The sequence below is a fragment of the Ruegeria sp. HKCCD8929 genome (assembly GCF_013031405.1).
Lineage (GTDB): Bacteria > Pseudomonadota > Alphaproteobacteria > Rhodobacterales > Rhodobacteraceae > Ruegeria.
The window spans coordinates 165,875-276,450 of sequence record NZ_WPZY01000005.1; the positions used below are offsets into that span (position 1 = coordinate 165,875).

Genomic DNA, 110,576 nt, shown 5'->3' on the forward strand with positions numbered 1-110,576 from the left:
GCGAATAGAGCACCAGCAGGGAAAAGCCACCGACGAAGCCGAACTCTTCGGCCAGTGTGGTGAAGATGAAATCGGTGTGTTTCTCGGGCAGGAAGTTCAGCCGTGACTGGGTGCCCTGCATGAAGCCACGCCCGTTCCAGCCGCCCGAGCCCAAAGCGATCTTGGACTGGGTGATGTGATAGCCCGCGCCCAGCGGGTCGGTGGAGGGGTCGAGGAAGGTGTCGATGCGCCGGTACTGGTAGTCCTTCAGCAACTGCCAATCGGTGCCCCGGCTTTTGAACACAGCGGTAAGCAGACCCATCCCGGCGGCGATCACGGCGGCGAAATAGGCCCAGTGAACACCGGCCAGAAACATCACACCACCACCCGCCATCATGATCAGCAGCGAGGTTCCAAGATCGGGCTGTTTCAGAACCAGCGCCGTGGGCAGCAGGATCAGGATGACCGGTAGCAGAACCCAAAGCGGGCGTGAGGTGCGGTTTTCAGGCAGCCAGTCGTAATAGGCCGCCAGCATCATCACCACGGAAATCTTCATCACTTCAGACGGTTGTAACCGCATGAAGCCAAGGTTGATCCAGCGTTGCGCGCCCTTGCCCTCTTCCCCGAACTGGGCGACGACGATCAGCAGGGCGATGCCCAGCAGATAGGCCAGGGTCGACATGTTGCGCCAGAACCAGATCGGTACCATCGCCACCACGAACATGGCGACCAGCCCCATGCCAAAGCGCTCGATCTGCGGCTCGGCCCAAGGAGTGAACGAGCCCCCGGCCACCGAATAGAGCATCAGGAACCCGACGCCCGCCACGCTGATCAGCAACAGCGTCAGCGGCCAGTTCATGTGGAACAGCTTGCGGTATCCCGATGGCGTCGATTTGACCGTGTACTCAAGATAGCTCATGCCCGGTCCTTCTCTCCGGGGCGCGCCTTGGGCCGCTGATCGCGTTCCAGCCGTTGCTGCTGCGCCTTGATGCGCTCGCGGTCGCCAGCGGGATAGGCCTCAAGCGGTGGGGTGCCGCCATAGAGCGCCTGCAACATGACGTCCCGGGCGACCGGCGCGGCAGCCTTGGAGCCGCCGCCACCATGCTCGACCACCACCGAGACCGCGTATTTCGGATTGTCGTAGGGGGCAAAGCACACGAACAGCGCGTGGTCGCGGCGCTCCCACGGCAGGTCCTCGTTGCGGATCACGCCCGCCGCGCGTTCGGCAGCGGTGATGTTGCGGACCTGGCTGGTGCCGGTCTTGCCCGCCATACGGTAACCTTCGGCGATGATCCGGCTGCGATAGGCAGTGCCGCGCCGGTCGTTCGAGACCGCATACATCGCCTTGCGCAACTGCCGCAGGTTGTTCTTGTTGATCGGCAGCTCTTCCCCGGCGCCCGAGGGTTGCTCGATCCCGTTGACCGATTTCACCAGCCGCGGCGAGACCTCGCGCCCGGTGGCGATCCGCGCCGCCATCACCGCCAGTTGCAACGGCGAGGCCAGCATGAAGCCCTGACCGATCGAGGCATTGGCGGTGTCGCCCACCAGCCACTCCTCGTCATGTACCCGCAATTTCCAGTCCCGGTTCGGTGCCAGCCCTTCGGCCACGGCGGACATCGGCAGGTCGTGTTTGACCCCCAGCCCGAACATCCGCGCCATGTCCGAGATCTTGTCGATCCCCACCTTGAGCGCCTGATCGTAATAGTAGACGTCGCAGCTGCGCTTGAGCGAGTTCAGCAGGTCCACATACCCGTGCCCGCCGCGCTTCCAGCAGTGGAAGCGGCGACTGCCCACCTTGAGGAAGCCGGGGCAATAGACGGTTTCTCCGGGTCCGACCGTGCCCGCCTCAAGCGCGGCCATGGCGGTGATCATCTTGAAGGTCGAGCCAGGTGGATAGGTGCCCTGCACCGTCTTGTTGGCCAGCGGGCGATAATTGTCCTCGGTCAGCGCGCGGTAGTCGGCGACCGAGATACCGCGCACGAAGAGGTTCGGGTCAAAGCTGGGCGACGAGCAGATCGCCCGCAGATCGCCGGTCTCGCAATCGAGGACAACGGCGGCGGCACTTTCTCCGCCAAGGCGGGCCTGTACATATTGTTGCAGGTCTGCGTCCATCGAAAGTTGCAGATCGGCCCCAGCCTGACCTTCCTGCCGGTCCAACTCGCGCATGATGCGGCCAGTGGCGTTAACCTCGACCCGCTTGGCCCCGGCCTTTCCGCGCAACTCGCCCTCTTGCTTGGCCTCAAGCCCCACCTTGCCGATCTGGAACCGTGGGATGTGCAGTACAGGTTCGGGGTCGGTCATCTGGCTCAGGTCATAGTCGCTGACCGGGCCGACATAGCCCACCACATGGGCAAAATCCTCATACTGGGGATAGACCCGGGTCGAGCCCACCTCGGGCGTGATGCCGGGCAGGGCGGGAGCGTTGACGGCGACCTTCGAGATGTCTTCCCACGTCACCTGATCGGCCAGCGTCACCGGCAGGAACGGTGCCGAGCGGCGCATCTCGGTTCGGGCGCGCTCCAGTTCTTCCTCGCTGAGCGGGATGAGCTGCGACAGGTTGGCGATGACCTTCTCCACATCGCCAGCGTCCTCGCGCACGATGACGATACGGTACGAGGGGATGTTGCGCCCGATGATCTGGCCATTGCGATCGTAGATCTCGCCACGAGTGGGTGGGATCAGGCGAATGTTGATCCGGTTTTCCTCGGCCAGCAGGCGAAACTGATCGGCCTGATCCACCTGCATGTAACGCATCCGCATCGCCAGCGTGCCGACAAACCCCGCCTGCAACCCGCCCAGCACCAGCGCCCGGCGGCTGAAGCGGCGGTGAATACGCCCGAGTTCCTTGGGATGGCGTTTCATGCCCGTCCTCCCAATGCGTCCGCGTCCGAGGGTGCCAGTTTACGCACGCCGCAGATCGTCTGGCTGAGCCACGCCACCAGCGGGTAGACCGCGATGGTCAGCACCAGCTGGATAACGGCCAGCCAGAGCGGCGCCTGTTCGACGGCGGTGATACCAAGGATCAGCCGGTTCAGCACGGCAATCGCGACCAGAACGAAACTCACGGTAGCCCATTCGCTCAGAAACCCAACCTCGCGTCCCCCGGCTGAGGTGGGTTTCAGGTAGGCGCGCGCGCCCACGACCAGCGCCGCCAACAGGCCCGGCGGGCGCTGCAGCAGCAGATCGGCGACCAGCATAACCACTGCCACGCTGAGCGTCGGCACATAGTCCGGGCGCCGCACAACCCAGGCAAAGGTCAGCGCGATCAGCAGATCCGGCGGGGCCCAGCGGCTGGGCAGGGTGTTCAGCGGCAGCAGGTGGAAGAACAGGATCAGCAACGCCAGCCACAGATAGAGCGCCCGCATCATCCATACGCGCGAAAGCGACAGGCTATCCATCCGCCGCCTCCTCTTGCCTCTGATTGATCGTCACCGGGCCGTCGGGGGTGACCAAACTGCCCGGATCGGTGATCGGCGCGGTGCCGTGATGGCGCAGCACGCGCAGGAACTCCAGCCGCTCGTAATCCGCCGACAGCCTGACCCGCAGCCGCCCGCCCGGGTCCTGTGCCACCTGTCCGATCAGCAGCCCGGCGGGAAACACGCCGCCATCGCCCGAGGTGATCACCCGGTCACCGGGTCGAACCAGTTCACGGTTTTCCAGAAAATCGATGGCTGGGGCGGCGGTGTTGTCACCAGCCACCAGCGCGGTCTGGCCCGAGGGCTGGATCGTCGCCGGGATGGCGCTGCTGGCATCGGTCAGCAGGATCACCCGCGAGGTGTTCTGACCCACGCCCGAGATCCGGCCAACGACCCCGATCCCGTCCATCGTTGCCCAGCCATCCACGATCCCGTCCCGCGCGCCCACGTTCAGCAGCACCGACTGCCGAAAGGGTGAACCACTGTCGGCCATCACCACACCGGTCACATAGGTCAGGCGCGGGTCGAGGCGCACGTTGTTGAGGTCCAGCAGGCGGGCGTTCTCCTGCTCAAGCTGCAGCGCGGCCTCTTTCCAGGCGCGCATCTGGCGCAGCTCGCTGCGCAGCTCGCGGTTTTGCTCGCTCAGGCGCTGATAGCTCTGGAAATCGCGGATCAGGTTGACGGTCGCGGTGACCGGAACCATCGCCCAGTCCATCGAGGGCACCACCTTGTCCACCACCTGCGCGCGGAACCGTTCCACCCTGGGGCTGTCGATCCGCCAGACCAGAAAGATCCCCAGCAGGCACAACAGGACGACCCCCAGAAGCAGACGGCGCAGGGGGGCGGTATAATCCTCGCGCTGTGATCGGTCGTTTGCCACAGGGCTCCTTCCGGTGCGGTATGCGCCGTTCCTTTGACCCGTGCGCTAAAGGGTGCGCGCCTTAGCTGTCGTAGTCAATCGCGTGGCGCAGCTGCTTTTCATATTCCAGCGCCTTGCCAGTGCCCAGTGCGACGCAGTTCAGGCTTTCGTCGGCAATCGACACGGCCAGCCCGGTCTGCTCACGCAGCGCCAGATCCAGATCGCCCAGCAGCGCGCCGCCGCCGGTCAGCATAACGCCCCGGTCCACGATATCGGCGGCCAGATCGGGCGGAGTTGTCTCCAGCGCGGTCATCACCGCCTCGCAGATCTGCTGCACCGGCTCGGCCAGCGCCTCGGCCACCTGCGCCTGGCTGATCTCGATCTCTTTGGGTACGCCATTGAGCAGGTCACGGCCCCGGATATGCATTGACTGGCCGCGCCCGTCATCGGGCATGCGCGCGGTGCCGATGGTGGTCTTGATACGCTCGGCGGTGGATTCGCCCACCAGCAGGTTCTGCTGGCGGCGCAGATATGAGATGATCGCCTCGTCCATCCGGTCACCACCAACGCGGACCGAGCGGGCATAGACGATGTCGCCCAGCGACAGGACGGCCACCTCGGTGGTGCCGCCGCCGATATCGACGACCATGTTACCGGTCGGATCGGTGATCGGCATGCCGGCACCTATGGCGGCTGCGATGGGTTCCGCGATCAGCCCGGCGCGGCGGGCGCCCGCGGACAGAACCGACTGACGGATCGCGCGCTTTTCCACCGGGGTCGCGCCATGCGGCACGCAGACGATGATCTTGGGCTTGGAGAAGGTCGAGCGTTTGTGCACCTTGCGGATGAAATGCTTGATCATTTCTTCGGCGGTGTCGAAATCGGCAATCACGCCTTCGCGCATCGGGCGGATCGCTTCGATGGAACCCGGGGTCCGGCCCAGCATCAGCTTGGCATCCTCGCCCACGGCCAGCACCTTCTTGACGCCGTCCTTGACGTGGTAGGCTACCACCGACGGCTCAGAGAGGATCACGCCACGACCCTTGACGTAGACCAGCGTATTCGCCGTCCCGAGGTCAATCGCCATGTCCGACGTGAACAGGCCGCCCAGATTGCCAAAGATCCCCATGCCTTGTGATCCTGCTTCTCAAGTGTTTTTTCTATTACCCACGACTCGACGGGCCTGGGACGGATGACTTATAGGGCGCGAAGCCGTGCGGTTAAAGGCCCGATTCCACGCATGTCAGCGCTAATCCGCCCCATGACGTCAGGACAGTAAAAGGCAACATGCTCTCATATCAACATATTTACCACGCGGGAAATCTGGCGGACGTGCAAAAGCATGCGCTGCTGGCGTGGGTGCTTGCCTATCTGACGCGCAAGGACAAGCCGCTGAGCTATGTCGAGACCCATGCGGGACGGGGCCTATACCATCTCGACGCCAGCGAGGTGATCAAGACCGGCGAGGCAGCGGCAGGCATCGGGCGGGCCGAGCGTGAAACATGGTTTGGCTCGGATCACCCGCTGAGCCTCGCCATCGAGCGCACCCGTGCGCAGTATGGCCAGACGGCCTATCCCGGCTCGCCTCTGATTGCGGCCAACCTGCTGCGCGAGACGGACACGCTGCACTTTGCCGAGTTGCACCCGCAGGAATATGCGGGCCTGACCGACGCGCTGAAGTCCTACAAGGCCAAGGCGTATCGTAAGGACGGGTTCGAACTGGCGCAGTCACTGCTGCCGCCGAGCCCCCGGCGCGGCATGCTGCTGATCGACCCGAGCTATGAGGTAAAAGCCGACTACGACCGCCTGCCGGGGATCGTCGCGCGGCTGCACAGGAAATGGAACGTGGGCGTGATCGCGCTGTGGTATCCGATCCTGACCGACGGGCGTCACAAAGGGATGGTCAAGGCGCTGAAACAGCAGCAGCTGTCCAAGGCGCTCTGCCACGAGGTGCAGTTTCCGGCCGCGCGGGAGGGGCATCGGATGGTGGGCTCGGGCATGTTCATCGTCAACCCGCCTTTTGGCGTCGAGGAGGAAGCCGCCCGGTTGGACGCGTTGTTTGCACGGTTGTAACCGGGCGCGGAAGCGGTTTGGAAACCGCCCAAGGCGTTTGCAAAACGCCTTGGGCGCCCCGGTGAGACCGGAGCGCCGGGGACCTCTCAGGTCAGGTCCTTGTAGCTGATCTCGCGCGCGTCGGCGCCCGGGCCGGCCTTTTCCCGGCGCACGATCAGGCGGTTCAGCGCGTTGATATAGGCCTTGGCTGAGGCGACCACGGTGTCGGTGTTGGCTGACTGGCCGGTTGCGATCATGCCGTCCTCTTCCAGCCGTACCGAGACGGTGGCCTGCGCGTCGGTGCCCTCGGTCACCGCGTGCACCTGATAGAGCTGCAGATGTGCGTCGGTGGGATAGAGCGCGCGGATCGCGCGGAAGGTTGCATCGACCGGCCCGTCTCCGTTCTCGGTGGCGCTGACGTCCTTGCCGTCGATCTCCATCTCAACCGTCGATTCCGCCGGGCCGCCGGTGCCGCAGACGACCTTCATCGACACCAGTTGCAGATGGTCCTCATCATCGCCGCCCGAATGCATCAGCGCGATGATGTCGTCGTCGAACACTTCCTTTTTGCGGTCCGCCAACTCCTTGAAGCGGACAAAGATGTCCTTGAGCTGGTTGTCGCCCACCTCATAGCCGAGATTGTTCAGCTTGTCGCGCAGTGCTGCGCGACCCGAATGCTTACCCAAGGGCAGGGAGGTGCCGGAGAGGCCGATATCCTCGGGCCGCATGATCTCGAAATTTTCGCGGTTCTTCAGCATCCCGTCCTGGTGGATACCGCTTTCATGGGCAAAGGCGTTCTTGCCGACGATGGCCTTGTTGAACTGGACCGGAAAACCCGACACCGTCGCGACCCGTCGCGAGATATGCATGATCCGGGTGGTGTCGACACCAGTGTGCCACGGCATGATGTCGTTGCGGGTCTTGAGCGCCATCACCACCTCTTCCAGCGCGGTGTTGCCGGCGCGTTCGCCCAGACCGTTGATCGTGCATTCGATCTGGCGCGCACCGCCTGCAACAGCGGCCAGCGCGTTGGCGGTCGCCATGCCGAGGTCGTTGTGGCAGTGGGTCGCGAAAACCACCTCATCGGCGCCGGGCACGGTTTCGATCAGCCGTTTGATCAGATCGGCGCTTTCCACCGGAGCGGTGTAGCCCACGGTGTCGGGAATGTTGATCGTGGTCGCCCCCGCCTTGATGGCAATCTCGATCACGCGGCACAGGTAGTCCCACTCGGTCCGCGTCGCGTCCATCGGCGACCACTGCACGTTTTCGCACAGGTTGCGGGCGTGGCTCACCGTTTCATGGATCTTATCGGCCATCTCGTCCATGGTCAGGTTCGGAATGGCGCGGTGCAGCGGCGAAGTGCCGATGAAGGTGTGAATGCGGTTCTTCCCCGCGTGCTTCACCGCCTCCCAGCAGCGGTCGATATCGGCGAGATTGGCGCGCGCCAGACCGCAGATGCGGCTGTTTTTCGAGCGCTGGGCGATCTCGGTTACCGCCTTGAAATCACCCTCGGAGGCGATGGGGAACCCGGCCTCGATGATGTCGACGCCCATCTCGTCGAGCAACTCGGCGATCTCGAGCTTTTCGTCATGGGTCATGGTGGCGCCGGGGCTCTGTTCGCCATCGCGGAGCGTGGTATCGAAGATCAAGACGCGGTCTTGGTCGGTCGCATTGGTCATGTCGGTGTCTTTCTTGTCTGTCCTAAAGCCATATGGCGCGCAGGCGTCCTCCTCTGAGCGGGCGCGCCGGATGGCACGCTCAGAGGCGGATTAGGATCAGTAGGCCACGCAGCGACGCGCCACGGAGGGCGTCGGCAAAGAGGATATCTGCGTGGTTGATCATGGGGATGAGTTTATACAGCCGCGTTCGGGAATGGAAAGAGCGAAATTGCCCGGGATCTAGAACCGGGATTGCGCGCGGGAATTGCTGTGAAAGAAGAACGGCCTATCATCTGAACGCGGGGCTTGGTCACTGGCTGGATGGGCATGAATAAGGCTTTGGTAATAGGGGCTTCCGGCGGGATCGGACGGGCCATTGTGGCCGCGCTGCGAGCGCGCGGGGACGCCGTCCGGGAACTGTCGCGCTCGGTCGATGGAATGGACCTGACGGACCCGGCAGCGGTTGAGCGTGCAATGGAAACAATCGAAGGGCCATTTGATCTGATCGTTGTGGCTACGGGCGCATTGGAGATCAACAGGGCCGAACCGGAAAAGACCATCCGCGCCGTCGATGCGCGGGCAATGATGGATCAATTTGCGCTGAATGCCGTGGGACCCGCGCTGGTGTTGCGGCGCGTCCATCGGTTGCTGCCGCGCGACCGGCGGTCCGTGATTGCGGTTCTTTCGGCGCGTGTCGGCTCCATCGGTGACAACCGCCTCGGCGGCTGGGTCAGTTACCGGGCGTCAAAGGCTGCGGTGAACCAGATCGTGCGCACCGCATCAATCGAACTGGCGCGCACGCACAGCCAGGCGGTTTGCGTCAGCCTGCACCCCGGGACCGTGGCGACCGAATTCACCCGCAAATATCTGGGACGGCATCCCGCGGTGACGCCTGAAACCGCCGCGCAAAACCTGCTTGCGGTTATCGACGGGCTAAGCCCCAAGGATAGCGGCGGGTTCTTCGATTGGGCCGGAAAGTCCGTGCCTTGGTAAACCGGTGTTTAATGCCGACTGACGAACCTCCGCGCTATGGCGTTGTGATAGACAACCCGGGCTTGACCGTTCCGCTTCAACCGTCCGACGGCACGGGTTCCGGGGGCTCATCCACCGCGGCAGGCGCTGTGTCACCCTTGGTCAGCGCGCCCTTGTCCCAGACGCCTTTTTCCTCTTGCCCGGTGGCGTAGCGCATGGTGCCTTCACCCTGCCGTTTGCCATCTAGGAAATTGCCCTCATAGACATCGCCATTGGCATAGGTCGCAGTACCGTAGCCGCTGATCTTGCCTTCGTTCCATTCACCTGAGTATTTGAACCCGTCGGCCATCACGATCTCGCCCTGACCCTGCCGTTGGCCGCCCACGAATTGCCCCGTATAGACCGAGCCATCGGGATAGGTCGCCTTGCCCTGTCCCTGCCGCACGCCATCCTGCCACTCCCCATCATAGCGATAGCCGTTGGCATAGGTCATCACGCCCTTGCCGTGGTTGCGAGCATTCTTGAACTGGCCCTTGTAGACGATGCCGTTGGGATAGGTTGAGGTGCCTTCGCCCTCGATCACGCCGGCCACCCAGTCGCCCTCATAGGTCGAGCCGTCGGGATAGGTGATCTTGCCCTTGCCGTCGGCCAGATCGCTGCGCAGGTCGCCCACATAGATCGACCCGTCGGGATAGGTGACCTCGCCCAGCCCGTCGATCTGGCCCGACACCCAGTCGCCGGTATAGAGGTAACCGTCGGTGCCGATGAAGGTGCCCTTGCCGTGGCGACGATCGTCCGAGAACGCGCCTTCGTACACATCGCCATTCGCATAGGTCACCTTGCCCATGCCCTCGCGCCGTCCGGCCACCAGTTCACCCTCGTAGACGTCGCCGTTGGCCTGGGTCAGCCGTCCGACCCCGTTGATCTGGCCATCGGCCCAGGTGCCCACATAGGCCAGCCCGTCCGGCAGGGTCAACGAGCCCTCGCCGTGGCGCTGCCCGGCCAGGATCTCGCCTTCGTAGATTGCGCCGTCGGGATAGGTGATCTTGCCCTTGCCCTCTTTCTGACCATCCACCCAGTCGCCGTCGTAGACGTAGCCGCCGGGGCTCTGCATCACGCCCTTGCCGTGGTGCTGGGCGTTGCTGAAGCCGCCCTCGTACCGCACGCCATTGGCATAGACGGCGATGCCGGTGCCGTTGATGACCCCGCCGGACCATTCGCCCTCGTAAGTGCCGCCATCGGCAAAGGTGATCTTGCCGACGCCCTCGGGCTTGCCTTTGACAAACTCGCCCTCATAGACCGAGCCGTTGGGGAAACGGGCCACGCCGCGCCCACGGATCTCTCCTTCGACCCATTCGCCGGTGTACTCGTAGCCATTGGGCAGCCGATAGGTGCCGGTGCCATGCTGCAACCCGCCGCGAAAGGTACCCTCGTATATGCCGCCAATCTCATCCTCGGTGGTCAGGATCTGCCCTTCTTGCGCAAAGGCGGGTCCTGCAGTCGTCACCAAGGCTGCAACCGTGATCGTTCTATGGATCGTTTTCATGGCTGCCCCTGTCTGCTCTGTTTCAATCACTACTCTGCTCGGCAGCACAAAATTAGGCCACCGCCGGGGGCGGAGCAACGTCTTTTGCCGCATTTATCTTTTCCTCGGGGCGTGATCTGGTAAATGGCTTGAGGACTGACGAGGGCAAGAGGGCAAAATGGCCGACCGTTTCCGCATCACGCTGGCGCAGCTGAATCCGATTGTCGGCGATCTGGCCGGCAATGCAGGCAAGGCGCGCAAGGCGTGGGAAGAAGGCCGCGACGCAGGCGCCGATCTGGTGGCGCTGCCCGAGATGTTCATCACCGGCTACAACACCCAGGATCTGGTGATGAAACCCGTCTTTCATTCGGCGGCCATCGCCGCAGTTCAGGCGTTGGCGGAAGATTGCGCAGAGGGTCCCGCGCTGGCCATCGGCGGGCCATGGGTCGAAGACGACAGGCTTTACAACGCCTATCTGATTCTCAAGGGCGGCAAGATCGCCAGCAAGGTGCTGAAACATCATCTGCCGAATGAGACCGTGTTCGACGAGGTCCGCATCTTTGACGCGGGCCCTCTGGGCGGGCCTTACTCGGTGGGCAACACCCGTGTCGGCAGCCCGATCTGCGAGGACAGCTGGCACGAGGATGTGTCGGAGACGCTGGAAGAGACCGGGGCCGAGTTCCTGCTCATCCCCAATGGCTCGCCGTATTTCCGCAACAAGTACGATGTGCGGCTGAACCACATGGTGTCGCGCGTGGTCGAGACCGGCCTGCCGCTGATCTATCTGAACATGGTGGGCGGGCAGGACGATCAGGTGTTCGACGGCGCCACATTCGGGTTGAACCCGGGTGGAGAACTTGCGTTTCGGATGCCGGTCTTTGATGAGGCAATCACTCACCTGGATCTCGCCCGCGGCGATGCCGGCTGGCGCATCGTGCCCGCCGAGATCGTGCCGCAGCCCGATGAGTGGGAGCAGGATTATCGCGCCATGGTCGAGTCGCTGCGCGACTACCTGGCCAAGACCGGGTTCAAAAAGGTGCTGCTGGGCCTGTCGGGGGGCGTCGACTCAGCGTTGGTCGCGACGATTGCGGTGGATGCGCTCGGTGCGGACAACGTGCGCTGTGTGATGTTGCCATCGGAATACACCAGCCAGTCCTCGCTGGACGATGCCGAGGCTGTCGCCGAGGCGCTTGGCGTTCGCTACGACTATGTGCCGATCAGCGAAAGCCGCGCGGCGGTGACAAACACGCTGGCGCAGTTGTTCGAGGGGCTGGCCGAGGACATCACCGAGGAAAACATCCAGTCCCGCCTGCGCGGGTTGCTGCTGATGGCGCTGTCGAACAAGTTCGGTGAGATGTTGCTGACCACCGGCAACAAATCCGAGATCGCGGTAGGCTACGCCACCATTTATGGCGACATGAACGGTGGGTACAATCCGATCAAGGACCTGTACAAAACCCGCGTTTTCGAAACCTGCCGCTGGCGCAACGCCAATCACCGCGACTGGATGATGGGCCCGGCGGGCGAGGTGATCCGTCCCTCGATCATCGACAAACCCCCCAGCGCCGAACTGCGCGAGGACCAGAAAGACAGCGATAGCCTGCCGGACTACCCCGAGTTGGATGCCATTCTGGACATTCTGGTGGATCAGGACGGCTCGATTGCCGATTGCGTGGCCGCCGGATTCGATGAGAAAACCGCCAAGCGGGTCGAGCATCTTCTCTTTATCAGCGAGTACAAACGCTTCCAGTCCGCGCCCGGCACCCGCCTGACACCACGTGCCTTCTGGCTGGACCGGCGCTATCCCATCGTCAACTGCTGGCGCGACCCCGGCTGAGGCATGTTGGTTGTCGGCAGGGGATGGCGCAGGTGCCACAATCTGCCGCCAACCGCGCAGCCGCCGTCAAATTCGCTTTCCACTTCCGGCAAAGAGCGACATCAACGCTAGGGAGAGGCAATTGATGGCGAAACAAATATGCCGGGTCCGAAACCGAACCCTGTCGAGTCCGATCTGACCCTGCCCAAGCAGGTGGATGTCGTTATCATCGGCGGGGGTATCATCGGTACATCTACCGCGCTGGAACTGGCTGACCGGGGCGTATCCGTCCTGCTGTGCGAGAAGGGTGAGATCGGTGGCGAGCAAAGCTCGCGCAACTGGGGCTGGGTCCGGCTGGGCATGCGCGATCCCCGGGAAATTCCGCTGATGATGGAGGCGATCCGACAGTGGGAGGGGCTGGAGGACCGCATCGGGCGCCAGACCGGCTACACGCAGTCCGGCATCCTGTTTGGCGCCTCCGGAAAGCGGTCACATGACAATCTGGAACGTTGGGCGCAGCATGTGGACGGGTTGCAGACCGGCACGCGCATGGTATCCGGCGCCGAAATGGACGCGCTACTGCGGGGACACGCCATGTCTCTGCCGGGCGCGCTCTACACCCCCAAGGACGGCCGGGCCGAGCCGCAATGGGCCGCGCCCGCCATTGCCGAGGGCGCGCGCGACCGTGGTGCCTTCATCATGACCAATTGCGCCGTACGCAGCGTGGATGTCGAGGCGGGTAGGGTGGCTGGAGTGGTGACCGAACGCGGGCGTGTGACCTGTGATCAGGTGGTTTTGGCCGGCGGCGCCTGGTCGCGGCTCTTTGCGGGCAATGCGGGCATCTTTCTGCCGCAGCTCAAGGTTCTGAACACGGTCATGCGCACCTCGCCGGTCGAGGACGGGCCCGAGGCCGCCCTCTGGTCGGAGCGGTTCGCGATCCGGAAACGCGCCGATGGCGGTTACACTGTCGCCTCGGGAACCGGGAATGTCGTCGATATCGTGCCCGACAGTTTCCGCCTGGCCCGCCGGTTCCTGCCTGCCTTCGCGCAGGAATGGCGCTCGCTCCGGTTCCGGCTATCTGGCCGCTGGGCCGAGGAAATGCGGCAGGACCGCCAGTGGGTGCCGACCGATGTGACCCCGTTCGAACATTGCCGGACACTCGACCCCGAGCCCTCGGCCCGGGTGCTGCGTCAGGCCTGGGCGGATGCGCGCAAGGCCTTTCCGGCGCTGGACAAGGCCGAGATCGTGCAGAGTTGGGCGGGCATGATCGACGTGACCCCCGATGCCATCCCGGTGATCTCGCCGGTCGAGGACCTGCCGGGCCTGCACATCGCCACCGGCTTCTCGGGTCACGGTTTCGGCATCGGTCCCGGCGCCGGGCGCCTGATGGCCGATCTGGTGACGGGAACGACGCCCTGCGCCGATCCCACAGACTTCCGCCTGTCGCGTTTCACCGACGGGACGCGGGTGCGCCCCGATGCGGGCTTTTAGCCGGTCTCACCCCATCAACTGATAGCTCACCGGCACATAGCGGAATCCGTCGCCGCGGGTTTCGACATATCCGGCGGCCGGGAAGGGCATGTGGTAACCGATCATCGGGATCTTGTCGGCGGCCAGCATCCCCAGCACCTTGCGGCGCGAGGCGGCGGCATCCTCGGGCGAGGCGTCGAAACTGAACGCCCAGTCGGGGCGCGCAAAGCTCCACACATAGTGGTTCGCCAAATCCGCCGTCAGCAGCAACTGCCGCCCGCCGCTTTCCAGCATGAAGCACATGTGCCCCGGCGTGTGACCGAAGCTGGCCACCGAAGTCACACCCGGCGCCACGCTGGCGCCGTCGTCGATGAACTTCATCTTCTCGGCCAGCGGTGTGACCAGATTGGCGACCATGTCGCCGACGCGGTTGCCGGCCTCCATCTTGGACCAGAAATTGTATTCGGCCGAAGCGGTCACGTAGCGGGCATTCGGGAATGTCGGCGCCCCGTCAGTCATCATCCCGCCGATATGGTCGGGATGCATGTGAGTGATCACCACCACGTCTATCGCGTCGGGGCTAACCCCCGCCGCATCCAGCGCCTTGCCGATGCCGCCCTGGCCCAGACCGGTGTCGAACAGCACCAGCTCGCCGCCGGTGTCGATCACCGTCGGGGTGAAGTAGAACTGGAGTGTATCGGCAGGAATGAAGTTTTCGGCCGAAACCTGCGCGAATTCCTCGTCCGAGGCGGAGGCCCCGAACATCTCTTTCGGCCCTTCGCGCATGGCGCTGCCGTCCAGCAAGGTGGTCACGGACATGTCGCCCAGCTTGAAAGTATGGGCAATCGGTGCCTCGGCCTTGCCGCCATGGCCAGCGGCCAGGATCGGAGTTGCGGCGGCGGCCAGAGGCAGGGCGGCGGCCCCGCCCAATGCGGCGCGGCGGGTCAGGGTGAGGGTCATGGCTTCTCTCCTTGTTGGACGGCTTTTGAGATGAACTAGGGCGCAGACCGGCACCGACCATGCGCACCAGCGAGCAGCCGCCTGTGCAGCTAGGCGCAGAGCGGGTAGACTGACGGCCATGAGCAACAACAAGACCGTCCCCACCGGCGCCGATGTGGGTGCCTTCATCGACAGCGTCGAACCGGCCAACAAGGCCGCCGATGCCCGGAAACTCGATGCGCTGTTCCGCGAGGTAACTGGATTTCAGCCGCTGATGTGGGGTCCTTCGATCATCGGTTACGGCCAATACCGCTACCGCTACAAATCGGGGCGCGAGGGGGATTTCCTGGCCACCGGCTTCTCACCCCGCAAGTCCGCCCATTCGATCTACATCATGCCCGGTTACGCGGATTTCGGTGATATCCTGGCCCGGCTCGGCAAACACAAGATCGGCAAATCTTGCCTCTATGTGAACAAGCTGGCCGATATCGACATGGACGCGCTCGCCGACCTAGTCCGCGCGGGTCTGAGGGACCTCAAAACCTACTGGCGAGTTCAGCCGACCTGACCCCCTTCATCTTTTTCCAAATACTCCCGCCGGAGGCACGCGCCGTCCCGGCGCGTATCCCCGCCATCCGCTGGACAAAGCGCGCCCCATGTGACAGAGCACGCGGCAACAGGAGATACCCATGACCACCACCCGTTTTGCCCCGTCGCCCACCGGCTACATTCACGTGGGCAACCTGCGCACCGCGCTGATGAATTACCTTATTGCCCGCAAGGCCGGCGGCAGTTTCATCTTGCGCATCGACGACACCGACCCCGAGCGCTCGAAAGAGGAATATGTCGACGCCATCAAGCAGGATCTGGAGTGGCTGGGCCTGCATTGGGACCGTGTGGAACGGCAATCCGAGCGGCTGGACCGCTATGCCGAGGCCGCCGACAAGTTGCGCGAAATGGGGCGGTTTTATGAGGCGTTCGAGACGCCGACCGAGCTGGACCTCAAGCGCAAGAAACAGCTGAACATGGGCAAGCCGCCGGTCTATGACCGCGCTGCGCTGAACCTGTCCGAAGCCGAAAAGGACGCCCTGCGCGCCGAACGTGGCGATGGCGTCTGGCGGTTCAAGCTAAACCACGAGCGGATCGAGTGGACGGACGGTATTCTGGGCGACATTTCGATCGATGCGGCTTCGGTATCCGACCCGGTGCTGATCCGGGGAGACGGACAGGTTCTCTACACGATTGCCTCCGTGGTGGACGACACCGAGATGGGCGTGACCGATGTGGTGCGGGGTTCGGACCACGTGACCAACACCGCAACCCAGATCCAGATCATCGAGGCACTGGGCGGTACCTGCCCGCGCTTTGCGCATCATTCGCTGCTAACAGGCCCACAGGGCGAGGCGCTGTCCAAGCGGTTGGGCACGTTGGCCCTGCGCGATCTGCGTGAGCAGGGTGTGCAGCCAATGGCGCTGCTGAGCCTGATGGCGCGGCTGGGCTCGTCCGATCCGGTCGAACTGAGGGCCGAGATGGCCGAGCTGATCGACGGTTTCGATGTCTCCCGGTTTGGCGCGGCCCCGACCAAGTTTGACGTGCAGGACCTGTTCCCGCTAACCGCTAGGCATCTGCAATCCCTGCCTTTGGACGCCGTGAGCGGTGCGGTGGCCGAGGCAGGCGTTCCGGCGGAACTGGCTGAACCGTTCTGGCTGATGGCGCGCGAGAACATCACCACGCTGAACGACCTTGCCGGCTGGTGGGACCTCTGCCGCGACGGCGCCGAGCCGCTGATCGACGAAGAAGACCGTGACTTCATCGCACAGGCGATGGAACTGCTGCCCGAGGGCCAGTTCGATGGCGACACCTGGGGTACATGGACCAAGGCTGTGAAAGAGGCCACGGGTCGCAAGGGCAAGGGCCTGTTCATGCCGCTGCGCAAGGCGCTGACAGGCATGGAGCGGGGGCCGGAGATGGCGGCGCTGATGCCCCTCCTGCAGGTGATCCGGGCGCGGGGGTGAGGGATACGTGCCCATTGGGCACGTGCCTTCGGCGAGAGTATTTTTTGAAAAGATGAAGAGGGCGGGCTGCGCAAGGGCCTGCCCTTTTTGCGTCAGGCGGGTTCGACGATACTTGCCGCGATGGCGGCGAGGCGATCATCCACCAGCGCGGTTTCTTCCAGCTTGAGTTGCTGATGCCTTGGATAGCGGGGTTCGGCCCGGTCGTTGAGGATGGGCGCGTCCCATCCTTCGGTGGTGGCAAAGAAGCGGTCCACCCCGTCTGATCCGAAGGCGCGCAGATAGCCCTGCACCACCACGTCGATATAGCTGAGCAGGATCGGGTGCTGTCCATTCGGCGCACCGTTGCGATGATCCGGGACGGCGTAGACCGCGATTTCCACCTCATGGGTCAGCGGGTGGGTCACCGCGTCGGTGGCAGGTACCCGGTCATAGGCCCATTCCCGTTCATCCAGCGCCGCCCAGTCGTTTTTCGGCACATGGGCGATCATGCCCTCGATCTCGCAGGCCTCATCCCGGATCGCGGTCAAAAACGCGACGGGGCGCAGGTCGGTGTGCCGCCAGGCACGCCGCCATCCTTTCAGAGTGGCCGGGCGCGGGTCGGGAAAATCGTGGGTGGCGAGGTTCACCAGGCTGCCGTAGCCAAAGAAATAGGGGTCTGCCATCCGTGCCGCCATCCTCGTTGCAATTGATGTATGTCAAACCGTTTTTTTCACCGCCATGCAATAAGGCCCCATCGTGAAAGTGGAGAGAACGCTCATGCGCATCACCAAAAGGACGAATATCGCTGTCCGTCTTCTGATGTATTGCGCCGCGCATCAGGACCGGTTGGTCACGAAATCCGAGATCGCCGAAGTGTGCAACATTTCGGAAAACCATCTGGCGCAGGTGATCAATCAGTTGAGCCAGCTCAACTACCTCAACACCCAGCGCGGCCGGAACGGGGGGATGTGTCTGGCAAAATCCGCCGAGCAGATCCGCATCGGCGAGGTGTTTCGCCATGTCGAAGGTGGATTGCCGCTGGCCGAGTGTTTCGCGGATGCCGACAACACTTGTCCGCTGACCAAGGCCTGCCGCCTGCGGGTGGCATTGCAGGATGCAGCTCAGGCCTTCTATGCATCGCTGGATGAGATCACGCTGGATGCACTGGTGTGCGACAATGCCAGCCTGCTCAGGATATTGCAGCCGGTGGCCTGCACCCGCTAGGTCATTCGCGGGCGCGCAGAATGTGGGCCGGGCGCGCCGCAAGCGGACGCCAGGCGAAGAGTAACCCGGCGGCGAGCGTCGTGACGATGCCCGCCGTGACGATGCCTAGCGCCGAGGGCCAGATCACCGCAAAGCCGGTTTCCAGCACGTAAGTCGCCACGGCCCAGCCGCCGAGGATGCCTGCGGCCAGCGCCACGATCCCCGCCGCCGCACCCAGAAGTGCGGCGCGCAGGGCAAAGCTGAGCAGAATGCGGCGGCGCGCGGCGCCAAGCGTTTTCAGGATCGCCGCCTCGTAACTGCGCGCGGCCTCTCCCGCAGCAGCCGCGCCGATCAGAACCAGAAACCCGGTCAGCAGCGACGCCCCCGCGCCGTAGGAGACGGCGGCGGCCAGCCCGGCCAGCACTCCGGACACCCGGTCGATGGCGTCACGCACGCGAATCGCGGTGATGTTGGGGAACTGGCTGGCCAGATCGCGCAGGATGACGGCCTCGGCCTGTTCCTCGGCATAAACGGTTGCGATGAAACTGTGCGGCGCCCCGGCCAGTGCGGAGGGGTTCATCGACAGGATGAAGCCTATTCCGGCGGTCGAGAAATCGACCTCGCGGAAGGAGGCGATCTCGGCGGTGATGTCGCGGCCCAGGATGTTGACGGTCAAGGTGTCGCCCAGCTTCAGGCCCATTTCCTCGGCCTCTTCGGCGGCAAAGCTGACCAGCGGCGGGCCGGAATAGTCCTCGGGCCACCATTCGCCTTCGGTCAGGCGAGTGTTGTCGGGCATGGCGGCGGAATAGGTCACGCCCCGGTCACCCTGGATGACCCAGTGATCTCCCGCGATCTCGCGTGCGGGTTTGCCGTTGATCTGGGTGATGATGCCACGCAGCATCGGCGCGCTGTCCACGCGGCTGACAGCGGGGTCGGCATCGAGCCGGGCTGAGAACCCGTCCATCTGGTCTTTCTGGATATCAACGAAGAAATAGGACGGTGCCACATCCGGCAGGTTGCCGGAGATCGCATTGCGCAGGTTACCGTCGATCTGTCCGACGGCCGCCAGCACCGACAGGCCGAGGCCCAACGACAGCACGACCGATGCCGCGCCCTCGCGCGGGCCGGAAATCGCGGCCAGCGCCCAGCGGAACGCAGGTCTGCCGCGTGCTCGGGGCGTGCCCGCACGGGCCAGCGCGCGGATGGCCAAGGCGGAGATGGTGAGCAGGACCAGCGCGCCGGCCAACCCTCCGGTGGTCCACAGGGTCAGCCGTGCCGAGCCGCTGAAATAGGCGGCCAGACCGACCAGCAGGAACAGGCCGATCCCCACCGCGAGCAGGTAGCGCGGACGGGGCAGCAGCCTGGCCGAGGTCAGCGCGTCGCGGAACAGAGTGGCCGCGCGCACCTCTTCGGTGCGGGCCAGCGGCCAAAGGGTGAAGAGAAACGCGGTGAGCAGGCCATAGACCGCCGCCTCGGCCAGCGGGCCGGGGTAGAGCGAGAACTCCGCAGGCACCGGCAGGCGCGCCTCGATCAGGGGCGCGAGCAGGACAGGGGCGAAGCCGCCCAGGGCAAGGCCGATCAGGATGCCGAGGCCGGACAGGATGCCGATTTGCAGGAAATAGGTCTGAAAGATCGTGGCCCGGTCCGCACCCAATGTGCGCAGCGTGGCGATGGTGCCGGTCTTGCCCGCCAGATAGGCCCGCACCGCTGCCGAGACACCGACGCCGCCCACCGCGAGGCCCGAAAGACCCACGAGGATCAGAAAGGCGCCGAGGCGCTCCACGAATTCCGCGATCCCCGGCGCACCGTTGCGGGCATCGGTCCAGCGCAGGCCGGAATCGCGAAACTTCTGCCGGGCATCGCGCGCGGTTGTGGCCAGATCGGTGCCCTCGGGCAGATCCAGCCGGTATTTGGTCGAGAAGAGCGTGCCGGGGGCCAGCAGGCCGGACTCGGACAGATCATCAGTTAGAACCAGCGTGCGGGGGCCGAGGCCGAAGCCATCCGCAGCGCCATCGGGTTCGTGCGTCAGGGCGGCCATCAGCACGAAATCCTGCGTGCCCAACCGGAATTGCTCGCCCGGGGCGAGGCCCAGCCGGTCGATCAGAACCCGCTCCATCACCGCGCCGGGCAGCCCGGCACGCCCGGCCAGCGCCCGGTCCAGCGGCATCTCGGGGCTAAGCGCCACCGCACCGATCAGCGGATAGGCGCTGTCCACCGCCTTGACCTGCGTCAGGCCGCGCTCGGTCTGGCCATCGCGATCGACCACGGCCATGGAGCGGAAATCTACGATCTCGGAGACCGCCTGCGCAGTATCCTCCATCCACGACTGTTCGGCCTCCGAGGCGAAGCGGTAGGTGAATTCCATCTCCGCATCCCCGCCCAGCAGGGCCGCGCCCTCCTGCGCCAGACCGGCCTCGATGGCCGAGCGTACCGAGCCCACGGCGGCGATGGCAGCCACGCCCAGCGCAAGACAGGCAAGGAAGATACGGAAGCCGCCCAAGCCCCCGCGCAGCTCGCGCCGGGCAAAGCGGGCGGCCAGACGCAAGCTCATTCGGCGGCCTCGCGGCTGGTGTTCTCGGCGATGCGGCCATCGCGCAGCCGGATCACCCGGTCGCATCGGCGGGACAGCTCGTGGCTGTGGGTTACCAGCACCAGCGTCGCGCCGTGCCGGTCGCGCAGACCGAACAGCAGGTCGATGATCGCCGCGCCATTGGCCTCGTCCAGATTGCCGGTGGGTTCATCCGCCAGCAGGATCTGCGGGCGCGGAGCCGAGGCGCGGGCCAGCGCCACCCGCTGCTGCTCACCGCCTGACAATTGCGCCGGATAGTGTCCGGCGCGGTGCGAGAGCCCCACGGCCTCCAGCTCGGCCTCGGCCCGGGCAAAGGCGTCGCGGTGGCCGGCCAGTTCCAGTGGCGTGGCGACATTTTCCAGCGCCGTCATGGTGGGGATCAGATGAAAACTCTGAAACACCACTCCCATATTGTCGCGCCGGAACCGCGCCAGTGTGTCCTCATCCAGCCGGGTCAGGTCCTGGCCCAGCGCGGTGATGGTGCCGCCGGTAGCCTGCTCCAGCCCGCCCATCAGCATCAGCAGCGAGGATTTGCCCGATCCCGACGGCCCGATCAGGCCCAGCGTCTCTCCCCGGTTTACCGTCAGCGAGATGCCGTGCAGGATGTCGACACGCCCGGCATTGCCATCCAGCGACAAAGCGGCATCTTGGAGGGTAAGCACGGGGTCTGACATGGCCGGGTCCTTGGGAAGGGTTGTTCGAATGGATATGGAGCCGATCGCGATATGCGCAAGGTGTTGATCGCGGGCGTTTTCGCCTTGTGCGGCTTTGCGGCAACGGCCGAGCCGGTGGTGATCGCCGCGCTGGGGGATTCGCTGACCCAAGGGTATGGCCTGATCGAGCAGGAAGGCTTCGTGCCCCAGATGCGCGGCTGGCTGACGGAAAACGGCGCCGAGGTGCGGCTGATCAATGCCGGCGTTTCCGGCGACACCACGGCAGGCGGCGCGGCGCGCGTCGGCTGGACCCTGACGCCGGATGTGCAGGGCATGATCGTGGCGCTGGGCGGCAACGACCTGCTGCGCGGGATCGACCCGGCAGTGTCGCGCGCCAATCTGGACCAGATCCTGACCGCTGCCGACACGACTGGGGTCGAGGTTCTGTTGGTGGGTATGGAGGCACCGGGGAATTACGGCCCCGACTACAAGGAGGCGTTTGACGCCATGTACCCCGAACTGGCCGAGGCGCATGGGGCGCTTTATGCTGAGAGTTTCTTTGCCGGTCTCGACGTGGACGGCGATCCGCAGGCGGCGCGGGCGCTGATGCAATCCGACGGGATACATCCCAATGCCGAGGGCGTGGCGCGGATCGTGGCTGCGCTGGGGCCACATGTTCTGGAACTGGTGGACCGCGCCGCCGAGTGAGAGGGATAAGATCATGCCGGGCCGTTTCTTTCTGACCACGCCGATGACGCAGGTGGCGGAGGCGCTTGGCACACCGGTGGGTGATCTGGCCGAAGAACCGCCACGCCAAAACATCCAACCAGGGCAGGAAATCGTGACCCTGACCGCCGATGGCCTGACGCGCATGCGCTGGGGCATGATTCCGGTGGGCCGGGTCAATGCGCGCGGGCGCCCGGTGATGGAGACGATCATCAACGCACGTTCGGAAACCGTGTTCGACAAATCCGCCTTCGAAGGGGTCGGGCGGGCGGTGATCCCGGTCGACGGCTGGTACGAATGGACCGGTGAGAAACGCCGCAAGACCGCGTGGCGGATTGCGCCGACCAATGGCGGGCTGCTGCTCTTTGCCGCGATCACCGACTGCTGGCAGGCGCCGGGTGGGACAAGCGTGCACCAGATCGCTGCCGTCACTTGCGAACCCAACGCCGAGGTGCGCCCCATCCATCACCGGATGGGCGTCATTCTGGAACCGGAGGACGTGCAGACCTGGCTCTCAGGAGACGAAGAAGAGGCAAAGGCGCTGACCCAACCCTGGCCCGAGGGACGGCTGGCCATCGAAGAGGCTTCGGATGTGGACTGGTCGGCGGCCTGACCACCGTCAGTGCGTGAATTCCAGCTCCTCAAGCTCCTGATACGTATAGCTCTGCGCGATGACACCATCGTCCCCAGCGTGAAAACCGGGGTCCTGCGGCAGGCAGCCCAGCCCGCACAGCTGATAGGTTTCCATCGCCTCGCTGTCGATATACCACAGCCGTCCGCCGGGGGTGGCGACATAGCCGTTCACCCCCTCGTTCTGGTCCGCCTCCATGTCGAGAACCGTGGGAAACTCCGCCGGGACGGTGGCGTCATAGGCGCCATGGGTGTGCATCGAGGCAATCGGCGTGAAGCCGTCCGGCAGATCCGGCGGTGTGCATCCGTTGCGATCACCCCGCACCATCTCGGTAAAGGCCAGATGGCCGCTCGGGTCCGTCCCCAGATAGCCGCAATACTCCAGCCCCGCCGCAAACGAGAGATGCTGGATCGGGGCAAAGCGCTCTTTCACCGATGCGACTTGGAAATCCGGCGGGGTGTGCACGGGCTCGGCCAGCGCGAGGCCCGGCAGCAGCACGGTCAGAACTGTCAGGACACGGATCACATCGCCGCTCCGTCTCTGCGGTCCGGTCAGAGAACCGTGACGACAGTGCCCAGCGGCACCCTTTCGTACAGGTCGACCACATGTTCGTTCAGCATCCGGATGCAGCCGTTTGAGACCGCCCTGCCGATGGTCTGGGGCTGCGTGGTGCCGTGGATGCGGAAATAGGTATCGATCCCGTTCTGGAACAGATAGAGCGCACGCGCGCCCAGCGGATTGTCCCCGCCGCCCGGTTGCACATAGTCGTTATCGACGAACTTGGAATAAGCTACAGGGTCGCGCTCGATCATCTCGTCGGTCGGACGCCAGGTGGGCCATTCCTTCTTGACGTCGATGGTGGCGGTGCCGGTGAACTCGAGCCCCGCCTTACCGACTCCGCAGCCGTAGCGGACCGCCTTGCGCGGTTCAGTGATGTAATAGAGGTAGAAGGATCGCGGCAGGATCAGCAACTGGCCGGGCAAAAATTGCTTCTTGATCCTGACGAATTGCGGCGTCGGATCGTACTCGACGGCTTTCTTCGCAGCGGCCATTTCGGCCAGGACCGTGGCAGCGGCGGTTGCAGCAAGAAATGTGCGGCGCGTAAACATAGACAGACCTCATTCACATACGAAAACCAATAGATTGACAGTTTCCGCAGGTGAGGCGCACGGGTCAATCCGCCTTGGGCGAATAACTCAAAAGTGATGCAATCAGTGCGACTGCAAGGGCGCAGGTTGCAATCCAGCCGAAATACCAGGCCTGTCCTGCAAGCGCGTCTTCGGCGAAAGAGGCGGCAAAGCGGGTTTTGCCGAAATGCGCGATGCCGAAAGCGACGACTGTGAGGAGGCCGAACCCGATCAGCCGCAGCACCGTGGGAACGGCCAGAGCCCATGCTGCCGCAGCCAAAAGAACGCCGATGGGCAGGCCGATCCAGATCACCTTGCCGGCTCACCAGGGATGGGCACCGAGGGATTGCGTCAGTCCGAAAGCCTGGGCGAGGCCGGCCAGCGCAAGCAGGGCAAATGCGGGCAGGGCGAGGCGGAGAATATGTGTCATGGCCCCGATTTAGGCGATGGTCGGCGGTGCGGAAGAGGTTTGACGGCTTCGTGATCCAGTGCGTTTTAGCAGCTGTTCACGCTGGATTGTTGGATACAAAAAATGACCCGCTGGGCGGTGTTGCATCCGCGCCTTGCCGGTGGGGCAAGCTGTTGAAACGATAGGAGAAACGAGGCCAGCCGGGCGCAATTTGTCTACAGCGGGCCGCGGGCTGGACCAAAAGGAGGGCGGGAAATTTGCCCGCCCTCTCAATGGCTTAGGCCAGAGCGATGTCGTCCGCGCTCTCGCGGCCGTCGCGACCCGAGCGCAGCTCGTAGGTCACTTTCTGATTGTCGGCCAGACCGGTGAGGCCTGCGCGCTCGACGGAAGAGATGTGCACGAACACGTCCTTGCCGCCATCATCGGGCGCGATGAAGCCGTAACCTTTGGTGGTGTTGAACCATTTTACAGTGCCTGAAGGCATTGCGTCGTCTCCTGAATATGTGCTGCCCACGGTATTGCGGCAGCCCGGCGTCGTTGTCTGTATCGATAGACTGAACGCCGGAATCGGAGACAGTAGGTCGAATTAGAAAAACGTAAGCCCCCGGGATATGGCATTCGTCCGGGCATCTGACAAGCTGTTTGTGCCGGTTTGTACTTTGTTTTCAGGGGGCATCGTCCGGTTTGTACATAATTCCGCCGATGTTTTGACGCGGCTTTGGTTATGGAACTAGGCTCGGGTCATTGATCGAGATTATTGGAGGCTGTGATGATTGTCCGCTGCATTGGCCTGCTTGCCCTGACCCTTCTGACCGCCTGTGGGAGCCGGATCTACGACCAGTCGAAGCCGGGCGAATTCACCGGGTCGCTGCTGGTCATGTGGGTCGAGGGCGGCGGCGGCAAACCCGGGGAAGGCAAGTTCGTCTACGTGCCGGATCTGGATCGGCAGGGGCGGGCGCTGACGTTCAGGCGGGGCGCGCAGACGGACGGGCGGGAGGTACATATCGAAACGATCGAGCCACGGCTGATGTATACCGACGGCGGCAGCGTCCCGCGGCTGGTGCAGCCGGTGAAGGGGCTGAACCCGTGGGGATATGCGCCGGCTTACATGGTGCATGACTGGCTGTTTGCCGCGAACAGATGTGTGAACGCGAAGGACGCCGATACGGATGAGGCGAAGGTGGACGGCGTCACCTTTCGTGAGAGCTTCGAGATCATGGCCGAGATGCTGAAGACGCTGGAGACGCAAAATCCGGTTGCGGGCAGCGACGTGCAGCCGAGTGCGATCACCTGGGCGGTGTCCAGCGGGATCTCCAAGAGGCTATGGGAGGATGACACCTGCCCCGATCCCCGGATTGATCCGAAGCATCGAAAGCAGATCGACGCGCGGCTGGGGATCGGTGTGGCCGGGCAGCAGAAATCGGTCAGGATCGCAGGCGAAGATGTGCCGCCTGCACGGGTGGTGCAGGTGATCGAGTTTTAACGGATCCTTAGCCGTGATCATGGTCATGATACCGCATGACCAATTACCGTCGTGTCCGCATTCCCGGAGCCAAATACTTTTTCACCGTATCGTTGGCCGACAGATCATCGGACCTTTTAACGCGCGAGGTTGCACGTCTGCGTGAAGCCTATTCGGTGACGCAACAGGAACGGCCCTTTTGGTGCGATGCTTTTGTCGTGTTGCCGGATCACCTTCACGCGATTTGGACGTTGCCGCCCGGTGACACGGATTTTTCGACACGTTGGGGTGCGATCAAATCGAGGTTTACGCGCGGGGTGAAGGCATCTGGAGCGTTGGGGTGGAACCCCATCCTACGATCCGGGTCGAAGGTGGTGAAGGGGGACGCGGGGATTTGGCAGCGACGGTTTTGGGAGCATTGCATTCGCGATGAAAGCGATTACCGCAATCACATGGCGTATTGTTGGGGCAATCCGGTCAAGCATGGGTTGGTGGATCGCCCAAGCGAGTGGCCGTATTCCTCGATCCATCGCGACATTCGTGCGGGCCGGGTTGATCCGGAATGGGGTGGTGTGCCCCGGGAAGGGTTGTTTGGGGAGCTGTTGGATGGGGTTTCACCCCATCATTAGGGATGGCGGGGTTGGGGATAAGTTGGAAGTTCGACAGGTAAAAAATGGGGTGGAACCCCATCCTACGCTTGCTCAATTCTCTGCGACATCGACGGCCGGCAGTTGTTCCAGTGTGTTACAGTCATAAATAGTGTTTGTATAAAACCTCAAATGAAACTCTTCTTCCTTGGCGGAAGAGTTGTCGTGGTTCTCAAAAATAGGTTTAACAAAAACTTTTCCGGCGGTTCGCATTCCAATTAGGTTATCATGCATTTTTTCAATGTCTGAGCAAGATAGTCTATTCCTGTTAATGGAATACGAAAGCTCAATCGGTATTTCCGGCGCTAGAAGAATGCCTTCGGATCCCATGTTGTAGTAATCAGGTCTTAACATCCTGTTTTTATACAGTTCTTCAGCATCCGCGTTTGCGCTTCCTTCTCTCAAAACATTTGGAAGTTCTTCAGTGAATCTGATTTCATATCCAAGCAACTTTCCCGGTTCATCACCCTTTACTGTGACTTGAAAAGAAATTGAAACCGCCAGCGAATAAACTTCATAAGGGTTATCGCTCTCATTCTCACCTTTGTAGTAGTGGACAGTGCCGTTCAAATAGTTAGTTCCATCGCCTACCAAGTTCCCGACATCTGAACCTGAAATGCCTAAGCGTTCTGTCAACTTCCTAATTTTTGTCTCTGCATCTTGAAGCGTTGTATTGGCTCTTTCCTCAATGCGATTGGCTTTTTCATCTAACGTGAACGCGCTGTAGACTTGAAGTCCGACAAATGCCGCGACGACGATTCCTGAACTCCAGCTAATGGCTGTCGTAAATCGCGAATCTCTCTGAGAAGCGCGATCTATTCCACGCTCAATTCCACGGATTCTTTCTTCAAGGACGTCATTGCCTATGGCGGTTTTTTCCGATTCCAATTGGTACCCCCTCTGAAGAGTATTCTCTAAGGTTTTACATCGAGACTCGTCACCGCGCAAACTTCTTATGCTTCAACCGCTTGGGCTCCAGCGCGTCCGGCCCCAACCGCCGCTTTTTGTCCTCTTCGTAGTCCTCGAAGTTGCCCTCGAACCATTCCACATGGGCGTCGCCCTCGAAGGCCAGGATGTGCGTGCAGATGCGGTCAAGGAAGAAGCGGTCGTGCGAGATGACCACGGCGCAGCCGGCGAAGTCGACCAGGGCGTCTTCCAGCGCACGGAGGGTTTCGACATCGAGGTCGTTGGTGGGTTCGTCGAGCAGCAGGACGTTGCCGCCCTCTTTCAGCAGGCGGGCCATGTGGACGCGGTTGCGTTCGCCGCCGGAGAGCAGCGAGACTTTCTTTTGCTGGTCGCCGCCCTTGAAGTTGAAGGACGAGCAATAGGCGCGGGAATTGACCTGCGCGTCGCCCAACTGGATGATCTCGGCACCGCCGGTGATCGCCTCCCACACGGTGTCGTTGTCGTGCAGGTCGTCGCGGGACTGGTCGACATAGGAGAGCTGCACGGTGTCGCCGTATTCGATGGTGCCGGCGTCGGGCTGTTCCTGGCCGGTGAGCATCTTGAAGAGCGTCGATTTACCCGCACCGTTGGGGCCGATGACGCCGACGATGCCGCCGGGGGGCAGGGCGAAGTCGAGCTTTTCGATCAGTTGCTTGTCGCCCATGTGTTTGGCGAGGCCCCGGACCTCGATCACTTTGCCGCCGAGGCGGGGGCCGTTGGGGATGACGATCTGGGCGCGGGAGATTTTCTCGCGCTCGGACTGGGCGGCCAGTTCGTTATAGGCGTTGATCCGGGCCTTTTGCTTGGCCTGGCGGGCCTTTTGGCCTTGCCGCATCCATTCCAGTTCGCGCTGCAGGGTCTTCTGCTTGGACTTGTCCTCGCGTGCTTCCTGTTCGAGGCGTTTGGCCTTTTGTTCCAGCCAGGCTGAGTAGTTGCCCTCGTAGGGGATGCCGCGGCCGCGGTCCAACTCGAGGATCCAGCCGGTGATGTCATCGAGGAAATAGCGGTCGTGGGTGACGATCAGGATGGTGCCCTTGTAGTCGATCAGGTGTTGTTGCAGCCAGGCGATGGTCTCGGCGTCGAGGTGGTTGGTCGGTTCGTCCAGCAGCAGCATGTCGGGCGCTTCGAGCAGCAGTTTGCAGAGCGCCACGCGCCGTTTCTCACCGCCCGAGAGGGTTTCGACATTGGCGTCGTCGGGGGGGCAGCGCAGGGCCTCCATGCTGACGTCGATCTGGCTGTCGAGGTCCCAGAGGTTTTCGGCGTCGATCTGGTCTTGCAACTGGGCCATCTCGTCGGCGGTCTCATCCGAGTAATTCATGGCGAGGTCGTTGTAGCGGTCGAGGATGTCCTTCTTGGCTTTGACCCCCAGCATGACGTTTTCGCGCACGGTGAGGCCCGAGTCGAGCTGCGGTTCTTGCGGGAGATAGCCGACCTTGGCGCCCTCGGCGGCCCAGGCCTCACCGGTGAAGTCGGTGTCGAGGCCGGCCATGATCTTCATCAGCGTCGATTTACCGGCGCCGTTGACGCCGACGACACCGATTTTCACGCCGGGCAGAAAGCTCAGGTGGATGTTTTCAAAGCACTTTTTGCCACCGGGATAGGTCTTGGAGACACCCTGCATGTGGTAGACATATTGATAGGCGGCCATGTTGCGTCCTCTGGGTCGGGGAATTCGGGTTGGGCGGTGTGATAGCGAAGCTTGCAGTCGGGGGCAATCGTCTAGGCCGGCGAGGCATATGTGCAGGTTTGATTTGATTTTTTTCCCCATTTGCGCTGCGCTCGCGGTTCAAGGGAGGTCACGTGCCGATGCTGAGTCGTTTCTCGTTTGCCGGGGTTGCCGCCGCCGTGGCCGTTGCCGGGATGTCTGTTCCCGGGTGCACGACCCGGCCGGATCGGCTGGCCGAGGTGCCCAATATCTATGCCGGCGGGCGCAATTATCTGGCCGAGCGGGTGCCGCGGGTCTACCGGACGGTCACGCCGCAGGTGCTCTATGTCACCGACCGCTCGCAGGATCTGCGCGAGGACGGCGAGGTCGTGTATCTGGCCGAGCGGTCGGATTCGATGTCCTACGGCACGGCGACGATTGCGTTTCGGGGGGTGGAGAGCTGGGATGCTTTGCTGGCCCAGACCAATGCCGGAATCGGGACCCGGCCGGGGCGGCTGGATGTGGCTTCGTTCTCCGACCGGATCCGGTTTTCCAAGACGCCGCTGGTGTCGGAACGGCGGGACGGGCGGTTGCAGACCGAGGCCAATGCGCAGCGCGAATATGACCTTTATGCCGATCAGTTCCGGGCCGCCATCACCGAGCAGGTGCGTCAGAGCGGGACCGGCAACATCCTGATCTATGTGCATGGGTTCAACAACGGGTTTGAGGACGCGCTGACCACGCTGACTAATGTCTGGCACTATTCCGGGCGGCAATCGATTCCGCTGGCGTTTTCCTGGCCAGCGGGAAACTCGGGGGTGTTCAAGTATTTCAAGGACCGGGAATCGGGTGAGTTCTCGGTGTTCCACTTCAAGGAGCTGCTGGATTTTCTGGCCTCGGTTCCCGAGGTCGACCAGATCGACATCGTGGCGCATTCAAGGGGCACGGACGTGGTGACATCGGCGCTGCGCGAGCTGGTCATCCGCGAGCGGGGGCGGGGCAACAAGCCCAAGGTGACGATGAAGACCGGCACGCTGATCCTGGCGGCACCGGATCTGGATGTGGGCACCGTGCGGCAGCGCCTGATCAGCGAACGCTTTGCGGAAGCGTTCGAGCAGGTCAATGTCTATATCAACCCCAAGGATCAGGCGCTGGCCTATTCGTCCCTGCTGACGCAGGAGGCGCGGTTCGGGCGGCTGAACACGTCCGATTTCGCGCCGGGCGAACTGGCCGCGCTGAGCAAGGTGGGGCTGGTGCATTTCATCCGCGTTGAAGGTGTGGGCGGTCTTGGGCATTCCTATTTCCGGGACAATCCCGGCGTGATGTCCGATATCGCGCTTGCGCTGCGCACGCGCGCGTTTCCGGGCGGAACGCTGAGGCCGCTGGAACAGGATCAGGACAATATCTGGCGCCTGCACGGGGACTATCCGCTGGAGCGGCTGCCCGATCTGGCCTTGGAATATCCCGGGGAAGACCGGTAGTGGCAGAGCTAAAGGAGCTGATTGCAGGTTGGGCGCGGACGGGCCGGGTGGAGTGGATCGGGCTGCGGCCCGAGCGCAGGGCGCAGATGCGGGCGAGGATGACTTTCACATTAAGTCGGACGCTCAGGTGCATGCTTTCAAGCCGCTTCTCTCCACGGGATAAGCCTTGGAGACACCCTGTACGCGGTAGACAAATTAAGGAGCGGTAGCCGATGTACGCCAGTGGAAGCGAAGTTTGATGGCAGGGATCTCTTAAAAGAACTCGAGGAGCAATTGGCAGATGTCATTTGAGAAGATGGGTATTGATCGCGGGCAAGTTCAGGAGGCGATAGATTGGACAAAATCGTTGACGGTTATTCCCTCTGGACGGGCACCTTCTCAGAACACCTATGTTCTGTGTCCTATTGACCGCACGCTTTGGGATTTGAAGATCGTGGTGGATAGGGCCATGTCAAGTATTCCAGTCGGGGTAAAACCGCGTGAGTGGGTGACGCAAACCTATGAGCCGGATTTGGGCCGCCTGGGTTTTGATATTATTAAGTTCAAGAAGAACAGATCCAGGATACTGGGAGTAAGAGGCTGCGATCCCATGGAGATTGACGATCCTCATGAGGTCGTCAGGGCAGGGGGCCGCATCGAAGAAAACGGACTTGTCTTTTGCGATGATGCTGCGCCTAACCGAAGGCAGGTGTGCACCGACCGATTTGTCCGGAACTCTGAATTTGTCAAGGAGGTTAGAACCCGGGCAAAGGGACGGTGCGAGTGCTGTCACACGCGAACGTTTCGAAATGCACTGGGTGAGTGGTTTCTGGAAGTTCACCACAAGGTCTGGCTTTCCGAAGGTGGGATTGATGAGCCTTGGAACATGGTTGCTCTATGCCCGAACTGTCATCGTCGCGAGCATTTCGGTGTTGATCGTAAATATGGGCTCTCCTGATGTGCGGAGAGAAATAGTGGCTACACATGAACTTGGCTGATCTTATTTCAGGCTGGGCGCAGGCGGGCCGGGTGGAGTGGATCGGGCTGCGGCCCGAGCGCAGGGCGCAGATGCGGGCGGCGGACAGCGTGCGGGTTGCGGCGGACGGGCTGGACGGCGACCGGGCGCGGGCGGGCAAGCGGGCGGTGACGCTGGTGCAGGCCGAGCATCTGGCGGCGATCGGGAGTTATCTGGGGCAGGGGCCGGTGGCGCCCGAGGTGCTGCGGCGGAATATCGTGGTTGGGGGCATCAATCTGGCCGCTTTGAAGGGGCGCGAGCTGCGGGTGGGCGAGGCGGTTTTGCGGCTCACCGTCATTTGCGCGCCGTGCAGCCGGATGGAGGAGGCGCTGGGCGCGGGCGGGTATTCCGCGGTGCGCGGGCATGGCGGCTGGTGCGCAGAAGTGGTGCAGCCGGGCCTTATCCGGGTGGGCGATCCGGTTACTCCGGTGGACTGAGCCGCGCTATTTTTTCCACTTTGCCTTGACGGTGTCGTTGATCGGCCAGACCACTTTGCGGTTGTCGAAATGGTGGCACTTGATGCCTTCGCTGTTGCGCTCGGGTATGTATTTGAGGCAGGTCGCAATCGCGGCGATGATCTTGCGGTCGGTACGGGTGGTGACATCCGCCGCGTCGCCGCTCAGATGCCGTGAGACGCGTTTCCAGTCGGCATGTTTGAGCATGTGCTGGACAAATTCATCCCGCTGCTTGTTCTGCACGAAGGCGTCCAGTTCCTCGCGCAGTTTCTTGTTCTTGCGCAGGTAGAGATAGATGTTGCCGCGATCCAGGTGGCTGTTCCAGCCTGCGAACATGGCACGGGCCTGTCCCTTTTTGTCGCGCAGGCCGGAAACCACGTGGATGGGCACGCCGTAGAAGGAGGAGACCTCGCGCAGCACGTTGAGAACCTGCTTGTTCACGCCTTGGATCTTGCCGGTCAGCTTGCCGGGCGTGCTGGTCTCTTGCTGTTTGAGTTCGGTGACTTTTTCGCAGACCGCTTTTTTCTGCGTTTGCTTGGTGACGATGCTGGCGATCTTGGGGGCGGCCTTTTCGGGCGGCTCGCCCTTTTTCTCGCTGGACTTGAAGTATTTCTCATAGAGATCGGTCGCGTAATCCTCGACCTCCTTGAGCAGGGCCGCCCAGCTGTTTTTGTCGAGCGACTGGGTCTTGGCCTCTTTCATCGCGGCGTCCTTGACCGCCTTGAGAACCTTGGTCTTGGTGTCCTCCTTGATCTTCTGGCCCTTCTTCTCTTCAGCCTTTTTCTCGGCGGCGACTTTTGAAGGGCCAGCGCTGAGTTTCTTGATCGTGGTGCGGCCGGGCTCCACCAGATAGTCGGGCCGGAAGCCGCAGATCTTGAGCTGAAACTGGCCGATTGCCTTGTTGAGCTGCGGTGTGGGGGCGCCGTCGACCTTGAGTTTGCTGAAACCGGCCTTGCCGGCGAAGGGGTTGAGAAGCTGTTGGACGGTGGTCACATCCGCCGCTGAATTTTTGCCTTTCTTGCCCACTGACGCTGAAATTCTTTTAACCATCGGACTATCCTGAAACAAATAAACTTCCGCCCGCGGATCAATTGCGGGACCCTGTGGATTGTACCGGAAACAGTCTGTTTCCGCAATTCGCGGGCAGGATTGACAGATGCCGCGATGAGGGCGAAGCAGGCGAGACATGCTGCGAGTTATTCAGTGATCCGGAACAAACCTCTGGCGCGGCCCGGGCAGGCCGTGGGGCTGCTGGGCGGGTCGTTCGATCCGCCGCATGGGGGCCATGTGCATATCACCCGCGAGGCGCTGAAGGCGTTCGGGCTGGATCGGGTATGGTGGCTGGTCTCACCCGGCAATCCGCTGAAAGAGCGCGGCCCGGCGCCGTTGGCGCAGCGGATGGCGGCGGCACGGGCGGTGATGCGGCATCCACGGGTCGAGGTCACCGATATCGAGGCGCGGCTCGGCACGCGGGCCACGGCGGACACGCTGGCGGCGTTGCGGCGGATGTATCCCGGTGTGCGGTTCGTCTGGCTGATGGGCGCGGACAATCTGGCGCAGCTGCATCGCTGGCGGAACTGGCGGCAGATCATGGAGAGCGTGCCGGTGGGCGTGCTGGCGCGGCCCGGCGACCGGATCTCGGCCCGGATGTCGCCGGCGGCGCGGGCCTATGCGCCCCACCGGATCGACGGGCAGGCGCGGCATCTGCTGGGCCGCAGCGCCGCACCCGCCTGGTGTTTCGTCAATGTGCCGATGGTGGATGTGAGTTCCACCCAGATCCGGGCGCGGGGCGGCTGGGCGTGATCCTCGTGGCGAAGGCGGGGGCGAAAAATCTTGCCGCCCCTGCTTGTCTGCCCGCCAAGTCTGGGATTTTATCAGGCTATGGTTGATCGCATTTCAAGACGGTTATTTCTTGCCGGAGCCGGGGCGGCATTGACGCCGGGCATGAGTTGGGCCGATGCGGCGATCAGTTCGCTGAGACCGCGGATGCGGGTGGCGGATCTGACCGGGCCCGAGCGGATCATCCGGGCCGCCGGGCTGAAGGGCGAGGTGGTGTTCGCCGTGGCCGATGCCAAGACCGGAACGCAGCTTGAGGCGGTGGGCGCGGGCGACGGGCTGCCGCCGGCCAGCGTGGCCAAGGCGCTGACCGCGCTTTATGCGCTGGATGTGCTGGGCCCGGAATACCGGTTCGAGACGCGGCTGATCGCGGATGGTCCGGTCGAGAACGGCATACTCAGGGGCGATCTGATCCTGGCCGGGGGCTGCGATCCGGTGCTGGATACCGAGGCGCTGGCGCGGCTGGCGGGTAATCTGAAAAAGGCCGGTATCCGCGAGGTGCGCGGGGCGTTCAAGGTCTATGAGGGCGCGCTGCCTTATGTGCGCAGCATCGACCCGACGCAGCCCGATCATCTGGGCTACAGCCCGGCGGTGACCGGGATCGCGCTGAATTTCAACCGGGTGCATTTCGAGTGGAAACGGGGTGCCTCGGGCTATGCGGTGACGATGGATGCGCGCACCGCCAACTACAAGCCGCAGGTGGCGATGGCGAAGATGCAGGTCGTGGACCGGGGCCTGCCGGTCTACACCTATGAGACCGCCGCACGGCTGGACAAGTGGACCGTGGCGCGCGGCGCGCTGGGCAAGGGGGGCGCGCGCTGGCTGCCGGTGCGCAAGCCGTCGCTCTATATCGGCGATGTGTTCCGGACGCTGGCGCGGGTGAACGGCATCGTTCTGGGCCGGGTACAGGTGGTACGGGGCGCGCCGCAGGGCAATGCGCTAGTGACCCATCGCAGTGAGCCGTTGCGGGACATCCTGCGGGGGATGCTGAAATACTCCACCAACCTGACCGCCGAGATGGTGGGGATGGCGGCGACGCGGGCGCGCGGGGTGCGGCCCGACGGGCTGGCGGCCTCGGCCGCCGAGATGAACCGCTGGGCGGCCGGGAAATACGGCATGGCGGGCACCGCGATGGTGGATCATTCGGGGCTGGGAGATGCCTCGCGCATGACGCCGGGCGATCTGGTGCAGGCGCTGGTTCAGGCGCGGCAGGACGGGGCGCTGCGGCCCTTGCTCAAGCCCTTCAGGCTGCGCAACGAAAAGGGCCAGCCGATCAAGGATCACCCCATCCGGGTGGACGCCAAGACCGGCACGCTGAACTTCGTGTCGGGGCTGGGCGGGTTCATGACGGCGGCGGGCGGGGCCGAGCTCGCCTTTGCCATCTTTACCGCCGACACCGCGCGTCGGGCGACGCTGAGCCGCGCCGAGCGGGAACGGCCCGAGGGCGCGCGGTCATGGAACCGCCGGTCGCGCAAATTGCAGCAGGCGCTGATCGAGCGCTGGGGGTCGGTCTACGGAAGCTGACTTTTCCGGGGCTCAGACCACGTGGCGGGCGCGGGCGCCGCGTTCGATGGCGGCGGCGTGCAGGCGGTCGACGTTGAGCTCGTACCGGATCTCTTCCAGCAGGCGCAACTCGGTCTCGGCCAGCGAGCCGTCGGCGGCGGCCACGTCACAGGCCAGCGCATAGGCGGTCTCGAACAGGCGTTCCGGCAGGTTGTCGCGGATCAGGCCGAAAAGCGCATCCAGCCCGTCTTCTTGTTCGAACAGATCGAACACCACCTGCGAGATGCGGTTGATCCGGTCGATGTCGTAGCTGGCGAAGACCGGCAGCATGTTGACGGCGGACTGGATCTTGACCAGTTCGGCGGTGCGTATGTTCTCGTCCGAGGCGGACACCGCCACCATGATCGCCACCAGGCAATCCTGCGGGGTCATCGGGTGGGGGGCTTGCGCGGTCATGTGTCTGTCCTGAATGCGGGTTCTCTGCCGGCGCAAGATATTGGGGGCGGGGGCGAGGTTCAACACCTTGTTGGTTGCGGTGTTGAACGAAGGTTTGCGGCTGAACTTTGGCTTTGAGTTTCGGCGATTGGATCAAGCTCAGCTCGGCCCTTTTGCGCGGGATGTCCGGCCGTGTTCAGCCGTGGCCTCCGGTGGAATGGGCCCGCAACGACTCGCTCTGGCTCGGACCTCAGGATTATGCAGCTGCAGCATAAGACCACGAATTCCTTGTGAAAAATCGCCAGTTGAGGCACAATTTCAGGAAGTTTTCGTTTTACGTCACGCTTGCCAGCCCGGTTTTGTTGCACCGGATTGCAACCCCCGTCGGAGGGTCGACGTCGATGGAACTGGTTTTTTTTCTGTTGTTCGGAACCGTGGCCGTCGTGACGGCCCTGGGGGTGGTACTGGCGCGAAATCCGGTGCACAGCGCCGTCGCCCTGATGGCCTGTTTCGTCAACATCTCGGCCATTTTCGTGCTGCTGCAGGCGCCGCTTTTGGCGGTGATCCAGATATTCGTCTATGTGGGGGCGATCCTGGTCCTGTTCCTGTTCGTGACCATGATGCTGGATATCCGCGATGCCGAGTTGCAGCGGTTCCTGCCCGGGCGCAACCTGGCCGCCTTTGCGCTGCTGGTGCTGCTGGGGATCGAGATGCTGGTGCTGGTGCTGATGAGCAACCGGTTTCCGCAGGCCGCCGCCGGTTCCCGCACCGGAGGTGAGATCCGCGAGCTGGGCGTCACGCTGTTCTCGGATTACCTTTTGCCGTTCGAGGTGGCCTCGGTCATCCTGCTGGTCGCGCTGGTCGGCGCCATCGTTCTGGCGCGGAAGGAGAGCGGATGATGGTGCCGCTCTCATGGTATATTGTTCTGGGCGTGGTTCTGTTCGTCATCGGCGCCGCCGGTGTTCTGATCCGGCGCAACATCCTTGTGGTGCTGATGTCGCTGGAGCTGCTGCTCAATTCCGTCAACATCAATTTCATCGCGTTCGGGCATTTCTACGACGATTTCCGCGGGCGTATTTTTGCAATTTTCGTGATCGCGATCACCGCGGCGGAAGTTGCTGTCGCACTGGGCATTCTGGTCGCGCTGGTGCGCAACAAGGCCACCCTCAAAGTCGATGAGGTGGCGATCATGAAAGGGTAGCGGTCTTGGAGATGGTGATGTCCATTCGGCCGCTGCTGGCCGTTGCTGTCGCGGGGCTGGCCGCCGCGCTGGTCCTTATTCTCCATGACCGCAAACCGCTTCGCGATCTGGTGTCGCCGGTGGCCGCCGTGGTGATGTTCGTGCTGGTGGTGTCGATGGCGCCCCGGGTGCTGGCCGGGGGCAGTTACGGGCTGGTCCTGTTCGAGATCCTGCCGGGCGTTGATTTTGCGTTCCGGGTGGATGCGCTGGGGCTGGTTTTTGCCACCATCTCGTCGGGGCTGTGGATCGTCGCCTCGGTTTATTCGCTGGGCTATATGCGCAGCCTGAACGAACACGCGCAGACCCGGTTCTTTGCCTGTTTCGCGACCAGTCTGGCGGCAGCGGCGGGCGGCGCCTTTGCCGCCAATATCTTTACGCTGGTGATTTTCTACGAGGTGCTGAGCCTGGTGACCTATCCGCTGGTCTATCACCACGAGGATGACGAGGCGTGGGACGGCAGCCGCAAATACCTCGTCTATCTTATGGGAGCGTCGAAAAGCGTGCTGCTGGCCGCGATTGCGCTGACCTATCATCTGGCCGGGTCGCTCGATTTCGTGCCGGGCGGGCTGCTGGCCGATGTTGGTGCCTCATCCCTGGTGCTGACGGTTGTCTATTTCTGCTATCTCTTCGGGTTCGCCAAGGCGGCGCTGATGCCGCTGCATGCGTGGCTGCCTGCGGCCATGGTGGCGCCGACGCCGGTGAGCGCGCTGCTGCATGCGGTCGCGGTGGTGAAAATGGGTGTTTTCTGCGTGTTGCGCGTGGTCTTCCATGTTTTCGGCACCGGGCTGATGGACGGGCTGGGGCTGGCACTGGTCACCGCCTATCTGGCCTCGTTCACCATTCTCATGGCGTCGGTCTATGCGCTGACCCGCGACGATCTGAAGGCGCGGCTGGCCTATTCCACGGTCAGCCAGCTGTCGTATATCGTGCTGGGTGCGGTGCTGTTTTCGCCGGTCGCAATGGTCGGCGGGATATACCACATCGCGGCACATGCGATTTCCAAGATCACGCTGTTCTTTTGTGCGGGCTCGATCTTTTGCGCGTCGGGCAAGCGCAAGATCAGCGAGATGGGGGGGATCGGGCGCAGGCTGCCCTGGACGATGGGGGCGTTTTTCATCGGCTCGCTGAGCATGATCGGCGTGCCGCCGACCTCGGGTTTCGTTTCGAAATGGTATCTCGCGCTGGGGTCGGTCGAGGCCGAGCAGTTCGCGTTTCTGATCGTGCTGCTGGTCAGCTCGGTCTTGAACGCCGCATATTTCCTGCCGGTGAGCTATGTCGCCTTTTTCGGTGAGCCGAACGAAGGCCAGGGCGGTGTCCGCGAGATCCCGATGGTGACGATCCCGCTTGTGGTGACCGCGGTCCTGTCGCTGCTAATGGGGATTTTTCCCGGATATTTCATAGCTCTGGCAGAAGGGGTGGTCCGATGATTGCACGCGTTGTCAACTTCTTCGGCGATCCTAAGTATGCTAAGCCGCGGCGGTTGCTGTTCTATGCCGTGCTGGTTCTGATCGTGGTGGCCGATTTCCTGGCCCCGCGTGTGCATACCGAATACCTGTGGGAGCGGCTGCCGGGCTGGTCGGCGCTTTATGGGTTTGGCGCCTGCGTCCTGATCATCTTCGTTTCCAAATTCCTCGGCCATCAGGGCAAGCTGATGCGGCGGGAGGACTATTATGACTGAGTTCCTCCACCCCACCGTCCTGTTCCTGATCGGAGCCGTCCTGATCCCGGTGCTGAACGGGCTTTTGCGCAAGATCTGGCTGCTGCTGGTGCCGGTGCTGGCGATCATATCCGTGGCGACGGCGACGCCTGGGGACTACGGGAGCCTGCGGTTTCTCGGGCAGGAGATCCTGATTGCCCGCGTCGACAAGCTGAGCCTGGTCTTTGCCACCGTGTTCACCATCATGTCGCTGATCGGCATGATCTATGCCCTGCACCTGAAGCGTGGCGATCAGCATGTGGCGGCGTTTGCTTATGTGGGCAGCGCGTTGGGTGTCGTGTTCGCGGGCGATTACCTGACGCTTTTCCTGTTCTGGGAGGGCATGGCCTTTGCCTCGGCCTATCTGATCTTTGCCAAGCGCGATCAGGCGGCGGCGCGGGCCGGGTTCCGATACCTCATGGTGCATCTGACCGGAGGCGTGGCGCTGTTGGCGGGGATCGTCATCTACGGGGCGGCCAATGGCTCGGTCCTGTTCGGCCCGGTCGAGGGCGCGATGGGCGTTGCCACCTATCTGATCCTGGCGGCCTTCATGCTGAACGCCGCTGTGCCGCCGCTCAACGCCTGGCTGACCGACGCCTATCCTGAGGCGACGGTGACCGGTGCGGTGTTCATGAGCGCGTTCACCACCAAGACCGCCGTCTACGTTCTGGCCCGCGCCTTTCCGGGCACCGAGCTGCTGGTCTGGCTGGGCACCGCCATGGCGATCTACGGGGTGATCTATGCGGTGCTGGAAAACGACTGCCGCCGCCTGCTGGCCTATCACATCGTCAGTCAGGTGGGATACATGGTGGCCGGTGTCGGCATCGGGACCGAGATGGCGGTCAACGGGGCGGCCAGCCATGCCTTTGCGCATATCCTTTACAAGGCGCTGCTGTTCATGGGCGCGGGCGCGGTGATCTATGTCACCGGGCGGCGCAAGCTGACCGAGCTGGGCGGGCTCTACCGGACCATGCCGCTGACCGTGGCCCTTTACATGATCGGGGCATTTGCGATCTCGGCCTTCCCGTTCTTTTCGGGCTTCGTCAGCAAATCCATGGTGGTTGCCGCCGCCGGGTATGATCACCGCGCCTGGGTGATGCTGCTGCTGACGCTCGCCTCGTCCGGCACCTTCCTGCATACCGGGCTGAAGCTGCCCTATTACATGTTCTTTGCCAAGGATTCCGGGCTGCGCCCGCCCGAGCCGCCGCGCAACATGCTGATCGCCATGTCCATCGCGGCGGCCCTGTGCATCGGCATCGGCGTCTACCCGGCACCGCTCTACGCGCTGCTGCCCCATGAGGTCGATTTCGTTCCCTATACCGCGCAGCATGTGACCGAGAGCCTTGGCATTCTGATGTTCACCGCACTTGGTTTTGTCCTGTTCCTGAAATCGCTGGACCCCGAGAAGACGATCAGCCTCGACACCGACTGGGTCTATCGCAAGGGCGCCCGTGCCTTCATGTGGGTCGCCGATGTGCCGGTGGCGCGCTTTGAGCAGGCCGTCAGCCGGTTTTCCGAAACCGTGGGGCTGCGCTTTCTGCACCGCTCGGCAAACGCCAGCCTGCGGGCGGATCTTGGCGGGGTGGACGCCGTGGTGAACGGGGTGGCCAGCACCATCCTGCAGGGCGGGCGCCGCCTGCGGCGGGTCCAGACCGGTATCGTGTCGCAATATGCGGTGGCAATGGTTGCGGGCGTGGTTGCCGCAATCGCTGTCTATGCCGTTGTCTGGCAATAGGGGAACCGCATGGATTTCCCTTGGCTCAGCATAATCATCTTCCTGCCGGCGGCGGGGGCGTTGGTTTTGCTGTTCCTGCGGGACGATCTGGCGATCAGACGGGTTGCGCTTGGGGTCACCTTCGCGGATTTTCTGCTGTGCTTTCCGCTGCTTCTGGGGTTCGACGCCTCCACCCATGAGATGCAGTTCACGGAAACGCACACGTGGATTCCCGGTCTCGGGATCCGGTATGCGCTGGGCGTTGACGGCATCTCGGTGCTGTTCGTCTTTCTGGCGGCGCTCTTGGGCTGGATCTGCGTTCTGGCCTCGTGGCGGGCCATCGAGACCATGGTGAAAGAGTTCATGGTCAGCCTGCTGGCCATGCAGACCCTGATGCTGGGCGTGTTCTCGGCGCTGGACCTGTTCCTGTTCTACGTGTTCTGGGAGGCGATGCTGGTTCCGATGTACGCGATCATCGGGATCTGGGGCGGATCGCGCCGGGTCTATGCCGCGTTCAAGTTCTTCCTCTATACGCTGGCGGGCAGTGTGCTGTTCCTTGTGGGGATCATCGTCCTGTATTTTCAGGGCGGAAAGACGTTCGACATCCTCGCGCTGATGCAGGCGGATTTGCCCTTTGCCCTGCAATCCTGGCTGTTTTTCGCATTTCTGGTGGCTTTTGCGGTCAAGGTGCCGATGGTGCCGGTGCATACATGGCTGCCCGATGCCCATGTCGAGGCCCCGACGGCGGGCAGTATCATCCTGGCGGGTGTGCTGCTGAAGATGGGCGCCTATGGCTTCCTGCGTTTTTCGCTGCCGATCCTGCCCGAGGCGTCGGTCTATTATTCCACCTTCATGCTGCTGCTCTCGGCCGTTGCCATCGTCTATGGCGGGTTTCTGGCGCTGGCGCAGGACGATCTGAAGAAACTGGTGGCCTATTCCAGCATCTCGCATATGGGGTTTGTCACGTTGGGTATCTTTGCGCTGAACGGGCAGGGGCTGGGTGGGGGCATCCTGCAGATGTTCAATCACGGCGTCACCACCGGGGCGCTGTTCCTGTTCGTGGGCCTGATCTATGAGCGCACGCATACGCGCAGCATCGCGGACTATGGCGGGCTGATGAAGGCCGCCCCGATTTACACCGTGTTCCTGGGGCTCTTCACGCTGTCGTCCATGGCGCTGCCCGGGCTGAACTCCTTTGTCGGTGAGCTTTTGATCCTGTCTGGGGCCTTTGCGGCGCGGCCCGTGATTGCCGCCATCTCGATCCTTGGTGCGCTGCTGGCGGCCGCCTACCTGCTCAGCATGTTCCGGCGGGTGGCGCTGGGTGCGGCTGAGGTGGGAGAACGGTTCAGGATCTGGGACCTGACCCGGCGCGAGGTCGCGGCGGCGCTGCCGCTGGCGATACTGGTGATCTGGATCGGGCTTTATCCCAAGCCGTTCCTGACCATCATCGGCGCGTCCGCCGAGCATCTGCTGGAGCAGGTCCACGGGGTGGAGGGTACGGAATGAACCAGGCCCAGCTCCTCCAGTCCGTCGTTGCCAGCCTGCCCGAGATCGTGGTGATCATCGGCGCCTGCATCCTGTTGATCGTGGGCCTGTTCGTGCCGCCCGGGCGCCGCCATCTGCTGGGCTGGGCCGCCATCGCGGTGATCCTGTTGGCCGCCGCGCTGACCTTTGCCATCGGCGGCGAGAATGATGGTGCCTATTCGAGTATGTTCGTGACGGATCAGTTTTCAAGGTTCTTCAAGGGTATCTTTTACATCGCCACCGCGTTGACCCTGCTGATGTCGCGCCGGTTCATCGAGATCGAGCGGATCAATATCGGCGAATACCACGCCCTGCTGCTGTTTGCGCTGTCGGGGATGATGATCATGGCCTCGGCCACCGATCTGCTGTCGATCTATGTCGGGCTCGAACTGATGGCGCTGTGCACCTATGTGCTGACCGGGTTCATGCGGCGCGAGCGGCGCTCGAACGAGGCAGCGCTGAAATACGTGGTGCTGGGGGCGGTGGCCACCGGGGTGTTCCTGTATGGCGTCTCGCTGATCTACGGGCTGACCGGAACCACCGAGCTGAGCGCGATTGCCGCCGCCGCAACCGGGCAGGCGCGCGATCCGGGCATCCTGCTTGCGGTTGCGTTCATCGTGGCGGGGCTTGTGTTCAAGATCGGCGCGGTTCCGTTCCATATGTGGGTGCCCGACATTTACGAGGGCGCGCCCACGCCCATCACCGCCTTCATGTCGGTGGGGCCGAAAGCCGCCGGGTTCGCGGTGATCCTGCGGGTTTTCCTGAACCCGCTGGTGGCGGTCTCCGAGGTTGGGCTGGTCGTTGCCGTGATCGCCGTGGTCACGATTGCGCTGGGCAGCTTTGTGGCGTTGGTGCAGGACAACATCAAGCGGTTGCTGGCCTATTCCAGCATCGCGCATTCGGGGTTTGCGCTGCTGGGCATCGTCGCGGGCGGGCCAGACGGGATTGCCAGCGTGATGCTGTATCTGCTGATCTATACCTTCATGAATATCGGCATCTTCGCCGCCATCGTCGTGATGCGCAGCGAGCGGGTGCAGGGCGAGGCCATCGAGGATTTCTCGGGCCTGGCCCGGTCCCACCGTGCGCTTGGGCTGCTGATGCTGCTTTTCCTGTTCGCGCTGGCGGGCATCCCGCCCACGGCCGGGTTTTTTGCCAAGTTCTACATTCTGGTCGCGCTGATCGATCAGGGCATGGTGGCGATCCCGGTGATCGCCGTGCTGCTGAGCGTGGTTGCCGCTTATTTCTATATCCGCATCGTCATGGTGATCTACATGCGCGAGCCGGTGGCCGGGACCGCCCCGGCCTTTACCCCGGACCTCACGCTGGTTCTGGCGATCGCGGCGGCGGGAACGATCCTTATCGGGCTGTTTCCGCAGTGGTTTCTGGACCTGGCGCAAAGCTCGATCCTGCAAAGATAGATCTGGGATGCGGCGGGTTCGGCAAGTTTGTGGTATGATTGGCGAAACCGCCGCGCCAATGCGCCGGCGCCCCCACATCGGATGGGTGGTCTGACATGGAACTCGCCATTGCTATCGGACTGATTGTCATCAAGGTCGGCATCCTGATTGCCGCCCTGCTGCTGCTGCCGATGCCGCTGGTCTGGCTTGAACGCAAGATCGCCGGGCATATCCAGCAGCGGATGGGGCCGATGCGGGTCGGCTGGCATGGCCTGCTGCAGCCGGTGGCGGACGGTATCAAGCTGCTCACCAAGGAAGATCACATTCCACGCGACGCCGATCAGTTCCTGTTCAAACTGGCGCCGATCCTGGCGATGGTGCCGCCCTTCGTGGTCTTTGTCGCCATTCCCTTCGGCGAGAGTGTCTCGGTTCTGGGCCACGAGATCACGCTTTACGTCTCGGACATGAACGTGGCGCTGCTGTTCATCCTCGCGGTGATCGGGATCGAGGTGTATGGCGTGATCTTCGGCGGTTGGGCGTCGAACAGCAAATATGGTGTGCTGGGCGGTCTCAGGACCTGTGCCCAGATGATCAGCTATGAAATCCCCATGGGCTTTGCCGTCATCGGCGTGGTGATGCTGGCGCAATCCATGAGCCTGCTCGACATCGTGCGGGCGCAGTCCGATGTCTGGAACGTGGTCTATCAGCCGGTGGGGTTCTTCGTGTTCTTCGTCGCCGGGCTGGCCGAGGCGCAGCGGGTGCCCTTTGATCTGGCCGAGGCCGAGGGCGATCTGGGCGCCGGGTTTCACACCGAATACAGCGGCATCCGCTTTGCCTTTTTCATGGTCAGCGAATATGCGGTGATGGTGCTGGTCTCGGTGCTGACGGTGATCCTGTTCTTCGGCGGCTGGAACGGCGTGCTGATCCCGCTGCCGCCGATCCTGTGGTTCCTGATCAAGGTGGCGTTCTTCATCTACGTGTTCATGTGGTTCCGCTTCACCTTTCCGCGCTACCGCTACGATCAGCTCATGGCCATCGGGTGGAAAGTCTTGCTTCCGCTGTCGCTGGCGAACATAATCATTACAGGGGTTGTTTTCGTATGAGGCAGCCATGACCAAAGTTGCAGACAAGCGGAATACCTGGATCGGGTGGGCCTTCTTCTCCGACATCGGGGACGCGTTGATGCTGACCTTCAGCTACATGATCTCGCGCCCGGTGACCGAGCAATATCCCGACACCGAGAAATGGTTGCCCTATTCGCGCTATCGCGGCCATCATTTCCTGAAGCGGAACGACGAGGGCGAGATCAACTGCGTCGCCTGCGAGCTATGCGCCAAGATCTGCCCCTGCGACTGCATCACCGTGGTGCCCTATGAGGATGAAAACGGCGCCCGACACCCCAAGGTGTTCGATATCGACACCGCGCGCTGCCTGTTCTGCGGGCTGTGCGAGGATGCCTGCCCGGCGGATGCGATCGCGCTTGGGCAGCAGTACGAATTTTCCAGCTTCAACTCGTCCGATCTGGTGGTCGGGCGGGATGATTTGCTGACGAAACCGGGCAAGGCGGAAACCGGCGGCGGCGTGGTCCGGGCACGTCTCGACACAGCCGACGGCGTGCGCGTGGAGACCGCGCAGGACGAAGGCTATAACTGGTGGCGGAACATCCGCCGCAAGTAAGCCCTGAGCGCGCCGGCAAGGAACATGGAAACGTGCGGAAAGCCATTGGCAGGGTCACTGCCAGGGAGGGTGTGATGTATGTTTCTGATGTATTGCAGTTAAAGGGGCACGACGTTGTCTCGGTTGCGGCGGACACGCCTGCGGTCGATGTGCTCAGGCTGTTTCAGGACAGGCAGATCGGGCTTGTTGTCGTCGGGCAGACGCCGACGCATGTTGAGGGGACGGCCTCGGAGCGGAACTTCTGCAACGCGGTGGCGACGCATGGCCCCGAGGCGCTGAACCAGCCCGTGGCCGCGATCATGGAGCGCCGCCTGATCACCTGCGCGGCGGACGATACGCTGCCCCGGGTGATGGCGATCATGACGCAGGAGCGCAAGCGCCACGTGCTGGTGATGGACGGCGAGACGCTGGCGGGGGTGATCAGTATCGGTGATGTGGTCAAGCACCGGCTGGACGAGGCGCTGCGGACCGAAAAGGAACTGCACCATTACATCGCCGGGACCGGGTATCATTAAAGCTTCGCAGTTCAGCGGTCTGCGGCCTGCAGATCGACGGGGCAGGGGTATTCTCCTCGGGTCATCAGGCTGTTGAGCCGCAGGTTCCGGTAGGTTTCGGGCACGAAAACCAGACCTTCGGGGAAATCCGGGGTGACTTTCAGGCGAGCCGTCAATTTTCCCTTGGCCGAGGCGACCTGAACGGTCTGGCCATCCGCAAGGTTTCGGGCCTGCGCATCCGCGGTACTCATCTCGACAAAAGCAGCGGGGGCGACGGTTTCCAGCGTTTCGGAATGCTCGGAGAGGTATCCGCCGTGGAACAGCCCGTTGCCGGTGATCAGGTGCAACCCGTTCGTTGCCTTGGCCCCGGATGATGCCGGCGGATCAAGCGGGCCGGTTGAGTGTGTCTCAGTTGATGCGGTGAAGGTGCCATCGGGGTCGATCCCCGCCGCGCTGAGACCGGAATAGGCCGGGATGGTGTCGGCAATCTCGTCGAATATTTCGGCAGGAGAGGCAGCAAGGGGCTTGTCGAACAGCGCTGCGAGCCACTGGAAGATGTCCAGATTCGGTCTGGCGTCGAACATCGGTACGCGGAATTCGCGCACCGACTGAACCCGGCCCTCGTTGTTGGTGAAACTCCCGGTTTCCTCGCCATGCGCCGCTGCGGGCAGCACGATGTGGGCCGAACCCGCAATGTCGCTGAGCATCGCGTCCTGCACGATCAGCAGGTCCACCGCTTCGAGCGCAGCCTGCACGCGAGGGCGGTCGGGACAGGACAGGAGCGGATCGCCTCCGGCCACATAGAGCGCGCCGATCTGCCGGTTTGCACACCGGTCGAGCAGGTCGGACAGCGTCTGGGCGGACGTTGTGGCGATGTCCCAGGACCCGAGCTGATTGGGGCGGTCGAACAGCCCCTGAAGCGCGACCTTTTTGCCCTGCGACTGCAGGTGGTGAAGGATGTTGTAGATCAGGGACAGCGATGTTTCGGCGTTCGGCGATCTGAACAGGTCGGTGCCGATCAGAAGGGTGATGCTTTGGGCCGATGAGAGAGCTGAATGCACATGACCGAGAGCGGCCTCGGCGTGTTGGCAGGCCGGATCGTTCCAGACGCCCTGCAGCCCTGATGCGTCCTTGTCGAACTCACCGGCGGCAAGACCGGCGAGCAGTGCGGACAGGACGGTATCTTCGTGCCCGGGCGGTATCCGCAGCGCCGCCTGCGCGTCGGCGTCGAGGCGTGACGGGCGGGCCGACAGCAGGCAGAGCCGGGTCTCTCCCTCGCGGACGGCGCCGCGCAGCAGGTATTCGCTGACCGGGTTTTCCTCGGTCACGTTGGTGCCGATGACCAGTGTGCAGTCGGCCCGGATCACCTCTTGCAGCGGTGCGCGGGTGTAGAAATCGCGGATCAGCGGGCCCAGTGTCTCGGGGATATCGAAGCGCGTGGACGTCGCGACCAGATCGCTGTCAAAGACCGCGCGCATCAGGCGGTGGAACTGGAACTGCACCTCGTTGGTCAGGCGGGGCGAGACGATCCCTGCGGCCTGGCCCGTCAGGGACGCGACCCGCTCCCGCAGATACTCGCCGGCCTCGTCCCAGGAGACCGGGACCAACCGGTCCTCCAGCCGGATCATCGGGCGCTTGATCCGGTCCGGGCTGGCAAAGCCGTCCATGCCGAAGCGACCGCGCACGCAGAGGGTTTCCAGGTTCAGCCCGGTGTCCCATTTGGAGCGCACGCGCATGAATTCACCGTCCCGCGTACCGACGGTCAGGTGGCAGCCAGTGCCGCAATGGGGGCAGATGGTATCGGTTTCGGCCAGATCCCAGGGCCGCGACTTGTAGCGGTAGGGAAAGCTCATCAGCGCGCCGACCGGGCAAACCTCGATACAGTTGCCGCATTGATCGCAGCTGGCGAGACTGCCCTCGAACCCGGTGACCGCCGTGTCCATGCCCTTGTCGACGGTGCCCAGCGCCACGGCGCCCACCACCTCTTCGCAGATGCGGACGCAGCGCTGGCACTGGATGCAGCGGTTCACGTTCATGATCACCACCGGGCTGAGCTGAATGTCCTTGGAGTGGAACACGCGTTTGGGATCGCGGAACAGGCTCTCGCGCGGGCCGTACGCCATCACCATGTCCTGCAACTCGCATTCGCCGCCCTTGTCGCAGATCGGGCAGTCCAGCGGGTGGTTGGCCAGAAGCATGTCCAGCATCGAGGACCGCGTTTCGGCCACCCGCTCGGTGTCCGTGCGCACCACCATGCCGTCCATGACCGCGGTGGCGCAGGCCGGTTGCAGCTTGCCTTGCCCCTCGATCTCGACCAGGCACATGCGGCACGAGGCCAGAACCGGCAGGCGTTTCTGGTAGCAGAAGGTGGGGATGTCGATCTGCAACCCCTCTGCCGCGGTCAGGATCGTCGTGCCCGGCGCAACCCGCAGGTCATGGCCGTCGATGGTGACGGCGAGGGTGGTGATGTCGCTGGTGTCGCTCAATGGTACGGGCACCTCCCTTCGTCGATATGGGCCGTGAATTCATCCTTGAAGTGCATCAGCGCCGCGCGGATGCCCATCGCCGCGCCATCGCCCAGCGCGCAGAAGGTGTTTCCGAAGATGCCGCCGCAGAGCCGTTCGAGCTGTTCCAGATCGGTCGGCGCGCCTTCGCCCGCCTCGATCCGGCGCATGATCTTGACGGCCCAGTCCAGCCCCTCGCGGCAGGGCGTGCATTTCCCGCAGCTTTCGTGGTGGAAGAACTCGACGATCCGGGTGGCCACCTTGACGATGCAGGTGTTGTCGTCGATGGCGATCACCCCCGCCGAGCCGAGCATCGAGCCCACCCCGGCGAGCGAGTCGAAATCCATCCCCACATCCAGACCCTCTGCCGGGATCATCGGCGCGGACACGCCGCCGGGGATGACGGCCTTGATCTGGCGGCCCTCGGGCGCACCGCCGCCATGTTCCTCGATCAGTTCGCGCAGCGGGATGCCCATGGGCAGCTCATACAGCCCCGGCTTGCGCAGGCTTCCGGACAGGCAATAGAGCTTGGGGCCGGGGCTGCGTTCCGGCCCGATGCCGTTGAACCAGGACGAGCCGCGCTCGACGATATGGGGCACGCAGGCGAGCGTTTCGACATTGTTGATGACCGTGGGGCTGTCATAGAGGCCCGCGACGGCGGGAAATGGCGGTTTCAGGCGCGGTTGCGCGCGCCGGCCTTGCAGGGATTCGAGCATCGCGGTCTCTTCGCCGCAGATATAGGCCCCGGCGCCCTCGTGAATGTGAACCTCGAAATTGAAGTCCGAGCCCAGGATGCCGCGCCCCAGGCAGCCCTCGGCATGGGCCTCGCGGATCGCGGTTTCCAGAATGCGGATCGCCTTTACATACTCGCCGCGGATGTAGAGATAGCCGGTTTCGGCGCCAATCGCGTAGGCGCAGATCGCCATGCCCTCAAGCAATTGATGCGGGTCCTCTTCCATGATGATCCGGTCCTTGAAAGTGCCCGGCTCACCCTCATCCGCGTTGCAGCAGAGGTATTTCGGTTTCTCCTGCCCCTTGGGCACGAAGCTCCATTTGAGGCCGGTCGGAAACCCCGCGCCGCCGCGCCCGCGCAAGCCCGAGCCCTTGACCAGCTCGATGATTTCGTCGGGTGTGTAGTCGTTCAGCGCCTTTTGCAGCGCCTCGTAACCGCCCACCGAACGGTAGTGGCTCAGACTGTGGCTGTCGGGCTGGCCGACGCTTTTGAGCAGGACCGGCTCAAACATCGGCTTTCTCCCGCCGCGCCCGCAACGTGGCCAGCAGAGCGTCGATGCGGTCGGCATCCAGATTGCCGTGATAGTCGTCGCCGACCTGCATCACCGGCGCCATCTCGCAGGCGCCGAGGCATTCAACGGTCGAGAGCGTGAACATCCCGTCCCCGGTAGTCTCGCCCTCGGCGATCCCCAGCACCTGTTCCATGTGTCGCAGCAACGCTTCGGCGCCGCGCAACATGCAGGAGACATTGTCGCAAAGCTGCAGGTGAACCTGCCCCACCGGTTCCGTGTGAAACAGGGTGTAGAACGTGGCCAGTTCATAGACCCAGATACGCTCGACCCCGAGGATATCGGCGACCTCTTCCAGAACGTCTCCGGTCAGATGTCCGTATTCCTTCTGCGCGATCATCAGCGCCGGCATGATGGCCGAGCGCTGATCGGGATAGGCCTCGGCCGCCGCCTCGATCCGGGCACGCATATCAAGGGGCGCGTTCATTTGTCGACCTCCGCCATCACCGGGTCCAGGCTGCCCAGCATCGCGATCATGTCCGCGAGGTAATGGGCGTTCTTGGCCACGAAGAGCGCCTGCAGATTGACGAAGGACGGCGCGCGCACCTTCATCCGGAACGGGTTGGGGGAGCCGTCGCTGACGATGTAGAACCCAAGCTCTCCCTTAGGCGCCTCGATGGCGGAATAGACCTCGCCCGCGGGCACCTTGAAGCCATAGGCGGACAGGTCGAAATGCTGGATCAGCGCCTCCATCGAGCTGTGGACCCGGTCCTTGTCGACCGGGAAGGCGACGGTGGGGATGTCCACCAGAAACGGGCCGTCGGGCATCTGCGCCAGGCATTGTTCGATGATCCGGACGCTTTCGCGCATCTCTTCGACCCGGCAGCGCCAGCGGGCATAACAGTCGCCTTCGTCATGGGTGATGACGTCGAATTCGAGTTGGTCATAGATCTCGTACGGTTCGTCGCGGCGGATGTCCCAATCGACTCCCGAGGCGCGCAGGTTCGGCCCGCTGAGCCCCATGTCGATCGCGTCCTCGGGGCTGATCACGCCGATGCCCTCGGTCCGCTTGAGGAACATGCGGTTTTTCTCCACCAGCCGTTCGTAATCGCGGATGCGGTTGGGGAAGATGTCGCAGAATTCGCGGATCTTTACGGCGAATTCCTTGGGCAGATCCTCGCGCACGCCGCCGACGCGGCAGTACGAGGTATGCATCCGCGCGCCGGTGACCATTTCCATCAGGTCCATGATCATCTCGCGCTCGCGCATCGCGTAAAGCAGCGCGGTCATCGCGCCCAGATCCATCGGCAGCGCGCCGGTGATCAGCAGGTGCCCGGACAGGCGCGCCAGTTCGGCCATGATCACCCGGATATATTGCGCGCGCACCGGCGCCTCGATATCCAGCAGTTTTTCGACGGCCAGCGCAAAGGCCAGATTGTTCGACGGCGGGCAGACATAGTCGAGCCGGTCGGTCAGCGGGAAGATCTGGGTGTAGGTGAAGGTCTCGGACAGCTTCTCGGTGCCCCGGTGCAGATAGCCGATATGGGGGTCCACCCGTTCGACATATTCGCCATCCATTTCCAGAACCAGCCGCAGGACACCGTGCGTACTGGGATGCTGCGGCCCGAGGTTGAGCAGCACCTCTTTCGTGTCCGGCGAGGCCCCTTCCGGGGCGCGCAATTCGGTGGCTTCGGTCATGGTGCTGCTCCGGTGCTGCCCTCCTTACGGGATGTCCTTGGTTTCCAGATCGGGCCGTGTCGGTGCGGGGCCTTCGGCGCCGAAGGGGTTCAGTTCGTCCCGGTAGCCCCTGAGCGGAAAGTCCTTGCGCTGTGGGAAGCCTTCGAACCCCTCCCACATGTAGATCCGGCGCAGGTCGGGATGCCCTTCGAACACGATGCCATACATGTCCCAGGCCTCACGCTCGTGCCAGTCGGCGGTGCGCCAGATGCCGGTTACGGTTTTGATCTGGGGCGGATCGTCCAGACGGCATTTCAGGCGGATCCGCCATTTCCGGGACAGCGAGTAGAGGTGATACACCACCTCGAACCGCGGGGTTTCGGGCAGGTAGTCGACGCCGCAGATATCGGAGAGGAAGTTGAACTCCAACTCGTCTTTCAGAAACCGGCAGAGATCGGTGATAATATCCGGGGACACCTTGAAGACGTGGATGCCGTGACTGAGACCGACATATGTGGTCGCGGCCCCAAACCTGTCTTCGATCCGGGAAACGAAGGTTTCCGCCGCACCGGTCATGTGCCGACGGCCCGGCCAATCGGTGTGTCGGTGAGCGCCCCGGAGTTCTTGATCTTTTCCTGCAACAGCAGGAAGCCGTGCATCAGCGCCTCGGGCCGGGGCGGGCAGCCGGGCACGTGCACGTCCACGGGCACGAAGGTTTCGGACCCCTGCACCACGGCGTAGGTGTTGTAGACGCCGCCCGAGATCGCACAGGTTCCCATCGCGATGACCCAGCGCGGTTCGGGCATCTGATCGTAGAGCCGGCGCACCACCGGCGCGAATTTCCGCGTCACGGTGCCGGCGATGATCATGACATCGGACTGGCGCGGCGACGGGCGGAACACCACGCCGAACCGGTCGAGATCATAGCGCGCACAACCGGCCGAGATCATCTCGATGGCGCAGCAGGCGATGCCGAAGGTTTCGGGCCAGAGCGCCGAGCGGCGGCCCCATCTGACCACCTGATCGGCGGTCGTGAACAGCACGCTGTCATTGATCACGTTTCCCATTCGAGCGCTCCTTTCAGCCACGCATAGGCAAACCCCACCAGAAGCAGAACGATGAACACGAACATTTCGATATACCCGACGATACCGATTTCCTTGAGCACGACGGCCCAGGGGAACAGGAACATCGCCTCGACATCGAACACGACAAAGAGGATCGCGACCAGGAAGAACTGCGCCTTGAACTGTCCTGCCGCCGCCTCGCCCGCCGGGTCCATGCCGCATTCATAGGGCATGTTCTTGGCGGGATAGGGGTTGGAAGGCCGCAGCAGCGACGAGACGAAAAGCGTCGCCAGCGCCACCAGGACCACCCCGGCGACCATGATGAGAACAGGCAGAAACTCCAGTCCGGTCATGTCTAACATCCTCGCACGCTCAAACGTTCATGCGCGGTCGAACCCTACCCCAAAGCGGGGAAACGACCTGTCCCCCGGGAAAGTTCTGCGACATTCCTTGTGGCTGAAAGTGTATACGGCGAAGCGGTTTTTCTCAATTGAAAACCATGTGTAGGCGGTGTGTTGCAAGGGCCTGAGCAGGTGGGGCGGCGTCCTTGCGGCGTCTCATCTGGTGTGCGCCGCCTGCAAATATCCAGAATCCGGAGGTCGTTGCGCCGGGAAAATCCCCTGTTTCTGAGCCGGTCGGGAGGACCAGCTCAGCGGGGGTTCATTGCACGGCCCGGATCTGATCGGGCAAATCGACCGCCTCGATCACATGGCTGTCGTTCAGCGCCGAACACAGCTCGAAAACATTGATCATCTCGCGGATATTGCCGGGCCAGTCATAGGCGCCGAGCGCGGTGACGGCGTCCCTGGAGAACCTCAGCGGTTGATCCTCGCCCACGAGGGCAGACACGCGTTTGATCAGCCAGGCCATGTCCTGCCGCTTGCGCAGCGGAGGTATGCTGAGGACAACGCCGTTGAGCCGGTAAAACAGGTCCTGACGGAATTGGCCGCTGTCGACCAGGAGTTTCAGATCGCGGTGCGAGGCCGACACCACCCGGATGTCCACCGGAACCGGACGGGTGCCGCCGACCGCCATCACTTCGCGCTCGGACAACACCCGCAGCAGGCGGGCCTGCAGGGCGAGCGGCATGTCGCCGATTTCGTCCAGAAAGAGCGTGCCGCCATGTGCCTGTTCGATCAGGCCTTTCTTGCCCTTGGCATTGGCGCCGGTGAAGGCGTGCGGGGCGTATCCGAACAGCTCGCTTTCGATCAGGGTTTCGGGCAGCGCCGCGCAGTTGATGGCCACGAACGGCCCTTTTTTCTTGCGCGACGCATGCAGGGCGCGGGCGACGAATTCCTTGCCGACGCCGGTCTCGCCCTCGATGATGATGCTGATTTGCTTGTCCACGATCCGGGCCGCCTTGGCCGTCAGGGCCGCCATGGCCGGGTCACCGCCATGGGTCTGGGCGAGCGGGGCGGGCAGATCCGTTCGCGACGCCGATTTCGGGGCCCGAACCGGCGCCTGGACATTGGCAAACACAACGTGGCCGTCGCGGGTTTCCATCGCCTGCTCACCGGGCGTTCCGGCCCCGAGAAGACAGGGCAGGTCGTTGAAATCAAAGTCGAACACGTCCTCCAGTGGCCGCCCGATCAGCGTGGCGGGGTCCACCGGTTCATCGCCCAGCGCGCGTGCCATCATCACCATCGCGCCGCGTGTCATGCCCGAGATCGTGCCGTCGGACGAGACCGAAAATGCGCTGTTGGGATCGACGCCCAGAAACTCGGTCGACGAGCTCATCCGCACGATCCAGTCCGACTTGCGATGCGCTTCGAGATTGGCCAGTTCGATCCGGCGCACGCAGGATTTGACCACTTCGAGCGTCAGCGCCTGACTGTATTTTTCCGTGGGCGACATCAGCAGCGAGACATCGAGCACCCCTTTGAGCGCCCCGGTCAGGTCATAGATCGGGGCGGCGGTGCAACTCAGCGGCGTGTGTGCCATGTCGAAATGGTCGGTCTGGTGAACCGTGATCGCATTGCCCGACGAGATGCAGGCCCCGACCCCGCAGGTGCCTGCGGTTTCCTCGCTCCACTCGGATCCGATATAGAGCCCGGCGCGTTTGAGTTCGCGGTCGACTTTTTCGTCGCCGATAAAGTCCACCGTCACCCCCTTGGCGTCGGTGAGCAGCAGCACGTAGCCCATCGAGTTCACGCGGCGATAGAGGTCTTCCATCCCGTAGCGGGCAATCGAGAGCAGCTCTTCTGCCTCTTGCTGGTGCTGGCGCAGCCGGGCCTCGGGCAGGATGATGGCCTCACCCTTGTGTTCGGGGTCCAGCTTGTGGTCGTTGAGGCAGCGGAGCCACGAATTGACCACCTCGGGATCGCGCGAGCTGGCGCCGCCTTCGGCCACGGTGATGATTTCGCGGACATGGCTTTCAAATGCGCTGGCATCGGACATCGCAGCCCCCTCCCCAGGCGGCATCTTCGGGCTCGGGTTGTCTTGGGTGCCAACCCGGGCCGTCACGGACGCGCGTGTTTACCAAATTCGCGGCGAAAATGCGAGTTATGCCTTGGTATGCGTGCGGTGCTGGCGGTGTCTCGCGTGGCCGATCGTCAGTGCGACCGGCCACGCAGGGCAAAGCGGGTCAGAGCAGATCCCGGATCAGGTCGTTGACCTTTGCGGCCTGCTCCATCTGGACCATGTGACCGGCGGCGTCGACCACGGTGACCCTGGCGCTGGCAATCGCACCGGCATGGGTTTGCGGGATGACGGCATCCTCGGCGCCCCAGATGACCTGACAGGGAAGATCAGCGGCCTCCAGAGCCCCGGCGATGCTTTCGGTCTGTTTGCCATCGCTGAAAAGGCTGGCGTTCAGCCCTTCGAGAAAGCTCTGCACGCCGTCCAGCCGTTTGTATTTCAGCAGATCGTCCACCATGGCGCGGTTCACAAGGCTTTGGTCGGCGAAGAGGTGCTGCAGTTTCGGCTTTAGCTCCCGCCGTGTGGCGGCCGCGACGAAGCCGTCAAGATAGTCGCGATTGATCTCTTCGCCCAGACCGGCCGAGCAGATCAGCGTCAGCGACGCCACCCGGCCCCCATGATCGCTGGCGATCCGGCCCGAGATCAGCCCGCCCATGGAATGGCCGACCAGGTGGGCCTTGTCGATCTCTGCATGATCCATGAAGGCCAGCACCGCATCGGTCATCGCCTGAAGCCCCGGGTTGTCGACCGCCTTGATCGACTGACCGTGGCCCGGCAGGTCGATGGCATAGACGGGGGCGGCCTCGGCAATGGCGTCGATGTTGAACAGCCAGTTGTCCAGATCGCCGCCAAACCCGTGGATCAGCAGCACCGGCACGCCGTCCCCTTTGCGCTCGGCATAGCGGACGCGTCCGATGGGCAGATCGGCGAACTCATAAGCCGGGCCGGTGTCCTCTTCTTCTTCGACCTCGGGAACTTCGAAGGCGCTGATATAGGCGTCGATCTCGGCGTCGCTGACGCTTTCGGGCGCCATGACGCCGAGCAGGGCGCGGACGGGATAGACCTCGCCCTCCTGCCCGACGCGCCGCCGCAGCAGGCCGCCATCGGCGGCCTCGACGACATTGGCGATCTTGTCGGTTTCGACATCCATGATCTCATCCCCCGGAGAGATCTCGGTGCCTTCCTCGACATGCCATTCCGACAGGGTGCCCTCCTGCATGGAGAGCCCCCATTTCGGCATGATGATCGGTGTGATCAGATCACTCATTCCCGTCACGCCTCCATCGTCTTGCGGGCCGCATCCGCGATCCGGTCGGGCGACGGGATGTAGAGATCTTCGAGCGAGGGTGAGAACGGCACCGGGGCGTGCGGCGCGGTGACCATCCGGATCGGTGCCTTGAGCGCCGAGAACGCATCCTGCGCCACGCCCGCCGACACATCCGAGGCAATCGAGCAGCGCGGATTGGCCTCATCCACGCAGACCAGCCGCCCGGTTTCCTCGACGCTTTCGATGACGGTGTCCATGTCTATGGGGGACAGGGTGCGCAGGTCGATCACCTCGGCCTCGATGCCTTCGCCCTTGAGCGTTTCCGCCGCCGCCAGAGAATTGGGCACCATCAGCCCGTAGGCGACGATGGTCACGTCCGAGCCTTCGCGGGCCACGTTGGCCTCGCCAAAGGGGATGGCATAGGATTCCTCGGGCACATCGCATTCCGAGGCGTAGAGGTTCTTGTGTTCGAGGAAGATCACCGGATCGTTGTCGCGGATCGACTGGATCAGCAGCCCCTTGGTGTCATAGGCGTTTGACGGGCAGACCACCTTGAGCCCGGGAACATGGGTGAAGATCGGGGTCAGCATCTGGCTATGCTGCGCGGCGGCGCGAAAGCCTGCGCCGCACATGGCCCGGATCACCACCGGCGTTTCCGCCTTGCCGCCGAACATGTAGCGGAACTTGGCGGCCTGATTGTAGATCTGATCCAGACAGACCCCCATGAAGTCGATGAACATCAGTTCCGCCACCGGGCGCAGGCCGCAGGTGGCGGCGCCGATTGCGGCGCCCACATAGGCGCTTTCCGACAGCGGGGTGTCGATCATCTGGTTGGGATGCTTGTGATAGAGCCCTTTCGAGACCCCCAGAACGCCGCCCCAGGCGTCGTCCTCGCCGGGGGAGCCGGTACCGCCGACAATATCCTCGCCCATCATGATGACGGTCGGGTCGCGGGTCATTTCCTGATCGAGCGCTTCGTTGATTGCGTCTTTCATGCTCAGTGTACGTGCCATCTGTTTTCTCCTTTCGTCCCGGACGTGTCAGTAGGCCACGTACACGTCGGTGGTGAGCTGTGTGGGGCCGGGCAGGGGGGCGGCAATCGCCTCTTCGACCGCCTCATCGATCAGGGCCAGAACCTCGTTATCGATGGCGTTCAGTTCGGCGTCGCTGATCACGCCGGCCTCGGTCACCTTGGCGCGGAACAGCTTGATGCAATCGTTGTTCTTGCGGTTTTCCTCGTTTTCGCCGGGCGCGCGATAGGTCTGTGCGTCGCCTTCGAAATGGCCGAAGAAGCGGATCATCTTGCATTCCATCAGCGTCGGTCCGCCGCCCTCGCGGGCGCGCCGGATAATCTCGCCAGCGGCTTCATAGACCGCGAAGAAATCGAGCCCGTCCACGGTGATGCCCGGCATGCCGAACCCCGTGGCCCGGTCGACATAGGAATCCGACGCCACCGCATAATCGACCGAGGTCGATTCCGCGTATCCGTTGTTTTCCACCACGAAGATCGCCGGAAGGTTCCAGATCGCGGCCAGGTTCATGGATTCCAGGACCGTGCCCTGGTTCGACGCGCCGTCGCCGAAGAAGGTGATCCCGACGCCATCATGGCCCAGCTTTTGCGCAGCCAGTGCTGCCCCGCACACCAGGGGAGCGCCGGCGCCCAGAATGCCGTTTGCGCCCATCATGCCCTTGGACAGATCGGCAATATGCATCGACCCGCCCTTGCCCGCACATGAGCCGCTGGTCTTGCCGTAGATCTCGGCCATCATCTCTTTCACGCTGACGCCCTTGGCGATGCAGTGGCCATGGCCGCGATGGGTCGAGGCGATGCGGTCGTGGTCCTGCAGGTGCATCATGATGCCGACGCCCGCGGCCTCTTCCCCGGCATAGAGATGCACGAACCCGGGAATGTCGCCGCGGCCGAAATCGACATGCAGACGTTCTTCGAATTCGCGGATGGTCTTCATCCGCCGATAGGCCTCGAGGAGCCCGTCTTTTTCCAGTGGGAATGGATTGTTGCTCATGTTGTCCTCCCGTGTGGTTGAGCAGTTTGGGGACAGTCTTGTGCCCCGTTGGTCAACAGCCCGTGCCGCGCGGCATAAGCCATGCATTCGGGTATGTTGATGGTGCGGAACGCGTCGACCTGAAGCCGGATGCTGACCTCATCGATTTCGCTGAAGGTCATCTCGCGTTCGCCATCCAGCGCAATCGATCCGGCGGACACGCTGGGCATGTAGATCTGGTCGGGCAGGATGGTCTCGACCCCGCCGATGCCCACCGCTTCGATCAATCCGGGCGCGATGGGCGCGTTGATCGTGTGGTGTGCGCCCTCGAGAGGCCGCAATTGGATGCGCCGCCCTTCGGGGTCGTCGCGTCTGAGCGGTGCCAGCAGCCCCACGATCGAGGACATGCCGATCCCGTCCGGTGCGCCGAACGTGGTGAACAGGTCGCGGAAGTTCTCGGTCTTCCAGATCGCGCGGGCGCCGACAAAGCGTTCGGCGACCACGGCCACATCGACGAGCGCAATCTCACGCTGGTCGTTCACCTTCACCTCAAGTCGCTTGTTGTAGGTAAAGGCATGGGCGCAGGGAATTTGCCGCGTGACGGCCAGCCCGACGGCCAGCCCGGTGATCGTGGGCTCGCGCATCTCCGGGAAGGCGTTGTTGGTGCCGGTTGAAACCCCGGACACCGGAATGTTGCCGCATTCCGAGACCACCACCCGGTTGGTGCCGTCGCCGCCCAGCACCACAATCGCCCCGACCTGGGCCTCGCGCATCATGCGGGCTGCCCGCGCGCTGTCGTCGGAGGTGCAGGTCACCGGCATGTCCAGATAGCTGACCTGCGGAAACCGGGCCTCGCCCACCTTGGCCTCGCGCTTGATCGTGCGCATGAGCTGCGTGCGGATGCCGCCGTTTTCGGGCATGATCAGGACATCCCTGACCCCTGCCGTGAAGAGCCCCGTCAGCAAACGCAGAACGATATTGGCGCGGTCGTTGATCGGCAGATTGCCGGCATGCGAGACGATCCGGCGGATGTCCCGGGCGGAGACAGGGTTGGCGATTATGCCCACTTTTGACACGGCAAGCTCTCCCACTTACCGTATACAAGCAACAACTATGCCAAAGTGCGGTCGGTCGTTGATGTGTGTCATTTGGTGTGGACAGTATCTATTTGTTTTAAGGGGATAAAATGGCGTTTCGTCAGGTTCAGCAGCAGGTCACACAGCAAAAACTGGCGCTGTCGCAGGCAATGCGCACGTCTCTGAACCTGCTGCAGATGGATCCGGGCGAGATATCAGCGAAAATCGCGGCAGAAGCCCGGCGCAACCCGTTTCTGCGCATCCGGTCCGGTCATGGGTCTTCAGGCCGTGCGGCAGATACCTACGACCAGCTTGCGCAATCCGAAAGCGCGGCGCAGATGCTGTTACGGCAGATCGGCTTGATCCGTTTGGGTCAGGATGAGGCGCGGCTGGCGCGCGATCTGGTGTACTGCCTGGACCGGCGCGGGTTTCTGACCGACAGCCCGGACAAGCTTTGCCGGTATCTGTCGGTGGATGAGGGGACTCTGCGAACGACGGTTGCCCGGTTGCAATCATCGGTGGAACCGACAGGGGTTTTCGCGCGCTCTTTGCCTGAGTGTTTTGAGTTGCAGTTGGTCGAACGAAACCGGTTCGATCCGGTAATCGCAAAGTTGCTCGATCATCTCGATCTGTTGGCCGCACGCGATGTCGATGCGATCTGCGCGCTCTGCGAGGTGGACCGGGAAGATGCGGTTGAAATGCTGGACGACATTCGTGCGCTGAACCCGGCCCCGCTTTGCATCTTGGAAAGGGAGGCTGATCCGCTGCGGGGTCCGGACCTGATATTCCGACTGGATGCGGGGCGAGAGATCACCGTCAGTCTCAATCCCGAAGCACTGCCGGACATGCAGGTTGACGACCCGTTCTTTTCGCATCTGCGAGGCACAGAACCCGATGGCGCGGCGTTGAGGTATTACAAGGACTGCCATGGTTCCGCGGCCGCGCTTGTCGCCGCCTTGGAGAAGCGGGCCAACACCCTGCTGCGGATTGGCGGGCATATCGCCGGGGTTCAGAAACGCTTTCTGATCACCGGTCGCCCGTCCGATCGTGCGGCATCGACGATGGAGGGTACAGCGCAAGCGCTTGGGCTGCACAAGAGCACGATCAGCCGGGCGATGGCGGGATGTCTGGTGCAATCACCCCACGGCATTTTGCCAGCCGAGACGTTCTTTGTCCGCCCCTTCAACGCGCAAAGCTCCAACAGAACCAGAGAGCAGATATTGAAGCGGCTGGACTTGTTGATCCGGACGGAAGACAAGGCCAAGCCTCTGTCCGATCAATCCTTGGCCCGGCTTATGGGCAGTGGGAATATGGTGATATCCCGGCGCACTGTGGCCAAGTACCGTGCAGCGCTTGGCCATCCAGGCGCGTCCGGACGACGTATGCGTTCCGGCGGGCCGAAGGGCAAACGGCCTGGCTTGGACCGTGTCATTTGATGTGGCGGCATGGGAAAACGCCCGCCGTTACACCACGACATTCACCGTGGTCTCGGGCCCGTTCTGGCCTGCGGAGAACTCCATCGAGACCGATGCGGCCTGTTTTGCAGACATGCGGCGGTAGAGGCCGTCGCGGTTATTCTCCGGGTGATCCTTGAGATAGAACTGAGTGGTCAGAAGCTCCCGCCTCCTGTCGAATATCTTCACATGTATATGCGGCGTGCGGCCCGGGTAGCGCGCTGGTTTGATGGTTCGGAAGCTGTAGTTGCCGTCATCATCGGTAATGTCGTGGCCGAAGCCCTGAAAGCCCTGATCATAGGCGACGGACCGGTTGTCGCCCGGGTGCAGATATTTGCCGTTCATGTCGCATTGCCAGATTTCAATGCGATGCCCGGCAAGAGGCGCGCCGGCCTTGTTCGTGACCTTGCCCTTCAGGATGATCACTTCACCTCCGGCTTCCCGGACGAGACCGGCGACTTTGACCAGATCATTGTCCACATCCTTCATCCGCATGGACGGCCTTGGGTAAAATGGCCCTTCGGCGGCGCTGGGGGTCAGACCTGCGGCATCTGCCCTGCGTGAGAAGAACAGCCCTCCGACGAGTGCCGTAAATCCAAGAATTGCATGTCGACGCGTCCGGTTGCCGGGTTTCATGACACCCCTCCTTTCATCAGAGGTAGTCAGTTGCCTTGCGATGGCAATGCACTCCCCGGACGCAGCATTCATCTCGGTGTTGCGATGCGACCCGCCAGAGGTGCTATGTGCGACCGGCGCAGGTTGTGCGGCGAGGGCCGCAGAGCGGGCGGGATGGTCGTGGGCGTGGTGATGCCAAAGGTGGCGCGCAGCCGTTGTGTGCGGCAGGTCGGGCATCTATCGTGCCGTTTGAAGGAGGACTGTCATGTTCACCCGGCGCTGCTTTGTCTCTGCCCTGATGGCCATCTGCCTGCCCCTGTCGGCAGCGGCGCAGGAGGTTGCCACCGCGCCCGCCGCGCTTGGGGGTGGCTGGCCGGTTGCGGAGCCTGCCGAGGCCGGGCTTGATCCGGACGCGCTTGCCGCCCTGGTCGAGAAAATCGATGGCGGGGGGATGCCGAATGTCCATGCTGTGCTGATCGAACACAAGGGCCGGTTAGTTTTTGAGCGCTATTGGCCGGGTGAGGACGAAAACTGGGGCCAGCCTCTCGGCCGCATCGAGCACGGCCCCACGACCCAGCACGATCTGCGCTCGGTCACCAAAAGCGTGACCTCGGTGCTTCTGGGCATTGCGCTGGGCGAGACCGCCGACGCGGCGCTCGCCCGCCCGATTGCCAGTTTCTTCCCGGATCGAGACGGTCTCGGCGCCGGGCTGGACGCTGTGACGCTGCACCATGTGCTGACCATGACGGCCGGGCTTGAATGGAACGAGATGGTGGTTCCCTATACGGACAGCCGCAATGATGAGATCCGGCTTTATATGACCGATGATCCCATCGGTCTGGTGCTGGCCCGCGCGGTGCGCGATGCGCCCGGCAGCCAGTGGTATTACAATGGCGGGCTGACCCAGCTTACCGCCGGTGTCATCGAGAACCTGACCGGGGAACCGCTGGACACATATGCCGAAGAGGTACTTTTCGGCCCGCTTGGCATTACCGACTATACGTGGCACCGGTCGATGAACTGGCCGACCGACGGCTCACCCAGCGCGGCGTCGGGCCTGCGTCTGCGGGCGCGGGACCTTGCCAAGATCGGCTCGCTCATTCTGAATGATGGCAAATGGCAGGGGCGCCAGATGGTGCCTGCGGACTGGGTTGCGGCCTCGACCACCCGCCATGTCCAGGACAATCCGTGGGGGCCGCCGGGCGTCTATGGGTATGGCTATTTCTGGTATCCGGGTACGCTGAGGAGCGGGCAGAGGGTGGTCCGCGCAGTCGGGAACGGCGATCAGCGGATTTTCGTGCTGCCCGATGCCGAATTAGCGATCACGGTGTTCGCCGGTAATTACAACGATTTCAGTCACTTGGTTGGCGAACGGATCATGGGGCTGATCATCGACGCGCTGCAGTGACTCAAACCGTGCCAGCCGTGCAGTCTGCATGTCGTTTGAGACATTCTGTTTCGAGAACGTGGTTTTCGCGTTGTGGGAGGCCGTTCTCCGGCGCCGGAATGAGGGCCGGGCGGTTGCCCTACGGGTGATCCGTAAGCGGCGCCAGCCCTTCGATGAAAGCGCTGAAGCTGTTTGCCACGAAACTCAGCGTGGGTGTGTCAAAATCTATCCACAGGCTTTCGTCGGACCAGTGCCATACCCGTCCGGCAACGGGCGCGAGTTCCAGAACCAGCAGGGAATGGCCGTCATAGGTTCCGGCAAGCGGCATGGCGCGGGCGAGACGGGGAGACAAACCGGGCAGGGCCTCGGTCAGTTCATGTTCGGTGTATTTCATCTGTCCGGACTGGATCAGGCTGCCCAGATCATCCTCTTGCGTGACCTGGCGATGCCCGAGGTCGTGCAAGTGGGTAAAGCGGGACGCGGCATCGAGCGGCCATGAGGGAAAGCCATAGGTCGCGACGAAGTTCAGGTAGTCGTCGGGCAGCGCATCACCGGCCCTGGTCCGAAGCTGTGAAATCTCTTCGCGCGTTGCCGGGGTGATGCCGTCCGCGTTCCAGGCAGCGAGCGTTTTCTTGTCGATCTGCATTTTTACGCCTCTCAGCCCCCTCTCGCTGTCGCTACAGGTTTCGGCCGCTGGGGAGAGGGGGGGGGCAGGCAGCAATGACCTCAGATCGGCCCGTGGATGAAGACAAGCGCTGGTGTCTGCGCTGTGATCACCGGGTGCGGCAGGCCGGATTTGGCAAACTGGTAAGCGCCCGCACCGAACTCGCGGGACCCGACCTTGAGCGTTCCTTCCAGAACCACGCAATGCTCGTCGCCGGGGTGGTCGTGTTCCGGCAGGCGCGCTCCCTCGGCCAGTTCCAGAAAATAGCTGATCCGGCCGGACGCCGCATCGGTGTGTACGATCTTGCGCCGCAGACCCTCGCCGATTTCCTCCCATATACCTTCCCCGCGATCGACGGTCCGAATTCCGGGCGCGGTTTCGATCTGCTGCGCAATTGACTGCCAAAGCGAAGCCGGTGGCGGCTGCGTCTCACCGGTTTCGAGCGGCAGAAGGCCGTCCGCCCAAGCCAGCACTTCCTTCTGGAACGCGTCGTCCGGCTGCTCGGGCGCATCGGTCAGCCCGAGGAAATAGGAGGCTGCATCGGGCGGCAGGTCGTCGTCAGATGGGTCGTTGGTATCGTTCATCGTGACAGACACTCCCTTAGTGATGCCAGGCCACGCCGCAGTTGGCTTTTCAATGTTCCAAGCGGCATGTCGAGCCTGGCGCTGAGCTCGCTATGGGTCATGCCGTAGAGATAGGCCAGACGGATCGCGGTTCGAACATGCGCCGACAGCTCGGCGAGGCATTGTTCGAGGGTCAGGCGTTCCTCGGGCGTTGTGTCTGCGGACTTGTAATCGTCCTCGGGCAGGAGGGTCAGTTCCCGGTGCAGCCACGGGCTTGCCCGCAGGCGGTCGATGGCGCGCCGCCGGACGATGGTGCAGATCCAGCCGAGCGCTGAGCCCGCCTCGGGCCGAAAGCGATCCGCGCTGTGCCAGATCGAGACGAAGGCGTCGTGGACGGCCTCTTCGGCCAGATCGTTGCGGGGCAGTATCCGCCGCGCGATGACAAGCTGACGGGAAACGGTGCGGTCATAGAGCGCCCGGAACGCCTCGGGATCACGTGCGGCCGTTCGGCTCAGCAGCTCCTCAATTGTCGTGTGCATCAGACGGCCATTCTCTCATCGGTGGCGACCGGAATACTAGGCTGTATCAGTGAAAATGGCCAGATTGCGGGCCACACCCCGGCCAGGGACCGGGGTGCAGCAGTACCACGAAAGCGGCTTATTTCCGGCACCGGAAGATGAAGCGCCGGGCGGTGCGGAAGGGGTTGTTGGCGTCGCCGATCAGGGTAGCGCGCTCATTGGTCATGCCAAGCGCACGGGGCCTGCATCCGGGACCGCAGCGGCGCGCGGCCTCCAAGAAGGCGTTGCGCATGGCATCGGCGAGGGCCGCCTGTTCGGTGACGCCGCTTCCGCCGACGATGATCCGGAATTCCCCTTTTGCGGCGCACGGGTCAACCGGCGCGGCGGGGGCCGGAGGCGCAGGTGGCGCACCGGGTGTGACTGCCCCGCCGGGTTGCGAGCCACCGGGTTGGGAACCACCGGGAAGCTTGGTACCGCCCTGTCCGCGCCGGTCGATCAGGACGAGGACATTCACGATGGTGATGACCAGCGCCTCGGCATCGCGGCGGCGCAGCAGGATGACCACGATCACCAGAATGATGATCACCTTGATCATGGTCGGCGGGTGCAGCCCGACCTCGGCCAGGGGAACGCCGAACGAGGTCAGGCATTCCACCAGTTCGGCCCGTTCAGGCGTCGATTTCACCTTCGTGGCGGATGGCGTCAGTTCCAGAACCCGAAAGAGCCGATCTTCGTTCTGGCCGAGAAAACCCATCATGACGGCCAGATCGTCCATGTCGGGCAGGGACACGGCGCCACTGGCCGCGTCGTCGGAGAACACCTGTACGAGCGTACCAAGCGTGTCGACCGCAGGCGCGATGCGGTCTTCGATGTCCGCCAGCGCCCCGTCATCGGGTTTGGCGGGCCGCGCCAGCCGGTCGTTGAACGCGCCCACCGCGGCCGAGAGCCTTTCGGCGGCGACGGTAACCCCGACATCGCTGTCATCGTCGAAGGACAACAGCTTGAGCGCCTGAGAGAATTTGGTCGCGTGCTTGCACAGCGCCGTGATCGACGGTGGCACGACGGCGTCGGTTTCAATGGTCATCTTTAATTCCTTTCTCAAAAAATGAAGCGTTTCTGGACGCTCCACTTACTGGATCGGAAGAAACTGACCGGCAGATGCAGGAATAACGGAAACGTTACCCGAGAGCTTCGAAAAACGGTCTGGGCGGGGCTCAAGGGTTGTGGTCGGAGGGGTTGAGGCTGCTTTCGGAACGGCGGTTGTGCAGTTCGGCGGCCTCGGGCACCGCAACGGAGAACAGGATATAGGCGATATAGGGAATTGAGGGCACCAGCAGCCATGGGAGAATTGACGCCAACGCGCCGATATCGGTGGACCAAAGCGCTCCTGTCATGACAACGGAAGGTAGCAGCAACAGGAGGGCGCCCCACCAGGTGAGATAGCTGCCACCTTGACCGTCTTGCCGATCACGATGCCTGCGGCCAGCGCTGTAAGCGAGACGAGCCAGATGGTGACGAAATCGGTGTAGAGCACCTCGCCATATGCGCCGAGCGTGAAGCTTAGGCGCCAGGTCGCCAGGGTGAGGCCGATAGATGCGATGAAGAACGTACCGGCCTCGTCGCCTTTGACGCGGTTAGTCATAGCTGAGCGACAGGGCTTCCGTTGTCGGCAGAGATTGGCAGGTCAGGATCGCCCCTTTTGCGATGTCCGCGTCCTCGAGTGCCATGCGGGCACGCATGTGGACATCGCCTTTGGTCAGCTTGGCGCGGCAGGCGCCGCAGACCCCGGACTGGCAGGAGAACGGTGGTTTAAGGCCAGCGGATTTGGCCGCGTCGAGAACCGTTTGCCCCTTGGCCACGTCGATTGAATGCCGGGCGCCGCCGAGCGTGATTTCTGCCGTTGCGGCCACGCCTTCAACGCTGCTGTCAAGCTCTGCCGCGCCGCCGTAGCTTTCCATGTGGATGCGGCTGGCCGGCACGTCGAGTGACATCAATGCGGCCTTGACCGCCTTGTTCATCCCGCCCGGCCCGCAGATGTAATACTGCGCGTCCTGCGCATAGGGCGGGTTCTCGGCGATCAGTGCCTCGATCGCGTGTTTGTCGATGATGCCCTTGCGCCAGTAATCGGCGGAGGACCAGAAGCCGGGCTTGGAAAAGACGTGATGGACCGTCATCCGGTCGGGGTTGGTTTCCCAGACTGTGTTCAGCTCATCCTGCAGCAGAACGGATTTTTCGTTGGTGTTGCCATAGGCCAAATGCGCGACGGAGTTGGGTTCCGCCGCCATGACCGAGCTGAGCATCGCATAGAGCGGGGTGATGCCCGAGCCCGCGCCAAAGAAGTAATGCGTGCGCCGCGCCGTTGCGCCGGGATCGAGGCAGAACCCGCCGAAGGGCGGCATCACGTCTATCACGTCGCCCTTTCGCACAGTGTCGTTGATGTGATTGCTGATCACGCCGTCCCGGACCCGCTTCACGGTGATCCGCAGCGGGTCGCCGGTGAAGGGCGAGGACGAGATCGAATAGCTGCGGCGCTGTTCCTCTCCGTTCACCATGAAGCGGAACGACAGGTGCTGGCCGGGCCGACAGGCGAAGGTTTCACGCAGGGCGTCGGGCACGTCGAACATGACCGTCCTGGCCATGCCGCCGATTTCCTCGCGGGTGTCCAGAACGGTCAGCGGGTGGAAATTGCGCGCGCTCATCTGGCGTCTCCCAACCATTCCAGAACGACCTTCTGGTGATCGACCACGGGGCTTTCGCCAACGGCGGCGGGGCCGACCTCAAAATAGGGAGACTTCAGCGATTTCTGCTGTTGTTCGCAGGCATAAATGTCCTCGCCGGTGAAGTCGCCCGCAACCATCGGGTCATCCTCGCTCATGGCGTCATGGGCTTCGTATTTTCCGCTGAGGCCGAACTTGGCCCAGAAGTTCGAGGACCGCATTTCCTGCTTGGCAAACTCCCAGCCCGAGCTGTTCGATACCCGCCCCCGGTTGCTGACGCGAGTCAGTTCAGGGCCCAGCGGTTCGACAATGAAGATGTTCCAGCCATCTTCCGACCCGGCCAGCCCGATGCCTGGAAACAGCATCGGTACCCAGGCGCCGTTCATGTCCTCGGGGATCACCCGTGGCGCAATGAGCTTGCTTTCCTGATCCTTCAGGAATGCCTCGGCCGGTGGCTCCCAGAACATGTAGTGGGGGCCTTCCCAGTGGTATTTCGCCGCCTTGTGGTCATACATCTGCAGCGTGTTCGAATGCAGATGGCTCAGGTGGTAGACGTCGATGTAATTCTCGACCACCACCTTCCAGTTGGCCTTGATCTCGTAGCTGTTGTTCAGCTCTTCGTATTCGACCAGTTCTTCGGGAATATGCGGGCCGATATGCGGCTCTGCCGGCCCGAACCATTCGGCGACGGAGGGCGCGTTGGGGTCGGGGTGCACAAAGATCATCGACTTCCAGATGTCGACCTTGGCGGGTTTGAGGCCCAGGCAGGATTTGTCGACCTGACCGAATTCTTCCTGTTCTTCGGGCACCGAGATCAGGTTGCCTTCCAGATCATAGGTCCAGTCGTGATAGGGGCAGGTCAGCGCCTTTTGCGTCTTGCCGACGGCGCGGATCAGTTGCGTGCCCCGGTGGCGGCAGATGTTGTGAAACGCGCGCAGGCGGCGGTCGCGGCCCATCACGATGAAGATGTTGTTCAGCCCGGCCTGAACCGAGATGTACTGACCGGGTTCGCTGACATCCTCCATGAACCCCGCGTAGCGCCAGGTTTTCGAGAAGATGTCGCGCATTTCACGATCGAACCACTCCTGCGAGGTATAGGCCTCGACAGGCAGCAGGTGCAGCATTCGGGTCATTCGGGTACTCCTAAGATTGGTGTCAGCCCCAGCCGGGCAGAACATCGGCCATCACCAGCAGGATGCCGAAGACGGTCCAGGCGATCAGGATCAGCCAGTACAGGACCGGATCTTCCTCCCGCGTTACGTCCGACAACAGGAACGCGTAGCCCGTGTGGTAACTCTGGACCGTCCAGTAGAGGAACAGCAGCCCCCAGAGGGACTGATAGCCAAGTGCGGTTGTCCCCATCAGCGCGGCGAAGGCGATGTAGTTGAGTGCGCGGGTCTGGGTCATGATGGATCGTCCAATCCTTCCAGTAGGTTACGCGCGAGGGTGTGTGCGGTTTGCGTCCAGTCCTGCGGCATGTTCAGCGGTGCCAGAGACGCCACGTTAAGGTACAGCGCGATGATGCCATGGGCCGCGGCGTCGACGGCGTGATGGTCGGCTTGCGGGTAGTTCTTGCGCAGCACTGCGGTGATCGCGGCCTCGAAGCCCAGCAGGGACTCGCGGCAGGCGGCGCGCAGGTCCGCGTCTTCGGCAGCGCGCGCGGTCAGCGCCGCAAATGCCAGCACCATGTCCGGAGACGACCCGGCGGTATTGGAAAACAGAAAATCGACCAACGCCGCGCCGGGTTTGTCCTCGGGCAGGGCGGCGATCAGCGTCTCGGTCTGTTCGGCAAAGCTCTGCAGCACATAGTTCTGTAGCGCTGCAATCATCTCTTCGCGATTGCCCAGATGATGCCGGATCAGCGGGCGGGTCAGCCCGGCCTCGGCTGCGATCTGGGTCAGAGAGGCGCCCTCCAACCCGAAGCGTGCCACACATCGCACCAGCGCCTGCATGACCTGCGCATAGCGTTCGTCACGGTTTGAAGGACGTCCAACCATGTCAGTTCCGGTATTTCAGCCGCAATGTCGATACGGCGCCGCCACCGGTGGTGACTGCCGCATCCTCGAATTTCGACGACAAGCCGCGGCGTCCCATGGCGGCAAAGGTTGCGCATCCAGTGGCAGCAAGGGCCGCCATTACGGTGGGTTTTAAAGATCGCATCAGGCCACCTTAAGTTGTCATATGTGACAGCATTTAGGTTCGCAGAAATTAATTGTCAATGGTGACAGTTTAAGGTGGCCTGATGCGATCTCTACGCTAAACGGCTGTTGCTGTGACCGACGCATGGCACCGCTCTGCCATCTTTTCGGGATGGAAGGTCAGCCCCTCAAACAATGCCTGTGCCCAGTGCAAAGCCCCGGAGGTCAGCAGGAACACCTCAGGCACGATCACCCATTCTCCGATCCAGGCGCCGCCGGACCTTTCGTGTTCGTGCAAGGTGAATTCTCCGATCTGTTCGGCTTTCTGCCGGCCCAGACGGGACACTGCCTCCATGAACTCGGAGGCCCGCTGATTGCGTTTGTGGCGCATGGAGGAGGAGGCGCCCTTGCCGTTGGTATGTGCTTCCGAAACCTCGGCAATGTCGGACGATGACAGCAGATTTACGTTGTGGGCGATCTTGCAGAGCGAGGCGCAGAGGGCACCGAGCGCGGTCACCACATCCGCTATTCCGTCGCGGGCATTCTGCCAGTGCGGATCAACCGTGCCAAGCTCGAGCCGCGCCGCAACCGCGGCTTTGACCCGTTCTCCTGACCCGTTCTCATAGCCGCGCAGATCCCCGACCGGGCCGCCGATCTGCACGTTGAGGCCGCGGCTGGCGGCCTGTTCCAACGCCTCGAGGCGCCGCGCCAGTTCAGAGCGCCACACGGTCAGTTTGGTTGCCAACCTCATGGGAACCGCGTGCTGGCCATTGGTGCGCCCCAGGACCATGGTCGATGGATGGGCGCGGATATGGCCGTCCAGCAGGTTGATCAGCCGGGCGGTGCCGGTCTCAATTTCGGCAAGGCCGAGCTTCATCTGCATGACCATGGCCGTATCCATGATGTCCTGCGTAGTTGCCCTGTGATGCACGTGGCATCCGTGTTCTCCAACCAACACCCGAAGCTGCTTCACCAGCCCCACGATGGGGCGCCCGACCAGATCCATCTCGGCGGCCAGTGCTTCGGTGTCCAGATCGGAGATGCCCACCGTTTCGATGGCAGCGGCCGCGCCTGCGGGGATCAGATTCAGATCGGCCTGACAGCGGGCAAGGACCTGTTCGACCTTGAGCCAGGCGGCGATGGTGGCATGTTCGGACCAGATCCTCCGCATTTCGGCAGAAGAGAAACAGTTGCGATAGATCCGGTAGTCAAGCATCGCCAAGCCCCCCTTCGGCGATCCGGCGTTCTTTCATGATCGACCGGATGCGCAAGCCTATGGCGACAAGCCCGAGCAGCAGGAAACCGGCGGCGATGGGACGTTCGATGAAGATGAGCGCGCCACCGTCGGACATCAGCAGTGCCTGACGGAACGTTTCCTCGGCCCCTTTGGCCAGCACGAACGAGATCACGAAGGCCGCGACGTTGAAGTCGAACTTGCGCATCAGCCAGCCCACGAAACCGGCGAAGGTCATGACGGTCACGTCGAACATCGACCCTCGGGCGGAATAGGCGGCGACAAAGGCGGTCATGAAGATCAGCGGGTAGAGCACGTTGACCGGAACCTTCAGGATCAAGCGCGCGACCTGTGTGGCGCCGAAATAGCCGATGATCCCGTAAGCCAAGATCCCCAACATCCCGCAGGCAAAGAGCTGATAGACCAGTTCCTTGTCCGTGAAGAACAGGGTGGGGCCAACCTGAATACCGTGGATCAAGAAAACGCCCAGCAGGATGGCTCCGATGGTCGAGCCCGGGATGCCGAGGGTCAGAAGCGGCGCCATCGACGGACCGGACACCGCGTTGTTGGCGGCCTCGGGAGCGGCGACGCCCTCTAACGCGCCCTTGCCCCATTGCTCGGCGTTCTTGGCGCGGCGCTTGCCCTCGCCGTAGGAAATGAACGCCGCGATGGCCGAGCCGAGCCCCGGCAGAACGCCGATCCCCGCCCCGATGAACCCGCCCCGGACGGCGTGTGGGATGCAGGGTTTGTATTCTTCGTAAGTGAGGCTGTGCCCGGCGGGATCGCTTTCGTTTTCCCGGACTTCGCCTTTTGCCATCTTGCGCTCTTCGAGTTGGGCAAACACCTCGCCCAGCACGAAGACACCGATCATGAGCGGGACCAGGCCGATGCCGTTCGACAGCTCGAATGAGCCGAACGTGTACCGTTCCTCGCTGGAGATCGGGTCGAGGCCGACCATGGCCACGAGGATGCCGAGCAGGGCCGAGATCAGGCCCTTGGTGACGGATTTGCCGATCACCGACCCGATCACCACGAAGGCCGCGAAATAGATGGCGAAGGTCTCGGGCGGGCCGAGCTTGAGCGCGATGGCGGCGATGAACCCGACGCCGATCACAAGCATGACATCCCCCATGAAATCACCGATGACCGATGAGATCGTCGCGACCTTCATCGCCTTTCCGGCTTTGCCGGCGCGGGCCAGTGGATAGCCGTCGATCTGCGTCGCGGCACTTGCCGCCGTTCCGGGTGTGTTGAACAGGATCGCGGCAACAGAGCCGCCATAGCGCCCGGATTTGCCGATCACATAGAGGAACGCCAGCGCAAAGAGCGGCGACATGTAAAATGTGATGGGCAGGAGCATCGCGATGGCCGCAGAGGCGGTGAGGCCGGGCGTGGCGCCGACGATCATGCCGACGGCAGCCGCCAGAACGATGGCGAACAGAAGCGTCGGATCGGTGATGACCGACAGAAGGGCGGGAAAGATCTCCATTGGGTTTACCCCCGGAACCAGTCGAGCAGGTCGAACACCTCGCCATAGGGCGGGAAGACGCCGAGCAGCTCGAAGAAGATGATGTGGAAGATGAGCGGGCAGGCGATCATGGATACGGCCAGCCCGATCCAGTTGCGGACGCCGAAGATGTAGAGAACCACGGGTGCAACGATGGCCGTGGGCAGGACATAGCCAAACCAGCGGAAGGATTGCTGATAGATCAGCGCAACCGCGAACAGGATCAGGATATCCAGCGTACCAGTGTCACGCTCTTGGGCGATGTCGGGGCCTGTCTGCGTGGCGCGGAGCCCGCTGAGTAACACCAGACCGGACAGTACCAGCAGGGCAACCGAGGCCGCGAAGGGCACGATCCCTGCCCAGGTGTCGCCGGGGCTTGCCGCAGGCACCTGCCAGGCACCCCAGATCGCGATCAGAGACAATAGCGCGAGTACAATTCCTTCGACCATATCCCGCATGGCGTCCTCCTTCGGAAACACTTGAGATGAGAGGGTTGGGCCGGAGCTGATGTCGGCCCAACCATCACCCGGCTCAGTTGTTCAGGGTCTCAACCAGCGGAGCGGCATCCGCTTTCATCGCTGCCAGTGCGGCCTTGGCATCAGCCCCACTTGCATAGACCGGGCCAGTGCCGCGTTCGGCCAAAAGCTCTGCAAATTCGGGCTTGGCGGCAATCTCGGCCAGTGCCGTTTCCATGGTGGAAATGACCTCGGCCGGTGTGCCCTTGGGCGCGAACACGATCACGGGGGACGACACGGCGGCGAAGGGCACGCTCAGCTCGCCGAATGACGGAACATCGGACATGATGGTGTCCCGGTCGGCGCTGTTGACGGCCAGGGCACGCAGTTGCTCTTCGAAGCCGCGAAGCTGCTGCACTCCGAGGAAGCCGAAATCGGCCTGCTCACCGATCAGGGCCGCACGGGTCGGGCCGCCGCCTTTGAAGGGGACATCCTGCGCCTCGATCCCGTTATTGGCCAGGAAGCCGAGACCGCCCACATGGTGGAATCCACCGCGACCGGAATGAGCCCAACGCAGCGAACCGGGGTCGGCCTTTGCCGCGTCGATGACATCCTGCACGGTCTGATAGGGGCTGCCCGTCGGCACCATCAGCGAGGTGCGCAGCTGACCGACCTGTGCGACGAAATCAAAGCTGTCCAGTGCGTCGATCTTGGTGTCCCGCGTCATGGTCGAGAGCAGGAACGATCCGCCTGAGGTCATCATCATCGTGTATCCGTCAGGCCGGGCCCCGACCACCGCATTGGCGCCATTGAGCCCGCCCGAGCCGGGCTTGTTCACGACGACGACCGGAACGTCCAACACGCCTTCTGCGGCGGCAGAGATGGCACGCGCATAGGCGTCGGTACCGCCGCCGGCCTTGTAGGGAACGACCAGGTTGATGGGGCGTTTTGGCCAGTCAGCCGCGTGGCCGGCGGTGGTGGTCGCGACCAGCGCGGCTGCCGCTGTAACAGCACCAAGGAATGCTCTGCGTTTCATTTGGGCTCCTCCAAAAATAGTGACGCAGCCTTTCTAGCAGGCGCTTTCATTGTGATTTCTGCAAATATAGCATCTAATGCTGCAAATTGATAAAGAGTCGGGATCATGAACATCAAAGCGCTTCGGGCCTTCCGCTACGCCTTTTCCGAGGGGTCGGTTGCCGCCGCCTCTGAGGTCATGCATTTAAGCCAGCCTGCCATCAGCAGATTGATCAGCGGTCTTGAGGCAGAGCTGAAGCTCAAGCTGTTTGACCGGAGCGGGCGCAGCCTGTCCCCCACCACCGAAGGGATCGCATTCTACCGGGACGCGGGCCGTATCCTCGACAATCTCGACGAGATTCCCCGCATTGCCGGGGAAATCCGGGCGGGCCGGACCGAAAGCCTGAGGATCGTGACGATGCCCAGGGTCGCCCAGTTTTTGTCCGCGCCCGCCGTGGCGCAATTCAGTCAGGATTACCCGGATGTCAACGTGACCCTCGATGTGCGGGCGCGTCGCGAGGCCGGAAAATGGCTGGCCGGGCAGGAATACGATATTGGCATCGCGGCCCTGCCGGTCAGCCATCCGGATATTCGGACAACACCGCTGGTCCGGGTCCGGGCATTGGCCATTGTGCCGAAAGATCATCCATTGGCGGATGCGGATAAAGTAACCGCCGATCAGCTCGCCAACGATACGGTAATTCGCCTGATGCACGGGCTGCTGCTGCGCGATCAGCTGGATGACACATTCAACTCGGCAGGCGTGACGCCGCGCAAAACGCACGAAGTGTCCGCATCGCAACTGGCTTGCGCTCTGGTCGCGGAAGGTGCGGGGATCACGATTGCGGATGAGATGGTTGCCCACCTATTTCGGGACCGGGTCTCGGCGGTTCCAATCGAACCCGAGAGATGGATGACCTTTGGTTTGTTGTTGCCGAAGTCGCAAAAGCCCAACGAGGTGGCAGACCGGTTCAGGGAGATTCTGGCCTTACATGTCGAGCGCGTGTGCTCGTCAAGCGAAACCATGCACAGCCTGATACCAAGGCTAGCGGGTTGATCCGGCCTCGGTTAGCGGGCACTCGGGTGGGGAAACTGGCCGCGCTTTATTGACTCATGCTGCACTGGCACAATAGGAGGGGCCGGGCCGGTTGCATGGGGTGACCGGCGCCGCTTTTCCCGATGGAGACTGACATGTCTGAACTGCGTGAAACCGCCCTTGCGTCAAAGGCCTGGCCGTTTGAAGAGGCGCGGCGGGTGCTCAAACGCTATCAGAAATCTCCTCCGGAGAAGGGCTATGTGCTGTTTCAGACCGGTTACGGTCCCTCGGGCCTGCCGCATATCGGCACATTTGGCGAGGTGGCGCGGACGTCGATGGTGCGCCATGCGTTCGAGCAGCTGAGTGACATTCCGACCAAGCTGATCTGTTTCTCGGACGACATGGACGGGTTCCGCAAGGTGCCCAGCAATGTGCCGATGCAGGAGGAGTTGAGCCACGACCTCCATCTGCCGCTGACCAAGGTGCGCGATCCGTTCGGCACGCATGAAGGTTTTGCCCAGCACAACAATGCGCGGCTGTGCGAGTTCCTCGACAGTTTCGGGTTCGAGTATGAGTTTGCCTCGGCCACCGAATACTACACCTCAGGCCGGTTCGACGAGATGTTGCTGACCGCGCTGGAGCGGTTCGACAAGATTCAGGAGATCATGCTGCCGACGCTGGGACCGGAGCGGCGTGAGACCTATTCGTGTTTCTTGCCGGTTTCGCCCAAGACGGGGCATGTGCTGCAGGTGCCGACGCTGGAGCGCAATGTCGAGAAAGGTACTATCGTCTATCAGGAGCCGGATGGCGAGACCGTCGAGATCCCGGTCACCGGCGGTAACGTCAAGATGCAGTGGAAGCCCGATTGGGCGATGCGCTGGGCGGCGCTGGGTGTGGATTACGAGATGTCGGGCAAGGACCTGATCGACTCGGTCACGCAGTCGTCCAAGATCTGCCGGGCACTGGGCAAGCAGCCGCCTGAAAGCCTGAGCTATGAGCTGTTCAACGATGAGCTGGGGCAGAAGATCTCCAAATCGAAGGGCAATGGCTTGTCGATGGAGGAGTGGCTGACCTATGCCGCGCCGGAAAGCCTGTCGTACTTCATGTATCAGAAGCCGAAGACGGCCAAACGGCTGTATTTTGACGTGATCCCGAAGGCGGTGGACGAGTATCACCAGCAGTTGCGCGGCTATCCGGGGCAGGAGCTGAAGGCGCAGCTCAATAATCCGGTGTGGCATATCCATGGCGGTGACGTGCCCGAGAGCAATCTGGTGGTGCCGTTTGCGATGCTGCTGAACCTGGCCTCGGTGTCCGGGGCAGAGGACAAGGATGCGCTGTGGGGCTTTATCCGCCGCTATGCGCCGGAGGCCAGCGCCGAGACGCATCCCGATCTGGATCAGGCGGCGGGCTTTGCGGTGCGGTACTTCAACGATTTCGTGAAGCCGACCCGCCAGTTCCGCGCGCCGACCGATCAGGAGCGCGAGGCGCTGGAGGCGCTGAAGGCCGAGTTGCAGGCCTATGACGGGCCGCTTGAGGATGAGGCGCTGCAATCGGTGGTCTATTCCGTCGGGCGCGAGCGGTTCGATCCGATGCGGGCGTGGTTCACGGCGCTTTACGAGGTGCTGCTGGGGGCCAGTCAGGGACCGCGCTTTGGCGGGTTCATCGCGCTCTATGGCGTGCCCGAAACCATCGCCTTGATCGACAAGGGGCTGGCAGGCGAGTTGGCCTGATTTGACGCCGATCCGCATGGGGCTACCTGACGCCGAGGAGGGAGCCCCATGCGTCATTTGTTTATTGCAGTGTTTCTGAGTCTTGGTCTGGCGGTGTCCGCGCAGGCCCAGAGCGATGAGATCGAGGCCAATATCCGGGCCCAGATCGAGGCGTTCAAGGCGGATGATTTTGTCACCGCCTTTACCTTTGCCAGCCCGAGCATCCGCGACATTTTCCGCACGCCTGACAATTTCGGAGCGATGGTGCGCAATGGCTATCCGATGGTTTGGCGGCCTGCCGAGGTGGAGTTTCTGGAGCTGCGCGAAATCTCCGGCGCGCTGTGGCAGAAGGTGAGGATCACCGATGCGGACGGCGCGGTTCACGTGCTGGATTACCAGATGGTTAATCTGGAAAGCGGCTGGAAAATCAATGGTGTGCAGATACTGGAGGCGCCGGGCGTTGCCGCCTGAGGCAACGCCACCGTGACGGTGGAGTGAGGCAGGCTTAATCCCTTTCCCGTACCCAAGGGCCCGCGTTCGGGTGCGACCCGGACCCGGGAACGGATGCGTCTTGGCAGGTGGTCTGCGGCGCGATTGGGAAAGGGATTTGGATGAACAAGGCAATCACCGACGGCATCGTATTCACGCCGCCTGCGTTCAAGAACGGTTTGTCTGTCTGGTCGAGCGGTGACGGCACCGCCGGGTCGGACACCTATGCGGGGTCGGGCATCGCGGCTTATGTGCCGGCGGATGCGGATTTCGGCGGCTGTCTGGAGCTGCAAAAGATCAGCTCGACCCAGAAGCTGCGCTATATGGGGCAGACGCCGCTGCTGCCGGGGTGCTATCTGCAGATCAAAGCGCGGGTCAAGGCGGTCAGCGGGCCGCTGCCGAGCGTGCGCATTGCCGGATGGGCTGGGGGCGCGGGCGATGTGCATGTGGCGGGCCTGACCGAGCAGGGGTCGGCGGTGGCGCTGACCAATTACGGCGAGGTTTTCGAGGTGACGGCGATTGTCGGCACCGGGCACCGGAACGGTGTGGACATGCCTTGGGGCGCGGCGGCGATCTATGGGCATTTCGGTCTGAACCTGGAGGGGCCGAACGGCTCGGTCGTGCGGATCGACGATATCGAGATCGTCGATGCGACCGGCGTGTTCCTGCGCGACATGATCGGCGTGGTGGATGTGCGCGATTACGGCGCGCGCGGTGACGGGGTGACCGACGACTCGGCGGCGTTCGAGGCTGCCGATCAGGCCGCCGAGGGCCGCAAGGTGCTGGTCCCGGCGGGGACGTATCTGCTGGCCGAGACGGTCAGCATGAGTTCCGAGATCGAGTTCGAGGGCACGGTGACGATGCCCGATGACAAGATGCTGCTGCTGACCAAGAACTACGACCTGCCGACATATATCTCGGCATTCGGTGACGAAGCGCTGGCCTTTCGCAAGGCGTTTCAGGCGCTGTTGAACAACTCGGACCATGAATCGCTGGATCTGGGCGGGCGCAAGGTGGCCGTGACCGGGCCTATCGACATGCAGGCCGCAGTGCCGAACAAGACTGGCTATTCCACCCGCCGGGTGATCCGCAACGGGCAGTTCGATGTGCTGAGCAGCACCGCCTGGGACACGCAGACCTATACCTCGCAGGCGACCTACAGCCCCAGCGATGCGCTCAAGCTTACGAACGTGGCCAATATCGCCAATATCCCGGTTGGCGCGCTGGTGCAGGGCGCCGGTGTCGGGCGCGAGGTCTATGTGCGCTCAAAGAACGTGGGGGCCGGTGAGATCACCCTGAGTTCGCAGCTTTTTGATGCGGCCGGAACGCAGACCTTTACCTTCAGGGATTTCAAGTATCTGTTGGATTTCAAGGGATTCAACGGGCTGTCGAAATTCGGCATGGAGGACATCGAGTTCCAGTGCAACAGCCGGTGCAGCGCCATCCGGCTGGCGCCGTCGGGGGCGACGTTTGTTCTCAAGAACTGCTTTATCAGCCGTCCCAAGGATCGCGGTATCAGCTCGATCGGAACCGGGTGTCAGGGGATGCTGATCGACGGTTGCCAGTTTCTGTCCGCCGAGGATGCCGAGACGGTTCCGAACCGCAGCTCGATTGCGCTGAACGCCAATGCCAACGACATCAAGCTGCGCCACAACCGGGCGACCCGGTTCCGCCATTTTGCGGTGCTGAGCGGGACCAACAACATGGTTCTGGGCAATCACTTCTTCCAGGGCGACAGCGTGGCCAATGGCACCCGCACCGGCGGGCTGGTCCTGACCAGTGATTTCATCGCATCGACCGTGGCCGAGAACTATGTCGACAACTGTTTCATCGAATGGACCAACGAGCATACGGCCTCGCCCGATTTTGTGACCGGGTTCTCGTTCAGCGCGCTGAGCATTACCGACAACATCTTCATGTCGGGTGATGTGGCGCCGTGGTTCAGCTATATCGTGGTGCGGCCCTACGGGACCGGGCATTTCCTGAACGGGCTGAGCGTGACCGGCAACAAGTTCCGTTCGACCGATGGCAAGATCGACCGGGCCGAGCGGGTGGATACGACCCATGCCGGTCTCGACTATGGCCGGTTTGTCAACGTGGTGTACGAAGCCAACACCTACCACAACGTGACCACCCATGCGGTCAGCCCTCTGCGCCTGAAATTCGCGCAGAATTCGGCGGCGAAGACCTGGACCATCGGTTCCGGCAACCGGCTGCCGTTCTGGGGCCGGGCGCGGGGCTGCGACAGCGTGGTGGCGGTGGCGCCCTTGCTGGCCGGCGCCAACGCGGTGCGTTACCAGGCCCCTTATGTGCAGTTGCAGCAGGGCACCAACAAGGATCAGATCCGTCTGAACTGGTCCGAGGCGTTGAAAGGCGAAGTGTCGGTGATCATGCGGGTCGATGGTTAACGGAAAGGGGCAGGCCGTGTATCGGCCTGCCCGACCGCTCAGAAATCGCGCCACAGGGCGATCTTGAGCCCGGGTTGGGATTTCAGCGCGTTTTGTTCGATGCCGAGCACCCAGGTGCTTTTGAGCAGTTTCGGACGGTAGATGAGCGACGGCGTGACGCTCCAGTAGAACGGTTTGCCGGGGACATAGCTTGTCTCGACCTGCAGAAGCGGGTCAAGAAGCCTGCCGGAGGACAAGCCGGTTGTCAGGTCCAGTTTGCGGATCAAGGGCTGGTTTGTGCGGTACTCTAGGGCCGTATCGACCGCGATCCAGCCGTTTCCCCAGCCAGTGTTCAGACCTTTGCCATAGGACAGGGTCGCCTTGTACATCGGCGCCCATGTCGTTTGCCAGTGATAGGCGCCGGCGCCCAGTTCGGCGGCAAAACGGCCGGCCTTGCCGAAATCGTGGATGGGCAGACGCGCGAACAGCAGGGCGTGGCCGCTGAGCCCCTGATGCTCGTTCACGTCGAGCCCGAGCGTGACCCGTTCGAAGGCGCCCCATTCCAGATAGAGCGAGGATTTGTACTCGTAGGCGTATTTGTCCAGCCGGTGGACCGTGGTGGTCGCGGCGACAAAGCCGGTGCCCTTTTCGCGCAGCCAGGCCCCGGCACAAGCCGGTTCCGTGGCCATCAAGGCCAGGATTATGGCGAGCAAGGTACGGCGCATGGGTCCCCTTTGCGGGCAACCATGCGTCAACCTTGGTTAATGGATGGTTAGCCGCCGAATCTAGCGCGCGCGGCAATTGGCCGGAAATCCCGGAAGTGGCTGGATTGACGCAGAAAATTGCGAGCAATCCGAAAAAGCTGTGTTAGGCTGAAGGCGAGACAAGGGAGGAAACCCATGCCGAAGATTTCCAAGGAAGCAACCGTTCAGACCGTCATCACCACGTTCGAGATGACCCCCGGCACCTGTCAGGATCTGCTTGAGGCGCTGACCGATGCCTATGCCAATTTCATCTCGAAACAGCCCGGTTTCATCGCAGCTGGTCTGCACGTGAACGACGCGCAGACCCGGATCGCCAACTATTCGCAATGGCAGCGGCGCGAGGATTTTCTGGCGATGCTGCGCACCGACGAGATGCGCGACCGTAACCGCAAGATCAATGAGCTGTGCAAGAGCTTTGAGCCGGTCATGTATGACGTGGCCGAAACCTTTGGGTAGAACGGCGGCAGGCATATCTGAAGCGTCGGCGCCGCTCTGTCCTTTCGCGGTGCCGCAATCCGAAAACCGGCGCCCACTTTTCGGATTGCGCACCAAAGCTGATTTGAATCAAGGCTGAACGGGTTGGGATCGTACAGGCTGACTGCATCTGAAAAGGAGGCGTGAGTCATGTATCACAACATCCTTGTCCCGATCTCTTTCGATGAGGAGCGGGATATTTCCGGCCCGATGAAGCTGGCCCAGCGTCTGGCGACCCAAGATGCGCAGATCACGCTCATGCATGTGGTCGAACACATTCCCGACTATGCGATTTCCTACATGCCGGTCGAATACCTGAGCGAGGCGCGCAAGGCCATCAAGGAGGAGCTTGACGGGTTGGCAGCCAAGCTGCCCAACGCCAAGGCCGAGGTGATCGAGGGGCATTCGGGCCGGTCGATCCTCGACTGGGCCGAGACCAACAAGCCCGACCTGATCATTCTGGCCTCGCATCGGCCGGGCATGCAGGACCTGTTTCTGGGCTCGACGGCCACACATGTGGTGCGCCACGCGCAATGCGCGGTGCTTGTGGTGCGGTAGACCCTGTTGCAGATGACCGGACCCGCGAAGGACCGGTCGCGCCGTCAGGGATCAGTGCACGCAGCAGAACGAGCCGTGGTCGGCATCCTGCATTAGCTGGTCGAAATCGCTGCCTTTCATCTCGATCAGCGTCTTGTGGTCCCCGGCCTCGAACCAGATCTTGTCGAGCCCCGACAGGCTGTCATCGATGATCGTCGGCACGTCATAGGCTGCGCCCACCGGAGGGGCCGCGCCCAGATCGCAATCGTCGAAGACCTCTTCGACATCCGCCTCGGGCGCCAGGCCGATGCGGCGGGACAGGAGCGCCTGCAGGGTTGTCAGATCGACCTGGTGGTTCGAGGGGACAACGGCCAGCATCGGCCCTTCTTCCAAGTGGATCAGAACGGATTTGGCAAGATGGTCGCCGGGCACATGAGCCGCCTCGGCGCATTCGCTGGCGGTGGCGGCATAGGGGTGGCGGACCATATCGAACGGCAGGCCCTGAGCTTCGAGGTGGTGTTTCAGACGCGCGGCAATGGTCATGGTGTCCTCCGTAGAGCCATTGGCGACCCGGTCCGCGTAAGTGGCGCAGCCAGGCGCCATGAGTGGATGTGAGGCGGACAGTGTGCGCCCGTTGCCCGAGTCGGGCAAGCCCGGCTCAGTGTAGAAGGTCAGATGATTTTGACCTTCACGTCATGAACTGACCTGAAGTGCCAAGATGCGCTTGAGGGAAAGGTCTGCAAGGAGCCCAAAGAGGTTGGGCTTCTAAGCTAATCCGGACTTGATGTCGGCGCTTTCATTCCGATGTATTCTACTTCGCCAACTTCTTCAAACCGAGCCACCCATTGAGAGGCCAACTGCTCGGAAATTCCCAAGTTTTTTGACACCTTCTTTGTGAATGAGTACTCGGTGCGATTGGGTGACATTCGCGAGAGCATTGTTAGATGCCGAAGCCGCGCCTGCTCGAACCCATTGAAAAAAGCCCCAAATTCTTCGACCTGCATGCCCAAATGATAACGCAATGCCTTGCGAATAAACATCTCTTCAAATCCGTTTAGCTCAAGCCGCGCGCAGTACTCGGTCGCGCGCTCTCCTGCGTGTGGTGGCAACTCTTTGTAATCTGGAAGTTTCATAGCGCGTTCTTTGTTTGAGTAATTCATGCCAAAACGTTTGAATAGTATTTTGCAAACGTCAACGGCGGCCCTGTCCGCGCTGCCGCCATTGGGTCGAAATTGCCTGAGCTGCTTCACTGATTTGATTCAGAAAACCCGTATTTCGAGTCAAAGCTCAGCGATGTTCCACACTCAGAGGTCTTTGGGCGTCAGCAGGAGTGCCTTGCCGAAACCGCCATTGAGCAGGCCGTCGATGACCATGAAAGTCACAAAGCGGAAATCGGCGAAATCCGCGTAGAGTTTCGCCTTGGGGCGCAGGCTCAGGTAGTGGTCGCGCAGGGTCAGGTGTTCGGCTGTGGGGCGTTCGATAAGGCGGGCGGTGCAGTGCAGCGTCAGGCGCGGGTGGGTGAGCGGGTCGCCCTTGGGGCCGGGCTCACCGATCAGCAGGGCGCAGGCCGGATTGGTGGTGAGGGCCTGGGTGTGCGGGGCAAGGTCCGAGATCAGCGAGACGGGGCGGCCTTGTGCATCCGTGGCCAGCGCGATGCGGGTGACCGAGGGCAGCGTGGTGCCCGGGCGCAGCACGGCCAGCGCGGCGTGCGTGGCATCCCTCACCAACTCGCGGGCGAGGGAGCGGGCGGCGTCATCGGCGGGCTGGAACGGGTCGGGTTTTGCCATGGCCCCGTTTTGGCATGGGCGTCCCGGTTCCTCCAGCCGAATGTGCCGTTCCGGATCAGGCGATGCGGACCATCAGCATCATGGCCAGCAGGGCACAGACGATGCCCAATGCCTCGCGCGCGTGGAGCTTTTCGTCGAAGAACCAGACTCCGAGCCCGCAGAGCGCCAGCAGCGAGAACATCGAAAACGCCACCCCCGCCTGCGCTAGCGTTGCGTGGCGCATACAGACCAGCCAGAGAAAGGCCGATGCGGCATAGATGAGGCTGCCTCCGACCATGTGGCGGGAGGTCAGCGGCAGATCGCCATCGGCTGCAATTTTGATGAGGTAGTCGCCGCCGAGAACGAAGAGAGCCGTCAGCATGGCGAGACCGTAACCGAGAAAAAGATGAAGCATGAACGCGCTCCGGTTAATCGTAAATCATTGAAATATATGGCCCGAATTGGGTGGGCCGGCGAAAATAATGGCCCATTATCCAGGCTTTGGGGGCGATGTGTCAAATTCGGGCGCCGTCGGGGGTGGGTTTTGGGGCGCATTCTGATGGTCGCGGGCGGTCATGGCTTCGCCACAATGGCCCCCTAGGTTGCGCCAATGAGCGACCAGAACGCATCCAGCGACGCGAAGAGTCCAAACCGCCGTGTCTCACGGCGGCAGCGTCGTGCCGAGGCCTTGCGGGCGCGGGCTCTGTCGCCTGCGCGGATCATCCTGTCCGTGCTGGTGGGGTTCCCGCTGATGACCGCCAGTGTCGCGCTGGGCGTCTATCTGCGCACCAGCCCCTATGAGCCCGCAGAGGCGGTGCTGCATCTGATTGCGCGCGCCGGGTGCGATGCGGCGGAGTCGGTCGGGATGGCCCCGGCCTATCGGGGATGGCCGGGATATCACGCGCGCAACGATGTGGACGGGGACGGGGTGGCGTGCGAGCCGCAGCGGCAGGCCGAGCAGGTGGCTGCGCAGCCGCAGGATACGAGCCCGGCACAAGCGCCTGAACCACGGCAGCGGACCGTTGGCGGGGCAAAGTTCGTTCGCCCGTAGGATGGTGTCAGCTCCAGCCGCATGAAGGCGCTGTTGGGGTCGGGTTCGTATCCGTGGATCGGGCCGCAATAGCTGTATCCCAGTGCCTCATAGAGTTTGCGGGCCGCGTCATAGTCGGGCAGATGATCGGCTCCGGTTTCCAACACCAGGGCCGAGATACCCTCGGCGCGCGCCTGATCGGCCAGGTACTGCATCATCCGCCGCGCCAGCCCGCGTCCGCGCGCGGCGGACACGATATGCACCGACTTCACCTCTGCCGTGCCGTCCGGTAGCGCCTTGAGCGCGCCGCAGCCCAGAGGGGTGGCATCGTCATAGAGCGCCCAGAACCGGATGCCGGGTTCGCGCAGGGCGGCGATGTCCATCGTGTGATTGCTTTCGTCCGGCCCGGCCTGCTGGCTGTGGGCCAGATGCGCGGTCAGGATCGGGCGGAGATCGTCTGCACCCGGATCGGTCTCGCGTATCTCGATCATGCGAGGGGGCCGTTCAGTGGGTCCAGGGGCCACGCCGGTCGGTGGCGAAGTTTTCGCCATAGCCACGCGGGCGCAGGTTGGGTTTGCGCTTGTGCGGCTCGCACACCTCGGCCTCGATCCCGTGCGCTTGCGCGTAATCCAGCGCCTCTTCCTTGGTGTCGAATTTCAGGCGCACCTGGGTCTGGGTGTCGGAGGAAGAGGTCCAGCCCATCAGCGGATCGACCTCGCGCGTCGAGGCGGGGGCATAATCCAGCACCCATTTGCGGGTCTTGGCCATCCCCGAGGTCATCGCATTCCTGGCAGGCTGGTAAATCCGTGCGCGCATGTCGCCTCTCCGTACTCACTTGGCTGGGCTCGTTTATGCGTCAGAGCGGGGGCGGGGACAAGATCGCAATTGTCACGGGTCGGCAAACTGTCCGCCACTGGCTGGCGGGCCTCTCTGATGTCAGAAACTGTCATGAGGGGCTTTTATGTTTCAAGGTGACCCAAGATGAGGACAGCAAGATGATTCACCACGAAAGAAGCCGCGACATCGATGCCCGGCCAGAGGCCGTGTGGGCCGTTCTAAGCCGGTTCATGCATATCGACGAATTTGCGCCTCAGGTAAAATCCGTGGACACCTTGACCAATGGCGAGGACGGTATCGGATCGAAGCGGCGTTGCCATTTCGAGAATGACACCTCTCTGGTTGAAGAAGTCACCAACTGGCAGGTCAACCGGGGCTACAGTGTTGAGCTGTCCGATATGGCAGCGATGCCTTTGCACGAAGCCCACGCGGCGATCGCCATCGAACCGCTGGCAAATGACAAATCCCGCGTGATCTGGTCCATGGACTATCGCATGAAATATGGCCCCTTTGGCTGGCTGATGGGGCAAACGCTCATGAAGGCGATGATGGGCCGTATCCTGGATGCAAACTTGGAAGGACTGGCCCATCGGGTGAATTCAGGGGGGCAGCCAGCATGATGTCAGGTTGTTCGGATTCAATGCCAGATCAGGTCTTGCAGTTGGACAAAATAAGAACAAATGTAAGGGCCTGACCCGGAGCCTGCCCATGCCCTATGCCCATTCCGACAAGACCCAGCTGACCGCCGACGATGTGCGGGCGCGCCTCAAGCTTGAGGGCGGCAGGCGGTTTGTCATGCATACGGAGTTCAACCCGGCAGGCGATCAGCCCACGGCGATTACCGAGTTGGCCCAGGGGGTTCAGGACGGCGAGCAGGATCAGGTTCTGCTGGGGGCGACGGGCACAGGCAAGACCTTCACCATGGCCAAGGTGATCGAGGAAACCCAGCGCCCAGCGATCATTCTGGCGCCCAACAAGACGCTGGCGGCGCAGCTCTATGGGGAGTTCAAGGGCTTCTTTCCCGAAAACTCGGTCGAGTATTTCGTGTCCTACTACGACTATTACCAGCCCGAGGCCTATGTGCCGCGGTCGGACACGTATATCGAAAAGGAAAGCCAGATCAACGAACAGATCGACCGGATGCGCCACTCGGCCACCCGGGCGCTGTTGGAGCGTGACGATGTGATCATCGTCGCCTCGGTGTCCTGTATCTACGGCATTGGCTCGGTCGAGACCTACGGGGCGATGACGCAAGACCTGAAAATCGGCAAGGATTACGACCAGCGGCAGGTGATGGCTGATCTGGTCGCCCAGCAATACCGCCGCAACGATCAGGCGTTTCAGCGCGGGTCCTTCCGGGTGCGTGGCGATTCACTGGAAATCTGGCCCGCGCACCTTGAGGACCGCGCCTGGAAACTGTCCTTTTTCGGTGAGGAACTGGAGCAGATCACGGAATTCGATCCGCTGACCGGCGAAAAGGCCGACACGATGGACCACATCCGGGTCTACGCCAACTCGCATTACGTGACGCCGAAACCGACAATGCAGCAGGCGATCATCGGCATAAAAAAGGAACTGCGCATCCGGCTCGATCAACTGGTCGGCGAGGGCAAGCTGCTGGAGGCGCAGCGGCTGGAACAACGCACCAATTTCGATCTGGAAATGCTCGAGGCCACCGGCGTCTGCAACGGGATCGAGAACTACTCGCGCTATCTGACGGGTCGCGCGCCGGGGGAACCGCCCCCGACGCTCTTCGAGTTCATCCCCGACCACGCCATCGTCTTTGCCGATGAAAGCCACGTGAGCGTGCCACAGATCGGCGGCATGTACCGCGGCGACTATCGGCGCAAATTCACGCTGGCCGAACACGGGTTCCGCCTGCCGTCCTGCATGGACAACCGACCCCTGAAATTCGAGGAATGGGACGCCATGCGCCCGCAATCCGTCTTCGTCTCGGCCACGCCTGCCGCGTGGGAAATTGAACAGACCGGTGGCGTCTTCACCGAACAGGTGATCCGCCCCACCGGGCTCTTGGACCCCGAGGTTGAAATCCGCCCTGTATCCATGCAGGTGGACGACCTGCTTGACGAGGTACGCAAAGTCGCCGCCAACGGCTTCCGCACGCTGGTCACCACGCTCACCAAACGCATGGCGGAGGATCTGACCGAATACCTGCACGAACAGGGCGTCAAGGTCCGCTACATGCACTCGGATATCGACACGCTGGAACGCATCGAAATCCTGCGCGACCTGCGCTTAGGCGCCTTCGATGTTTTAGTCGGCATCAACCTGCTGCGCGAGGGGCTCGACATCCCCGAATGCGGGCTGGTCGCTATTCTGGACGCCGACAAAGAAGGCTTCCTGCGCTCGGAAACCTCGCTGATCCAGACGATCGGCCGCGCCGCGCGCAACGCCGACGGGCGGGTGATCATGTATGCCGACAAGATCACCGGCTCGATGGAACGCGCCTTGAACGAGACCAACCGGCGGCGGGCGAAACAGCTTGCCTATAACGAGGAACACGGCATCACGCCGGAGACGGTGAAAAAGAATGTCGAGGACGTTCTGGCCGGTCTCTACGAAGGCGACGTGGACATGAACCGCGTCACCGCCACCATCGACAAACCGATGCACGGTGCCAATCTCGAGGCCCATCTGGAGGGCCTGCGCGACCAGATGCGCAAAGCCGCCGAGAACCTGGAGTTCGAAGAGGCCGCCAACATCCGGGATGAGATCAAACGTCTGGAAGCGGTCGACCTCGCCGTCGCCGACGACCCCATGGCGCGGCAATGGGCGGTGGAGAAAGCCTCGGAGGACGCTGTCAAGTCTCGGGGGCGGTCTACGGCTGGCAGGCCGGGGCAGCGGGGTGGGAATGTGAAGCGGCGGAAGCGGTAGTTTTCCGATTGCTTGGCCTGGCGCAAGAAGGTGTTTTGTAAAGACTCCGGTTGAACTGAGCCGCTCTGCGCTTGTCAAAGTTGTTTTTTGTAAGTTATCAGACGACCTCGGTGAAATGTAAGCTGCGCTGCCAGCTTCGAATCCTGGCAGTGGCGATTTCCCCATGCATCACTTGATAGAGGTAACTACGTGAATTGGCGCCTGCTAGTTAGCGATGTCTCCGCCAGAATCATCGGCGTTTTTGGTTTTTACGTAACCGTGCTAACAGCGCGAACCTGGTTCACGATTCCATACGGCCCAAATGTTGGAAATATCCTTGGTATGGGGTTTTCCGTTCTCTCTCTGATTTTAACTGCGGCCTACCTGTTGCCAAGATTTCATGATCTTGTCATTGAGAGAAGTTTTCGGGCTTCGGGACGGGTACCGCTTGTTCTGGCCAGTGTGCTCTGGTTACTTCTTTCAGTATGGGTTTTACAAACGAGTATTGATGATGGCAAACCTCTGTTGCCTACTGACTGGCAAGAGTTCGTATTGAAACATGTGACTCCGTGTATGTTTTTTCTGTTCGGCTTGACCATTTTTCCCATTGGGTGGGCATACTCCGGGGCTAAACAGCGTCTTGGCGATCCGGGCGAACAAAGTGCTTTGGTGCAAGCGAAAAGTACGGACTTTGAAACAACAGCTTACCGTAAACGCGATATCTGGGACCATTTGATTGACGCCCCGGTTGTCGTTGTTTTGCTAGGATCTGCGCTCGCGTACCGGTTTGGAGACACCATATCGTCTGGCCCCTTCAAAGCTTGGGTCGACAGCAACTATCTTCTGAGCTTTCTGGTGATAGGTGCCATGCCTTGGGCGATAATGCTGATCCGGACTTGGGTGCGCCCGCCGTTGAGGCAACAGGCAAAACTAGGAGTAGGAATGAAGATTATAGCGTATGCCATTGGTTTACCCTTCATATCTTTCGTTCAGTTTTTTGTGACTACGAGCCATGGGATCCCTTGGGTTTGGAATGCTGTAACCCAAAATCCTGAAGCGACAATTTTCTATCAGGTCGTCGATATTGAGGAAAGAGGGAGGTTTCGTGGCTGTATTGAATTTAAAACACCGGACAAATGGAATCACAGGTTCACGAATTGTGGGTTGGACTCTTATTGGGCCGGCCGGCTGGAAACTGGCGATCTCATCGAGGCGACGGGTGAGTTAAGTGGGTTTGGGCATACATTTTCCCGAATCGAAGCCGTCTCTAATTAGTTGGCCCATGATGGGTGCCAGTTAACCATTCCGGGGCTACCCACACACATGATGGGGTATAACCCCATCCTACAGGCCCAACTCCGCGCGCTTTTTCTTGGTCATCCCGGCCACGACCAGATCATAAGACGTCACGATATGCTCGCGCAGGGAGGTGTCGCTCATGCCGCGTTCTTCGTAGACTTGCAGCCATTTCATCCCCCGAGACGCCAGATCGGCGGTTCCGACGGAAGAAGCATCGGCTGCGACCGCGTCAATTCCGGGGCATTCGGAGACAAGGTAAGGGGTTCGTAGGACGCGTCAAAACAGCCTTCACGTCGGCCCGGCAATCTTGATCCCAATCAATACGCTGGCGCGCGGAACCGGCCATGCTGTCGTGTATGACACAGCCAAACCCCACCGGTCTCGACGCGTATAAGCCAGCGCAGATCGCTGAGCTGGTCGAGTCCGCAGGCGTTGCCAAGGCGCATCTGTCAGTCAGCCAGACGCTGACGCTGGCCATTCTCGCGGGCATCTTCATCGGGTTTGGCGGCGCGGCTTATACCATGGTTATGACGGGTGTCGATCCGGGGTTCGGGCCGGCCCGGTTTCTGGGTGGCGTGGTGTTTTCGTTGGGCCTGATCCTGGTGGTTGTGGGCGGCGCCGAACTGTTTACAGGCAACGCGTTGATGACCATCGCGGCGGTGGATCGAAAGATCTCGATGCAGGCCCTGTTGCGGAATTGGGGCCTCGTTTACCTGGGCAACCTGATCGGGGCCGTGGCGCTGGCGCTGGCTTTTGCCGTGACCGGATTACTGGACGGACCGATGGGAACCACGGCAACGACCATTGCAGACGCGAAGGCCGGGCTTTCGGCAGCGCAGGCTTTCGCGCGCGGCATCCTGTGCAACGCGCTGGTCTGCCTTGCCGTCTGGCTCAGCTTTGCCGCGAGGTCGGTCATGGGGAAGGTTCTGGCGGTGCTCTGGCCCATTTCTGGCTTTGTGCTTCTTGGGCTCGAACATTCGATTGCCAACATGTACCTGCTGCCGCAGGGTGTCTTGTCCGGAGCCGAAGTCGGCTGGGTGCTTGCGTGCCGGAACCTGTTCTGGGTCACACTGGGCAACATTGCCGGCGGCGCGGGTGGTGTCGCGCTGGCTTATCGTTTTGCCTATCTTCGCAAGGTCGCTTCGTGACAAGCGTAGGATGGGTTTGTAGCCCATCACTTCGGAGATGGGTCACCGCATGATGGGTTGAAAACCCATCCTACAGGCCCAACTCTGCCCGCTTTTTCTTGGTCATCCCGGCCACGACCAGATCATAAGACGTCACGATATGCTCGCGCAGGGAAGTGTCGGACATACCGCGTTCCTCGTAGACTTGCAGCCATTTCATGCCCCGCGAGGCCAGATAGGGGGCGGGACGGATGCCGGGCTCACCCTGAAGCACTTCGAAGGCCAGATCGGTGGCCTTGAAGGTGAAGGCATCGTTGCCTTCGTTCCAGCCGCAGATCGCGAATACCTTGCCGCCCACTTTCCACACATCCGCATTGCCCCATTGCACCACGTGCGAGGTGGCCTTGAGGCCGGAGCAGAATGTGTTGAACTCATCCCGTGTCATGGCCGCCCTTCCAGAGCGGGGCGGCCGCCTACCAATTGACCACGGTAAAGTTGACCATTACGCCCTTGTCCTTCTTCTCGAACTGGCGCGGGTCGGCCCAGACCTTGATCGAGACCTTGCCCTTGGTGTCGAGCTTTGGGTCCAGAACAAATTCTGTGATCGGAATGGTGAGCGACGGCACGCCCGAGCCCGGCGGCTTGGGCGCCCATTTGCCGTCCACCTTGGGGACGGGTGTTGTGCCGTCCACCTTCTTGTTCTTCTTGGCCAGCTCTTTCTTGAGCTGATCGGCAAAGAACTTGACGATCGTCTTGTCGACGGACTGGACTTCTTTCTGACATTTCTTGACAAATGCCTTTTCGAGCTTTCCCTTTTTATCCAGTGGCTTGACAGCTTTTCCGATCTTGCGCCCGACTTTCTTGCAGGCGCCCTCCATCTTCTTCTTGGCGGCATTCGGTATCAGATCCGGCATGATTTTCGTCCCAGAAACGTTTCAAACAATGCGCGGATGATATCACAGGGTGGGCGTGCCCGATATGTAGGTATTCCACCAGTTGGGGGCATGCGTGCCAGCGCCCACCGGTGGAGGGACGGTTCAGAAGTCGAACAGGTCGTCGAGGAACCCGCCGCGTTTTTTCTTCTTGCGATAGCCGCGATCTGAACGGTCGTCGTAGCCCTGTTGCGGGGGCGGAGGGGGTGTCGTGTAGGCGGCCGAGCGCTCGATGATCTTGTCCAGCTCGCCGCGATCCAGCCAGACACCCCGGCATTGCGGGCAATAGTCGATCTCGACCCCGCTGCGCTCGGTGATCACAAGGTTATTTCCGTCAATCGGGCATTTCATTCGGCACCTCCGTTTTGCTGCCAAACACAGATGGGAATGCCCAGGTCGTTTTTCATCGGTTCGGAGCGGGATTTCGGTTTGGGGTCAGCAGGATGGGCGGATTTCGTCCTAAGGCTGGTTTGCCGCCCCGTCACGGTCGCGGATCGTCAACTGGTCGCGGATATAGAGGGCGGCCTGTTCCGGGCTGGGGGGGCGGTTTTCGGCCAGAAGGCCGATCTGCCAGGCCAGCCGCAGGGTGTCGAGGTTGTCCCTGACCTGCTGCGCCCGCGCGGTATAGGCGGCATGGCAGGCCTGATGCGCTTCATGAACGCCGGGCAGGGACAGCAGCTCGGCCAGTTTGGCGCGGGTGGCGTCAAGCATGGGCAGCAGGCGGGGGTCCTGCACTGTGTTCCAGTTGCGCTCGACCCAGTAGTCCAGCCCGATCTGCCTGTCCATGTGGTTGGGCAGGCCGCGCTGGCGTTTGACCAGGAACTCCTCGACCGAACGGAGGGAGTAGTGGTTGAGGCCGATCTGGTCCTGCCCGCGCGGGGTGCCGTAGAGGCTGATACGCGCGGATTGGCGGGCGAAGATCGGGGGCAGGGGGGTGCCGTCGGCGGCCAGCCAGCGCGGCAGGTCGGGGCCAGCGTGGCGCTTGGGCCGGTGCACGCCGAGCTTGTCGAAGCAGGCGGGGCGGATCAGCGATTTGAACAGATGTCCCATCGGGAAGTGCAGGTCGGGTGGGGCGGCGGCGGCGAAGCGTTCCGGCGTCAGCCCGTCCTCGCGCGCCTGTGCTCCGCCCGCGCCGTAGAAGCGCCAGGGGATGGTGAGGGCGTCGAAGGGGCCGGATTGGGCCTCGAACGCGGCCAGCAGGTGCTGGATCGTGGGCAGGTCGGGGGGCAGCCAGAGGAACTCGTCACAGTCTAAGAACAGGGCCCAGTCGGCGGCATCGAGAAGCGGATGGGCGCGGGCCAGTTTCAGCGCCTGCCACTGCACGGTTGCTTTGCCCCGGCGTTGAAACGGCGCATGGGTGACGATCCCGGCGGCGGCGAGCGCGTCCAGCAGGGCCGGAGTGCCGTCGGTGCAATCATGGGTCAGGATCAGGAAGTGATCGAAGCCCCGGGGAATGTGGTGGGCCAGCCATTCCAGAATATAGGACCCGTCGTCCCGCATGCAGGTGATGGCGACGCAACGGGGAGGGGCCGGGGTGTCGTTCATGGGGGCAAGTGGTAGCAACCGCACCGATTTGGCGCAAGGCGCGGTTACCCTCGGGACGGGTTCAGCAAGGCTTGCAGCCCGGCCAGTTGGTAGCGCCAGAACAGGCCGATGCTGCGCTCGATGGCGGCGGGGTCCTCATGGTGCAGCAGGATGTCCGCGATGGTCTCGGTTGTGCGGTGGAACAGGCAGCGCAGCAGGCGATGCATTTCAGGGCTGGTGGTCTGGCCGGTCTGGGCGAGATATTCGGTGGCCTGCCGCTGCATCTCGGCGATCATCAGTGTTCGGACATGGGCGTAGCGGGTGCCGTCGGCGCCGCGCAGCAGGATCAGCGTAACGCACCGGTGCTCGACCCAGAACGCCAGCAAGGCGCGGGCATGAGCCGAGCCGCGCGCATCGGCATTGTCCCATTGCTCGATCAGGGTGAACTCGCGCAGCCGGGCGCGGAGCAGCCGCAGCAGGCGGGCGGCGAGTTGCGGGGTGACGACGGCTTCGAACAGGGTCTGCTTGTTGTCGAAATACTTGTAGAGGTTGCTGGTTGCGGTCCCGGCCCGCTTGGCGATCTGGGCGAGACCGGCGGCGGCATAGCCTTGCTCGGCGAAGATCTCGGCGGCGGCGGTTAGGATGCGGTCGCGGACCTCGGGTTTCAGTCGCTGGACCATCAGAGGCCCTGCGCGAGTGCGGTCAGGCGGAGTTGCCACGGAGCCGCATGTTCCAGTTGGAGGGCCAGTGCGAAGAGGCGGGCATCCTGTCCCGGAGCGGCGGCGAAGTGGCATCCGATGGGCAGCCCGTCTGCGGTCTGTCCCAGTGGCACCGACATGGCCGGCCAACCCGCGAGGGAGGCGGGGAAAGTGTAGCTGGCGATGCGCTCCACAAAGGCATTGAGTCTATCCGGGTCCTTGGAGGGATCGTATTGCCCGAGCGGGAAGGCAGCGAAGGGTATGGTTGGGCACAGCATGACGTCACAGGTTTCGGCGGTCGCCGATACGCTTGCCAAAGCGCTTGCCATGACTGCACCGGTTGCGTGCAGCTTGTCCGGTGCCAGCAGGCGTGCGCGTTGAACAAGGGTGCGCGTGTAGGGTTCGAAGCCGTCTTCGTCGAACGCTGGGCCCATCATCTGCGCGAACTGGTCGAAAAAGCCTGCCAGAACGGCCCCGTTGAGGGCAAAGAAGGCTTGTGCCGTGGCGTCCACGTCGAAGACGGGTGGGGCGATGTCAAAGACCTCGTGGCCCAGATCCTCGCACAGGCGCGCGGCAGCCTGCGTGGCTGTGGCGATTTCGGGGTCGGGGGTCTGGCCCCGGCTGTCCTCTAGATAAAACCCGATCCGAAGGCGTTCGGGCGGGTTCGGCGTGGCGATTTCCGTTGGGGACAGGGGGGCTGGAATATTCGGACGTTCGGTGGCTATCAGCCAGTTGGCGCTGTCCCTGACCGACCGGCTGAGGCAATGTTCGCTGAGCAATCCGGCGGTGGGCAGGTCGGCGGGCATCCCGTTGGACACGGTCCTGTCGCGGCTGGGTTTGAAGCCGAAAAGGCCACACAGCGACGCCGGGCCACGGATCGACCCGCCGCCGTCGGACGCATGGGCAACCGGCACCAGGCCCGCCGCCACTGCCGCCGCCGCCCCGCCGGATGAGCCGCCGGGTGAGCGTGTCAGATCCCATGGGTTTCGTGTCGCGCCCTTGGCCGTGGTTTCGGTTGTCCCCAGCAAGCCGAACTCGGAGGTCGTGCTTTTGCCGAGCACGATCAGGCCGCTTGCATCCAGCGCCTCGGTATATGGCGATCCGCCCTGCGCCGGGACGCCGTCGAACAGGCATGTGCCAAACCCAGCAGCATGGCTGGGATAGGGCATCAGGTCCTTTATGAGGGTGGGAACGCCGGCAAAAACCCCGTCGGGAAGTTGCCCGCGCGCACGCGCTCGGGCCTGTTCAAAATTTGTTGATGCGGTCGCGTTGATCTTGGGGTTGATCCGCTCAAAACGGGCGATGGCGTGGTCGACAAGTTCAAGTGCCGAGATCTCGCCGGTGCGAATCAGTTGTGCCTGGGCGGTTGCGTCCATGCAGGTCAGGTCGTCTTGTGTGCAAGTGTCTGGGGATATTGCGGTTTCTGACATGGCTGGGCCCTCCGATGTCTTAAAAGGGAACATATAATTCTTTTTTGAGTGCGGCAATATCCGTTATGTGAACCGCTCTTCCTCAGGCGGTTTTCGGATCGGATTGCCGCGAGGTCTCAGTTTGAATTGACACTCTGGCAACAGTCCAAAGTTTCCGTTGGGGCATGTCTACCCATTTCCGTCCTTGGTTGGTAAAGGAGCCCAAATTGTGCGTAGAGAGTGGTCGTTGTAGTAGGTGGATGGGCACATGAGGGTCGACAGTTGCGACACCTTCGTCATTTCCTGGTCACAAACCGAGCTTGACGGGCTTGAGGCAGCACCTCTTGCTTCGCTTGGTGTTGGTGCGGCCTGGTCATGGCGTGGACGGGTCATTCGGTTGGGAGACCGCAATGGCGTTTCCGAGTGGGAACTGGCGGGCGACCGGTATGGGCGGGCGATCCGTCACGGGCATGGAACCCGGCTTGAGCGTGCTGCTGTCGGCAGCGTAATGGATGCGGCAGGCCGCGCGGGGCATTCGGATCAGAGCTTTGTCGTGACCAATGGCGCCCGCAGCTACACTGTGTCCGTGGTTCACTCGGGGGACGGGGAATCGCCGCTTCTGGTGTTTTACGGGGAGATGCCGCCGAAGGACTCGGATCTTTGGGTCAGCGAATGCGCGGTGAGCCTGCCCGATGTCGAATGGCACATGCAGGCCGGTCAAGCTGTTGTTCTGTTCGCGCCGGGCGTGCGTGCATCGGCCCCGGTCAGCGGCAAGTCCGATCGGCAAGCCCCGCAGGTGGCCATTGCCGAGCCCCGTGTCGCAAATGGCGGAGCTGGCCGGTTTACGGCCTGACCCGCCCGTGAAAATACCGCGCATTGCGATGTTGACTCTGACCGCCGCGCCTATATAAGCGCGGCTTCATTGGTGTTGGTGGCCCCCGCAAGGGGATGCCTGTCATGGGAATTCCGCAGAGGGAAACCCAAGAGGACAACGCCCTTTTAAACGGCGCAAGGCCCGGTTCGGGCTGGTTTGCACGCGACGGTCGAGCGGAAACGCGATTTCGGCCTGAAAAGTGGGAACCGGTTTTCGGATCAAGCCGAAGTGCCACTTATAAAGGAGATCAGCCGTGACCAAACGCACGTCTGCCAAGTATAAAATCGACCGCCGGATGGGCGAAAACATCTGGGGTCGTCCGAAATCCCCGGTCAACCGTCGTGAATACGGCCCCGGCCAGCACGGCCAGCGCCGCAAGGGCAAGCTGTCGGACTTCGGTCTGCAGCTGCGCGCCAAGCAGAAGCTGAAAGGCTATTATGGCGACCTGACCGAGAAGCAGTTCCGCCGCATCTACGCCGAAGCCGAGCGTGTGAAAGGCGACACCGGTGAAAACCTGATCGGCCTGCTGGAACGCCGTCTGGACGCCGTCGTTTACCGCGCCAAGTTCGTGTCGACCGTGTTTGCCGCCCGTCAGTTCGTGAACCACGGCCACGTCAAGGTGAACGGCAAGCGCGTGAACATCCCCAGCTACCGTGTCAAGGAAGGCGACGTGATCGAGGTGCGTGACAAGTCCAAGCAGCTTGCCGTGGTTCTGGAAGCCGTGTCGCTGGCCGAGCGCGATGTGCCGGATTATCTGGACGCCGACCATTCGAAGATGACCGCCACGTTCGTGCGCACCCCCGGTCTGGGCGATGTGCCGTACCCGGTGATGATGGAACCGAACCTAGTTGTGGAATTCTACGCGAAGAACTGATCTTCGCCATCCCGCCGAATTTCGAAAGGCCGCGCAATCCGCGCGGCCTTTTCTTTTGGTTCAAGCCTATTCGTTTGTTGCAATCCTCTAGACCCGGGCCCGGAACGGAAGGCTCGGGTCACGTCCATTGCGCAGGAGAGACAAAAACGGGCAGCCGGTTGCGACTGCCCACTTCACTGTTATTCCGTGGCCGGCGTGCAGACTGTTTCACCGGCATCGGTGCTGGCGACAAGATAGCCGTCCGGGCAGCTTGCATTGCCAACCTTGTCATAGGTCGGTTGTACGTAGACGGGGTCGGGCTCGGGCTGTGCGCAGGCTGTGAGGGCAAGTGCAAATGCGCCGAGAACGGCAAGCTTGAGTTTCATGTCCATCAATCCTTTTTAGTCACCTTATATTCCCCGAAAAAATCGGGGTGTCTCATTAGGATACGTCTTGAATTCCCCTGCGGCAACTTCATCGGCGCTGCGCGGGCCAGGTGGCGATTCACCGCCTAACTGGCCAGAACGATTGAGCTTTGTCGGATCGGATCTAGGATCGGGGTCGCCGGATCGGAGCAATACGGCGTCCTTGAGACAGGCGGGCCTGCGTCGCGCGCTTCGCAACCGGTAGGTGTATGAAATTGCGAAGTTAATCGGGTCTCGGGGGGGCATTCTCCGCTGTGTGGCCCATGGCGCCCGCCGGGGTTTCGCTAAAGCGGCAGCGGGCGCCCTTCGGCAATTGCCTCCATCGCGAAATACGAAGTGACGCTGTCCAGCTCGACCTTCTCGATCAGGCGCTGATAGACCTTGTCATACGAGGCCATATCCTGCGTCACCACCTTGAGTTGATAGTCGTAATCGCCGCCGATTCGGTGGAAATCGACCACTTCGGGGATGGTCAGCACGTGCCTGCGAAAGGCCTGCAGCCACTCGGCCGAATGGTGTCTTGTGCGCAGCATCACGAACACCACCAGGTTCAGCCCCAGCTTCTCACGGGCGATACGCGCGGTCGAGCCGCGCAGCACGCCGGCCTCGTTCAGCGCCTTCAACCGCCGCCAGCAGGCGTTTTGCGACAGTCCCACCCGCTCGGCGAGGTCTCGCTGCGACAGGGTTGCCTCCTTCTGCAGTTCCTGCAGCAGGTTCAGGTCAATTTGATCGATGTTTTTCTCCATGTTGGATCATATGACACAAAATCACGTGAAACGGAATAAAGAAAGGGGAAGATTTCGCAGCTTGTCACGATCACATTGGGTGTATCAGAAGGAGCCCGGAGCATGACCCTTTCCATTTTCCGTGCAGCGATCGAAGCTGCCACTCACACCAACACGCTGCGGGATGGATTGATCGGTGAGAACATCCTCATCCCCGGTCTACGCGGGGACGTGCCGCTTGTGTATGCGGATTACGTCGCTTCGGGCCGCGCGTTGCGGCAGGTCGAGGACTATGTGGTCCAGCATGTGCTGCCGTTTTACGCCAACAGCCACACCGAAGCCTCCTTTTGCGGGTCCTACATCACCCGGCTGCGCCGTGAGGCGCGGGGTGAGATCGCCCGGATGGTCGGCGCCACGGAAGACGATGCGGTGATCTTTACCGGATCGGGCGCCACCGCCGGGCTGAACCGGCTGGTCAGTCTGTTTGGGGTCGCAGAGGCTGACCGGCCGGTGGTCCTGATCGGGCCGTATGAGCATCATTCCAACATCCTGCCGTGGCGGGAGAGCAAGGCTGAGGTGATCGAGATCCCCGAGGCGCATGAGGGCGGCCCGGACTTGCAGGCGCTGGAGGCAGCGCTGATCGCCAACCGGGACTCGGACCTGCTGATCGGGTCTTTCTCGGCGGCCTCGAACGTGACCGGTATCGTTACCGATCCCGATCCGGTGACCCGGCTGCTGAAGCGCCATGGGGCGCTGGCGGTCTGGGACTATGCGGGTGGCGGGCCTTATTTGCCGATGGGGATGGGCGCGGGCGATGCGCGCAAGGATGCCATCGTAGTCTCGCCGCACAAGTTCCCCGGCGGGCCGGGCGCGTCCGGCGTGCTGGTCGTCAACAAGGTGCCCGTGCATCGCGATTGCCCAAGCTGGCCGGGCGGCGGCACCGTGTCCTTCGTCTCGCCCTGGGGGCATGATTACAGTGAGGATTTGGCGGCGCGCGAAGAGGCGGGAACGCCCAACGTGATCGGCGACATCCGCGCGGCGCTGGCCTTTATCGTCAAGGATGTGGTGGGCGCAGAGGAGATTTCCAAACGCGAGGCGCTCTGTAACCGCATGGCGCTGGAGGGGTGGGGTGACAACCCGCACCTGACGCTGCTGGGCGCGGACAAGGCGCATCGGTTGCCGATCTTTTCCTTCCTGGTGCGTGATGCCGCCGGTCAGCCGGTGCATCAGCAGCTTTTCACCCGGATGCTGAGCGATATCTACGGCATTCAGGCGCGCGGCGGCTGTGCCTGCGCGGGTCCCTACGCCCACCGGTTGCTGGGGATCGACCGCGCGGCGTCCGAGGCGTTGCATGCCGATCTGGCTGCGGGCAAGGAGCTGCTGAAACCCGGCTGGGTGCGGCTGAACTTCTCATATCTCATGAGCGAGGAGACGGTGCAGTTCATCATCGACAGCGTCAATGACCTGTCGCGGCGGACGGTTGAGTTCGTGCCCCATTACGACGCCGACCCGGCCACCGCCCGGTTCAAGGCGGCCTGACGGGATTGCCGCTTTTCTCTGCGGGGTGAGACCGGTATGAGGGGCGTGTCTTAGGGAGCCCCGACATGAACAAGATCACTCCGCAACCCGGCATCATGGACATCGCGCTCTATCAGGGCGGCAAGTCCCATGTCGAGGGCGTGGCCGATGTCATCAAGCTCAGCTCGAACGAGAACCCGTTCGGCCCCAGCCCGAAGGCGATCGAGGCGGTGCGGGACAGTGCGGCGCAGTTGCATCGCTATCCCAGCACCGATCATGCCGAGCTGCGGGCGGCGATTGGAGAGGTACACGGGCTGGACCCTCAGCGCATCATCTGCGGCGTGGGCTCGGACGAGGTGCTGCAATTCGTGGTGCAGGCCTATGCCGGTGTCGGCGATGAGGTCATTCATACCGAGCACGGGTTTTCCATGTACCCCATTCTGGCGCGGATGGCGGGTGCGGTGCCGGTCGAGGTGCCGGAGCGGGAGCGGATGGTCGATGTGGATGCCATCCTTGCGGCCTGTACCGACAGGACCCGGGTGGTGTTTCTGACCAATCCCGGCAACCCGACCTCGATCATGATCCCCGGGACGGAGGTCGCCCGGCTGGCCGATGCCCTGCCGCCGCAGGTGATCCTTGTGCTGGACGGAGCCTATACCGAGTTCGTGGACGGGTTTGATGGCGGCGTGTCAGTTGTTGATGGGCGCTCCAACGTGATCATGACACGGACCTTTTCCAAGATCTACGGGTTGGGCGGTATGCGGGTCGGTTGGGGCTATGCGCCGCAGACGATCATCGACGTGCTGAACCGTATCCGGCAGCCCTTTAACCTGTCGGCGACCGCGCTGGCCGCTGCCGAGGCCGCTGTGCGGGACCGGGACTATGTGGATTTCTGCCAGGCCGAGAACGCCAGGTTGCGGGTTTGGCTGGCCGATGCGCTGGCCGAACTGGGCGTGCCATCGGATGCGTCCTGCACCAATTTCATCCTTGCGCGCTTTGCCGATCGGGCCGAGGCCGAGGCTTGTGACGGCTATCTGCAATCTCAGGGTTTGATCGTGCGGCGGGTGGCGGGTTACAACCTGCCAAATGCGCTGCGGATCACCGTCGGCGATGAACAGGCCTGCGCCCGTGTGGTTGCAGCCGTCAAGGCGTTCAAGGGAGGCGCTGCATGAGCCAGGTTTACGACCGTGTGGCGCTGATCGGCCTCGGTCTTATCGCGTCCTCGATGTTCTGGGCGATCAAGCGCGCGGGGCTGGCGGGCGAGGTGACGGGCTATGCGCGTTCGGCCGAGACCCGCGAGACCGCCCGCCGCATCGGGTTGTGCGACCGGGTTTGCGACAGTGCCCGCGAGGCAGCCGAGGGCGCCGATCTGGTGGTGCTCTGCGTGCCGGTGGGGGCGATGGGGGCTGTGGCTGCCGAGATCGCGTCGGTGCTGAAGCCGGGGGCGACGGTGACGGATGTTGGCTCGGTCAAGCGGCACGTGATCACCGCGGTCCAGCCCCATATCCCCCAAGGCGTGCATTTCGTGCCTGCCCACCCGCTGGCCGGGACCGAGCATTCCGGCCCCGAGGCAGGCTTTGCCGAGCTTTACGACAACCGCTGGTGCCTGCTGGTGCCGGTCGAGGGCTCGGACCCGCAGGCGGTGGCAAGGCTGCGTGCGCTGTGGGAAGGCATGGGTGCGCATGTCGATGAAATGGACGCCGATCACCACGATCTGGTGCTGGCGGTGACCAGCCATGCGCCGCACCTGATTGCCTATACGATGGTGGGCGTGGCCGACGATCTGCGCCGAGTGACCGACAGCGAGGTGATCAAGTATTCCGCCGCCGGTTTTCGCGATTTCACCCGGATTGCGGCCAGTGATCCGACCATGTGGCGCGACGTGTTTCTGACCAACAAGGACGCGACATTGGAAATCCTTGGCCGGTTCACCGAGGAGCTGTTTGCGCTGCAACGGGCGATCCGGACCGGGGATGGAGAGCATCTGTTCGATTACTTCACCCGCACCCGCGCCATCCGGCGGGGGATCATCGAGGCGGGGCAGGATACGGATGCACCGGATTTCGGGCGCGGGCAGGTCAAGGCATGATGGGTCGGGCGACAGTTGCGCTGATCGGGGCGCTAGTGTTTTGCGGCGATGCGGCGCTGGCCAATCTTGCGGAAAGCTCATTGCGCCCGCGTCTGCGTGGGACGCCTGAGACTCCCGCGAACGAGGTTGTCACCCGCGCCGCGATCAACGTGACCCCGCAGATCGGGCGGATCAGCCCGCTGCGCCCGCAACTGCGGCCGGTGTCGAAACAGATCCTGATGGCCGCCGCGCGGCCTGTCGACCTGCCGTCACTGGGCCCCGATGTATCGCTGCGCCCGCTGCTTCGGCCCGAGACGCTGGAGCAGGAGGTGCTGTTCAGAAAGCGGCGCCTGCGCAAGGGCTCGGTCTGCGGTGTCATAGAGATACAGGGCAAGAAGGTGGGCGATGTGCCGGGCCGGATACGCGGTTGCGGGGTTGAGGACGCGGTGCAGGTCACCTCGGTCTCGGGTGTGCGGCTCAGCCAGGCTTCGGTAATGGGCTGCGACACCGCCAAGGCGCTGAACCGCTGGGTGGATCGCACGGTGAAACCGACCTTCCGCCGTCGCGGTCCGGTGGTCGAGCTGAAGGTGGCCGCGCATTATACCTGCCGTACCCGCAACAACCGCAAGGGCGCCAAGATCTCGGAACATGGCAAGGGTCGGGCGATTGATATTTCCGCGTTCAAGATGAATGACGGGGAGTGGATCACCGTGCTGAACGGCTGGCGGGGCAAATCGACCCAGGCATTGCTGAAAAAGGTCTGGCGTGGCGCCTGCGGTCCGTTCGGAACGGTGCTGGGGCCCAATGCGGACCGCTATCATCAGGATCACTTCCACATGGATACGGCGCGCTATCGCAGAGGTCCCTATTGCAAGTGATAGTTTAACGCAGGATCAGGCGGGGCGCCGGGCCCAGCGGGATCGGACCCAGGGCCACGAAGCCATCGCGGAAGTTCAGCTGAACATCCAGCGCGTTGGGATTGCCGCCCAGCCCGGCTAGCAGGTTCAGCACCCGTGTGGCCGGATCAATTGCCTGATCGGGCAGGGCGCCCGCCGCGTGCGCCATCGCCAGCATCTCGCGCCAGTTCTCGGCCTTGAGCGCGACCTCACCGGTTGGAATACCTTGCGTGTCCACATCCAGCTTGCCGGTCGCGAACAGGCGCAGCTCCCCCCATTTCATCTCGGCCAGTGCCAGATCGACCCGCACCGGCTGCGGGCGCCGTTCCTCAAGCGCGCTGCGGTCCCAGCGCTTGTCGAACCGCACGGTCATGTCCGCCTTGAGCGTCTGGAAGTTGCGGGGCAGGGCGGTGGATGAGCGCATGAGCCGCCGCAGATCCTCACCCGGGGAAAAGGCGGCAGCTTCGAGGTCGATGCGGTAGGTCTCGGGCGTCTCCGTCTGCTCCATCAGCAGGGTCAGATCACCGGCGCTGGCCAGCGCCTCGCCCTCGCGGCTGATCGACCAGGGCCCCGAGGTCAGGGCCATGCGTTCCAGCGCCAGCGCGACGCCCGGTTGCAGATGCAACTCGGCCTGCATGTCCCGGGCGCTGACGATGGCGGTCTGGTCGAGGTAGGACAGCCGCTGGGGTGTCTCGGCAAAGCGCATGGTCTGGCGGCCCGGCCAGATGGCGGGACTGTCCAACTCCAGCCACTCGGCCTGCCACGCGGTGCCGCTGGACGGATCGGCGAGCGCGGGGCTGGTCAGGCGGGTTTGGTGGCGCGCGGGATAGCCCGAGGTGGCGATCTCGGCGTAATCGGCCTGCCAGCCCCGTGCCTCTTGCGCGGAAAACCATGCCACGATGGCCGAACGCAGCCCGTATCCCGCCACATACCAGTAGCCCGACCATGCCAGCGCGATGAAGATGAGGATGCGAACCAGCCTGCCCATGGGATTTGGCCCCTTTTTCCTGCCACTGAATTGATGTTTATAGACGCAAACAGGCAAGGACCAGCGCGATGACGATGTGGGTTTTCGGATATGGATCGCTTTTGTGGAACCCCGGCTTTCCGGTGGCCCGGCAAGAGCTGGCGACGCTGCACGGCTATGCACGGTCCTTCTGCATGAGCTCGATTCACCATCGGGGAACCGAGGACAAGCCCGGTCTGGTTCTGGCGCTGGATGAGGTGGACGATGCCCATTGCAGGGGGCTGGCGCTGGCGGTCGAGGCCGGACACGAGGACCGCACGCTGGCCGATCTGCGTGAGCGCGAATTGATCTCGTCGGCCTATCTGGAGCGGATGCTGGATGTCGAACTGCACAGCGGCGAGACGGTGAATGCCGTCACCTACGTGATCGACCCGCACCACGTACAGTATTGCGGGGGCATACCGCTGGAGGAGCAGGCCCAGATCATCGCCCATGCGGTGGGCGGGCGCGGCCCCAACACCGAGTATCTCTACAACACCACCGAGCATCTGGCCGAAATCGGGCTGCATGACCCGGATCTGGAATGGCTTTCCCAACGGGTGCGCGCTCTGGTGGCATAAACTCTTGGCCTAACCTGCGTTTCTTCGGTAGGTTCTCCTCAGAGCAGAGAAGTTCAGGAAATAAGCGCATGGCGCAGGCACACCGGGACGCGGGACCGCATTTCTCGCAACCGATCCGGCAAATCTTGATGATGCTGATCGCACTCGGACTATCCGGGTTGGGGGTCTTTGTGGCGCTGCCCTACGTGATGCCGGTGTTTCAGGCGAACCCCTATCTCAACGGGTTCATTCTGCTGGTTTTCATCATCGGCGTGCTGGCCTGTTTCTATCAGGTCACGCAGCTGATCGGGTCGGCGCGCTGGATCGAGGCTTTTGTCGGCGGGGTCGAGCGTGAGGAAACCCGCCCGCCGCAACTTCTGGCGCCGCTGGCCTCGCTGCTGCGCTCGCGCGGGGCGCGGATGCAGATCAGCTCGACCTCGACCCGGTCCATTCTGGATTCAGTGGCCGAGCGGATCGAGGAAGAACGCGAGATCACCCGTTATATCACCAACGTGCTGATCTATCTGGGTTTGCTGGGGACGTTCTTTGGTCTGGCCACCACGGTTCCGGCCATCGTCGACACCATCCGCAGCCTCAACCCGCAGGAGGGTGAGGAAGGTCTGGCGGTGTTCAACCGACTGATGACCGGGCTGGAATCGCAGTTGCAGGGCATGGGCGTGGCCTTCGGCTCGTCGCTTCTGGGCCTTGCCGGGTCGCTGATCGTGGGGCTGCTGGAACTGTTTGCCGGGCATGGCCAGAACCGGTTTTACCGCGAGCTTGAGGAGTGGCTGTCGACCATCACCCGCGTCGGCTTTGCCTCGGGCGATGAGGGCGGCGCCGAGGTGGCGGTGCTGGCCCCTGTTCTGGATGCGATGTCGGAACAGATGGACGCGCTGCAGAACCTGTTTGCCGCCAATGAGCAGGGTCAGGCCGAGGTCTCTACGCGTCTTGGCAACCTGGTTGATGTCATTGGCGAAATGAACCAGCGGCAGACCGATACCGAGGGCGTGATCGGTGCGCTCGACCGGGTGGCGGTCAGTCAGGATGCGCTTCTGGAACATATGCGCAATCAGGGACCCGGCGAGGGCATGGATGCCGAAAGCCGGATGCGCCTGCGCTCGATGGATGTGCAGCTGTTGCGCATTCTCGAAGAGATTTCGGCGGGCCGTCAGGAGAGCATGGTCGAGCTGCGCAAGGATATCGAGCTGCTGGTCAAGGCGCTGTCGCAGCCGCGTGTGCGTGGGGCGGCCCGGGCCAAGTCCACGCGGGACGGAGACTGAGCCATGGCCTTGTCCCGCCGCACCGGTCAGCGATTTCAGGGCTCGGTCTGGCCCGGTTTCGTGGATGCGATGACGGGGCTGTTGATGGTGCTGACCTTCGTGCTCACCATCTTCATGGTGGTCCAGTACGTGTTGCGCGAGACGATCTCGGGGCAGGAGGACGAGCTGAGTGCGCTCTCGGCCGAGGTGTCGGCGCTGGCGGATGCGCTGGGGCTGGAAGAGCGCGAGAACAGCCGGCTGCAGGCCCGGTTGGGGGCGCTGAGCACCACCCTGAACCAGGCAGAGGACGATCTGGCGCAGGCACAGGCGCTGATCACCTCGCTGACCTCGGAGCGTGACCGGCAGGCCGCCGCGCTGGATGAGGCGCAGACCCGGATCACCGGGTTCGAGGCGCAGGTTGCGGCGCTGTTGGCGGACCGGGACCGGGCGCTGGGCGATATTCGTGAGTTGGAGGCCGAGCGCGAGGAGTTGCAGGCGGCGCGCGAACAGCTTCTGTCGGAGCAGGCGGCGCTGAACCTTGCGCTGGCCCGCAGCCGCGAAGAGATCGACGCCCAGACCGAGGCTGCCCGTCTGGCCGCCGCCCGCCGCGAGGCGCTCGAGGCGCTGGTGGCCGATCTTGAGCGCACCGGCGCGGCCAGCACGGCCCGGATCGAGGCGCTGGAACAGCAGTTGACCGAGGAAGAGGCCGCGAAGCTGGCCGAAGCCGCCGCGGCGAAGGCGCTGCGCGAGCGGTTGCAGAATGCCGATGCCGAGCTGACCGCGATGACATTGGCGCTCGAGGCGCAGCGGCAGGAGGCCGAGGACACGCTGACCCTGCTTGCCGCCGCCCAGGCCGCGAGGGCGGCGCTGGAACGCGAGTTCGGCGACGCGCTGACCCAGGAGGAATTGCAGGCCCGTCTGGATGCAGCGCTGAGTGCGCAGGCCGAGGCGGAGAGCGGTGCCGAGGCGCAGCGGTCGCTGGCCGAGGAGCGGGCCGAACTGCTGGCGCTGGCGCGTGAGACGCTGGCGGCGGAAAAGGAGATCTCGGTCGAGGCACAGCGCCAGACGGCGCTGCTCAACCAGCAGGTCGCGGCGCTGCGCGGCCAGTTGGGCAGCCTGCAGGCATTGCTGGACGACTACAAGGATCGCAATGCGGCCGCCGAGGTGCAGCTGCAGACGCTGGGGCAGGATCTGAACGCCGCACTCGCCCGCGCGGCCTCGGAAGAGCGCAGGCGGCGCATTCTGGAAGAGGCCGAGCGCAAGCGGCTGGAGGCCGAGGCGCAGGCGCTTGCGCAGGAAACCGAGGAACTGACGGCGCAGGCCGAGGATCTGGAACGCTACCGGTCCGAGTTCTTTGGCCGTCTGCGAGACGTGCTGGGTCAGCAGGAGGGGGTCCGGATCGAAGGTGACCGGTTCGTGTTCTCGTCCGAGGTGCTGTTTGATCCGGGCTCGGCGGTGTTGTCATCCGAGGGCGAGCGTGAGGTCGCCAAGGTTGCCCGCATTCTGGGCAGCGTGGCGCAGGACATCCCTCCCGAGCTTAACTGGATAATCAGGGTGGATGGGCATACCGACAACGTGCCTTTGTTCGGCACAGGCCGCTATCGCGACAATTGGGAGCTGAGCCAGGGACGCGCCCTGTCGGTGGTGCGCTACATGGTGGACTTCCTCGGTATTCCGCCTAACCGTCTGGCCGCCAACGGGTTCGGAGAGTTCCAGCCGGTAAACGATGCGGATACGCCCGAGGCGCGGGCGCAGAACCGGCGGATCGAATTGAAGCTGACCGAAAAGTAGCCCGCTATTCGATGTTGATTTCGACGGTCTTGCGGCTGATCTCCGTGCCATCGCGCAGCATCGCGACCTCGCCGAGATACCGGCCCGCTGGCCAGTGCGTCGCGGTCAACCGCCGTCCGGCGGCGCGAAAGAACCGGGCCTGGGTTTTGTCCAGTGCGAATTCCTCGGACAGAAAGGTCCCCTCGGGCCCGTCAATTGTCAGGCGCAGGATATCGCCGGTCTGACCGCCAAATGCGTAGCCGAACAGGACCAGCCCGGCGGCATCCGGCGGCATTGCCCCGCGCGCGGCGGTTCCGGCCTGAATGTCCTCGTAATCCGGCACGTGATCCGAGAAGCCGACCGAGAGCAGGGCGCCCGGAACATATGCGGGTGGTGCCTTCCAGAGGGTTTCCCCGGTCTCACCGCACGTTGCGGTGCCCGACGGGGCAAACGGATCGACGACGCGATTCTGATGGCGGACCGAAAGATGCAGATGCGGGAACTGAGTTCTGCCGCTGAGACCGATCTCGCCCAGCACGGTGCCCGCCAGCACCGTGTCACCGGTTTTGACCCGGAGCGAGCCGCGCTTCATGTGGCAATACTGGGTTTCCCAGCCATCCTCGTGGGCGATGACAACGCCGTTGCCACAGTCGCGGCCGGCAATTGTGTCCTGATCGGCGGGCTCGAACCTGCGATCCTCCATCCCGTCGCGGATCCCCCGCACCACACCTGCCGCTGAGGCCAGAATCCGGACGCCTTCGTGCATCTCTCGCAGGGTCGGCAGCGCGAAATCGGTGCCCTTGTGGCCGTCATAGCTGAGCGGGCCACAGCGGAAATCCCCGGCGTCCGGGCCAGGGACATGATCGACGAAGTTCTGGATGGTGCAGCTTTTGCCCGGAACGCAATCGACGGGCAGGTCCAGAACGGGTTGGCTCGCCGCCATGGTGGCGGCGAGCGTCAGGAGGGCACTCAGCCCTCCACGCACTTAATCTGCGGTCAGAAGCGGGGGCCGGTCGCCAGAAATCCGAGGCTGATCGGGACCGAGGATCTGCAGGTTGAGCTCACCCTTCTTGATCGAGACGCGGACCACACCACCCTTGGCCAGTTTGCCGAACAGCAGCTCTTCGGCCAGCGGCTTCTTGATGTGCTCCTGGATCACCCGGCCCAGCGGGCGGGCGCCCATCTTGTCGTCATAGCCCTTGTCGGCCAGCCATTCGGCGGCGGCAGTGGTCAGTTCGATCGACACGCCACGGTCAAGCAGCTGCGCCTCGAGCTGGAGGACGAATTTCTCGACCACCTGCAGGATGACCTCTTTCGACAGCGGCGCGAAGGAGATCACGGCGTCCAGACGGTTGCGGAATTCCGGCGTGAACATTCGCTCGATGGCGGCGGTATCCTCGCCCTCGCGCCGGTCGCGGGCAAAGCCGATGGCGGCCCGGGCCTGCTCCTGCGCGCCGGCGTTCGAAGTCATGATCAGGACCACGTTGCGGAAGTTCACGGTGCGCCCGTTGTGATCGGTCAGCTCACCGTGGTCCATAACCTGCAGCAGGATGTTGAACACGTCCGGATGCGCTTTCTCGATCTCATCCAGCAGCAGCACGCAATGCGGATGCTGGTCGACGCCGTCTGTCAGCAGGCCGCCTTGGTCAAAGCCGACATAGCCCGGAGGCGCGCCGATCAGACGGGAAACCGCGTGTTTCTCCATGTATTCCGACATGTCGAAGCGCAGCAGTTCCACACCCAGCGTATCGGCCAGTTGCTTGGCCACCTCGGTCTTGCCGACGCCGGTGGGACCCGCGAATAGGTAGTTGCCGATGGGTTTTTCGGGTTCGCGCAGACCTGCACGGGCCAGTTTGATGGCGCTCGACAGTGCTTCGATGGCCACGTCCTGGCCGAACACCACCCGTTTCAGCGAGGCTTCGAGATCTTTCAGTAGCTCGGCATCGTCCTTGGTGACGTTCTTGGGCGGGATGCGGGCGATCTTGGCGACCACCGCCTCGATCTCTTTCACGCCGATGGTCTTGCGGCGTTTGCTTTCCGCGACCAGGTGCTGCGCCGCGCCGGCCTCATCGATCACGTCGATGGCCTTGTCGGGCAGTTTGCGGTCGTTGATATAGCGCGCCGACAGTTCCACCGCGGATTTGATCGCATCAGCGGTGTATTTGATGTCGTGATGCTCTTCGAAATACGGTTTCAGGCCGCGCAGGATCTTGACGCTGTCTTCGACCGTGGGTTCGTTCACGTCGATCTTCTGGAACCGGCGGGACAGGGCGCGGTCTTTCTCGAAATGCTGGCGGAACTCCTTGTAGGTGGTCGAGCCCATGGTGCGCAGCTTGCCGCCCTGCAGGGCGGGTTTGAGCAGGTTCGACGCATCCATCGCGCCGCCCGAGGTGGCGCCGGCGCCGATCACGGTGTGAATCTCGTCGATAAACAAGACCGCATCGGGATGCTCTTCCAGCTCGGTTACCACGGCTTTGAGCCGTTCCTCGAAATCGCCGCGATAGCGGGTGCCCGCCAGCAGCGCGCCCATGTCGAGCGAGTAGATCGTGGTCTGAGACAGAACCTCGGGTGTTTCACCCGATACGATCTTGCGCGCCAGACCTTCGGCGATGGCGGTCTTGCCAACACCGGGATCACCCACCAGAAGCGGGTTGTTCTTGCGGCGGCGGCAGAGCACCTGAATGCAGCGCTCGACCTCATCCTCGCGCCCGATCAGCGGGTCGACATCACCGCTGCGGGCCTTGGCGTTCAGATCGACGCAGTATTTGGCAAGCGCGCTTTCCTTCTGCTCCACCTCGCTGGTGGAGCTCTGCGCCTCATCCTCGACCTCGTCGGCGCCTTTCACCGCGCGGTTTTCACCGTATGCCGGGTCCTTGGCCACGCCATGGGCGATGAAGTTCACCGCGTCATAACGGGTCATGTCCTGTTCCTGCAGGAAATAGGCCGCGTTGCTTTCGCGTTCGGCAAAGATCGCCACCAGCACATTGGCGCCTGTCACCTCGGTCCGGCCCGAGCTTTGCACGTGGATCGCGGCGCGCTGGATCACCCGCTGGAAGGCCGCCGTCGGTACCGCCTCGGAGCCGTCGATATCCGTCACCAGGTTCGACAGGTCCTCGTCGATGAACTCAACCAAAGTACTGCGCAACTCGTCCAGATCGACGCTGCAGGCCTTCATGACGCGCACGGCGTCCGGTTCCTCCAGCAGCGCCAGCAACAGATGCTCAAGCGTCGCGAATTCGTGCCGCCGTTCATTCGCCGCCGCAAGGGCCGCGTGAATGGCTTGTTCTAATGTGCTCGAGAATGAAGGCACGCGGGTGCTCCTCTAATCTTGGGTCGGATTGGGGGCCGAGTATCGGTCGGCGACCCCCGTCCCAACCATGTCCTCATAGTATTAGAGTTTGGTTGATCATGGCCCGGCTTCAAGGGTTTTCTTTCACTTGACAGTCACATTTCCCGTGACCGTGTCTGTGAGGAGCGTGAAAATTAGTCAGAACCGGTCCTTTCGCGCCCTGATTTCGGCAAAGACCGCGGCAGGGTCGGCGCCTGTCATGCCGAGATTGGCCTGAATGCCGGAATCTTCCGCGCGCAGAAAGGAGTTGGTGGCCTTTTCCAATGCCAACGGCGAGGGCACCGTGGGTTCTCCGGCGGCGCGGGCGCGGGCGATGTCGGCGATGCGCTGCTGCAGGGCGGGGTTTTCCGGCTCTATGGTCTGGGCAAACTGTCCGTTGGATTGTGTATATTCGTGGCCGGAATAGACGATTGTTTCCTCGGGCAGTGCCGCCAGCTTGCTGAGCGAGGCCCACATCTGCGGTGCCGAGCCCTCGAACAGCCGCCCGCATCCCAGCGCCATAAGGCTGTCGGCGGTAAAGACCGCGTGGCTTTGCGGCATGTGGAAGGCGATATGGCCGACGGTGTGGCCCGAGACGTCGAGAACATGCACCGGCTCGCCGCCGATCGTCAGCGTGTCGCCCTCGGCCACCTGCGCATCCAGCGGCGGCAGCCGGTGGGCATCGGCGGAGGCACCTACGACCTGCGCGGGATGCTGCGCCAGAATCCCGGCCAGACCGTCCACATGGTCGTAATGATGGTGGGTCAGCAACACATGGCTCAGCCGCCAGCCGCGTGCGGTCAGTTCGGCCAGAATGGGCTCGGCCTCGGGCGCGTCGACCAGCGCGGTTTCGCCGCTTTCCCCATCGTGGGCCAGAAAGGCATAATTGTCGCTGAGGCAGGGGATGGTGACGATCTCAAGAGGCATGGCCTTTTGCCCTTTCGTTGCTAGACTGCGCCCAGCTAAGCCGATCGCGCAGGTGTCCGCAATGCATCTCGATGTGCAGGATCTGAGGAATTTCTACTACCGCAGCACGCTGGGGCGCGCGGCGCAGGCTGCGGTCCGGGGCCGGTTGCTCAAGATCTGGCCCGAGGCCAAGGGGCAGACCGTGGCGGGATTCGGCTTTGCCGTGCCGCTGCTGCGGCCCTATCTGGCCGATGCGCGCCGGGTGATCGGTCTGATGCCGGGCCCGCAGGGCGTGATGCCTTGGCCCGCCGGAATGGCGAATGTCTCGGTCCTGACCGAAGAGACGATATGGCCGATTGAAACCGGCCATATCGACAAGCTGGTGGTGATGCACGGGCTGGAAACCTCGGAACGGCCCAGCCAGTTGCTGGAGGAATGCTGGCGGGTGCTGGGGCCGGGGGGCAAGGCGATCTTCGTAGTGCCGAACCGGGCGGGGCTGTGGTCACGCTCGGACAAGACGCCGTTTGGTTTTGGCCGTCCTTACACGCTGGGGCAGTTGGAAACCCAGTTGCGCACCCATCAATTTCTGCCGGAGAACCATTGTTCGGCGCTGTATCAGCCGCCGTCTTTCCGGCGGTTCTGGCTGAAATCCGGCGCGCTGATCGAGCGCACGGGCACGCGGCTGCCCACGATCCTCGCGGGTGGTGTTTTCATGGTTGAAGTCTCAAAGCGAGTGCATCCGCCACGGGGCAATGCGATCAAGGACACGGCGCGCCGTCCGCTCAAGGCGCTGGACGGGATGCTCAAGCCCGCTTAGGCACGTTTGAAGCGGCT

Annotated in this window: 114 protein-coding genes (1 of these 114 cut by a window edge); 48 read left to right on the forward strand and 66 right to left on the reverse strand. The window is 62.8% G+C overall.

The annotated features are described in order from the left end of the window. The 5 genes from rodA to GOX53_RS10170 all read right to left on the reverse strand — a co-directional run. On the reverse strand, positions 1-898 hold the 5' portion of the coding sequence (gene rodA / locus GOX53_RS10150) for a rod shape-determining protein RodA (RefSeq protein ID WP_171175914.1). 242 nt of this gene lie to the left of the window's left edge; 898 of the gene's 1,140 nt are visible here — the first part of the coding sequence; its start codon is at positions 896-898; its stop codon lies beyond the left edge, outside the window. Continuing rightward, entirely contained in the window at positions 895-2,841 is a 1,947-nt protein-coding gene (mrdA, locus tag GOX53_RS10155; protein WP_171175916.1) for a penicillin-binding protein 2, read from the reverse strand. The genes rodA and mrdA overlap by 4 nt, the downstream gene beginning before the upstream one ends. Next, complete coding sequence (locus tag GOX53_RS10160; RefSeq protein ID WP_171175918.1) at positions 2,838-3,377, reverse strand: rod shape-determining protein MreD; 540 nt, start codon at positions 3,375-3,377, stop codon at positions 2,838-2,840. The genes mrdA and GOX53_RS10160 overlap by 4 nt, the downstream gene beginning before the upstream one ends. Then, on the reverse strand, positions 3,370-4,275 hold the full coding sequence (gene mreC / locus GOX53_RS10165; RefSeq protein WP_171175919.1) for a rod shape-determining protein MreC: 906 nt from the start codon (positions 4,273-4,275) through the stop codon (positions 3,370-3,372). The genes GOX53_RS10160 and mreC overlap by 8 nt, the downstream gene beginning before the upstream one ends. 61 nt (positions 4,276-4,336) lie before the next feature. Continuing rightward, positions 4,337-5,383: a rod shape-determining protein gene (locus tag GOX53_RS10170; protein WP_171175921.1), complete on the reverse strand. Its 1,047-nt coding sequence runs from the start codon at positions 5,381-5,383 to the stop codon at positions 4,337-4,339. Positions 5,384-5,541: 158 nt separating this feature from the next. Between GOX53_RS10170 and GOX53_RS10175 the strand changes: the two genes are divergently transcribed. After that, complete coding sequence (locus tag GOX53_RS10175) at positions 5,542-6,327, forward strand: 23S rRNA (adenine(2030)-N(6))-methyltransferase RlmJ (protein ID WP_171175923.1); 786 nt, start codon at positions 5,542-5,544, stop codon at positions 6,325-6,327. 86 nt (positions 6,328-6,413) lie between these two features. Here GOX53_RS10175 and GOX53_RS10180 read toward each other — a convergent pair whose 3' ends face one another. After that, a complete protein-coding gene (locus tag GOX53_RS10180; protein WP_171175925.1) occupies positions 6,414-7,985 on the reverse strand; it encodes a 2-isopropylmalate synthase in 1,572 nt (523 codons plus the stop codon). A gap of 306 nt (positions 7,986-8,291) precedes the next feature. Here GOX53_RS10180 and GOX53_RS10185 point away from each other — a divergent pair, with 306 nt between their 5' ends. After that, positions 8,292-8,957, forward strand: coding sequence for an SDR family NAD(P)-dependent oxidoreductase (locus GOX53_RS10185; RefSeq protein ID WP_171175927.1), 666 nt, complete (start codon positions 8,292-8,294; stop codon positions 8,955-8,957). A 76-nt stretch (positions 8,958-9,033) separates the two neighbouring features. Here GOX53_RS10185 and GOX53_RS10190 read toward each other — a convergent pair whose 3' ends face one another. Beyond that, entirely contained in the window at positions 9,034-10,482 is a 1,449-nt protein-coding gene (locus GOX53_RS10190; protein WP_171175929.1) for an MORN repeat-containing protein, read from the reverse strand. A gap of 157 nt (positions 10,483-10,639) precedes the next feature. On the opposite strand from GOX53_RS10190, the gene GOX53_RS10195 reads away from it, so the two are divergent. Both GOX53_RS10195 and GOX53_RS10200 read left to right on the forward strand, forming a co-directional pair. Continuing rightward, entirely contained in the window at positions 10,640-12,298 is a 1,659-nt protein-coding gene (locus GOX53_RS10195) for an NAD+ synthase (RefSeq protein WP_171175932.1), read from the forward strand. Between the two features lie 138 nt (positions 12,299-12,436). Continuing rightward, complete coding sequence (locus GOX53_RS10200; protein ID WP_171175934.1) at positions 12,437-13,768, forward strand: FAD-binding oxidoreductase; 1,332 nt, start codon at positions 12,437-12,439, stop codon at positions 13,766-13,768. 6 nt (positions 13,769-13,774) lie between these two features. On the opposite strand, the gene GOX53_RS10205 is transcribed toward GOX53_RS10200, so the two are convergent. Further along, positions 13,775-14,707 carry an MBL fold metallo-hydrolase gene (locus tag GOX53_RS10205; protein ID WP_171175935.1) on the reverse strand — a complete coding sequence of 311 codons (933 nt, stop codon included), beginning with the start codon at positions 14,705-14,707 and terminating at the stop codon, positions 13,775-13,777. 118 nt (positions 14,708-14,825) lie between these two features. On the opposite strand from GOX53_RS10205, the gene GOX53_RS10210 reads away from it, so the two are divergent. Further along, on the forward strand, positions 14,826-15,254 hold the full coding sequence (locus tag GOX53_RS10210) for a DUF1801 domain-containing protein (protein WP_171175937.1): 429 nt from the start codon (positions 14,826-14,828) through the stop codon (positions 15,252-15,254). A gap of 121 nt (positions 15,255-15,375) precedes the next feature. Then, positions 15,376-16,701, forward strand: a complete 1,326-nt coding sequence (gene gltX / locus GOX53_RS10215) for a glutamate--tRNA ligase (protein WP_171175939.1) — start codon at positions 15,376-15,378, stop codon at positions 16,699-16,701. Positions 16,702-16,793: 92 nt separating this feature from the next. On the opposite strand, the gene GOX53_RS10220 is transcribed toward gltX, so the two are convergent. Further along, positions 16,794-17,363, reverse strand: a complete 570-nt coding sequence (locus GOX53_RS10220; RefSeq protein ID WP_171175940.1) for a gamma-glutamylcyclotransferase family protein — start codon at positions 17,361-17,363, stop codon at positions 16,794-16,796. A 94-nt stretch (positions 17,364-17,457) separates the two neighbouring features. Here GOX53_RS10220 and GOX53_RS10225 point away from each other — a divergent pair, with 94 nt between their 5' ends. Then, positions 17,458-17,904, forward strand: coding sequence for an Rrf2 family transcriptional regulator (locus tag GOX53_RS10225; protein WP_171175942.1), 447 nt, complete (start codon positions 17,458-17,460; stop codon positions 17,902-17,904). A 1-nt stretch (position 17,905) separates the two neighbouring features. Here the strand turns inward: GOX53_RS10225 and GOX53_RS10230 are convergent, their stop codons facing one another. Both GOX53_RS10230 and GOX53_RS10235 read right to left on the reverse strand, forming a co-directional pair. Further along, positions 17,906-20,434, reverse strand: coding sequence for an ABC transporter permease (locus GOX53_RS10230; RefSeq protein ID WP_171175944.1), 2,529 nt, complete (start codon positions 20,432-20,434; stop codon positions 17,906-17,908). After that, a complete protein-coding gene (locus GOX53_RS10235) occupies positions 20,431-21,126 on the reverse strand; it encodes an ABC transporter ATP-binding protein (RefSeq protein ID WP_171175946.1) in 696 nt (231 codons plus the stop codon). The genes GOX53_RS10230 and GOX53_RS10235 overlap by 4 nt, the downstream gene beginning before the upstream one ends. Positions 21,127-21,177: 51 nt before the next feature. On the opposite strand from GOX53_RS10235, the gene GOX53_RS10240 reads away from it, so the two are divergent. Beyond that, positions 21,178-21,813, forward strand: coding sequence for an arylesterase (locus GOX53_RS10240; protein WP_171175948.1), 636 nt, complete (start codon positions 21,178-21,180; stop codon positions 21,811-21,813). 13 nt (positions 21,814-21,826) lie between these two features. After that, positions 21,827-22,444: an SOS response-associated peptidase gene (locus GOX53_RS10245; RefSeq protein ID WP_171175950.1), complete on the forward strand. Its 618-nt coding sequence runs from the start codon at positions 21,827-21,829 to the stop codon at positions 22,442-22,444. 6 nt (positions 22,445-22,450) lie between these two features. Here the strand turns inward: GOX53_RS10245 and GOX53_RS10250 are convergent, their stop codons facing one another. From GOX53_RS10250 to GOX53_RS10265, 4 genes are all read right to left on the reverse strand, one after another. Then, positions 22,451-22,987 carry a DUF4329 domain-containing protein gene (locus GOX53_RS10250; RefSeq protein ID WP_171175952.1) on the reverse strand — a complete coding sequence of 179 codons (537 nt, stop codon included), beginning with the start codon at positions 22,985-22,987 and terminating at the stop codon, positions 22,451-22,453. Positions 22,988-23,013: 26 nt separating this feature from the next. Next, positions 23,014-23,571: a L,D-transpeptidase gene (locus tag GOX53_RS10255; RefSeq protein WP_171175954.1), complete on the reverse strand. Its 558-nt coding sequence runs from the start codon at positions 23,569-23,571 to the stop codon at positions 23,014-23,016. 64 nt (positions 23,572-23,635) lie between these two features. After that, the gene (locus GOX53_RS10260) at positions 23,636-23,902 is read right to left on the reverse strand and encodes a hypothetical protein (RefSeq protein WP_171175956.1); all 267 of its coding nucleotides are present in this window, start codon (positions 23,900-23,902) and stop codon (positions 23,636-23,638) included. 373 nt (positions 23,903-24,275) lie between these two features. Then, entirely contained in the window at positions 24,276-24,482 is a 207-nt protein-coding gene (locus GOX53_RS10265; RefSeq protein ID WP_171175958.1) for a cold-shock protein, read from the reverse strand. 285 nt (positions 24,483-24,767) lie between these two features. On the opposite strand from GOX53_RS10265, the gene GOX53_RS10270 reads away from it, so the two are divergent. Both GOX53_RS10270 and GOX53_RS10275 read left to right on the forward strand, forming a co-directional pair. Then, positions 24,768-25,481, forward strand: coding sequence for a DUF1353 domain-containing protein (locus GOX53_RS10270; protein ID WP_171175959.1), 714 nt, complete (start codon positions 24,768-24,770; stop codon positions 25,479-25,481). Positions 25,482-25,516: 35 nt separating this feature from the next. Continuing rightward, on the forward strand, positions 25,517-26,089 hold the full coding sequence (locus tag GOX53_RS10275) for a transposase (protein WP_171175961.1): 573 nt from the start codon (positions 25,517-25,519) through the stop codon (positions 26,087-26,089). A gap of 72 nt (positions 26,090-26,161) precedes the next feature. On the opposite strand, the gene GOX53_RS10280 is transcribed toward GOX53_RS10275, so the two are convergent. Together GOX53_RS10280 and ettA are read right to left on the reverse strand one after the other, a co-directional pair. Further along, positions 26,162-26,995 (reverse strand): hypothetical protein, encoded by an 834-nt coding sequence (locus GOX53_RS10280; RefSeq protein WP_171175964.1) that lies wholly within the window; start codon positions 26,993-26,995, stop codon positions 26,162-26,164. 49 nt (positions 26,996-27,044) lie between these two features. Then, the gene (ettA, locus tag GOX53_RS10285; protein ID WP_171175966.1) at positions 27,045-28,700 is read right to left on the reverse strand and encodes an energy-dependent translational throttle protein EttA; all 1,656 of its coding nucleotides are present in this window, start codon (positions 28,698-28,700) and stop codon (positions 27,045-27,047) included. Positions 28,701-28,858: 158 nt separating this feature from the next. Here ettA and GOX53_RS10290 point away from each other — a divergent pair, with 158 nt between their 5' ends. From GOX53_RS10290 to GOX53_RS10300, 3 genes are all read left to right on the forward strand, one after another. Further along, entirely contained in the window at positions 28,859-30,178 is a 1,320-nt protein-coding gene (locus tag GOX53_RS10290; protein WP_171175967.1) for an alpha/beta hydrolase, read from the forward strand. A 280-nt stretch (positions 30,179-30,458) separates the two neighbouring features. Next, positions 30,459-31,115, forward strand: coding sequence for an HNH endonuclease signature motif containing protein (locus GOX53_RS30220; RefSeq protein ID WP_171175969.1), 657 nt, complete (start codon positions 30,459-30,461; stop codon positions 31,113-31,115). Between the two features lie 26 nt (positions 31,116-31,141). Beyond that, positions 31,142-31,609: an MOSC domain-containing protein gene (locus GOX53_RS10300; RefSeq protein ID WP_254446527.1), complete on the forward strand. Its 468-nt coding sequence runs from the start codon at positions 31,142-31,144 to the stop codon at positions 31,607-31,609. Positions 31,610-31,615: 6 nt separating this feature from the next. Here GOX53_RS10300 and GOX53_RS10305 read toward each other — a convergent pair whose 3' ends face one another. Continuing rightward, positions 31,616-32,677 (reverse strand): peptidoglycan-binding protein, encoded by a 1,062-nt coding sequence (locus tag GOX53_RS10305; protein ID WP_171175971.1) that lies wholly within the window; start codon positions 32,675-32,677, stop codon positions 31,616-31,618. 153 nt (positions 32,678-32,830) lie between these two features. Here GOX53_RS10305 and GOX53_RS10310 point away from each other — a divergent pair, with 153 nt between their 5' ends. Further along, positions 32,831-33,430: a nicotinate-nucleotide adenylyltransferase gene (locus GOX53_RS10310; protein ID WP_171175973.1), complete on the forward strand. Its 600-nt coding sequence runs from the start codon at positions 32,831-32,833 to the stop codon at positions 33,428-33,430. A gap of 78 nt (positions 33,431-33,508) precedes the next feature. Beyond that, entirely contained in the window at positions 33,509-34,987 is a 1,479-nt protein-coding gene (gene dacB / locus GOX53_RS10315) for a D-alanyl-D-alanine carboxypeptidase/D-alanyl-D-alanine-endopeptidase (RefSeq protein ID WP_171175975.1), read from the forward strand. A 12-nt stretch (positions 34,988-34,999) separates the two neighbouring features. Here dacB and GOX53_RS10320 read toward each other — a convergent pair whose 3' ends face one another. Beyond that, the gene (locus tag GOX53_RS10320; protein WP_171175977.1) at positions 35,000-35,422 is read right to left on the reverse strand and encodes a tellurite resistance TerB family protein; all 423 of its coding nucleotides are present in this window, start codon (positions 35,420-35,422) and stop codon (positions 35,000-35,002) included. A 380-nt stretch (positions 35,423-35,802) separates the two neighbouring features. Between GOX53_RS10320 and GOX53_RS10325 the strand changes: the two genes are divergently transcribed. From GOX53_RS10325 to GOX53_RS10370, 10 genes are all read left to right on the forward strand, one after another. Further along, positions 35,803-36,300: an NADH-quinone oxidoreductase subunit J gene (locus GOX53_RS10325; protein ID WP_171175979.1), complete on the forward strand. Its 498-nt coding sequence runs from the start codon at positions 35,803-35,805 to the stop codon at positions 36,298-36,300. Further along, a complete protein-coding gene (gene nuoK / locus GOX53_RS10330; protein ID WP_217351730.1) occupies positions 36,297-36,602 on the forward strand; it encodes an NADH-quinone oxidoreductase subunit NuoK in 306 nt (101 codons plus the stop codon). Before GOX53_RS10325 ends, nuoK begins: the two co-directional genes overlap by 4 nt. A gap of 17 nt (positions 36,603-36,619) precedes the next feature. Beyond that, entirely contained in the window at positions 36,620-38,068 is a 1,449-nt protein-coding gene (locus GOX53_RS10335; RefSeq protein ID WP_217351731.1) for a monovalent cation/H+ antiporter subunit D family protein, read from the forward strand. Further along, positions 38,065-38,319: a hypothetical protein gene (locus tag GOX53_RS10340; RefSeq protein WP_171175983.1), complete on the forward strand. Its 255-nt coding sequence runs from the start codon at positions 38,065-38,067 to the stop codon at positions 38,317-38,319. Before GOX53_RS10335 ends, GOX53_RS10340 begins: the two co-directional genes overlap by 4 nt. After that, complete coding sequence (locus GOX53_RS10345; protein ID WP_171175985.1) at positions 38,312-40,072, forward strand: Na(+)/H(+) antiporter subunit D; 1,761 nt, start codon at positions 38,312-38,314, stop codon at positions 40,070-40,072. Before GOX53_RS10340 ends, GOX53_RS10345 begins: the two co-directional genes overlap by 8 nt. A 9-nt stretch (positions 40,073-40,081) precedes the next feature. Continuing rightward, on the forward strand, positions 40,082-41,557 hold the full coding sequence (locus GOX53_RS10350) for an NADH-quinone oxidoreductase subunit M (RefSeq protein ID WP_171175987.1): 1,476 nt from the start codon (positions 40,082-40,084) through the stop codon (positions 41,555-41,557). After that, the gene (locus tag GOX53_RS10355; RefSeq protein ID WP_171175989.1) at positions 41,554-42,993 is read left to right on the forward strand and encodes an NADH-quinone oxidoreductase subunit N; all 1,440 of its coding nucleotides are present in this window, start codon (positions 41,554-41,556) and stop codon (positions 42,991-42,993) included. The genes GOX53_RS10350 and GOX53_RS10355 overlap by 4 nt, the downstream gene beginning before the upstream one ends. 95 nt (positions 42,994-43,088) lie before the next feature. Further along, positions 43,089-44,075 (forward strand): NADH-quinone oxidoreductase subunit NuoH, encoded by a 987-nt coding sequence (nuoH, locus tag GOX53_RS10360; RefSeq protein WP_171175991.1) that lies wholly within the window; start codon positions 43,089-43,091, stop codon positions 44,073-44,075. Between the two features lie 7 nt (positions 44,076-44,082). Beyond that, positions 44,083-44,649, forward strand: coding sequence for an NADH-quinone oxidoreductase subunit I (locus GOX53_RS10365; RefSeq protein WP_171175993.1), 567 nt, complete (start codon positions 44,083-44,085; stop codon positions 44,647-44,649). Between the two features lie 74 nt (positions 44,650-44,723). After that, complete coding sequence (locus tag GOX53_RS10370; protein WP_171175995.1) at positions 44,724-45,164, forward strand: CBS domain-containing protein; 441 nt, start codon at positions 44,724-44,726, stop codon at positions 45,162-45,164. A gap of 11 nt (positions 45,165-45,175) precedes the next feature. Here the strand turns inward: GOX53_RS10370 and nuoG are convergent, their stop codons facing one another. The 12 genes from nuoG to GOX53_RS10430 form a co-directional block, all read right to left on the reverse strand. Next, the gene (gene nuoG, locus GOX53_RS10375) at positions 45,176-47,629 is read right to left on the reverse strand and encodes an NADH-quinone oxidoreductase subunit NuoG (protein ID WP_217351732.1); all 2,454 of its coding nucleotides are present in this window, start codon (positions 47,627-47,629) and stop codon (positions 45,176-45,178) included. Next, positions 47,626-48,891, reverse strand: coding sequence for an NADH-quinone oxidoreductase subunit NuoF (nuoF, locus tag GOX53_RS10380; protein ID WP_171175997.1), 1,266 nt, complete (start codon positions 48,889-48,891; stop codon positions 47,626-47,628). The genes nuoG and nuoF overlap by 4 nt, the downstream gene beginning before the upstream one ends. Continuing rightward, on the reverse strand, positions 48,884-49,375 hold the full coding sequence (gene nuoE, locus GOX53_RS10385) for an NADH-quinone oxidoreductase subunit NuoE (RefSeq protein ID WP_217351733.1): 492 nt from the start codon (positions 49,373-49,375) through the stop codon (positions 48,884-48,886). Before nuoE ends, nuoF begins: the two co-directional genes overlap by 8 nt. After that, positions 49,372-50,586, reverse strand: a complete 1,215-nt coding sequence (nuoD, locus tag GOX53_RS10390) for an NADH dehydrogenase (quinone) subunit D (RefSeq protein WP_171175999.1) — start codon at positions 50,584-50,586, stop codon at positions 49,372-49,374. The genes nuoE and nuoD overlap by 4 nt, the downstream gene beginning before the upstream one ends. A gap of 24 nt (positions 50,587-50,610) precedes the next feature. Further along, the gene (locus GOX53_RS10395) at positions 50,611-51,141 is read right to left on the reverse strand and encodes an NADH-quinone oxidoreductase subunit C (protein WP_171176001.1); all 531 of its coding nucleotides are present in this window, start codon (positions 51,139-51,141) and stop codon (positions 50,611-50,613) included. Next, entirely contained in the window at positions 51,138-51,632 is a 495-nt protein-coding gene (gene nuoB, locus GOX53_RS10400; protein WP_171176003.1) for an NADH-quinone oxidoreductase subunit NuoB, read from the reverse strand. Before nuoB ends, GOX53_RS10395 begins: the two co-directional genes overlap by 4 nt. Continuing rightward, positions 51,620-51,985 carry an NADH-quinone oxidoreductase subunit A gene (locus GOX53_RS10405; RefSeq protein WP_171176005.1) on the reverse strand — a complete coding sequence of 122 codons (366 nt, stop codon included), beginning with the start codon at positions 51,983-51,985 and terminating at the stop codon, positions 51,620-51,622. The genes nuoB and GOX53_RS10405 overlap by 13 nt, the downstream gene beginning before the upstream one ends. A gap of 307 nt (positions 51,986-52,292) precedes the next feature. Beyond that, positions 52,293-54,029, reverse strand: coding sequence for a sigma-54-dependent Fis family transcriptional regulator (locus GOX53_RS10410; protein WP_171176007.1), 1,737 nt, complete (start codon positions 54,027-54,029; stop codon positions 52,293-52,295). Between the two features lie 187 nt (positions 54,030-54,216). Next, entirely contained in the window at positions 54,217-55,317 is a 1,101-nt protein-coding gene (locus tag GOX53_RS10415) for an acetoin dehydrogenase dihydrolipoyllysine-residue acetyltransferase subunit (RefSeq protein WP_171176009.1), read from the reverse strand. 5 nt (positions 55,318-55,322) lie between these two features. Next, positions 55,323-56,330 carry an alpha-ketoacid dehydrogenase subunit beta gene (locus tag GOX53_RS10420; RefSeq protein WP_171176011.1) on the reverse strand — a complete coding sequence of 336 codons (1,008 nt, stop codon included), beginning with the start codon at positions 56,328-56,330 and terminating at the stop codon, positions 55,323-55,325. A 27-nt stretch (positions 56,331-56,357) separates the two neighbouring features. Further along, on the reverse strand, positions 56,358-57,341 hold the full coding sequence (locus GOX53_RS10425; RefSeq protein ID WP_171176013.1) for a thiamine pyrophosphate-dependent dehydrogenase E1 component subunit alpha: 984 nt from the start codon (positions 57,339-57,341) through the stop codon (positions 56,358-56,360). Beyond that, positions 57,338-58,396, reverse strand: a complete 1,059-nt coding sequence (locus GOX53_RS10430; RefSeq protein WP_171176015.1) for an NAD(+)/NADH kinase — start codon at positions 58,394-58,396, stop codon at positions 57,338-57,340. Before GOX53_RS10430 ends, GOX53_RS10425 begins: the two co-directional genes overlap by 4 nt. Positions 58,397-58,506: 110 nt before the next feature. Here GOX53_RS10430 and GOX53_RS10435 point away from each other — a divergent pair, with 110 nt between their 5' ends. Further along, positions 58,507-59,832: a hypothetical protein gene (locus tag GOX53_RS10435; RefSeq protein ID WP_171176016.1), complete on the forward strand. Its 1,326-nt coding sequence runs from the start codon at positions 58,507-58,509 to the stop codon at positions 59,830-59,832. A 27-nt stretch (positions 59,833-59,859) separates the two neighbouring features. Here GOX53_RS10435 and GOX53_RS10440 read toward each other — a convergent pair whose 3' ends face one another. Further along, complete coding sequence (locus tag GOX53_RS10440; protein WP_171176017.1) at positions 59,860-60,486, reverse strand: protocatechuate 3,4-dioxygenase; 627 nt, start codon at positions 60,484-60,486, stop codon at positions 59,860-59,862. A 244-nt stretch (positions 60,487-60,730) separates the two neighbouring features. Here GOX53_RS10440 and GOX53_RS10445 point away from each other — a divergent pair, with 244 nt between their 5' ends. Continuing rightward, positions 60,731-61,873: a serine hydrolase gene (locus GOX53_RS10445; RefSeq protein ID WP_171176018.1), complete on the forward strand. Its 1,143-nt coding sequence runs from the start codon at positions 60,731-60,733 to the stop codon at positions 61,871-61,873. Positions 61,874-61,991: 118 nt separating this feature from the next. On the opposite strand, the gene GOX53_RS10450 is transcribed toward GOX53_RS10445, so the two are convergent. From GOX53_RS10450 to GOX53_RS10520, 15 genes are all read right to left on the reverse strand, one after another. Beyond that, complete coding sequence (locus GOX53_RS10450) at positions 61,992-62,498, reverse strand: SMI1/KNR4 family protein (RefSeq protein WP_171176019.1); 507 nt, start codon at positions 62,496-62,498, stop codon at positions 61,992-61,994. 80 nt (positions 62,499-62,578) lie between these two features. Continuing rightward, a complete protein-coding gene (locus GOX53_RS10455) occupies positions 62,579-63,100 on the reverse strand; it encodes a cupin domain-containing protein (RefSeq protein WP_171176020.1) in 522 nt (173 codons plus the stop codon). After that, positions 63,097-63,618 (reverse strand): sigma-70 family RNA polymerase sigma factor, encoded by a 522-nt coding sequence (locus GOX53_RS10460; protein WP_171176021.1) that lies wholly within the window; start codon positions 63,616-63,618, stop codon positions 63,097-63,099. Before GOX53_RS10460 ends, GOX53_RS10455 begins: the two co-directional genes overlap by 4 nt. A gap of 118 nt (positions 63,619-63,736) precedes the next feature. Next, entirely contained in the window at positions 63,737-64,681 is a 945-nt protein-coding gene (locus GOX53_RS10465) for a hypothetical protein (RefSeq protein ID WP_171176022.1), read from the reverse strand. 130 nt (positions 64,682-64,811) lie between these two features. Then, complete coding sequence (locus GOX53_RS10470; protein ID WP_171176024.1) at positions 64,812-64,991, reverse strand: hypothetical protein; 180 nt, start codon at positions 64,989-64,991, stop codon at positions 64,812-64,814. Beyond that, a complete protein-coding gene (locus GOX53_RS10475) occupies positions 64,988-65,239 on the reverse strand; it encodes a hypothetical protein (RefSeq protein WP_171176026.1) in 252 nt (83 codons plus the stop codon). Before GOX53_RS10475 ends, GOX53_RS10470 begins: the two co-directional genes overlap by 4 nt. Beyond that, the gene (locus GOX53_RS10480) at positions 65,232-66,296 is read right to left on the reverse strand and encodes a ferredoxin--NADP reductase (RefSeq protein WP_171176029.1); all 1,065 of its coding nucleotides are present in this window, start codon (positions 66,294-66,296) and stop codon (positions 65,232-65,234) included. Before GOX53_RS10480 ends, GOX53_RS10475 begins: the two co-directional genes overlap by 8 nt. Further along, positions 66,293-67,447, reverse strand: a complete 1,155-nt coding sequence (locus GOX53_RS10485) for an aromatic ring-hydroxylating dioxygenase subunit alpha (RefSeq protein WP_217351734.1) — start codon at positions 67,445-67,447, stop codon at positions 66,293-66,295. Before GOX53_RS10485 ends, GOX53_RS10480 begins: the two co-directional genes overlap by 4 nt. Before the next feature lie 22 nt (positions 67,448-67,469). Beyond that, a complete protein-coding gene (locus tag GOX53_RS10490; protein WP_171176031.1) occupies positions 67,470-67,721 on the reverse strand; it encodes a hypothetical protein in 252 nt (83 codons plus the stop codon). Beyond that, positions 67,718-68,311 (reverse strand): TetR/AcrR family transcriptional regulator, encoded by a 594-nt coding sequence (locus tag GOX53_RS10495; RefSeq protein WP_171176033.1) that lies wholly within the window; start codon positions 68,309-68,311, stop codon positions 67,718-67,720. The genes GOX53_RS10490 and GOX53_RS10495 overlap by 4 nt, the downstream gene beginning before the upstream one ends. 1 nt (position 68,312) lies before the next feature. Beyond that, the gene (locus tag GOX53_RS10500; protein ID WP_171176035.1) at positions 68,313-68,474 is read right to left on the reverse strand and encodes a hypothetical protein; all 162 of its coding nucleotides are present in this window, start codon (positions 68,472-68,474) and stop codon (positions 68,313-68,315) included. Between the two features lie 96 nt (positions 68,475-68,570). Beyond that, on the reverse strand, positions 68,571-69,668 hold the full coding sequence (locus tag GOX53_RS10505) for a lyase family protein (RefSeq protein ID WP_171176037.1): 1,098 nt from the start codon (positions 69,666-69,668) through the stop codon (positions 68,571-68,573). Next, entirely contained in the window at positions 69,661-71,175 is a 1,515-nt protein-coding gene (locus GOX53_RS10510; RefSeq protein ID WP_171176039.1) for a tripartite tricarboxylate transporter permease, read from the reverse strand. Before GOX53_RS10510 ends, GOX53_RS10505 begins: the two co-directional genes overlap by 8 nt. Before the next feature lie 5 nt (positions 71,176-71,180). After that, entirely contained in the window at positions 71,181-71,651 is a 471-nt protein-coding gene (locus GOX53_RS10515; protein ID WP_171176042.1) for a tripartite tricarboxylate transporter TctB family protein, read from the reverse strand. A 73-nt stretch (positions 71,652-71,724) separates the two neighbouring features. Then, positions 71,725-72,684: a tripartite tricarboxylate transporter substrate binding protein gene (locus GOX53_RS10520; RefSeq protein WP_171176044.1), complete on the reverse strand. Its 960-nt coding sequence runs from the start codon at positions 72,682-72,684 to the stop codon at positions 71,725-71,727. 105 nt (positions 72,685-72,789) lie between these two features. On the opposite strand from GOX53_RS10520, the gene GOX53_RS10525 reads away from it, so the two are divergent. The 4 genes from GOX53_RS10525 (at position 72,790) to GOX53_RS10540 (ending at position 78,304) form a co-directional block, all read left to right on the forward strand. Continuing rightward, a complete protein-coding gene (locus GOX53_RS10525; RefSeq protein ID WP_171176046.1) occupies positions 72,790-73,719 on the forward strand; it encodes a LysR family transcriptional regulator in 930 nt (309 codons plus the stop codon). 134 nt (positions 73,720-73,853) lie between these two features. Further along, entirely contained in the window at positions 73,854-75,428 is a 1,575-nt protein-coding gene (locus tag GOX53_RS10530; RefSeq protein ID WP_171176048.1) for a lysine--tRNA ligase, read from the forward strand. 48 nt (positions 75,429-75,476) lie between these two features. After that, complete coding sequence (locus GOX53_RS10535) at positions 75,477-75,878, forward strand: DUF4864 domain-containing protein (RefSeq protein WP_171176050.1); 402 nt, start codon at positions 75,477-75,479, stop codon at positions 75,876-75,878. Positions 75,879-76,018: 140 nt separating this feature from the next. After that, entirely contained in the window at positions 76,019-78,304 is a 2,286-nt protein-coding gene (locus GOX53_RS10540; RefSeq protein WP_171176052.1) for a glycosyl hydrolase family 28-related protein, read from the forward strand. 38 nt (positions 78,305-78,342) lie between these two features. Here the strand turns inward: GOX53_RS10540 and GOX53_RS10545 are convergent, their stop codons facing one another. Next, positions 78,343-79,008: a hypothetical protein gene (locus GOX53_RS10545; protein ID WP_171176055.1), complete on the reverse strand. Its 666-nt coding sequence runs from the start codon at positions 79,006-79,008 to the stop codon at positions 78,343-78,345. A gap of 174 nt (positions 79,009-79,182) precedes the next feature. Between GOX53_RS10545 and GOX53_RS10550 the strand changes: the two genes are divergently transcribed. Continuing rightward, positions 79,183-79,503: an antibiotic biosynthesis monooxygenase gene (locus tag GOX53_RS10550; protein ID WP_171176057.1), complete on the forward strand. Its 321-nt coding sequence runs from the start codon at positions 79,183-79,185 to the stop codon at positions 79,501-79,503. Positions 79,504-79,671: 168 nt separating this feature from the next. Further along, complete coding sequence (locus tag GOX53_RS10555) at positions 79,672-80,079, forward strand: universal stress protein (RefSeq protein ID WP_171176059.1); 408 nt, start codon at positions 79,672-79,674, stop codon at positions 80,077-80,079. 51 nt (positions 80,080-80,130) lie between these two features. On the opposite strand, the gene GOX53_RS10560 is transcribed toward GOX53_RS10555, so the two are convergent. The 6 genes from GOX53_RS10560 to GOX53_RS10590 form a co-directional block, all read right to left on the reverse strand. Further along, complete coding sequence (locus GOX53_RS10560) at positions 80,131-80,601, reverse strand: aminoacyl-tRNA deacylase (RefSeq protein WP_171176061.1); 471 nt, start codon at positions 80,599-80,601, stop codon at positions 80,131-80,133. Positions 80,602-80,828: 227 nt separating this feature from the next. Continuing rightward, positions 80,829-81,191, reverse strand: a complete 363-nt coding sequence (locus tag GOX53_RS10565) for a hypothetical protein (RefSeq protein ID WP_171176063.1) — start codon at positions 81,189-81,191, stop codon at positions 80,829-80,831. A 171-nt stretch (positions 81,192-81,362) separates the two neighbouring features. Further along, positions 81,363-81,845, reverse strand: coding sequence for a HugZ family protein (locus tag GOX53_RS10570; protein WP_171176065.1), 483 nt, complete (start codon positions 81,843-81,845; stop codon positions 81,363-81,365). A 55-nt stretch (positions 81,846-81,900) separates the two neighbouring features. Then, the gene (locus GOX53_RS10575) at positions 81,901-82,239 is read right to left on the reverse strand and encodes a transporter (RefSeq protein WP_171176067.1); all 339 of its coding nucleotides are present in this window, start codon (positions 82,237-82,239) and stop codon (positions 81,901-81,903) included. 482 nt (positions 82,240-82,721) lie between these two features. Then, positions 82,722-83,345 (reverse strand): GNAT family N-acetyltransferase, encoded by a 624-nt coding sequence (locus GOX53_RS10585; protein ID WP_254446528.1) that lies wholly within the window; start codon positions 83,343-83,345, stop codon positions 82,722-82,724. Positions 83,346-83,358: 13 nt separating this feature from the next. Next, positions 83,359-83,670: an ETC complex I subunit gene (locus GOX53_RS10590; protein ID WP_171176068.1), complete on the reverse strand. Its 312-nt coding sequence runs from the start codon at positions 83,668-83,670 to the stop codon at positions 83,359-83,361. A gap of 179 nt (positions 83,671-83,849) precedes the next feature. Between GOX53_RS10590 and GOX53_RS10595 the strand changes: the two genes are divergently transcribed. The 4 genes from GOX53_RS10595 to GOX53_RS10615 all read left to right on the forward strand — a co-directional run bounded on the left by GOX53_RS10595 (position 83,850) and on the right by GOX53_RS10615 (position 89,012). Next, positions 83,850-84,311 (forward strand): SRPBCC family protein, encoded by a 462-nt coding sequence (locus GOX53_RS10595; protein WP_171176223.1) that lies wholly within the window; start codon positions 83,850-83,852, stop codon positions 84,309-84,311. Between the two features lie 88 nt (positions 84,312-84,399). Continuing rightward, positions 84,400-86,586, forward strand: a complete 2,187-nt coding sequence (gene uvrB / locus GOX53_RS10600; RefSeq protein ID WP_171176069.1) for an excinuclease ABC subunit UvrB — start codon at positions 84,400-84,402, stop codon at positions 86,584-86,586. A 189-nt stretch (positions 86,587-86,775) separates the two neighbouring features. Then, positions 86,776-87,840 carry a hypothetical protein gene (locus GOX53_RS10605; protein ID WP_171176070.1) on the forward strand — a complete coding sequence of 355 codons (1,065 nt, stop codon included), beginning with the start codon at positions 86,776-86,778 and terminating at the stop codon, positions 87,838-87,840. Between the two features lie 380 nt (positions 87,841-88,220). Beyond that, positions 88,221-89,012 carry a formate/nitrite transporter family protein gene (locus GOX53_RS10615; RefSeq protein ID WP_171176071.1) on the forward strand — a complete coding sequence of 264 codons (792 nt, stop codon included), beginning with the start codon at positions 88,221-88,223 and terminating at the stop codon, positions 89,010-89,012. A gap of 70 nt (positions 89,013-89,082) precedes the next feature. Here GOX53_RS10615 and GOX53_RS10620 read toward each other — a convergent pair whose 3' ends face one another. From GOX53_RS10620 to GOX53_RS10645, 6 genes are all read right to left on the reverse strand, one after another. After that, positions 89,083-89,436 carry an MmcQ/YjbR family DNA-binding protein gene (locus GOX53_RS10620; RefSeq protein WP_171176072.1) on the reverse strand — a complete coding sequence of 118 codons (354 nt, stop codon included), beginning with the start codon at positions 89,434-89,436 and terminating at the stop codon, positions 89,083-89,085. Positions 89,437-89,464: 28 nt separating this feature from the next. Beyond that, entirely contained in the window at positions 89,465-89,905 is a 441-nt protein-coding gene (locus tag GOX53_RS10625) for a hypothetical protein (protein WP_171176073.1), read from the reverse strand. A gap of 123 nt (positions 89,906-90,028) precedes the next feature. Continuing rightward, the gene (locus GOX53_RS10630; protein WP_171176074.1) at positions 90,029-90,274 is read right to left on the reverse strand and encodes a zf-TFIIB domain-containing protein; all 246 of its coding nucleotides are present in this window, start codon (positions 90,272-90,274) and stop codon (positions 90,029-90,031) included. 108 nt (positions 90,275-90,382) lie between these two features. Then, entirely contained in the window at positions 90,383-91,468 is a 1,086-nt protein-coding gene (locus GOX53_RS10635) for a glycosyltransferase family 2 protein (protein WP_171176075.1), read from the reverse strand. 44 nt (positions 91,469-91,512) lie between these two features. After that, positions 91,513-92,127 carry a TetR/AcrR family transcriptional regulator gene (locus GOX53_RS10640; protein ID WP_171176077.1) on the reverse strand — a complete coding sequence of 205 codons (615 nt, stop codon included), beginning with the start codon at positions 92,125-92,127 and terminating at the stop codon, positions 91,513-91,515. Next, positions 92,127-93,575 (reverse strand): amidase, encoded by a 1,449-nt coding sequence (locus tag GOX53_RS10645; RefSeq protein WP_217351735.1) that lies wholly within the window; start codon positions 93,573-93,575, stop codon positions 92,127-92,129. The genes GOX53_RS10640 and GOX53_RS10645 overlap by 1 nt, the downstream gene beginning before the upstream one ends. 247 nt (positions 93,576-93,822) lie before the next feature. Between GOX53_RS10645 and GOX53_RS10650 the strand changes: the two genes are divergently transcribed. Beyond that, complete coding sequence (locus GOX53_RS10650; protein WP_171176079.1) at positions 93,823-94,407, forward strand: hypothetical protein; 585 nt, start codon at positions 93,823-93,825, stop codon at positions 94,405-94,407. Positions 94,408-94,681: 274 nt separating this feature from the next. Next, the gene (gene rpsD, locus GOX53_RS10655) at positions 94,682-95,302 is read left to right on the forward strand and encodes a 30S ribosomal protein S4 (RefSeq protein ID WP_171176081.1); all 621 of its coding nucleotides are present in this window, start codon (positions 94,682-94,684) and stop codon (positions 95,300-95,302) included. A gap of 179 nt (positions 95,303-95,481) precedes the next feature. Here the strand turns inward: rpsD and GOX53_RS10660 are convergent, their stop codons facing one another. Both GOX53_RS10660 and GOX53_RS10665 read right to left on the reverse strand, forming a co-directional pair. Further along, entirely contained in the window at positions 95,482-95,667 is a 186-nt protein-coding gene (locus GOX53_RS10660) for a hypothetical protein (protein WP_254446529.1), read from the reverse strand. A 323-nt stretch (positions 95,668-95,990) separates the two neighbouring features. After that, on the reverse strand, positions 95,991-96,452 hold the full coding sequence (locus tag GOX53_RS10665) for an Lrp/AsnC family transcriptional regulator (RefSeq protein WP_171176085.1): 462 nt from the start codon (positions 96,450-96,452) through the stop codon (positions 95,991-95,993). Between the two features lie 102 nt (positions 96,453-96,554). Between GOX53_RS10665 and GOX53_RS10670 the strand changes: the two genes are divergently transcribed. The 4 genes from GOX53_RS10670 to GOX53_RS10685 all read left to right on the forward strand — a co-directional run bounded on the left by GOX53_RS10670 (position 96,555) and on the right by GOX53_RS10685 (position 100,895). After that, the gene (locus GOX53_RS10670) at positions 96,555-97,970 is read left to right on the forward strand and encodes an aminotransferase class V-fold PLP-dependent enzyme (RefSeq protein ID WP_171176087.1); all 1,416 of its coding nucleotides are present in this window, start codon (positions 96,555-96,557) and stop codon (positions 97,968-97,970) included. Between the two features lie 65 nt (positions 97,971-98,035). Then, a complete protein-coding gene (hisC, locus tag GOX53_RS10675) occupies positions 98,036-99,121 on the forward strand; it encodes a histidinol-phosphate transaminase (RefSeq protein WP_171176089.1) in 1,086 nt (361 codons plus the stop codon). Further along, positions 99,118-100,038 carry a prephenate/arogenate dehydrogenase family protein gene (locus GOX53_RS10680; protein WP_171176091.1) on the forward strand — a complete coding sequence of 307 codons (921 nt, stop codon included), beginning with the start codon at positions 99,118-99,120 and terminating at the stop codon, positions 100,036-100,038. The genes hisC and GOX53_RS10680 overlap by 4 nt, the downstream gene beginning before the upstream one ends. Further along, a complete protein-coding gene (locus GOX53_RS10685; protein WP_371810281.1) occupies positions 100,038-100,895 on the forward strand; it encodes an extensin family protein in 858 nt (285 codons plus the stop codon). The genes GOX53_RS10680 and GOX53_RS10685 overlap by 1 nt, the downstream gene beginning before the upstream one ends. Before the next feature lie 4 nt (positions 100,896-100,899). Here the strand turns inward: GOX53_RS10685 and GOX53_RS10690 are convergent, their stop codons facing one another. Then, positions 100,900-101,901, reverse strand: coding sequence for a DUF2125 domain-containing protein (locus GOX53_RS10690; protein WP_171176094.1), 1,002 nt, complete (start codon positions 101,899-101,901; stop codon positions 100,900-100,902). 68 nt (positions 101,902-101,969) lie between these two features. On the opposite strand from GOX53_RS10690, the gene GOX53_RS10695 reads away from it, so the two are divergent. From GOX53_RS10695 to GOX53_RS10705, 3 genes are all read left to right on the forward strand, one after another. Continuing rightward, entirely contained in the window at positions 101,970-102,500 is a 531-nt protein-coding gene (locus tag GOX53_RS10695) for a gamma-glutamylcyclotransferase (RefSeq protein ID WP_171176096.1), read from the forward strand. A gap of 68 nt (positions 102,501-102,568) precedes the next feature. Then, complete coding sequence (locus tag GOX53_RS10700) at positions 102,569-103,759, forward strand: biopolymer transporter ExbB (protein WP_171176098.1); 1,191 nt, start codon at positions 102,569-102,571, stop codon at positions 103,757-103,759. Between the two features lie 3 nt (positions 103,760-103,762). After that, entirely contained in the window at positions 103,763-105,529 is a 1,767-nt protein-coding gene (locus tag GOX53_RS10705; protein ID WP_171176100.1) for a peptidoglycan -binding protein, read from the forward strand. A gap of 4 nt (positions 105,530-105,533) precedes the next feature. Here the strand turns inward: GOX53_RS10705 and GOX53_RS10710 are convergent, their stop codons facing one another. The 3 genes from GOX53_RS10710 to gloB form a co-directional block, all read right to left on the reverse strand. Beyond that, positions 105,534-106,493: a M23 family metallopeptidase gene (locus tag GOX53_RS10710; protein ID WP_371810277.1), complete on the reverse strand. Its 960-nt coding sequence runs from the start codon at positions 106,491-106,493 to the stop codon at positions 105,534-105,536. Further along, entirely contained in the window at positions 106,494-108,818 is a 2,325-nt protein-coding gene (clpA, locus tag GOX53_RS10715; protein WP_171176101.1) for an ATP-dependent Clp protease ATP-binding subunit ClpA, read from the reverse strand. 177 nt (positions 108,819-108,995) lie between these two features. Next, complete coding sequence (gene gloB, locus GOX53_RS10720; protein WP_171176102.1) at positions 108,996-109,763, reverse strand: hydroxyacylglutathione hydrolase; 768 nt, start codon at positions 109,761-109,763, stop codon at positions 108,996-108,998. 61 nt (positions 109,764-109,824) lie between these two features. Here gloB and GOX53_RS10725 point away from each other — a divergent pair, with 61 nt between their 5' ends. Further along, positions 109,825-110,559: a class I SAM-dependent methyltransferase gene (locus GOX53_RS10725; protein ID WP_171176103.1), complete on the forward strand. Its 735-nt coding sequence runs from the start codon at positions 109,825-109,827 to the stop codon at positions 110,557-110,559. Positions 110,560-110,576: the final 17 nt, after the last annotated feature.

Excerpts from the sequence above, each read along its gene's own strand:
- mrdA (WP_171175916.1), bottom strand. The coding sequence starts at position 2,841 with ATGAAACGCCATCCCAAGGAACTCGGGCGTATTCACCGCCGCTTCAGC.
- GOX53_RS10160 (WP_171175918.1), bottom strand. The coding sequence starts at position 3,377 with ATGGATAGCCTGTCGCTTTCGCGCGTATGGATGATGCGGGCGCTCTAT.
- GOX53_RS10170 (WP_171175921.1), bottom strand. The coding sequence starts at position 5,383 with ATGGGGATCTTTGGCAATCTGGGCGGCCTGTTCACGTCGGACATGGCG.
- GOX53_RS10175 (WP_171175923.1), top strand. The coding sequence starts at position 5,542 with ATGCTCTCATATCAACATATTTACCACGCGGGAAATCTGGCGGACGTG.
- GOX53_RS10180 (WP_171175925.1), bottom strand. The coding sequence starts at position 7,985 with ATGACCAATGCGACCGACCAAGACCGCGTCTTGATCTTCGATACCACG.
- GOX53_RS10185 (WP_171175927.1), top strand. The coding sequence starts at position 8,292 with ATGAATAAGGCTTTGGTAATAGGGGCTTCCGGCGGGATCGGACGGGCC.
- GOX53_RS10190 (WP_171175929.1), bottom strand. The coding sequence starts at position 10,482 with ATGAAAACGATCCATAGAACGATCACGGTTGCAGCCTTGGTGACGACT.
- GOX53_RS10195 (WP_171175932.1), top strand. The coding sequence starts at position 10,640 with ATGGCCGACCGTTTCCGCATCACGCTGGCGCAGCTGAATCCGATTGTC.
- GOX53_RS10200 (WP_171175934.1), top strand. The coding sequence starts at position 12,437 with ATGCCGGGTCCGAAACCGAACCCTGTCGAGTCCGATCTGACCCTGCCC.
- GOX53_RS10205 (WP_171175935.1), bottom strand. The coding sequence starts at position 14,707 with ATGACCCTCACCCTGACCCGCCGCGCCGCATTGGGCGGGGCCGCCGCC.
- GOX53_RS10210 (WP_171175937.1), top strand. The coding sequence starts at position 14,826 with ATGAGCAACAACAAGACCGTCCCCACCGGCGCCGATGTGGGTGCCTTC.
- gltX (WP_171175939.1), top strand. The coding sequence starts at position 15,376 with ATGACCACCACCCGTTTTGCCCCGTCGCCCACCGGCTACATTCACGTG.
- GOX53_RS10220 (WP_171175940.1), bottom strand. The coding sequence starts at position 17,363 with ATGGCAGACCCCTATTTCTTTGGCTACGGCAGCCTGGTGAACCTCGCC.
- GOX53_RS10225 (WP_171175942.1), top strand. The coding sequence starts at position 17,458 with ATGCGCATCACCAAAAGGACGAATATCGCTGTCCGTCTTCTGATGTAT.
- GOX53_RS10230 (WP_171175944.1), bottom strand. The coding sequence starts at position 20,434 with ATGAGCTTGCGTCTGGCCGCCCGCTTTGCCCGGCGCGAGCTGCGCGGG.
- GOX53_RS10235 (WP_171175946.1), bottom strand. The coding sequence starts at position 21,126 with ATGTCAGACCCCGTGCTTACCCTCCAAGATGCCGCTTTGTCGCTGGAT.
- GOX53_RS10240 (WP_171175948.1), top strand. The coding sequence starts at position 21,178 with ATGCGCAAGGTGTTGATCGCGGGCGTTTTCGCCTTGTGCGGCTTTGCG.
- GOX53_RS10245 (WP_171175950.1), top strand. The coding sequence starts at position 21,827 with ATGCCGGGCCGTTTCTTTCTGACCACGCCGATGACGCAGGTGGCGGAG.
- GOX53_RS10255 (WP_171175954.1), bottom strand. The coding sequence starts at position 23,571 with ATGTTTACGCGCCGCACATTTCTTGCTGCAACCGCCGCTGCCACGGTC.
- GOX53_RS10265 (WP_171175958.1), bottom strand. The coding sequence starts at position 24,482 with ATGCCTTCAGGCACTGTAAAATGGTTCAACACCACCAAAGGTTACGGC.
- GOX53_RS10270 (WP_171175959.1), top strand. The coding sequence starts at position 24,768 with ATGATTGTCCGCTGCATTGGCCTGCTTGCCCTGACCCTTCTGACCGCC.
- GOX53_RS10275 (WP_171175961.1), top strand. The coding sequence starts at position 25,517 with ATGACCAATTACCGTCGTGTCCGCATTCCCGGAGCCAAATACTTTTTC.
- ettA (WP_171175966.1), bottom strand. The coding sequence starts at position 28,700 with ATGGCCGCCTATCAATATGTCTACCACATGCAGGGTGTCTCCAAGACC.
- GOX53_RS10290 (WP_171175967.1), top strand. The coding sequence starts at position 28,859 with ATGCTGAGTCGTTTCTCGTTTGCCGGGGTTGCCGCCGCCGTGGCCGTT.
- GOX53_RS30220 (WP_171175969.1), top strand. The coding sequence starts at position 30,459 with ATGTCATTTGAGAAGATGGGTATTGATCGCGGGCAAGTTCAGGAGGCG.
- GOX53_RS10300 (WP_254446527.1), top strand. The coding sequence starts at position 31,142 with ATGAACTTGGCTGATCTTATTTCAGGCTGGGCGCAGGCGGGCCGGGTG.
- GOX53_RS10305 (WP_171175971.1), bottom strand. The coding sequence starts at position 32,677 with ATGGTTAAAAGAATTTCAGCGTCAGTGGGCAAGAAAGGCAAAAATTCA.
- dacB (WP_171175975.1), top strand. The coding sequence starts at position 33,509 with ATGGTTGATCGCATTTCAAGACGGTTATTTCTTGCCGGAGCCGGGGCG.
- GOX53_RS10320 (WP_171175977.1), bottom strand. The coding sequence starts at position 35,422 with ATGACCGCGCAAGCCCCCCACCCGATGACCCCGCAGGATTGCCTGGTG.
- GOX53_RS10325 (WP_171175979.1), top strand. The coding sequence starts at position 35,803 with ATGGAACTGGTTTTTTTTCTGTTGTTCGGAACCGTGGCCGTCGTGACG.
- nuoK (WP_217351730.1), top strand. The coding sequence starts at position 36,297 with ATGATGGTGCCGCTCTCATGGTATATTGTTCTGGGCGTGGTTCTGTTC.
- GOX53_RS10335 (WP_217351731.1), top strand. The coding sequence starts at position 36,620 with ATGTCCATTCGGCCGCTGCTGGCCGTTGCTGTCGCGGGGCTGGCCGCC.
- GOX53_RS10340 (WP_171175983.1), top strand. The coding sequence starts at position 38,065 with ATGATTGCACGCGTTGTCAACTTCTTCGGCGATCCTAAGTATGCTAAG.
- GOX53_RS10345 (WP_171175985.1), top strand. The coding sequence starts at position 38,312 with ATGACTGAGTTCCTCCACCCCACCGTCCTGTTCCTGATCGGAGCCGTC.
- GOX53_RS10350 (WP_171175987.1), top strand. The coding sequence starts at position 40,082 with ATGGATTTCCCTTGGCTCAGCATAATCATCTTCCTGCCGGCGGCGGGG.
- GOX53_RS10355 (WP_171175989.1), top strand. The coding sequence starts at position 41,554 with ATGAACCAGGCCCAGCTCCTCCAGTCCGTCGTTGCCAGCCTGCCCGAG.
- nuoH (WP_171175991.1), top strand. The coding sequence starts at position 43,089 with ATGGAACTCGCCATTGCTATCGGACTGATTGTCATCAAGGTCGGCATC.
- GOX53_RS10365 (WP_171175993.1), top strand. The coding sequence starts at position 44,083 with ATGACCAAAGTTGCAGACAAGCGGAATACCTGGATCGGGTGGGCCTTC.
- GOX53_RS10370 (WP_171175995.1), top strand. The coding sequence starts at position 44,724 with ATGTATGTTTCTGATGTATTGCAGTTAAAGGGGCACGACGTTGTCTCG.
- nuoF (WP_171175997.1), bottom strand. The coding sequence starts at position 48,891 with ATGTTTGAGCCGGTCCTGCTCAAAAGCGTCGGCCAGCCCGACAGCCAC.
- nuoE (WP_217351733.1), bottom strand. The coding sequence starts at position 49,375 with ATGAACGCGCCCCTTGATATGCGTGCCCGGATCGAGGCGGCGGCCGAG.
- nuoD (WP_171175999.1), bottom strand. The coding sequence starts at position 50,586 with ATGACCGAAGCCACCGAATTGCGCGCCCCGGAAGGGGCCTCGCCGGAC.
- GOX53_RS10395 (WP_171176001.1), bottom strand. The coding sequence starts at position 51,141 with ATGACCGGTGCGGCGGAAACCTTCGTTTCCCGGATCGAAGACAGGTTT.
- nuoB (WP_171176003.1), bottom strand. The coding sequence starts at position 51,632 with ATGGGAAACGTGATCAATGACAGCGTGCTGTTCACGACCGCCGATCAG.
- GOX53_RS10405 (WP_171176005.1), bottom strand. The coding sequence starts at position 51,985 with ATGACCGGACTGGAGTTTCTGCCTGTTCTCATCATGGTCGCCGGGGTG.
- GOX53_RS10410 (WP_171176007.1), bottom strand. The coding sequence starts at position 54,029 with ATGTCCGATGCCAGCGCATTTGAAAGCCATGTCCGCGAAATCATCACC.
- GOX53_RS10415 (WP_171176009.1), bottom strand. The coding sequence starts at position 55,317 with ATGAGTGATCTGATCACACCGATCATCATGCCGAAATGGGGGCTCTCC.
- GOX53_RS10420 (WP_171176011.1), bottom strand. The coding sequence starts at position 56,330 with ATGGCACGTACACTGAGCATGAAAGACGCAATCAACGAAGCGCTCGAT.
- GOX53_RS10425 (WP_171176013.1), bottom strand. The coding sequence starts at position 57,341 with ATGAGCAACAATCCATTCCCACTGGAAAAAGACGGGCTCCTCGAGGCC.
- GOX53_RS10435 (WP_171176016.1), top strand. The coding sequence starts at position 58,507 with ATGGCGTTTCGTCAGGTTCAGCAGCAGGTCACACAGCAAAAACTGGCG.
- GOX53_RS10440 (WP_171176017.1), bottom strand. The coding sequence starts at position 60,486 with ATGAAACCCGGCAACCGGACGCGTCGACATGCAATTCTTGGATTTACG.
- GOX53_RS10445 (WP_171176018.1), top strand. The coding sequence starts at position 60,731 with ATGTTCACCCGGCGCTGCTTTGTCTCTGCCCTGATGGCCATCTGCCTG.
- GOX53_RS10450 (WP_171176019.1), bottom strand. The coding sequence starts at position 62,498 with ATGCAGATCGACAAGAAAACGCTCGCTGCCTGGAACGCGGACGGCATC.
- GOX53_RS10455 (WP_171176020.1), bottom strand. The coding sequence starts at position 63,100 with ATGAACGATACCAACGACCCATCTGACGACGACCTGCCGCCCGATGCA.
- GOX53_RS10460 (WP_171176021.1), bottom strand. The coding sequence starts at position 63,618 with ATGCACACGACAATTGAGGAGCTGCTGAGCCGAACGGCCGCACGTGAT.
- GOX53_RS10465 (WP_171176022.1), bottom strand. The coding sequence starts at position 64,681 with ATGACCATTGAAACCGACGCCGTCGTGCCACCGTCGATCACGGCGCTG.
- GOX53_RS10470 (WP_171176024.1), bottom strand. The coding sequence starts at position 64,991 with ATGACAGGAGCGCTTTGGTCCACCGATATCGGCGCGTTGGCGTCAATT.
- GOX53_RS10475 (WP_171176026.1), bottom strand. The coding sequence starts at position 65,239 with ATGACTAACCGCGTCAAAGGCGACGAGGCCGGTACGTTCTTCATCGCA.
- GOX53_RS10480 (WP_171176029.1), bottom strand. The coding sequence starts at position 66,296 with ATGAGCGCGCGCAATTTCCACCCGCTGACCGTTCTGGACACCCGCGAG.
- GOX53_RS10485 (WP_217351734.1), bottom strand. The coding sequence starts at position 67,447 with ATGACCCGAATGCTGCACCTGCTGCCTGTCGAGGCCTATACCTCGCAG.
- GOX53_RS10490 (WP_171176031.1), bottom strand. The coding sequence starts at position 67,721 with ATGACCCAGACCCGCGCACTCAACTACATCGCCTTCGCCGCGCTGATG.
- GOX53_RS10495 (WP_171176033.1), bottom strand. The coding sequence starts at position 68,311 with ATGGTTGGACGTCCTTCAAACCGTGACGAACGCTATGCGCAGGTCATG.
- GOX53_RS10500 (WP_171176035.1), bottom strand. The coding sequence starts at position 68,474 with ATGCGATCTTTAAAACCCACCGTAATGGCGGCCCTTGCTGCCACTGGA.
- GOX53_RS10505 (WP_171176037.1), bottom strand. The coding sequence starts at position 69,668 with ATGCTTGACTACCGGATCTATCGCAACTGTTTCTCTTCTGCCGAAATG.
- GOX53_RS10510 (WP_171176039.1), bottom strand. The coding sequence starts at position 71,175 with ATGGAGATCTTTCCCGCCCTTCTGTCGGTCATCACCGATCCGACGCTT.
- GOX53_RS10515 (WP_171176042.1), bottom strand. The coding sequence starts at position 71,651 with ATGCGGGATATGGTCGAAGGAATTGTACTCGCGCTATTGTCTCTGATC.
- GOX53_RS10520 (WP_171176044.1), bottom strand. The coding sequence starts at position 72,684 with ATGAAACGCAGAGCATTCCTTGGTGCTGTTACAGCGGCAGCCGCGCTG.
- GOX53_RS10525 (WP_171176046.1), top strand. The coding sequence starts at position 72,790 with ATGAACATCAAAGCGCTTCGGGCCTTCCGCTACGCCTTTTCCGAGGGG.
- GOX53_RS10530 (WP_171176048.1), top strand. The coding sequence starts at position 73,854 with ATGTCTGAACTGCGTGAAACCGCCCTTGCGTCAAAGGCCTGGCCGTTT.
- GOX53_RS10535 (WP_171176050.1), top strand. The coding sequence starts at position 75,477 with ATGCGTCATTTGTTTATTGCAGTGTTTCTGAGTCTTGGTCTGGCGGTG.
- GOX53_RS10540 (WP_171176052.1), top strand. The coding sequence starts at position 76,019 with ATGAACAAGGCAATCACCGACGGCATCGTATTCACGCCGCCTGCGTTC.
- GOX53_RS10545 (WP_171176055.1), bottom strand. The coding sequence starts at position 79,008 with ATGCGCCGTACCTTGCTCGCCATAATCCTGGCCTTGATGGCCACGGAA.
- GOX53_RS10550 (WP_171176057.1), top strand. The coding sequence starts at position 79,183 with ATGCCGAAGATTTCCAAGGAAGCAACCGTTCAGACCGTCATCACCACG.
- GOX53_RS10555 (WP_171176059.1), top strand. The coding sequence starts at position 79,672 with ATGTATCACAACATCCTTGTCCCGATCTCTTTCGATGAGGAGCGGGAT.
- GOX53_RS10560 (WP_171176061.1), bottom strand. The coding sequence starts at position 80,601 with ATGACCATTGCCGCGCGTCTGAAACACCACCTCGAAGCTCAGGGCCTG.
- GOX53_RS10565 (WP_171176063.1), bottom strand. The coding sequence starts at position 81,191 with ATGAAACTTCCAGATTACAAAGAGTTGCCACCACACGCAGGAGAGCGC.
- GOX53_RS10570 (WP_171176065.1), bottom strand. The coding sequence starts at position 81,845 with ATGGCAAAACCCGACCCGTTCCAGCCCGCCGATGACGCCGCCCGCTCC.
- GOX53_RS10575 (WP_171176067.1), bottom strand. The coding sequence starts at position 82,239 with ATGCTTCATCTTTTTCTCGGTTACGGTCTCGCCATGCTGACGGCTCTC.
- GOX53_RS10585 (WP_254446528.1), bottom strand. The coding sequence starts at position 83,345 with ATGATCGAGATACGCGAGACCGATCCGGGTGCAGACGATCTCCGCCCG.
- GOX53_RS10590 (WP_171176068.1), bottom strand. The coding sequence starts at position 83,670 with ATGCGCGCACGGATTTACCAGCCTGCCAGGAATGCGATGACCTCGGGG.
- GOX53_RS10595 (WP_171176223.1), top strand. The coding sequence starts at position 83,850 with ATGATTCACCACGAAAGAAGCCGCGACATCGATGCCCGGCCAGAGGCC.
- uvrB (WP_171176069.1), top strand. The coding sequence starts at position 84,400 with ATGCCCTATGCCCATTCCGACAAGACCCAGCTGACCGCCGACGATGTG.
- GOX53_RS10615 (WP_171176071.1), top strand. The coding sequence starts at position 88,221 with ATGACACAGCCAAACCCCACCGGTCTCGACGCGTATAAGCCAGCGCAG.
- GOX53_RS10620 (WP_171176072.1), bottom strand. The coding sequence starts at position 89,436 with ATGACACGGGATGAGTTCAACACATTCTGCTCCGGCCTCAAGGCCACC.
- GOX53_RS10625 (WP_171176073.1), bottom strand. The coding sequence starts at position 89,905 with ATGCCGGATCTGATACCGAATGCCGCCAAGAAGAAGATGGAGGGCGCC.
- GOX53_RS10630 (WP_171176074.1), bottom strand. The coding sequence starts at position 90,274 with ATGAAATGCCCGATTGACGGAAATAACCTTGTGATCACCGAGCGCAGC.
- GOX53_RS10635 (WP_171176075.1), bottom strand. The coding sequence starts at position 91,468 with ATGAACGACACCCCGGCCCCTCCCCGTTGCGTCGCCATCACCTGCATG.
- GOX53_RS10640 (WP_171176077.1), bottom strand. The coding sequence starts at position 92,127 with ATGGTCCAGCGACTGAAACCCGAGGTCCGCGACCGCATCCTAACCGCC.
- GOX53_RS10645 (WP_217351735.1), bottom strand. The coding sequence starts at position 93,575 with ATGTCAGAAACCGCAATATCCCCAGACACTTGCACACAAGACGACCTG.
- GOX53_RS10650 (WP_171176079.1), top strand. The coding sequence starts at position 93,823 with ATGAGGGTCGACAGTTGCGACACCTTCGTCATTTCCTGGTCACAAACC.
- GOX53_RS10660 (WP_254446529.1), bottom strand. The coding sequence starts at position 95,667 with ATGAAACTCAAGCTTGCCGTTCTCGGCGCATTTGCACTTGCCCTCACA.
- GOX53_RS10665 (WP_171176085.1), bottom strand. The coding sequence starts at position 96,452 with ATGGAGAAAAACATCGATCAAATTGACCTGAACCTGCTGCAGGAACTG.
- GOX53_RS10670 (WP_171176087.1), top strand. The coding sequence starts at position 96,555 with ATGACCCTTTCCATTTTCCGTGCAGCGATCGAAGCTGCCACTCACACC.
- hisC (WP_171176089.1), top strand. The coding sequence starts at position 98,036 with ATGAACAAGATCACTCCGCAACCCGGCATCATGGACATCGCGCTCTAT.
- GOX53_RS10680 (WP_171176091.1), top strand. The coding sequence starts at position 99,118 with ATGAGCCAGGTTTACGACCGTGTGGCGCTGATCGGCCTCGGTCTTATC.
- GOX53_RS10685 (WP_371810281.1), top strand. The coding sequence starts at position 100,038 with ATGGGTCGGGCGACAGTTGCGCTGATCGGGGCGCTAGTGTTTTGCGGC.
- GOX53_RS10690 (WP_171176094.1), bottom strand. The coding sequence starts at position 101,901 with ATGGGCAGGCTGGTTCGCATCCTCATCTTCATCGCGCTGGCATGGTCG.
- GOX53_RS10695 (WP_171176096.1), top strand. The coding sequence starts at position 101,970 with ATGACGATGTGGGTTTTCGGATATGGATCGCTTTTGTGGAACCCCGGC.
- GOX53_RS10700 (WP_171176098.1), top strand. The coding sequence starts at position 102,569 with ATGGCGCAGGCACACCGGGACGCGGGACCGCATTTCTCGCAACCGATC.
- GOX53_RS10705 (WP_171176100.1), top strand. The coding sequence starts at position 103,763 with ATGGCCTTGTCCCGCCGCACCGGTCAGCGATTTCAGGGCTCGGTCTGG.
- gloB (WP_171176102.1), bottom strand. The coding sequence starts at position 109,763 with ATGCCTCTTGAGATCGTCACCATCCCCTGCCTCAGCGACAATTATGCC.
- GOX53_RS10725 (WP_171176103.1), top strand. The coding sequence starts at position 109,825 with ATGCATCTCGATGTGCAGGATCTGAGGAATTTCTACTACCGCAGCACG.